We start from the raw sequence: 115,343 nt of genomic DNA on the forward strand, positions 1-115,343 counted from the left end.
GACCGATCGAAGCGGCAGCATGGTGGAGGCGATCGGAGGTTGGTGGGGACGTGGGCTGCCTCTGAACATGGGCACATGGCCGAGCGATGTAATGCCAAGCTCAGCGCGAAGGCGCTCGCTGGAACTGACGCGTCGGTCGAGACCGTCACGCAGCACCGACAGCATCAACCCGGTCGCCAATCCGAACATAAGGGAAAACGGCATGATCGTCGAAGGTTTCGGCCAGGTCTTGCCCAGCGGCGCCGTTGCCGCCGTCACGATGCGTGCCTTGCCGAGGGGAAAGGACTGTTTTTGCAGCGCGCCGATGAGTTGCTGGAGAATACCCTCGTACATGTTGCGATAGGTCGTCGCGCGACTTTCCATCTCAGAAAGTTCGACGCGTGCGACGTTCTTGCCGGCACCCGCGGCGGTCAGACTGGCCAGCTCGCTTTCCAGCAGCTTTTCCCGGGTCTTGGCGATCTCGACATTCGACTTGTAGAACTGCTCGATACGCAGGAATTCGTTGCGAAGGGAGGCATCCAGCCGCGCAATATCCGCCTCGGCGGCGACAATGGCGGGGTTTCCGCTGTCGTATCGGATCTTGAGATTGTCGAGCTTGGCGGATGCCAGGCGCATTTCTTCGTTGAGCTTCTGGATCTGCGGGTTGTCGAGACTGTCGCTGACGCTCGCGATCATCGTGTCTTTCGACATGAGCTGTTGCAGCGTCATCAGCTTGGCCGATTCCGCCGCGGTCGCGGCGCGCGCGGCCAGCATCTGGCTGCTGAGTTCGGAAAGCTGTTGCTGATCGAGCGTCGATGCGGTGCCGACCGTTGTGATGTCGTTCTTGGCGCGGAACTCTTCCACGGTCATGGCGGCTGCGCGCGCCTGCGCGCCAACTTCGATCAGGCGGCTTTCCAGCCACTTGGCGCCGCTTCTCGCAGCGTCCGATCTCTCGTTCATGCCCGTGCGGATATAGGCTCCAGCAATGGCGTTGGCGGTCTTGGCCGCCTTCCGCGGGTCCGTGGAAGAGTAGCCGATCTCTAGGACGTAGGATTGGCCGACGCGCCGCACGGTTACGCGCGAGAGAAAGGCAGCCATCGTGCGCCGCATCAGATACTCGTCGTCGGCCTTATCGTCGTCGGAATTTTTGGCTCCCGATGAGAACAGCGAGCCGATCATGCCGCGGATCGAGACGCCGCCGCCAACAATTTCCGGATCATTGGTCAAGTCGAGCTGTTCGATGACGGCGCGGGCAATTGCCTCGGATTTGACGATTTCGACTTCGCTGGCGATCTCGGCTGCTTCGATGATGATCGTTCCGGTCGAGGCATCCTGCGAAGCGATGCGGCCCTGCTCGGGGTCGATCACCAGACGGACGGTCGCGGTAAAGGTCGGTGCCGTGTTGAGTATGTAGAAGGCGCCAAGCGCCAGCCCGATCACACCGCAGATCCCGATGCGTATGAGGTGTCGCCGCAGAAAGTCGGAAACATCGCGGAAGGATATACTCTCCTGGCCAGCCGAACGCTTGGCCTCGAAGTTCTCGTCCAGCACGATTTTTGAAATGTCATGCACGACCATTGGTGTTCCCCACGAAATACCCTGCGCCTCAGTCGATCTGTCGCTGCTATTGATACTGCTCGATGCCCACCGATGTCAGAAGCTTGTTATCCAGTGCTGCCGTCAGCGCCGAGCGCACGTCGAGCACGTCGCCCGGAACCAACAATGTCGCTTCCGTGACCCTGACGGCCAGGTCGATACCGCCGCCATGCGTGATCCAGTACTCCAGCGGCTCCAGGTCCATTGCCTTTCTGTCGGCGAAGCGGGAGAGCGAAGCACCGTTGATCTGCAGCAGTTGCAGCGTTGTGCTGCGCTTGAGCTTCAGATCCTCGATCGCGGCTTCCGTCGTCTGCAGGTCGCGGCCGGCTTCGGTTCGGCGCTGCCCCTGCAAGGTCACTGCGTCACGTTCGGTTTCGCTGAGTTTCTGTTTGGCGCGCATGGCGGCGACCTGAAGGTCGAGCTTGTCGCTTTGCAGTTCGGCGACGATCCGCTCCAGTGAGGTCTGTCGCGACTTCGTCACCGTCTGGTCATTCACCAGCTTCGATATGCCTTTGAGCTCGTCCTGCGCGATTTCGATCTGGCGCTGCTGGACGGCCGTCTTTTCATCGAGCACGTCGATCTCGTTCTTCAGCAGGGTGCCAAGCTCGGCAAGGGAATCGAGCTGGCGGCGCATAGCTTCGACGCGGGCATCGAAGAGCGTGCTCTCGTCGCGCACGATCTGCTGGATGGCGGCGCCATCAGCGGCCTTGAGCGCCTGGGGAAACTCTACTTTGGCGCTGTCGGTGAACTCGGCCCTCAGTCGGGATCGACGGGCCGCGAGTTGCATCATCTCGAGTTCCATCCGGTTCAATTCGCCGGTGTAGCGGATCTGCTCCATGTCCGAGTAGCCGCCGGCAGGGTTCGTGCGGCGTTCGCGCCCGCCCGCCATGGCCACCGCCTGCATCACGGTCATGCCCGGGCGGAATTCCAGCTCGCTCGGCCGGTCGACCAGACCTGTGACGTAGATCATGGGGTAGCGGACAACTTCGACGGATGTCTCAGGCGCCTTGCTGAGGCCGGTGCGCGCCTTCAGGAGATCGGCGATCGTGGCCGCCAGTTCTGCGGGTGTCCGATCCTTGGCCTTCACTTCGCCGACCAATGGAACCGAGATCGTACCGGCGGGGGAAACGACATATTCTCCGTTGAGCGCGGTCCATTCCTTGTACTCCCCAGTCGCTGCGACCCATTCGACGATCGCGACCTTGATTCTTGTCTGGGGCTGCAAACGGAACACCGGCTCGGCATGGACCTGATGGATGGGAGCAAGAGTGCTCAGGCCGATCGCCAGGTACAGTGTCGAGACACGGCCAAGCGACGACAGGCGATGTAGAATACGGTTTTCGGCATGGGGCATGGGGCCTCGCAGATGTTCCAGCGCGCCACGGTACCGGACAGCTCGGCTTGGTGTGGCGCGTCGGATTGATTGTCGGCCCAAAACGTTCGAGGTAAATTCCCTGCGGTCTAATCGCGGCTAATCCCTTTAGCGGAATGTCCCTAAACCGGCGGCACCATCGGATAGGATTGCCTCGGCCTGTGGCTAAACCCCGGTCGGCTGCCACCGGCCACTAAACCTTTCGGGTAGGACGATCGTTCCTTCGGATGCACCCCCGAACCGATCTTGGTTCTGTGCACGCGTGCCTTGCGTGTCCCATGCTGCGGCAGGGTCGTTGCAGAGGGGAGTGCTATGCGCGTCGCAATCGTTCATTATTGGCTGGTATCGATGCGGGGCGGGGAGAAGGTGATTGAATCGCTTTGCGATCTCTATCCCGAGGCCGACATCTTCACCCTGGTTTATGATCAGGGTCGCGTGTCCGACACGATCAAGAAACACAAGGTCACCTCGTCATTCCTGCAGCGCATTCCGGGAGCCATCGGGCACTATCAGTCGCTGCTGCCACTGATGCCTTTCGCGCTCGAGAGCCTCGATCTCAGCGGCTATGACCTGATCATTTCGAGTGAGTCAGGGCCGGCGAAGGGAATCATCCCCCCGCCACATGCAGCACACATCTGCTACTGTCATTCGCCCATGCGCTATCTCTGGGATCACTACCATGCCTATCGCTCGAGCGCGGGCCTATTGTCGCGGATGATGATGCCGGTGCTGGCGCCGATGCTGCGCAGCTGGGACGTCAACACCAGCATGCGGGTTGACCGCTTTGTCGCCAACTCCCATCACGTGGCGGCGCGTATCAGCAAATACTACCGACGTCCGGCCACGGTCGTCTATCCGCCTGTGAGCACCGAGGACTTCGCACCCTCGACGCAGATCGAGGATTTCTATCTCTGTGCGGGACAGATCGTTCCCTACAAGCGGATCGATCTCGCCGTCGAGGCCTTTACGAAGATGGGCAAGAACCTGGTCGTGATCGGCGATGCCAAGGAACAGGACATTGCCAGGTTGAAGCGTATGGCCGGCCCGACCGTCACCTTCCTCGGGCGCGCGCCCTTTGCCGTGCTGAAGGAAAAGCTCGCACGCTGCCGCGCCCTTGTCTTTCCCGGAGAGGAGGACTTCGGCATCGTGCCTGTCGAGGCCATGGCGAGCGGCCGCCCGGTCATCGCCTTCGGCGCCGGCGGTGCGCTGGAGACCGTCGTGCCCAATCTGACGGGCATGCTTTTCGAACAGCAGAGTGTCGATGCTCTGATCAAAGCGATCTACGCCTTCGAGGCGCGGGAGGATGCGTTCCGGCCCGACTTTATCAGGGCACACACCGCGCAATTCAGCGTCAGGAAATTCAAATCCGGCATGCAGGCGGTAATCGATGACGAGCTTCGCCAGCGCCGCGCTCTGCCGTTCGGTGACGGAAAGCTGGCGATCGGCGGTTTTCAGTTGCGCGATGCCGAGGGCGCGACACCGTTGCATTGAGAGCGGCTGATGTTCGATATCGACCGCCAGTCGCTGCAACGGCTGGACAAAGATGTTCAAACGGGAATTGCCGGCGGGCCACTTTGGCTTGCCGTCGGCCGGAAGAGGTGGACATGCGTTTTCTTGTTCGTCGACTGGAGGCTTTCAATCGGGATGAGCTGCCCGCTTGGCGCGGTGCTAAACCACTGCCGAGGCAGGTCCTGCTATTCGTGCCGCGTGTCCTTGAATTCCTCGTGATGTATTCCGTCGGTCTGCTTGCCCTTGCGGCAATCCTCGTTCTGATGACGGTTGGGTGGCTGACGGGGCTCGACCGCAAGGCAAGCTGACGCATCGGCGGTTGAAGCGAGGCTCCCGGTTCACCGTTCCTTCTGCAGGTCTGCCTTGCCATGAGGCTTTCGCGCCACACTGGTCCTACGCTTGCGCCATCCCATGTCCATGTTGGCGGAGCTGCCTTTCGGCAGCGGTCCACAGGCGATCGGTGTTCTCCATCAGCAACAGTCCGCCGCAAACTTGCATACGGGGCTGGCGCTCCGGAGCGATGCCTTCGAAATGTCCGATCGGCGTTCAACGGTGAGGTCTCTGTTGCTCGATTCGTTTTCCAGAAGACCGAGTGCTGTTGATCAATAACGACCCGAAAAGGAGCGAACATATGAAAAAGAGTCTTGCGATGGCGTTTGCCGCCGCCTCCCTGGCGTTTGCCGGTGCGTGGGCAGTCAATGCTGCCGACCTGCCGACCTTCAAGGAAACCTACCGGGAGCCGGACGCGCGCGATGGCGTGAAGATCGGTTACCTCGATTGCAACATTGCTGGCGGTGCCGGCTATGTCCTGGGTTCGGCCAAGGAAGTCGAATGCGCCTTCCGTTCGACCGTCGGCGCCGAGGCTTCCGACCACTATGCCGGCGCGATCCGCAAGCTTGGCGTGGATGTCGGCTTCACTACCCGCAGCCGACTGATCTGGGCGGTGTTTGCTCCGACCGCCGGCTATCACAAGGGCTCGCTCAGCGGCATCTACCAGGGTGCGACCGCCGAAGCGACGCTCGGTGCTGGCGTTGGAGCCAACATCCTCATCGGTGGCACGGCCGGTGCCATCCACCTGCAGACGGTCAGCGTGACGGGCCAGATCGGCCTCAACGTTGCCGCGACAGGCACGTCGATGACGCTCACTTCGGTGAACTGATCTGCGACCGGCGCGCAGCTTTGCTGCGCGCCGGCGCTTCTCCTGTTTCTCTTCTACGCCCCCACATTGCGCGATCGCCGGTTGCCTCAGCCGAGGCTAGAGACTGAGCGATCCTGTCGCGCTAAGATGCTTGAGCTTCGTTCCCGCAAGGCTGACTGCAGCCATCGCTCGCATTTCCCGCCGAGCGCCGGTCTTCCAACACAGACCACGCAGCGCACCCGTTCTTCAACGAGATTCCAGGTCCAAACTTCGGGCGGGTTTTTCTCTCAACCCGCCACGAAATAGAAATGCATTTCTTATAATGCATATTATCTATGTGTTTTATAGATTAAAGGCGACCAACCGCGGCGCCGAGGCAATCTGGAACACGTAGCATGTCCTATCTGCTCAGCCTTCTCGACAAGAGCCCCATCGATCCCGGGAATACCGCCACTGACGCGCTGCAGGCGACCGCCAGGCTGGCGGCCAAAGCGGAGGAGTGGGGCTATCACCGCTTCTGGCTGGCCGAGCATCACAACATGGCTGGCCTTGCGAGCTCGGCGCCCGAAACGCTGATTGCCTATCTGCTGGCGCGCACGTCCAAGATCCGCATCGGCTCCGGCGGCGTCATGCTGCAGCATTACAGCGCCTACAAGGTCGCAGAAACATTCAACCTCCTGGCAGCGCTTGCACCGGGGCGGGTCGATCTCGGCGTCGGCAAGGCGCCGGGTGGCTTTCCTCTCTCGACGCGGGCGCTGCAGATCGGGATCGATCCCGAGCGCAAGCCAGGCTTCGCCGAGCAATTGAACGATCTCAATCACTATCTGGCGCCTGGCAAGGCCGAAGTGGGAGCGTTGCTGGCAACGCCTTTGCCAGCGCATCCGCCGGAGCGGTTCCTGCTCGGCGCTAGCGTCGAGAGCGCCGAACTCGCTGCAGCGAAAGGCTGGCAGTTGGTCTTTGCCGCGCACCTCAACGGCGATCCAGAAAACCTTGAGAGAACTGTTGGGGCTTACGAGCGCGCGACGGGCGGCGGACGCCCGATCCTGGCGGTTGCCGCACTGGCAGCGGAAAGCGAAGAGCGCGCCCGCGAGCGGGTCGCCGGGCTTCGTATCTTCAAGGTTTTCCTCGGCAACGGCCAGAGCGTCAATGTCGGCAGCGAGGAACAGGCCGCTGAGTTCGCGCGCCAGGCCGGCGTCAGCGACTATCGGGTCGAGGAAAAGAGCCCGAGCGTGCTGCACGGCACGCCGCGCCAGGTCCGTCAGGAACTAGATGCGCTTCATCGCCGCTACGGCGTCAAGGAATTCGTGATCGACACGCCGGCGCTTCCTGCGGCCGAACGCTTCGCCTCGATCGAACTCATCGCCAGAGAGCGGCACTCGTTCGTCGCCTGAACATCCGCAGAAGGATCTCATCCATGACCAGGAAGCCCATCACCAGAAAGAACGTTACCTTCGGTATCATGCTGCAAGGCCCCGGCGGCCACATGAATGCCTGGAAGCACCCAAGCGGTCCCGCCGACGCCAGCGTCAACTTCAACTTCTTCGTCGATACGGCGCGCAAGGCGGAAGCCGCCGGTATCGCGTTTGCCTTCGTCGCCGACGGTCTCTATATCAACGAACAGTCGATCCCGCATTTTTTCAATCGCTTCGAGCCGCTGACCATCCTGTCCGCACTTGCCGCGTCGACCTCGAAGATCGGGTTGGTCGGCACCGTTTCAACCTCCTACAGCGATCCCTTCACCATCGCCCGCCAGTTCGCCTCGCTCGACCTTATCAGCGGCGGGCGGGCCGGCTGGAATGCGGTGACGTCGCCGCTTGAGGGCTCCGGCCGCAACTATGGGCGCGAGCATCCGGAACACGAACTGCGCTACGAGATCGCCGACGAATATCTGGATGCGGCGAAGGGCCTGTGGGACTCTTGGGACGATGATGCCTTTGTTCGTGATCGCCAGGCTGGCGTCTATGTCGACAAGGCCAAGATGCGCCGGCTGAACCACAAGGGCCGCTTCTTCCGTATCGAAGGACCGCTCAATATCAGCCGGTCGCGCCAGGGGCAGCCGGTGGTTTTCCAGGCGGGAGCCTCCGATTCAGGCGTTCGTTTGGCCGGCAAACATGCCGATGCGGTCTTCACCAATGGTGGTCCAATCGAGGATGCTCAAGGCTTCTACAAACAGATCAAGCAGAGCGCGATCGCTCAAGGGAGAAGGGCGGCCGATATCGGTCTCTTTCCCGGCATCGCGCCGATTGTCGGCGCGACTGCGGAAGAGGCGGAAGCGAAATACCAGGCGATCCGCGCGTTGGTCACGGTTGAGGAGGCGCTGCTTTATCTCGGCCGGTTCTTCGATCATCATGATTTCAGCGTCTATCCGCTGGATGAGCCTTTCCCTGATCTCGGCGACATCGGCAGGAACAGCTTTCGCGCGACCACGGACCGAATCAAGAAGACGGCCCGTGAGACCGGCCAGACATTGCGCGAGATCGCGCTCGATGTCGCAACGCCGCGAACCGCCTTCATTGGCACCGCCGAGCACATCGCCGACGAGATCATCCGTTGGGTCGATGGCGACGCGGCAGACGGGTTCATCCTCGGATTCCCGGTCATTGCCGAAGGTCTTCAGGATTTTGCCGCCCATGTGCTGCCGCTCCTCGAACAGCGCGGCTATTTCGACCCGCATCTGAATGGCGAGACGCTGCGCGATCATCTCGGGCTTCCCTACCGCGAGAGCCGCTATGCGGCGCCGGTGGAAGACATCGAACAGGGAAGGGCTGTCGGCGCTTAAAGCGCCGACGGAGCCGCCCATGAACATGATCGTCAAGGACACACAGGCGCGGGACGCAGTCGAGCGAGGCATCGGCGTCTATCTCGATGAGATCGTTGCGCTAAGGCATGATCTCCATCGTCACCCGGAGCTTGCGTTTCACGAACACCGCACCAGCGAGATCGTCGCCTCACGGCTCAAATCCTGGGGCTACGAGGTGGAGACGGGAATTGCCGGGACGGGTGTCGTCGCCACCTTGAGCCGTGGCGAGGGATCGCGGCGGATTGGCATTCGTGCCGACATGGATGCCTTGCCGATCGAGGAGGCGACGGGCCTTGCCCATGCCAGCACCAATCGCGGCGTCATGCATGCCTGCGGGCACGACGGCCACACGGCCATCCTGATGGCCGCCGCCCGCTATCTGGCGGAGGCCGGTCGCTTCGACGGCACCGTCCGGCTGATCTTCCAACCGGCCGAGGAAATCGGCGCGGGCGCGCGCAAGATGCTGTCCGAAGGCCTGTTCGAGCGCTTTCCCCTCGATGCCGTCTTCGGCCTGCACAACTGGCCGGGCGTGCCGACCGGGCAATTCGGCTTCGTCGCCGGCCCAGCCATGGCTTCGGTCGACCAGTGCAACATCAGGATCGTCGGCAAGGGTGGCCATGGGGCGGAACCGCAGTTGACCGTCGACCCGATGCTGGCCACCGCCTCGCTGATAACGGCCTTGCAAAGCGTGGTTTCGCGCAATGTCGATCCGCAGGAGATGGCGGTCGTCACCGTCGGCTCGATCCACGGCGGTTCAGCGTCCAACGTCATTCCCGAAAGTGTGTCACTGAAACTGACCATGCGCGCCTTCAACGAGACCACCAGGCGGCTTTTGGGCGAGCGCGTTCCAGCGCTGGCGCGTGCACAGGCCGAGAGCTTCGGCGCGGTTGCGGAGGTGGATTACCGCCGCGGATTCCCGGCGCTGATCAACCATCGCGTCGAGACGGAGCTTGCCCGCAGCGTCGCGCTTGAAGCCTTCAGCCCCAGCCAGGTCGTCAGCGGCTTCAAACCGCGCACGGCGAGCGAGGACTTCGCCTTCATGCTCGAGGGGAAGGCCGGCAGCTATCTCTTCGTCGGCAACGGCGACAGCGCGCCGCTCCACAGCGCCAACTACGATTTCAACGACGCAATCATCGCGCCTGCCGCCCGCTACTGGGTGCGGCTGGTCGAAACCTTCCTCGCATGATGACGACAACGGGATTGGCGAAACCCATGAGCGATACGTTTCTCTACACCAGCCCTCTCCACCCGCGTGCCAAGCCGCTGATCGACGAGCTGATCATCGAATATGACAGCCGTTACGGCACCTACTTCAGCGACGAGGGTGCTGCGGCGGAACTCAACCGCTACCCGCCGGAAGCCTTCGCGCCGCCGCATGGCAATTTCGTGCTGCTCATCCGCAACGGCGAGACGATCGGCGGCGGCGCCTTCAAGCACTACGACGACCGCGCGGCCGAGTTCAAACGCATCTGGACGCGGTCCGACCTGCGCCGCCAGGGACTGGCGCGCAAGGTCCTGCTCGAACTCGAAGCGCAGGCCGCACGGCAAGGCTATTCGCGGATCTATCTGACGACCGGCTTCCGGCAGCCGGAGGCTGTCGGCCTCTATCTCGGCAATGGCTACACGGCGCTGTTCGACGTCGATGCCGATCCGGAAATCTACAAGACGCTGCCGTTCGAGAAGGACATCACTCATCTCGTTGCGTCGCTCGCCCTTCTCGGAGAGCCGCAGCCATCGCATCCGCAGCCAGTCAGTCACCCCTGACGCCACCCGTCCGACAGGCGCACAAACCACTCCAGAGAGGATGCATCATGGCCATTCTGACCGATTATGCCGGCGTTGCCGGCGCCGGGCGAACGAGCGAACCCAATCCCGGCTACGCGCATTATCGCATCGTCCCGGCGCGACATCCCGGCCGTGCGCTCGGCACCCTGTTTGCAGCACTCGTCATTGCCGGCGTGCTTTATTCGGTGCTGACCAATCCGCGTTGGGGCTGGCCGGTCTTTGCCGAATGGTTCTTTGCGGAGCCGGTGCTCGCCGGTCTCGGGCGGACATTGCTGCTGACGGCGCTTGCGACCGTTTCCGGTTCGCTGCTTGGAACGGCGCTGGCGCTCGCCCGGGTTTCGAAGTCACCGCTGCTCGGTGGCCTGTCCTTCGGCTACATCTGGCTGCTGCGCTCCATTCCGCTGATCGTGCTGCTGCTCGTGCTCAACAATCTCGGCTATCTCTACGAGACGATCTCGGTGGGGATTCCCTTCACCGACACGACGATTTTCAACTATCCCACCACCCAGTTGCTGACGCCGTTTGCGGCCGCCTTTCTCGGGCTTACGCTCAATCAGTCGGCCTTCTTTGCCGAGATCGTGCGCGGCGGCATTCTCTCCGTCGATCATGGGCAGCACGAGGCGGCCGCCGCACTTGGCCTTCCCCGTCATCGGCAGGCCTTCCGCATCGTACTGCCGCAGGCGATGCGCTCGATCCTGCCGACGGGCTTCAATGAGATCATCGGTCTCGCCAAGAGCACATCGATGGTCTACGTGCTGGCGCTGCCGGAACTCTTCTACACCGTTCAGGTCATCTATCGTCGCAATCTCGAGGTCATTCCGCTCTTGATGGTTGCCACCGTCTGGTACCTGGTGATCATGACCGGGCTGTCGATCGCCCAGCATTATATCGAGCGCCATTTCTCCAAGGGCGCCGTTCGCAATCCGGTGCCGCTGCCGTTCCAGGCCTTCTTCTCGCGGTTTCGCCGTCCGCTGGCCGAGGTTGCGAGCACTGGCGCGGTTATCCGCAAGGCCGGCTTTCATGACGCAACGGTTTTTCGCGCCGGCGGTGCTGTCCGCATCCACGGCATCTCGAAGAGTTTTGGCCCGCTGAAAGTGCTGGATGATGTCGAGCTGAGCCTGCCTGCCGGCAGCGTCACCGCGATCCTCGGACCGTCCGGCTCGGGCAAGTCGACGTTGCTGCGCGCCATCAATCATCTGGAGCGGGTCGACGATGGCTTCATCTCGATCGACGGTAATCTCGTCGGCTACAGCCAGAAGGGCAACACGCTCTATGAACTGAAGGAGAAGGACATTTTGAAGCGGCGCGCCGACATCGGCATGGTGTTTCAGAATTTCAATCTCTTCCCGCACCTGACGGTTCTGGAAAATCTTGTCGAGGCGCCGATACAGGTTCGCGGTCTGAAGCGCGACGATGCCGTCCGGCTGGCGCAGGATCTGTTGGCGCGGATCGGCCTCAGCGACAAGATCAACGCCTATCCCCGACAGCTTTCGGGCGGCCAGCAACAGCGTGTCGCGATCGCCCGGGCTCTGGCGCTTAGGCCGAAGGTCCTGCTGTTCGATGAGCCGACCTCGGCGCTCGATCCGGAACTGGTCGGCGAAGTGCTTGACGTGATCAAGGAACTGGCCCGTACCGGCACGACGCTGGTCATCGTCACCCATGAGGTCGGCTTTGCCCGCGAGGTTGCCGACACCGTCGTCTTCATGGAGGCGGGTCGCATCCTTGAGGCCGGGCCGCCGTCCCGCATCTTCACCGCCGCGGAACATCCCCGCACCCGCGAATTCCTCGCCAAGGTTCTCTGAAAATTCCAGGCGTGCACGGGCACGCTGGATTTGACTGCCACGATCTGCAACCCAAAGATGAAATGGAGTCCAAACACATGGCATTCTTCGACAGAGCAAAGCTGCTTTTGGCAGGAGCGGTCGCCATCGCGACGCTCGGCACAGCGTCGGTTCAAGCGCAGGAGAAGTTCGATCTCAGCCCCGACACGTCCAACCGCGTGCGCGCCGAGCGCAACGAAGCGGCCATCAAGGCGATCGCGCCGGACTTCAAGTTCGTAAACCCCGGCAAGTTCACTGTTGCCGTCAACCCGTGGGATCCGCCGATCGCGACCTACGCCTCGGACTCAAAGACCGTCGTCGGCGCCGATCCCGATCTCGCGTCGCTGGTCGCCGATTCCCTCGGCCTTGAACTGGATCTCGTGGCGGTCGCCTGGGCCGATTGGCCGCTCGGCGTCGCCTCGGGCAAATATGACGCGGTGATCAGCAACGTCACCGTGACCGAGGAGCGCAAGGAGAAGTTCGATTTCTCCACCTACCGCCGCGACGTGCTCGGCTTCTTCGTCAAGTCCGACAGCCCGATCACCTCGATCAAGGAACCGAAGGACGTGGCGGGCCTGAGGGTGATCACCGGTGCCGGCACCAACCAGGAAAAGATCATCCTGGAATGGGACAGGCAGAACGTCGCCGCGGGGCTGAAGCCGATCGAGGTGCAGTATTATGACGATCGTGCGGCGGGTGATCTTGCCCTTCAATCGGGCCGTGCCGATGTCGAATTCAATCCCAATGCGACGCGCGCTTATGCCGCTTCGATCCGCAACGACACCAAGGTCGTCGGCATTGCCAGCGGCGGCTGGCCGCTGACCGCCGAGATTGCCGTGACGACCCGCAAGGGCGGGGGTCTTGCCGACGCGATCACCCTTGCCGTCAACGACCTGATCAAGAACGGCAAATACGGCGAAGTCTTGAAGCGCTGGAGCCTGACCGACGAGGCCGTGGATGCATCGCAGACCAACCCTCCAGGCCTGCCGAAAAGCGGCTCCTGACCATAACCAGTTGCGGGCCGGCATTTGCTCTTGCCGCCGGCCCGTTCGCCCAACACCCCTTCCGGAGACGACAGAAATGCTCGGTCTAGCCATTTTACGCCCCTCTTTCATCGCTGCCTTTGCGGCGGCGCTCTTCCATCTTGCCCCGGCGCTGGCCGCCGACGGCTTCGATTTCAGTCCGGAGCAGCCGGGACGCATCGGTGCCGACCGCAATGAGGTGGCGGTTGCGGCGATACCGCCAAGCTTCAAGTTTGTAACCCCCGGCAAATTCACGGTCGCGGTCAGCCCCGGTGGGCCGCCGCTTGCGACTTATGCGACCGACGCGAAGACCGTGATCGGTGCTGATCCGGACTATGCCCAGGCGGTCGCCGACAGTCTCGGCTTGACCCTGGAGCTCGTACCGATCGCCTGGATCGATTGGCCGCTCGGGCTGACATCGGGCAAATACGATGCGGTGATCTCCAATGTCGGCGTCACGGAACAACGCAAGGAGAAGTTCGATTTTTCGAGTTACCGGCAGGGGTTGCATGGCTTCTTCGTCAAGGCCGACAGCGCGGTCACCGCGATCAAGGAACCGAAGGATGCGGCGGGCTTGAGGATCATCGTTGGCGCGGGCACCAATCAGGAGCGCATTCTTCTCAAATGGAACGACGAGAATGTCGCCGCCGGGCTGAAGCCGCTCGAGTTGCAATATTATGACGACGAGGCAACGAGCCTTGTCGCATTGACTGCAGGCCGCGCCGACGTGATCGTGCAACCGCATGCGCAGCTTGTCTTCATTGCTGCCCGCGACAGAAACATCAAGCGTGTCGGCACTTTGAGCGCCGGCTGGCCGGAACGGTCCGACGTGGCGATCACCACCCGCAAGGGCAGTGGCCTTGCCGACGCCCTGACCGCCGCCACCAATGGCCTTATCGAAAGTGGCACCTATGCCAAGATCCTCAACCGCTGGCACCTGGCGGAAGAGGCGCTGCCGAAGTCGCAAACCAATCCGCCCGGCCTGCCGAAATCCTGAGGCGCGCAACGATGACTGACCATAAAATCGCGATCGACCACATCGGCTTTCTCAGTCCCGGAAACTATGCAAGCGACGATCCGCTGGCGGGCCTGGAGCAGACGCTGTGCCTGCTCGAATACGGCGAGACGCTCGGTTTCGCCAGCGCCTGGGTGCGGCAGCGTCATCTGGAGCCTGGTATCTCGTCGGCCGCCGCCTTTCTGGCGGCGGCAACCCAGAGGACAGGGTGCATCCAGCTCGGCACCGCCGTGATCCCGATCGGCTACGAAAACCCGTACCGGCTGGCCGAAGACCTCTCGACCGTTGACGTGCTGTCGCGCGGACGCCTGAACGTCGGCCTGAGTGCGGGACGCCCGCCGCATGTCGACCTTATCGGGCCACTGGCGTTTGATGGTGACTGGTCCGCCTACGATTTCTCGCACCAGCGGGTTCTGCGTTTTGCCGACAATCTGCGCGGGGCGTTTCTTGGCGACGAGCATACAGTGATCAAGACACCGTTTGGGCCGCAGCGTCCGCGGCTGCAGCCCTATGCCAAGGGGCTCGCCGACAGGCTGTGGTACGGTGGCGGCTCCCTTCGTTCGGCCCGTTGGGCCGGTGGCGATCCGCGCCGGTTTTGATGGCACTGCCTTGCTTGGGCGGGAAAGTGCTGGCGACGTCGCCGAAAAGTGGGTTTCCGATCGAGACTATGCGGTCAAAAGCGGCGTCTTCGGGTTTCCGACCTTCGTTTATGACAGCGAGATCTATTGGGGTCAGGACAACTTGCCCTTTTTGGAGCAGCACCTGGAAGGCGAGAGACCGTAGGTATGGGCCGGGCGAAGAGTGAGCTCTCGTGAAGCGCCGCCGGATCACTTTTCCAAGCCTGGCCCGATCTTTGGGGCCAGGTTCCTTTAATCTACTGTTTAAGTCGGTAATTTTCGGGATGCTTGAAGCCGAGCAGTCGAACGAAACCTTTCCGTCGTTTGCGCATTTCTCAACAACGATGGCTCTTGATGAGGTGTGCCATGAGTGTCCTGCGGCAATATGAACGCCTGAGCGCGATCCGAGATGTCCTGCAAGGCAAGCTCGAGCTTTACGAAGCGAGGGATTGTTTCGGCACCGATGATTTCGAAGACGGAACGACGAACGATCTTCGAGACCGGATCGCCGAGCTTTCGGACGAGATTACCAATCTCAAGCGTCGACGTGAACGCTACGAAAGCTGGTGAAAACGACTGCCGCTGAAGGCGACAGACAACAACGCCACAACACAGGCCAAAGCACAGGAAAGCTATGACCATCGAAATCAATTCGCGTATCGCCGGCCACCCGATCAATCCGCTCTTTCTCGAGCGCTGGTCGCCACGCGCCTATGCCGGAGCGGAGATCTCCGAAGCCGAGCTGTTTGGAATTCTGGAGGCGGCGCGCTGGGCGCCGTCGGCCTATAACGCTCAGCCCTGGCATTTCATCTATGCCCGAAGAGGCACCGAGCACTGGGACAAGCTGCTCGGCATCCTGAATGCGTTCAATCAAAGCTGGGCCAAGGACGCTTCTGCGCTGATCTTGGTGCTTTCGAAAACATCGCTGCTGCCGCCGGGCGCCAGCGACGAAGTGCCCTCCTACACGCACTCGTTCGATACCGGTGCCGCCTGGGGTGCGCTGGCGCTTCAGGCTGCCTATTCCGGCTGGCAGGCCCATGGCATGGCCGGTCTCGACTATGACAGGGCACGGTCGGAACTCGGCGTTCCCACTGATTATCGCGTGGAAGCCGCTGTCGCGATCGGCAAGCTCGGTGACAAGGCGCAACTGCCCGAGGGGCTGCGCGAGCGCGAAGTGCCGAGCCCGCGGAAACCGCTGTCGGAGATCTCGTCCGAAGGCCACTTCGGGCGGTCTTAACACGCAGACACCAGTGATCTCGCCGGGGGGCGATCTTGTCCCCCGGCGAGTGCTTTCGGCAGGTCGCGGCTGCAGCCTTAATCTTAAAGTGGCTCCTCGACAGCGCCATCAGGGCTGGGGGCATCGCGCAGGTTCACGCCGGAAAACAGCTCCGAACCAAAGGCCCGTTGCGCGACGATTGACGGAAACGCCACGTCGATCACGTCGAAGGAAGGCATCAGGTTCATCATCGGCAGAATGCGCTCGAACACCGCGCCGCCGAGCGGGGCGGCATTCCAGCCGGAAGTGCGAAAGCCATAGATTTCCGGCAATCCCTTGGGCTCATCCAGAATGGTCAGGAGCAGATAGCGCGGATCGTCGGCCGGAACGACGCCCATGAAGGACGTGAGATTGAGATCCTTGGCATAGCGCCCATCGACCACCTTTTCGGCCGTGCCGGTCTTGCCGCCGATGAAGTAACCCTTGACATCGGCCTTTCGCGCCGATCCACTCCTGGCATTGAGGCGGAGGAGGAAGCGCATGGCCTCGCCCGTTTCCGGTTTGACGAGGTCTGTCGCCATTATCCGATCCTCGACTTCGGAGCCCTTGATCAGCGTCGGCCTGATCAGGCGCCCGCCGTTGACGAGCGCGGCAACCGCAATGCTCGCCTGCAGCGGCGTCACCGCAATGCCGTGCCCGTAGGAAGCGGTCGCTGTGTCGATCTGTCCCCAGGAGCGCGGCAGTTGCGGGTAGGCGCTTTCCGGCAATTCGGTCGTCAGCCGCGACATCTGTCCGAAACGCGAAAGGAAGGCCCGGAAATTCTCCGGGCCGAGGGCGATTGCCATCTTCGCCATCGAGATGTTGGAAGAATAGATGAAGGCCTCCGGCAGGCTGAGCGGCCGGTACTTGCCGAGATAGTCGCGGATGCGAAACCTGCCGAAGGCGAGCGGCTTGCTGGCATCGATGACGGAGCGGATGTCGAATTGCCCGGAATCGAGCGCCATGGCAGTGGTCAGCGCCTTGAAGGTGGAGCCCATCTCGAAGGTGGCGGCGGCGATGCGGTTTATTCGGTCCGGCTTCAGCGCATCGGCGGGGGTGTTGGGGTCGAAATCCGGGGCGGAGGCAAGCGCCAGCACTTCGCCATTGGTGATATCGAGCACCAGCCCGGCGCCGGCCTTCGCCCCGAATTTCTCGATCGCCTTGGCAAGCTCGATCTGCAGCGCGTGCTGTATGCGAAGATCGAGTGTCAGCGTCACCGGCTGCAGGTTCTGGTGGGAGAGGTCCATGCCGATCTGGCGCAGCACGTCCAGCCCCTGGCTCTCGATCCATTTTTCGATGCCGGCAATGCCGATATTGTCGATATCGACGGTACCGAGCACGTGGGAGGCGAGTGAACCGTTCGGATAGACGCGCCGTTTTTCCCGCTGGAAACCGACGGCCGGAATGCCGGCATCCCAGAGCGCCTGTTCTTCTGCCGGCGTCACCTGGCGCTTGATCCAGGCGAAAGGCGCCTTGCTTTTCAGGCGCTGATGCAACTCGCGGGCATCGAGATCGGGGAAGATGGCCGTCAGCTTCTCCACCGCCTCGTCGACGTCGACGATGAAGCGGGGCTCGGCATAGACGCCCGAGCTCGGCACGTCGATCGCCAGCAGATTGCCGTTCCGATCGAGGATCGAAGGACGGCCGACCGAGGGGCGCTTCGGCACATAGCCGGTGGTCTCGATCTCGGCCGTGCCCAACTGGATCAAACGCCCGAGCATCGTCAGAAACACGACGACAAAGACGGCGATCAGAAAGAGGATGCGCTTGCGGCGATCCGCACGCGAGGAAACACGTTGAGCCATATCAGTAAAGCCCGCCGGTATTGCTGAGCAGCTGCTGCCGCAGTTCGGGTGTTAGGCCCTGCTCGGAGTCGCCGGCCGGTATCTCGGCCATTTCCTTGTCGTCGATGATGGCGCAGTTGCCGTCGCAGGGGCCGGTTCCCGGCTTGAAGGCTTCGAGGATGGCGCCGGGCGTGCCGCCTTGCGTCGCTCGCCCCGTCTTTCTGTCGACGGTCTGGAAGATCATGCCGGCCGGCGGGTGAAACTCGGCCGCCGGTTTTCCCTGAATCGCCACCTTCATGAAGTCGACGAAGATCGGTGCCGCAAGCCCGCCGCCGGTCTCGCCGTAACCCATCGGCTTCGGCGTGTCGTAGCCGAGGAAGACGCCGGTGACGATGTTCGGGGTGAAACCGACGAACCAGACATCCTTTTCGTCGTTGGTCGTTCCGGTCTTGCCGGCGATCGGGACGCCGAGCGTTGCGACATTGCGGGCGGTGCCCCGCTCCACCACGCCGCGCATCATCGACGTAATCTGGAAGGCCGTCATAGGGTCGAGCACATAGTCCCGGTTATCGACAAGCATCGGCTTTTCCTGGTTTTCCCAGGCAAGTGCGTTGCAGTCCGCGCACTGGCGGCTGTCCTGCCGGTAGATCGTCCGGCCATATCGATCCTGGATGCGGTCGATCATCGACGGGTCGATAGCCTTGCCGCCATTGGCGATGACGGCATAGGCCGAAACGAGCCTGAGCAGCGTCGTTTCTCCGGCACCGAGCGCCATCGGCAGGTAGGTGCGAAGCTCGTCGTAGATGCCGAAGCGCTTGCCGTAGTCGGCGACAAGATCCATGCCCAGATGGCGGGCGAGGCGCACGGTCATCAGGTTTCGGCTGTTTTCCAGCCCCGTGCGCAAGGTCGAAGGGCCGCTGAAGCGCCCGTCATAATTCTTCGGCCGCCATGTCTTGCCGGTGCCATCAGGGATGGCGATCGGTGCGTCCATGACAAGCGTGGTCGGCGCATATCCGGTATCGAGTGCAGCGGCGTAGACGAACGGCTTGAACGATGAACCGGGTTGGCGGTAGGCCTGGGTCGCGCGATTGAATTCGGATTGCGCGTAGGAAAAGCCGCCGGCGACTGCAAGCACCCGTCCGGTGTTCGGGTCCATCGAGACCAGTGCTCCCTGCACCTGGGGCGGCTGGCGCAGGACGTAGCCGGTTTCCAGTTTTTCCACATAGACGACGTCGCCCGGCTGCAACACGCCGTCGAGGGAAGAGGCACAACGACGCTTGCCTTCGGCGAGCCTGCACAAAGCCCAGGCCGAGTCGTCGCGGTCGATCGTGACCGTGTCTGCGTCCGCCGTCGGCGCATGTGTCCCTGACGGCCTGAGGCCGAGTTCGGCCCTGTCCTTGGCTGCGGAGAGGACGACGGCGAGTTGCCATTCCGGAACGTCCGAGAGCGGCTGGCGTTTGGCGAGCGCCTGCTGCCACCCTTCAAGGGAGGGCAGGCGGGTGATGGGTCCTCTGTATCCCTTTGCCTGATCGTAGCCAACCAGTCCCTTTCTCAACGCCTGCATGGCCGCCTGCTGCAGCCGCGGATCGAGCGTCGTGCGAACCGAGAGCCCGGCGGTGTAAAGGGCTGCCTCGCCATAGCGAGTGCCGAGTTGGCGGCGCACCTCCTCGGTGAAATAGTCCGCCTTGTCGGCAGATGCCTCCTGCCGTTTCGGCTTGATGCCGAGGGGCGAGGCGGTGGCAGCCGCTGCAACCGGCGCATCGATGATGCCGTTGCGGCGCATCTGTTCGATGACCCAGTCGCGCCGGGTGACGGCGCGATCCGGATGGCGATACGGGTCGTAGTTGTTCGGGGCCTTCGGAAGGGCGGCGAGATAGGCCGCTTCTGCTACGGTCAGCTGGTCGACCGGTTTGTCGAAATAGGTCAGCGCCGCCTGCGCTACCCCATAGGCCCCAAGGCCCAGATAGATGTCGTTGAGATAGAGCTCGAGAATCCGGTCCTTGGAATAGGTTTGGTCGATGCGGATCGATAGGACCGCCTCGCGCAGCTTGCGCTCCACGGTGCGGTCGGAGGACAGCAGGAAATTCTTGGCGATCTGCTGGGTGATGGTCGATCCGCCGATCATGCGCCGCCCCGATCCGTAGTTGGCAACGTTTGACCAGAGCGCAGTGGCAAGGCTCGCCAGGTCGATGCCGGGATGAAGGTAGAAGTTCTTGTCTTCGGCCGAAAGGAAAGCCTGTTTGACCCGCGCGGGCATGGCGCCGATCGGCAGGAAAAGACGGCGTTCCCGCGCATATTGCGCGATCATGGCGCCATCGCCGGCGTAAAGCCTGGTCGTGACCGCCGGCTCCCACTTCGCCAGCGCCCGATGGTCCGGCAGGTCCCGCGTCAGGGCCGCGGCACAGAATGCCAGCCCGACGCCGAGAACCGTTGCCAGATTGATCAGGGTTGCGAGCAGGTTTGCAATGAATTTCATGGCGAATGTCGGGGCTTTCAAATTTCGAAGGACATGGCTTCGCCATCCGCTCCGAGGGGGCGGCTGACGCGCATGGGTCTGTTGCGTGAAGGCGGTGCGCAGTAGCGGGCCGGACTCAGGTGTCCAATGTTTCGCCTATCCCGTCAGGGTGCTCGCTCGTCACCGTTCGCCACCAAAGGCTATGACATGCCGCCGTGGCTCGCGGCTGCGGCCGGGCAGAGCTGCCGGTGCAAAACGTGTGGGGCGCGTGCCTATGGGCGTTCAGTCGAGACGACACATGGTTGGGTCCTCCACAGGAAGTATGTTTGAGGGGCCAAATCCTCGATACGTTGGTGGTCTCGGCCCGACGAAACAGGGTGCCGACGTGAGTTCACCGTAAAAGGGTTGTACTGCCGCGGCAAACCACGTTTATTTGCGGGACCCATTAGCTGAATTAGGGCATCCATGGTCAGGCCGTATCTCCCCCTCAATGCACTGCGCGCCTTCGAGGCATCCGCACGACATCTGAGCTTTACTCGCGCGGCGATCGAACTGTGCGTGACGCAGGCTGCGGTCAGCCACCAGGTCAAGTTGCTGGAGAGCCGTCTCAACGTGACGCTGTTCAAGCGTCTGCCGCGCGGCCTGATGATCACCGCCGAGGGCGAGGCGCTGCTGCCGGTGCTGCAGGATTCCTTCGATCGCATGGCTGATATGCTGGAGCGGTTCGAGGGCGGTCATCTCCGCGAGGTTCTGATGATCGGCGCCGTCGGCACCTTCGCCGTCGGCTGGCTGCTGCCGCGTCTCGCAGATTTTCAGCAAAAATATCCCTTCATCGATGTCCGGCTGTCGACGAACAACAATCGTGTCGACATGGCCGCCGAGGGTCTCGACTACGCCATTCGCTTCGGCAGCGGCTCGTGGCACAACATCGAAGCGACGCGGTTGTTTGAGGCGCCGCTTTCGGTTCTCTGCGTTCCAGAGATTGCCGATACGCTGCGTCGCCCGGCTGACCTTGTGAGCCAAACGTTGCTGCGGTCCTACCGGGCGGACGAATGGGTGAACTGGTTCGCTGCCGCCGGCATCACCTATCCGGCGCCGCTTCTCAAAGGCGTCGTCTTCGATTCGTCGCTCGCCATGATGGAGGCGGCCGCGCAAGGCATCGGCGTGGCTCTGGCGCCGCCGCTGATGTTTTCCCGACTGCTGTCGAACGGCACGGTGCGCCAGCCTTTCGACGTCTATACCTCGATGGGGAGTTACTGGCTGACGCGGCTGAGGTCGCGCGCGCCGACACTGGCGATGTCCGCTTTCCACGATTGGCTGATGGCGGTGAAGGAAGACAGCGCCGCGCAATTGGATGAGCCGGAGGCGAGCAGCTCGGCATAGGCTGCGCCGCGCCGGCGATGGGCGTGCCGTCCGCGGAAGCAGGTCTCTCGGAGGTAGCTCGATACGGGCGGTCAAGCCGCCAGCGGTCGGCTCACGACTATTCGCCGTAGCTGACGATCCATTCCGGCGGCTCTCGTTCCAGGCTGCCGTCAACGGGCATGTTCCAGTCCTTCGCCCAGCGATAGCCCCACATCGGACCATATTTCGTCGCGTAGGACAGCGGTCGCCGATAGGCGGCGTCGGCCTGCGCCTTTTCGAGCGTGATGAAACTGTAGTCGCTTTCTTCGAACAGCGACAGGATCCCCCTCATCGTTCAGCCGGTTGACATGCAAGAGCATGATGGCCGGCGGCTCGTAGCCAAGCACCTGCTCGTTGAGATTGGCGTAATAGGCGATCTGCTGCTGGGTATGCATCAAATAGGCCGTCCTGATGCGATGGGCGGCTTCCGTGTCATTCTCGGCAAGGGCGCGCTGATAGGCGCGATCGAAGACATAGTCGGAGGTATCGATGGTGGAGGCGGCGATCGTATAGCCAAGCTTTGCCGCAAGCGCCGCGATCGTCTTCTGTTTTTCTGGGGTATCGCCGATGTGGTTATAGGGAAACCGCAGGAAACGCAGTTCCTTGCCCACTGCCTTGAGCGTCCGCCTCGTCGTCTTCTCGCCATCGACGATCTCGCGCTTGATGCCGGCGATGTCGAGCGTATTGGTATCCGCGTGCGAGAAGGTATGATTGCCGAGCGTCAGCCGCGGGCCGGTCCAGTCCTTCAGGATACCGTTCGCAAGCGGCCCGACGGCGCGAACCTTGCTTTCCACGACAAAGCCGATAGCCGGCGTCCTGTGATCCCTGAGGGCAGCAAGAATGCGGGTATTTGCATCCCGGATGCTCTGGGCGGAAGGTTGATCTGCCGCTTCACCGCCGGCATTGGCGTGGGGCAGATCATCGAATGTGATGGCAACGGATTTCTCTCGGGCGATACCGCTGGTTTCGGCATGGGCCTCGACCAGGAAGAAAACGAGCGCGAGCCAAGGCGTGAAAGCGAGCAGGATGAAGCGGCCGATCGGGCGGCACCTTCGGGCGCTTCTCCCTGCCAAGTCCTGCTGCGTGCTGCAAGCGCCGTGAAGCCCGGTTTCCTTCACCATCGTCCCTCTTCCGCTGATCGAAATGAGATCGACCCTCGTTCGCAAGGGTTGCAGGAGCATTGCGCGGTCGAGATTTTCTCGCTGCCGCCAGCGTGACCGGCGGGCCAAGGGCCTTGTGGCTGCGGGTTTTGATTGTTCAGGCCGTTGAAGTGCAAATTATTCTAATGGCTACTGCAAATTATCGTCGTTTGCCGATGATGTCTCGGCTGCTTAGCGAGGGCACACCTAAGGTTCATGAACGCAAACTCGATATGTGGAGGCTTGTATGAGAACGATGATGCGGCGCGCTCTGGCGACGGTGGTCATGGCGGTATGCCTGGCGAGTACGGCAATGGCTGACAACGCCGACTGGTCGCAGCCGACAAAACCGTTTCGGGTGGTCGGCAACATCTATTACGTCGGAACCAAGGGGCTGTCGGCCTACCTCATCACCTCAGGCAGAGAGGCCATTCTGCTCGACGGCACCCTGAAGAGCACCGCCTCCCTTGTCGAGGGCAATATCGCGGTGCTCGGCTTCAAGCTCTCCGATGTCAAGATCATCGTCACCAGCCATGCCCATTTCGATCACGTCGCCGGCGTTGCCCAAATCAAGCGCGACAGCGGGGCCAAGCTCTATGCGATCGCCGCGGATCGTTGGGCGCTGGAGAACGGCCTGCATGATGGCGAGACCACCTATAAGCGCGGGACGTTTCCACCGGTGAAAGTCGATCATGTGCTTGCCGACGGCGACGTCGTGACGCTCGGAGACGTCAGTATGAAGGCGACGCTGACACCTGGCCACACACCGGGCTGCACCACCTGGTCGACGTCAGTGACCGAGGCAGGACGCGCGCTCAAGGTGGTCTTTCCCTGCAGCGTCACCGTTGCCGGCAACAAGCTCTTCGGCAACAGGCGCTACCCCGGTATCGTTGCCGATTTCGAGGTGAGCTTCGACCGGCTGGCGGGCATGAAGGCGGATGTGGTGCTGCCGGCCCATCCGGAATTTGCCGATATTCTGGGCCGGGCCGGACGGCGGGACGCGGGCGAGAAAGATGCTTTCGTCGACCCGGGCCTGCTCAGCCAGATCGTCGAAAAGTCCCGCGCCGCCTTCAAGAAAGAGGTTGCGAGGCAGAAGGCGAGACAATGAGATAAAGGGCTGCGTCTTGAGTTTGGCGGATCAATCCGAGACGAGGCCGTCAAACACTTCGAGCATGGCATCGCTGATGGCCTTGCCGAGGGCCGCTGCCGCGGCAGTCAGCGCCGTATCGTCCATGTCGCGCGCCGCCATGGCGAAAGACGCGCCCTCGGTCACGACGATTTCCTGGGCGCGCTGGATGGCCCAAAGGGCAAATTCGCTGCGGTCTGCGATTTCAACGGTTTCCATCGGGGGCTCCTAATCTCTTCAAGGGAAGCCTTATAACCATATCGGCGGCGCTGGGGACTGCCTGCGTGATCCTTTGGTGTGGATTCCGGAAAGTAATCGTGCCCCGCTACGGAGTGTTACCCTTCGACCCACGTGGAGACGCTCTTTCCAAAAGCAATCGCCGGGGACTTCCGTCGCGGTTTAAAGATGAGTATTGAAGGAAGGAATAAAGTAGCCAAGACAGACCTTCCCCAGGACGGGCAACGCGATAATGACGTTTCAGCCGCGGATGCAGAACAAGATTGCCGGTTTCAAGATCCTGGGCGAGTTGCATCGTCGGGAGTGGAACGGGATCATCGCCGATGTGTGGGATGTCGAGTGCGACCCGCATGCCGGCGGCTATTACGTCTCGAGTGATCCGCGGATGTTCATCGTTCTCGATGCACAGGGCGGGAGCCGCTCCAACGTCAAACTTTCCCCGCAGGCAAACGGCACCGTCCAGAACTACCGGGAACAGGCGATTTCCTACATTCCGGCGGGTATGGAGATCTGGGCCGATGTGGTCGATGTCAAGTATATCCGCCATCTCGATCTGCACTTCAACATCGACATCCTCAGCCGGCGGTTGATGGAGGATCTGGACGCCGGCCAGTGCGACGTGCCGCGGCTGATGTTCGAGGACGAGCGCTTTCTCCAGCTTGCCCGGCTGATCGCGGCCGAATGCCTGAACCCGCAGCCCCTTCACGACCTCTACGGCGACGGACTGACGCTCGCGCTGTTCATCGACCTGATGAAGCTCAACCGCAGCAGCATGCGTAAGCGCAGCCAGCTCGCGTCCTGGCAGCTGCGTCGGGCGGTGGAGTACATCGAGGAAAACAGCGTTCGCAACATAAGGCTGGAGGAATTGGCGAGCCTGGCCGGGCTTTCGCAATCCCATTTCAGCCACGCCTTCAAGGCGTCGACCGGCGTTGCACCGCACCAGTGGCAGACGAACGCCAGGATCGAGCGGGCAAAGCATTTGCTTTTGAAGAATGAAGCGTCGCTGACCGCGATCGCTGCCGAAACCGGCTTTTCCGACCAGGCGCATTTTACCCGTGTCTTCCGCAAGGCGGTCGGAACGACACCGGCTCTTTGGAAAAGAAACCGTCTCGCCTGAGCAAATGCCTTCGGCATTGAACAGTTGCCCGGACACATTTGCCCACGAGCGTTCAATTTTCGGCGATCGAAACAAGCCGGGCCCTAATACTTGATATAAACGGTCATCTTATTGGCAGTCAGAAAGCCGGGCCATATGCCGTGGGGATGGCGGGTCCGGCAAGCAGGGGCGACGATACGATGCAGCGTGATGGTGAGAGTGTGCGTTTGATAGAACTTCTTGCGAACGGCGTTGCCGGTATCGCGCTGCTCGTGTCGACGGCGGCTGTCGCCCAGGATAGTGGCGCCACGAAGCTCGAAAAGATCGAGGTGCAGGCACAGGGTGCACGCGACGAGGCCACGGGTCCCGTTGACGGCTACGTTGCCAAGGCGACGACGACGGGTTCGAAATCGGCCACGCCGATCACCGAAATTCCCCAGTCCGTCTCCGTCATTGGTCGCGATGAACTCGATGACCGCGGTGTGGTCAACAAGGTCGACGAGGCTCTGCGCTACACGCCCGGCGTGACCACTGAGCCTTTCGGTGTCGATGCGGACACGGATTGGTACTATATCCGCGGCTTCGACGCGACGCAGACCGGCGTGTTCCTCGACGGTCTATCGCTCTTCAGCTTCGGCTTCGGCGGCTTCCAGATCGACCCCTTCATGCTCGAGCGCGTTGAAGTGCTGAAGGGTCCGGCGTCGGTTCTCTACGGCGGCGCCAACCCCGGCGGCATCATCAGCCTGATCAGCAAGCGGCCGCTCGATGAGCCGCTCTACTACACCGAGATCGGCATCAACAGCGACGGCAATGCCTTCACCGGCTTCGACATCAACGACAAGCTGACGGACGACGGCACCATCCGATACCGCGTCACCGGCAAAGTGTCGGGCGGGGACACCTACACCGACTTCTCGAACGATCTGCGCGGCCTCCTCATTCCGCAGATCACCTACGCCCCTGACGATGCGACCAGTCTGACGGTCTATGGCGTTCTGCAGGGCCTCGATCAGGTGCATGTCGGCAACGGCTTCCTTCCCTATGTCGGCACGGTCGTCGATGCGCCTTTCGGCAAGATCGATCGCGATGCATTTTTTGGCGAGCCGGATCTGGACGAGGGCACCTATGTCCAGCAGATGGTCGGCTATGAATTCAAGCACGAGTTCGAAGGTGGATGGCAATTCAGCCAGAACCTGCGCTACGGCCATCTCTACAAGCATGAGAACGGCCCCTATACCTACGGCTACTACGATCCGAGCTTACCCTTCCCGTCGTCGCCGGTGCCTGCCACCCCGGACAATCTCCTCTATCGCCTGGGGTTCGAGGCGACATCGAAGGTCGATACCTTCGCCATCGACAACCGTGTCGAGGGAGAATTCGAGACAGGTGTGCTGGACCACACGCTGCTCGTTGGCCTGGACTACAAGTATTACCGGCTGGACCATGTTCAGGCGTCGTCGGCCGCAACGCCCATCAGTGCAACGGATCCGATCTACGGTGCCCCCCAACCCGCCAACGCCATCTATATCAATCAGGTGGTTACGCAGCAGCAGCTGGGCGTCTATGCACAGGATCAGATCAGGTTCGGTCAGGGCTGGCTCGTCACGCTCAACGGCCGCTACGACTATGTGGACACCAACACCAGGAACGGCGCGACCTTCTGGGCTCCGACGCAAGACAATACCTTCAGCTACAACGAAGGCGCTTTCAGCGGCCGCGCTGGCCTTGCCTATGAATTCGAGAACGGCCTGACCCCTTACGTCAGCGTTGCGACGTTCTTCAACCCGATCGTCGCGGTGACCGCGACCGGACATACGAAGCCGCAGGAAGGTGAACAGGTCGAAGTCGGGATCAAGTACGAGCCGACCTTCTTCGATGGCGTGCTGACCGCATCGCTCTACCAGCTGACCAAACGTAATGCGCTCGTGACCAACCCGTTGACAAGCATTTCCACCCAGACGGGTGAGGTCCGCTCCCGCGGCATCGAGCTTGAGGGCAAGGCCAACCTCAACGAAGACTGGAAGCTGATCGCCGGCCTTGATTTCATCGATCTCGAGGTGACCGAAGACGCGAACACGGCACTGGTCGGAAAGACGCCGTACCTCATTCCCAACACTCAGGCATCGCTTTGGCTCGACTATACGGTGCCGTCAGGGGCACTCGAGGGGGTCAGCCTTGGCGCGGGCGTCAGATACCAGGGCAAATCCTGGGCCGATGCGGAGAACACACGCAAGGTCTCTTCGGCCGCACTGGTCGACGCGGCGATCCGCTATGAAAAGAACGATTGGGCGGCATCGCTCAATGTCTCCAACCTCTTCGACAAGGAATATGTGAAGGGGTGCCAGGGGCTTTCGGTGTGCGGCTATGGCGAAAGCCGCACATTCACCCTGAAGCTCAGCAAGAAATGGTAGTCGGGCTTTAGCCGAAACATTCGTGCGAACGGCATCGGGATCGGCCACAGCCGGTCCCGATGCCGTTCGCACGTTCCAAAATGGACCGTAGGGGCAGCGTTGTTTGCGGCGTGATTTCCTAGAAATCGAAGACCGGAAGAAGCGTGGAATGGAAGGGGTACGTCGATTGGACGCGTCTCGGCGGGCCGGTATGACGATGTCCTGCAGTGGGCGCCCAGCCAGTACCTGCAGAAAAACTGTCGCCAAAAGACGCCGAAGCGCTTAATCCGCTCTCCATCGGCATCGGCTATAGATCATCCCATGAGAATCAATGCGATCACAAACTGGGCCTACGGCGTCACGGTCCTTTTGACCGGATTGTCCGGTGCGGCGTTCATCCTGTCGACGAACAGTGCGATCGAGGAGCGGCAGGCGGCCGAGCAGCATCTGGTGCTCGACACGCTCGGTGAGGATCTCGCACTTGGCGCGGAAGAACGAAGCGATGCTGCGCGCCTTTATGTGATGCGTGGCGATTTGCGCCACCTCGAACGGTTCCATGGCAAGGAAGAAGAGGAGCGCATGCATGAGGTGGCGATCCGGAACGTGCGCGAATTCGGCGCTTCGCCTGAAGAACTGGCGGCTCTTCAGGAGATAGAGCGCGAAGCGGAGGCCCTCGACAAGATCGAGGTGGCGGCGATCGCTGCCTATCAGAAGGGCGATCAGGCGGGAGCACAGCAGATGCTGTTCGGTCCCGAGCATGACCGGCTGCAGACTGCCTTGCTTGAAACGGTCGTCCGCTTTCGCGAACTGACCAAGGCCAGGACCGGTGCAGTGCTGGAAAAGGCCAAGGAACGCAGTGACTGGTTCGGCATTGCCGCCCGAACGATGCTCGCCATGACGGCGGCGCTTTTCCTGGGCGTGCTCTATTTCGTGCTCAAGCGCCGCGTGGCCATGCCGCTCGTGCGCATGACCGGCATCGTCACCCGGCTTGCCAAGCAGGATTATGAAGTGGAAGTCCCCCTCGATCGTCGTCGCGACGAGATCGGCGAGATGAACGAGGCGATCCACATCTTTCGCACGAACGGGCTGGAGCGTGATCGGCTCGATGCCGAGCGGCGGCTCGATCAGCAGACCAAGGACCTGATCTTGCAGATGATGCACCGACTGCAGGCCTGTCAGATCCAGGAGGAACTGGCAGAGGTCGTGGCGCGGTTCGCGCCGCAAATCTTCCCCAATCTTGCCGGTCACCTCTATGTGCTGAACGACAACAGAACGTCGCTGACACTTGTCGGCACCTGGCTCGACCCGCAACATTCGGCCGACACCTTTCCGTCAAGCGCCTGCTGGGGGCTGCGCCGCGGCCGGCCGCATGTCAGCAATGGCGGCCAGAGCGATATTGCCTGCCAGCATCTGGACGAGAGCGATGTGGCCGGACTGTGCGTGCCGCTGACGGCGCAAGGCGATACGATCGGTCTGCTCTATTTCGAGGAGCGCTCGCCGGAGCAGCCGGCTGTCGAGACGTCGCGGCTCTATCTCGAGCTGATCGCGGAAAATATCGGCCTGGCCGTCGCCAATCTGCAACTGCGCGAGAAGCTGACGAATCTCGCGGTCCGCGATGCGTTGACGGGCCTCCTCAACCGGCGCTGCCTCGACGAGGCGTTGAACAGGCAATTGCGAGAGCGGGCGGGCCGGCTGCTCGTTTGCCTCATGATCGACATCGATCACTTCAAGCGCTTCAACGACGAGTTCGGCCACGATGCCGGCGACGTGGTGATGCAATACGTTGCCCAGATCATGCTCGACGCGGCCGGTGAGCTGGGAACGACCTATCGTTTCGGTGGCGAAGAATTCACGATGCTGCTGCCTGAAATGAGCGAGGCGGCGGGCTTTGAATTCGCCGAGCGCCTGCGCGACAAGATCGGCACGACGCCGCTTTCCCATCGCGGCCGCATCCTCGGTTCCGTGTCGGTGTCGATCGGCATTGCGTCGTCGCCGCGCGAGGGCACGGTGGCGACGCTCCTGACGCGGGCCGATGCCTCATTGCTCGATGCCAAGGCGCGGGGGCGGAACATGACGGTTTGCTCGTCAGGTTTGGTCGTCGTCTAAAGAGCATTGTGCCCAGGCGGCTAGTGGTGAATGGCCACGCCGTGCTTTTGCAGCAGCGCGACGATGCCCGCGTCGGGCAGGCTGTCGGTGACGAGAGCGTGGACATCGGCGAGCGAGGCGAGGCGTACGAGCGCGCGCCTGGAGAATTTACTGCTGTCGACGGCAAGGATGATGCGTTCGGCCTGTTTCATCGCGGCGGAGACGGCGGCGACTTCGGCGTGATCGTCGTCGCCGATGTCGCCATCCTGATCGATGCCGCTGACCGAGATGACGGCGATGTCGAACTTGAATTTTCGGATGTAATCGGCGGTCTCTTCGCGAAACACGCCGGCATCGACCTGGCGCACGAAGCCGCCAGGCACGGCGACTGCGAAATTGCTGCTTTCGCTGAGTGTCGTTGCGACGCGCAGACTGTAGGTCACGACACGCAGGTCACGGCGCTTGAGCAGGGCGCGGGCCACCGCTTCGCAGGTCGTGCCGGTGTCGAGGAAGACGGCCGCGCCATCCGGCACCAGATCCGCCGTGAGCTGGCCGATCCTTTCCTTCAACGCCGCGTTATCGACGCGCCGCTGCCGGTAGATTGCCGGATCCACCGGCGTGGCGATGGTTGCGCCGCCGTGCAGCCGGCGAACCCTTCCGCCCTGTTCGAGCGCCATGATGTCGCGCCGCGCGGTCTGCGTCGTCACGTCGAACATCCCGGTGATTTCTTCGATCGAGATGTAGTGGTTCTTCTCGAGGTAGCGCAGAAGCTGCATCTGACGCCGCGTCTTCTTGTCCTCGCCGCCGGCGGCCTGGTCGTCCATCACCCTCATCCCGAATGTCCCGATCATGTCTTGCTACCATGGCGCCGGCCGTCGTTTCCAAGAGAATTGTGGAGCGGCGTGTCTGTTGTGTGAAATTTTATCGCGCCCACCAAAATGTTGCAAAACTGACATTCAACATCGGTAATGGTCCAAATCGTACTTTCCAGCAAACGCTCCTGTCATCAATAGCATCGCGATGAAAGCATTGTGACAGCGCGTGAGCGTATCGCGACATTTGGAGTTATGCGATGAGACAACGTGGACATGACCTCCGCGGGGTAGCGGCTTTTGCGCGCCTGCGGCAGCCGCTTCGCCTTGCGACGGCACTGCTTCTTTGCGGCACCAGCCTGGCCCTTTCGGCGGCAAGTGCCGGGGCGGCGGACGACAGCCTCAAGATCCTGACGCTCAACACCTGGCTTGATCGGTTCAAGGCCAATCCGAGCGTGATGTCGGATTTCTTCATCAAGGGCAACTACGACATCCTGACGTTCCAGGAATTCAGGGCGAACAGCACCTATGCCCGCGACATTCCGAATATCCTGAAGAATGCGGGATTGGGCACCTATGGCACCCGCCAGGACGGAGACGTCGGCGTGTTCTCGCGGCTGCCCGGCACTTACGGTGTCAACACGCTTGGAGACATCGCCACCTATACCGTCGTCGATCCGACCGTCAGCAAGCCACAGACGGTGGTCGGCACCACGCACCTCAACTACTACGATCCGTCGACCAACCGCATCGAAGAGGCTAAGGGCCTGAACAAATGGGCCAAGGGTGAGACACGGCCGGTCATCCTCACGGGTGACTTCAACGCCGGCGACGTTTCCGAGCGCGGGCTGCACTCGATCAGCCAGCAGGAACTGCTGCTGAAAACCTATGTGAAGAGCCCGAACAACGCCTTCTATCTCGGCCTGTTGCGTGAATATGCCAAGGACCAGCAAGCCCTCGACACTTATATCGCGCAGTGGAAGGGCAAGACCGCATCGGCGATCAACGCCTCGATCGTGCCGACCGGATTGTTTGCCGACGAAATGTACCCCGTCAACGGCAACCTGCCGCAGACGATGAACATCCTGAAGAAGCAGTACCAGCTCTTGCAGCTTCCGGGCGAGCGCGAACAGTTTACGCCGCATGGCCTGAACGACGGCAGCGTTACCTGGCCATCCCACGGCGAAGACCCGACGAACGTCTGGGCGAGCTGGCACCGCGTCAAGATCGACCATTTCCTGGCATCGCGGCCGTTTGGCAAATGGTGGACGATCAACGACGATCCGAACGATCCCTATTCCGGCGTGATCACCGATGTCAGCTACGTGACCAATCCCGACGGTTCCAAGACGCCGCTTTCGGACCACGAGCCCGTGGCCCATACGCTGCGCTGGGTAGGGCCGGTGCTCGAGACCTACACGGATCCCGCCTCGGCGACCGCCAAGACGCGTGTCGTCTGGGGCGAGAAGGCTGCGACCTTCGATGAAAAGGGCAAGGAATTCGTCCTCAGCCGCAACAACATGCGCAATGATATCTATCTCGGTCAGATTTCCGACGAGAACGGTCTGCCGATCCTCGCGGGCCTGACCGACACGGAAAAGAAGACCTTGCTCGACTGCGCCAGCGCGGATCCGCGCTTCCAGCAGGCGATCCGCGACTATTGCATCGACGATCATTCCTTCATCGGCGAAATGCGCGTGGCCGACGGCGGCACGGTGATCGTCAACGAGGATGCGGCGCTCGGCAATGCGGACGCGAAACTGCGGCTCGATGGCGGCGGGCTGCGGGTCACCGGGCGGGAGATGCACCAGCTCAACCGTGACATCGTGCTCGAAGGTGCCGGCGGCTCGTTCGACATCGTCGACGCGCAGAATTTCGTGGCGATCGACCGGGCGATATCCGGCACCGGCAGCCTGACCAAGCTCGGCGCGGGCGCCTTGGTACTGAACGGCCAGAACAGCTACACCGGCGAGACCGTCGTCAAATCCGGCCTGTTGTCCGTTCAAGGCTCGATCGCGTCTTCTTCGAAGCTGACCATCGAGGTCGGTGGTGCAATCGGCGGCGTCGGTTCCATCGGCAGCATGACGGTGGCAACCGGCGGCGTGATTGCGCCCGGCAACTCGATCGGCACGCTGAACGTCAGCGGCGACATTACCTTTGCCGCCGGGTCGGCCTACCATGTCGAGACCAATGAGAAGGGCGAGAGCGACAAGATCGCGGCCACGGGCAAGGCAATCCTCAACGGTGGCTCGGTGCTGGCGCTGGCCAGCGGCAACGCTTATGCGCCGCAGACGGCCTACACGATCCTGTCCGCCAATGGCGGCGTTTCGGGGACGTTTGCCGATGTCGCCTCCAGCCTTGCGTTCCTCGATCCGATGCTTGCCTATGGCGCCAACGACGTCACCTTGACGCTCAGCCGCAACGACATCCGTTTCGACGATGTCGCCGAGACGGCGAACCAGCGTGCTGCCGCCGCCGGCGCCGAGAGCCTGGGCTTTACGAATGCGGCCTATACTGCTCTCGTCAACCTCGACAAGGTTCAGGCGCGAACCGCTTTCGATCAGCTCTCAGGCGAAATCCATAGCTCGGCCAAGGGCATGCTGCTGCAGGATGGTCTGCTGCTGCGCGATGCCGCCACCAACCGCATTCGTTCGGCCTTCGGCGATGACAACGGCAAGGCGACGCCAGTGCTTGCCTATGGCGAAGGCGGCATTGAAAGCGTGGCGCCGGATACGGACCGCTTCGCTTTCTGGAGCCTGGCCCTCGGGACCTGGGGCGAGACCGATGGCAACGGCAATGCCGCGGCATTCGATCGAAACACAAGCGGCTTCCTCGCCGGCATGGATGGCCTCGTCGGTGACACGTGGCGCGTCGGGCTGCTCGGCGGCTATAGCCGTTCCTCATTCGACGTCGCCGATCGCCGCTCATCGGGCGACAGCGAGAACTACCATATCGGCGTTCACGCAGGCACGCAGATCGGCGCGCTGTCGCTGACGGCGGGCGCCACTCACAGCTGGCACCGCATCGAGACGACGAGAAGCGTCTTTTTACCCGGGTTCGAAGACACCCTGTCAGCGGCCTATGACGCTCGGACTTCCCAGCTCTTCGGGGAGGCGAGCTATGCGATGGAGACCGGGCGCTACGCCTTCGAAGGTTTTGCCAATCTCGCCTATCTGAACCTCGACACGGATGCGTTCCGGGAGAGTGGGGGTGCCGCCGCGCTTGCCGGTGCGGCGGATCACACCGACGCGACCTTCACCACCATCGGCCTTCGCGCATCGAGCGATGTCGCCTTCGGCGAAACGGTCGCGACGATGCGCGGCACCGTCGGCTGGCGCCATGCCTTCGGCGATGTCATCCCGACTTCGGCCTTGGCCTTCTCGGGCGGCGATGACTTCTCGGTTGTCGGGGCGCCGATCGCCAGGGATGCGGCAATCGTCGAGGCCGGCGTTGACTTCAACATCGCACCCGCGGCGACGCTTGGCGTCAGCTATGCCGGGCAGATCGGTTCCGGTGTGTCCGATCACGGTGTCAACGCTCGGCTCAAGGTTCGCTTCTAGAGACCGATCACGACGGCAGTTCACTGCCGCCTTCCAAAAACACAAACCCCGCCATGCCGGCGGGGTCTGCTTTAACTGGAATAAACCGTCGGCGGTCAGATCCAGACGGTGCGGCCTTCGCCTTCGCAACCGAGCGCGCGCAGAATGCTGAGCGGAATTCCGATCATCGTTTCATGGCCGGCCGAAAGCAGGAAGGAAACCGTTTGCGGTTCGCGATAGGCAAGGATCTCTTCGCGGGATGCCTTGGTATAGATGCCGCGAAGGGCGCGCACGCAGCCGCTATGGGTCACGACGACGTGGGTGTTGTCGCGGTCGAGCGTCGCCAGCCAGGTGAGCAGGCGGGCGTCGAGCGTCGTCCGGCTTTCGCCGCCGGGCATGGCGTAATCCCACGGCTCGACGCTATGCGCCTCGTATTCATGCGTCAGGTCCCGCTCGATCTCATCGTGGGCGCGCCCCTCCCAGGAGCCGTAAGCCCTTTCCACCAGCGCTTCGTCATGGGTGAATTCTTCGAAGGGAACGGACCAGGTGTCGGCCAGGATCGATGCCGTCTGGCGCGCACGCCCGAGTGGACTGACCCAGAATTTGAGCCTCGTCTCACCGGCTATTCTTTCGGCCAGCCGCAGCCCGACGGCGAGCGCTTGTCGGACGCCGTTCGCCGTCAGCGGCGTATCCTTTCGGCCTTGCAGCCGACCGGCGACATTCCATTGGGTTTCGCCGTGGCGGATGAGGATGATGTTTGGAAGATGGGAAGTCATGACATGCTCGAAGTTCGCCGGCGCGGAGCGCCGGCCGGAAATGAAAAGAGAAGGACACCCGCCGGAGAATGGCCGGCGGATGTCCGATTGCTCACTCGGCAAGCCAGAGCGCCGAGGACGGCTTGAGGCCGAGTGTCGTCGTGGCCCCGGTCTCGAGCAGGGTCTCGCCCGAATGGAACGGCGCGTCGATCAGCACCGTCGCGGTCCCGACCTGCACGCCATAGCGCACGGTGGCGCCCAGGAACTCGCGATGCGCGATCGTGCCGGTTAAGGCAACGGCACCCGGCTCCAGTGTGCCGAGGGTCGCATATTGCGGCCGGAAGACGAGCTTGGCACCTGTTGGCACCGACGCACCCGCCGGGATCGGTATGGAGCCGGCACCTGCAACCTCGAACGTGCGCTGCGTACCGGAACCCGAGACGGTGCCGTCAAGGATGTTGGCGGTGCCGAGGAAATTGGCAACGAACAGGTTGGCGGGCTTCTCATAGAGCCCCATCGGCGTTCCCACCTGCTGGATGCGCCCTTCGTTGAAGACTGCGATACGGTCGCAGACCGTGTTGGCTTCCTCCTGGTCGTGGGTGACGAAGATCGTCGTCAGCTTCAGCCGCTGCTGCAGGTCGCGCAGCTCCCGCCTGACTTCGACGCGCATCTTGGCGTCAAGGTTGGAGAGCGGCTCGTCGAGCAAGAGCACCTTCGGTTCGATGGCGATGGTGCGGGCGAGCGCGACGCGCTGCTGCTGTCCGCCGGAAAGCTGCGATGGGCGGCGGTCGGCGAGATGTTTCAGCCCGACGAGTTCGAGTGCCGCCTGGACCCGGCGTTCGACTTCCGCGCGCGGCAGGCGACGCTCCTCGAGGCCAAAGGCGACATTGGCGGCAACGGTCATATGCGGCCAGAGCGCATAGGACTGGAAGACCATGCCGATGTCTCGCTTCCACGCGGGCATGTCGAGCACGTCGTGCCCGCCGATGACGACCTTGCCCTGCCGGGCATTGTTGAAGCCGGCGATCAGCCGGAGAAGCGTGGTCTTGCCGCAGCCCGACGGGCCGAGAAAGGCGAAGAATTCGCCCGGCTGGATCTCCAGATTGATATCCTTCAGCACGTGAAGCGCGCCGTAGTAGAGATTGACGTCGCTGATGCTGATCGCCTTGGCGGGGCCGACCGCGAGCGCAGCGCTGTTGATGTTGACAGTCATGTTGTTCCTCCCGAGTTTCTATTTCGCCACGCCGAGCGCCTTCTGGCGGCGCTCGATGACGTAGTGCGAGAGCAGGGTGCAGAGTGCGACCATGATGACGGCGATGACGCCGAGGGCTGCACCCGGGCCACGACCCGCCGGCGATTGCATGAAGACGTAGAGCCCGTAGGCGATGGGCGCGTCCGAGTTGCTCTGGATCAGCATCAGGGTTGCCGACAGCTCGACGGCAGCGGTCGAGAAGCTGGTGACGAAGCCGGCAAGCAGGCCGCCCGTCATCAGCGGCAGGACGATGCGCCGGATCGTCCGCTGCTTGGTGGCGCCGAGGTTTTCAGCCGCCTCTTCCAGCGATTCCGACACCTGTTGCAGCGCCGCGTAGCAGGCCCTGAGCGCATAGGGCAGCCGACGGATGGCAAGCGCCAGCACTACCATCACCCAGAGGGTCGCAAGCGGTGTGCCGTCCGGCAGCGTGATGCCGTAGAACGTGCGCAGATAGCCGATGCCAAGCACGACGCCGGGGATGGCGAGCGCTGCGGTTGCCGCCCAGTCGAGCCAGCGGCGGCCAACGACCTTGGTGCGCAGGACGAGATAGGCGATGGCACCACCGATGACGACGTCGATCAGGCCGGCGAGGCTGGCGTAGATCAGCGTGTTCTTGATGTAGAGCGAGCTTTCGCCGAAGACGCGGCCGTAATGCGCGACCGTATAGGCGTCGGGAAGCGGGCTGAAAGACCACACTGTCGCAAGCGACAACAGAAGCAGGCCGATATGCGGCGACAGCACCAAGAGCAGGATCAGGCCGACGACGCCATAGGCAATGACGCTTTCGCCGCGGCTGAGCTTGCGACGGGAAAGTCCGCCGCCGCCGCGCTGCGTCGTCGAATAGTCCTTGCCGCGCATGGCGACCGCTGACAGCCACATGGCGAAGATCGAGACGGCGATCAGGATCACCGAGATGACATAGCCCATCGGATCGGTAAGGCCGACCGAGGTGACGCGAAGGTAGGCTTGAGGCGCCAGCATGTCCTTGACGTTGAGAAGCAGCGGCGTTGCCAGGTCGTCGAAGACCTTGACGAAAACCAGCGATGCGCCGGCGAGATATCCGGGCATTGCCAGCGGGAAGACGATGCGGCGAAACAGCCGGAAGCCGGACGAGCCGAGGTTCTGGGCTGCCTCTTCCATCGAGCGGTCGATGTTGCGCAGGCTGGTCGACAGATTGATGAGGATGAAAGGGAAGTAGTGCAGCGACTGCACGAAAATGACGCCGTTCAGCCCCTCCATGAAGGGAATACGGATGCCGAACCAGTCATTGAGGATCAGGTTGACGCTGCCGTTGCGGCCGAAGAGCAACTGCATGGCGACTGCGCCGACGAACGGCGGCATGATCAGCGGCACGAAACCGAGCGTCTGGATGATCAGCGAGCCGCGGAAATCGAAACGTGTGGTCAAAACCGCAAGCGGAAGCGCGATCGCGCTCGCCCAGATCACCGACATGCCGGAGACGTAGACGGAGTTGAAGAACGACCGCCGGAAGAGATCGGTGTTGAAGAAATCGACGAAGTTGACGATCGTCAGCGCGCCGGTGCCCTTCTCGGTGAAGGCCGTGTAGATGACCGTGCCGGCCGGGATGACCAGAAAGATGGCGAGGAAAAGCGCGATCAGCGAGATCGCAAAGATCTGTCCGGGCTTGGCCGAGACGCGTCTTATGGGAATGGATTGAACGAGCGCCATGGGGCAGACTCCGGATTTTGGTCGACAAGCCTGACGCGTCTACGGCGCCCCGCGTCTCTGGACCGCAAGGGTTGGTGCAACGCTTTCGACTGCTGCACAATCGCCCCCGGATCGGTTCCGATCTCTCAGAGCTGACTGACAGGCGCTTCAGGCTTGGCGAAGGTATTTGTTTTCGGGGATGGCCGCCCGCCAAGAGCAGGCGGCCTCTTCGGCCGGTGTCAGTCGACGAGAGCCAGCGCTTCTTCGGCCTTGGCCTTGGCAGCGGCATACTTCTCGGTCGCAAAGGCAGCCCATTTCTGCTCGAGCTCCGCCTGGCGGGCGGTCTTTTCCTCGCCGCCGGTAAAGGCGTCGCGGATCTGCTGGCTGGCCGCTTCCTCAGCCGTGATCGGCATGGCGGCGATCAGAGCGTGGGCTTCCGTCAGGAGCGCGCGGGCAGGTGCCTGCTCGTTGGCTGCAACTGCCTTTTCCGCGTCATGGATCGCCTTGGTGGCGCCCTTGATGTTGTCGAGCTGGAACGAGATCAACTGGTCGTAGAGGGTATCGACGACATCGGTGCGCTTCTTCGAGACGTCGGAATCAAACGTGATCATCGACTGGAAGCGCGGATCCTTGAACGGGTTCGGGAAGCCTTCCGGTGCCTTCTCGTAGAGAGCAGGGTTGATCGGCAGACGGCGGATCGCCGGCTCGAGCAGGACGGCCTGGCCCTTTTCCGAAAGCAGGTAGTTGACGAAGGCTTCAGCGCCAGCCTGGTTCGGCGCATTGGCGACGATGCCGATGTTGGCCGGAACGACTGTCGTGACGGACGGGTAGGCGAAGGAGACGGGGAAGCCGCTCGCCTGCGCCGAGAAGGCGAAGAAGTCGATGACGATGCCGATGCCGGTCTGGCCGGAGTTGACGGCGTCAGGCACGCCGAAGGAACGCTCGGTCACCTGCTGCAGGTTGCCGCCGATACCCTTCAGCGTCGCCCATCCCTTGTCCCAGCCTTCGCCTTGCAGGATCGTCTCGATCGTCAGGTGGGTCGTGCCCGAACGCGAGGGCGCGGCAATCGCGATGTGATCGTGGTATTCGGGCTTGGTCAGGTCGCTCCACTCGACCGGCTTCGGCAGGTCGTTGGCTTCAAGGTAACGGTCGTTCGACATGATGCCGTAACCCGAGGCGGCAAAGCCGAAGTAGTAGCCGTCCTTGTCGTTCACCGGATAGGAGCCGACCTTTTCCGGAAGGCCCGTGACCGAAGGTGTGAACTTGGCCAGCAGCTCGCGGCTCTTGAGGCTGTCGAACGCGTCCGGGGCGGATGCCCAGAACAGGTCGACCTGGTTGTTCACCTTGGTCTCATCGATGTATTTGACGCCCGAGCTTGTGCTCTTGTTCTGGACGTCAAGGGTGAAGCCGGGGTTTGCGGCCTCAAAACCCGCCTTGAACGGATCGGTCACATCTTTGGAAAACGATGTCACGATCGTGACTTTCCCGCCGTCCTGGGCGTGAACCGTCACAACGAAGGCAGCCGACATCAACATCGCCGCGGCAATGGTCTTCAACATAGGTATCTCCTCCCAATAGGGACACCGCGTGTCTGGTGTCCGATCTATTAAGAGCAAGCGCCGTGCCAGATTGATAATCGCCGGCCATCAAGGATCTTGGCCGCCTGATGGGTAAAAACGGTAACAACCCAGCAGAATGGTGGGGTCAAACCGGTAACATCAGCCGGCCTCGCCATCGTTCTGGGCGGCGATATCGAACTTGCGCATCTTGAGGTAAAGCGTCTTGCGCGAGATGCCGAGCGTATCCGCCGTCGCCCCGACGCGTCCGTCGTGCCTGGCCAGGCTGTCGAGAAGGATGGCGCGCTCGAGCCGGTCCATCTGCACCTCCAGCGTCTCGCCGCCTGCCGCCGCCCGGTCAACATCGGGGCGGTCTTCAAGCCCGAGCACGAAGCGCTCCGCGACGTTGCGCAGTTCGCGAACGTTGCCGGGCCACGGTCTGCCATTGAGTTCGGCCAGAAGCTCGGCGCTCACCCATGGCGGCGTGCGGCCCTGCCTTCTGGCGGCGAGTCCAAGAAAATGCTGGAACAAGAGGCCGACGTCGCCCTTGCGTTGGGCGAGCGGCGGCAGCTCCACCCGGGCGATATCGAGGCGGTAGGCGAGGTCTTCGCGGAAGTCGCCCCTTCGGGCAGCCTCGTGCAGATCCGCTTTCGTTGCCGCCACGACGCGCATGTCGATGGGCCGCTCGACGTTGGAGCCGAGCCGCTCGATGACGCGCTCCTGCAGCACGCGCAGCAGTCGGACCTGGGCGGCCAGCGGCATCGATTCGATCTCGTCAAGAAACAGCGTGCCGCCATCGGCGTATTCGATCTTGCCGATGCGCTTTTCACGCGCGCCGGTAAAGGCGCCGGCTTCATGGCCGAAGAGTTCCGATTCCAGCATGGTTTCCGGAATGGCGCCGCAATTGACGGCGACGAACCGCCCCTTGCGTCCGCTGAAATCGTGGAGCGCGCGCGCAGTCACTTCCTTGCCGGTGCCGGTGTCGCCGATGATGAGCGCGTCGGTCACCGCCGCCGCGATGCGCTTCAGCTTCTCCCGCAACGCAACCATCGACGCGGAGTGTCCGATCAGCCGCGTTTCCCAGCCGTCGTCCTCCACCGACAGCCGCAGCCGCCGGTTTTCGAGCAGCAGGCGGCGATGGTCTCGGGCGCGGCGCACGGTCTCGATCAGGTGCACAGGATCGGCGGGCTTTTCCAGAAAATCCCATGCGCCGTCGCGCATGGCACGAAGCGCCATCGGGATGTCGCCGTGCCCGGACATGAGGATGATCGGGATTTCCTGGTCGATCTTGCGCACCGCGGCAACGAGGTCGAAGCCGTCGTGATCCGGCATCCGCACGTCGGAAACGATGACGGCGCGGCTGTCGGCGCGAAGGTCGGCGAGCGCCGATGTCACCGAACCGTGCGGCGACACGCTGAGGTCTTCCAGTTCGAGCACCTGACAGCAGGCTTCAAGCACGCTGGCATCGTCGTCGATCAGGATGATATCCGGGTCCAACGTCATTGCGGGCCTTTCAGGGATACGAGGAATTGCGTGCCATGCGCACTGGTTTCAAGGATCGATATCTCGCCACCGAAGTCCTTGACGATATTGTAGGAAATGGAGAGCCCGAGACCGAGGCCGGAACCAACCGGCTTGGTGGTGAAGAACGGGTCGAAGACGGCAGCGACGTCATCAGCGGCAATGCCGTTGCCGGTGTCGCCGACGACCAGCCGGGCATCGACGCCGGCCCGCTCGATCGTTGCATGCACTTGGCGCATTTGCCTGCCTTTGACGGCGTCCAACGCGTTGCCGATGAGATTGACCGCCACCTGTTCGAGCCGCACCGGCTCGGCCATCACCATGACGGCGGCGTCCTCCGGCAGGCGCAGTTGTATTTCGACAGCCTCTTCCTCGAACCGATGTTCGAGCAAACTGAGCGCGTCGCGGACCGCTGCCGTGAGGTCGACGGGCCGTAATTGTGCGTCGGGCCGGCGCGCAAAGCGACGGATATGGCTGATCTGGTCGGCCATGCGTCCAGTCAATCCCTTCATCTTGTCGAGATTGGTGACCGCCAGCTCCCCCTTGCCGCGTCCGATCAGGGTCGTGGCGTTATGAATCTGGGCCCGAAGGGCCGCCAGTGGCTGGTTGAGTTCGTGGCCAATGCCCGCCGCCATCTGCCCGAGCGCCGCGAGCTTTGCCGACTGGATCAACTCGTCACGTGTCTGGCGGAACAGGACGAGGGCATGGGCGAGATCGCCGAGTTCGTCTGCTTCGGGTGAGGGGATCGCGATTGCCGGCCGTCCGCTGCCGATTGCGCCGGCGGCTGCCGACAGAAGCCGGATGCGCGCCAGGAGGTTGCGGTAGACGTAGAAGAAGCCGATCGCGGTTGCGAGCAGTACCGAAAGAACGGCGATGGCGACGAGCAGGCTGCGCCCGGTTTCGATAGCCGCGGCGGCACGCTGTGCGGCGGCAGCGGCACTTGTCTCGATCGCCACGACTTCCGTTTCGATCCTGCGTCCGAGGTCGTCGACCAGGCGGCCGTTCTGGCTGGCGAGCTCTAAGAGCTTTGCCGCCTCGATCATTTCCGAGCGCTTGCGATTGGGAATACCTGTCGAGACGTCGGACTGGTCAAGTATGCGGCGCGCCAGCTGGCGAACGGTGATGCTGTCCGGCCAGTTATCGAGGCTGGAGATGCGGCTTGCGAGCTCGTCGGCACTATCGCCCAGGAAGGCGTTGGTCTCCTGGATTTCCTCTTGTGTGGTGGCGTTGACGAGCCGGCCGATCAACCCGGTCGCCAGGTTCGCCTGCGACACTGCCGTCAGCAACGCCTCGCTTTTCTGCTGTTCCGCAAGCGCTGCCGCCCCGTGGCCGTTGCGTGTCTCGGCTTCGATGTTGAAGCGAATATCGTCGACGAGCGGGTCGGCCTCCTCAAGAAGGTCCGCCTGGACCCACCGCAACTCGTCGATGTCAGAGCGCATCGCTTCGCGAAGGGTGAAGCGCTTGCCTGCGGCAAGGTCGATCTTATTGAGGTTTTCGCCGATCGCCTCGGCCAGCGGCAGAAGATCGGTCGCTTCCGACTTCGTGTCGTTTTCCCCAAGCAGCGAGCGCAGCGTGGTGAGGCGTGCCGCGTAGCTGTTGCGGATCTCGTTATACTCGGCACGTGTCTCGGCTCCTGCGAGAACCGTTGTGACCGAACCGATGTCAGCGCCGGCCTTCGAGAGCCGCGAGGCGAAAGCGAGTTGCGGCATCTGGTCTTCCGCGATCTGTGACAATTCACCCGACAACCGCTCGTAGGACAGCCAGCCGACAAGGCAGGCGCCGACGGCGAGCCCGACAATCGCGACGAAAGCAAGGACAAGGCGCGCACCGATGCCGAAGCGCCAGCGGCGCACACCGGCAGCAGGGTCTATCGATTGGCCCATCATTGCCGCCATGGCTGCAGATCTGTGGCCGGTCGCCCGACGGAGGACAGGAGCATTTCGGCTGTCGCCAGATTCCGTTCGATCGTGGCGCGCAGTCTCTGCGTCAGCGCGGTATGCGCCGGCGAGCGGGCAATGCTGCGCGGCCACTCCGCCTTGAGCGATTCGTCCGCATTCTCGATATCACTTGCCGAAAGCGGCGGCGTGCCGAGCAGACGCCGGGCTCTCGCAAGCATGCTGCGCTGCTGCGCGTCCTCGATCTCGATCGCTTCCAGATCCGCCACCCTTTTCCAGAGCCGGGCAAGCGTCGCCCGGCGGCGCACGATATAGTCGTCGAAAACCAGATTGACGAGACCGTACCTTCGGGCCGACAGCGCCGCGTCGAAACCGCTGTATTTCAGCAGGCCGTCACCACTCTCTTGGGGCAATAGTCCTTTGTTGAGCGCCGGGTTGAGAGGAATACGGGCGATGGCCGGCAGCAACAGCACCTTCTGGCCGTCTTCGGACAGAACGAAATCGATGAAGCGCTCGGCGGCGGGAACATTGCGCGCCCGGGACAGGATCGCGATGCTGGCCGGCACGAACACGGTGTCGGGCGGCAGGATGAACACGTTGCCGGCGTCGGCGAAATCAGGCGCAGTGGCGAGGAAGTCGATGGTGATGCCGATGCTGAAGCGCCTTTGGGCGACACCGGATGCAACGCCGAAACTGCGCGCGGTAACGGTCGACAGATTGCCGCCGAGCTGGGACAGCATCGCCCAGCCCCTTTCCCATCCGTAGGTCTGCAGCAGTGCTTCGACGATCAGATGGGTCGTGCCCGACCGCGACGGCGTGGTGATGCCGATCTGGCCGGAATAAACAGGGTTCAGCAGGTCCTGCCAGTCTCTCGGGACCGGCAGCTTGTTCTGGGCAAGATAGGACTGATTGTAGACAAAGCCGTATCCGGACAGCGCAAAGCCCAGATAATAGCCCTCGGGATCATTGACCGGATAGCCGAAGACTTTTTCGGCCGCCCCCGTCTGGCGCGGCGCAATCGGGCGCAGTTCGCCGCCGCGCTTCAAAAGTTCGAAAGCATCGGTGGCCGAGGCCCAGAATATGTCGGCCGGAACATCTGCTTTCTCCATGACGAAGCGTGTGGCGCTCGCCGTGTTGCGCTGGATGATCGACAGGCGGATATCGGGGTTGGCCTTCTCGAACGCCCGTCTAAACGGCTCGAAGAAGGATGGTGGGTAGGAGGTTACAACCACCAGGTCCTGCTTTTCGGCTGCCTGCGCAGCGGTCACGGGCATGGCGAAGCCGGCAAAAGCCAGCAGCTGCAACGCAGCAAGAACGACGAACAGGAACTTCAACACTTCACGCCACCACGACCAGCGCCTGCTTTCTCTGGCAAAAACTTGCGCGGTCCCTCCCTCATTATCGTCATCCCGGCGGGTTGATCCCGCCATCGGCCGACGGTTTACTCTGCTACGAAGAGCGTGTCGCCGTAAACCCTGATGCGGTCTGTACAACTGTTGCAAACGAGCCGCACCGGTTGTGCTTTGGCGGTATGGCTAGATTTCCTCGCTTGGCGGTTGCGGGCGATTCGCCTATAACTCGACTTCCGGCAACAGATCAGGGAGGTTTCAGATGCCAGCTTATTCTTTCTCCCTACGGGGCGGCGTACAGTTCTGAAGTAGACGCTTGAGAGCACTCGCGCTCTTTAGCTGTTCAAGTCAGGATCAGTTTCGCTGACTTTGGTCTTCCCTTGATGCGGAAGCTACCAATCCATTGATGCCGATCGGAAAACAGTTTCCCTTTCTCGGCATGTTTCATTGACTAGAATTTTGAGGCCAGTGCTTTTGGCATTGGGCAATCGTTATGGCTTTTACTCGTTTCGCCTTGCGCGGCGGTGCGTTCCGCAGCGTTTTCGGTTTCACCTGGGTTCATTGGAAGCGCCAGCCGCTTCGCCTTTCTTTCATCCTGGGCGCCGTGCTGCTTTCGACGCTCGCGGATGTCATGACGCCGCTTTACTCCGGTCGGCTGGTCGACGCGGTGGTGACGGGCGCTGCCTCTGACCAGGTGGCCTGGGATGCGGCACTTGCGGCGTTCTGGATGATGATGGCGCTGTCGCTCGGTGCCATCATTTTCCGGCATTTCACCTTCATGGGCGTCGTCGATCTGACGCTCAAGATGATGTCCGACATTGCCTCGGCCGCCTTCTTCCGCATCCAGCGCTTCTCCTCCGACTGGCATGCCAACAGCTTTGCCGGCTCGACGGTTCGCAAGGTGACGCGCGGCATGTGGGCGCTGGATCTGTTGAACGACACGCTACTGATAGCGCTGTTTCCGTCGATCATCATGCTGGTCGGCTCGACCGCTTTGATGGCGTGGTACTGGCCGATGATGGGTGTCATCATCGGCGTGGGCTCGCTCGTCTTCATCGCCGCGACGGTCATGTTGTCGCTCGGCTACGTTGCGCCGATGGCGCGCCTGGCCAACAGCTGGGACACCAAGCTCGGCGGCTCGCTTGCCGATGCCGTCAGCTGCAACAACGTCGTGAAAGGCTTCGGGGCCGAAAAGCGTGAGGATGCGCGGCTGGTCAAGGTTCTCGCCAAATGGCGCGACCGCACCGGCCGGACCTGGGTCCGCGGAACGGTGAACGGGACGACGCAGGGCGCGCTGTTGCTCGTTCTCCGGGCAGCGGTCATCGGCTTTGCGCTGTTTCTCTGGTCGCGCGGCCAGGCGACCGCGGGCGACATCACCTTCGTGCTGACCTCCTTCTTCATCCTGCAGGGTTACCTGCGGGAAGTGGGCATGCACATCCGCAACCTGCAGCGGTCCGTCAACGATATGGAAGAGCTGGTGGACATCCACGCGCAGCCGCTCGGTATCGAAGACAAGGCCGATGCAAAGCCGATCCGCATCACCGATGGCCGCATCGAATTCAACGATGTGACCTTCCACTACGGCGCCCATCGCAAGCCGCTCTATGACCGGTTCTCGGTGACGATACCGGCCGGTGAGCGTGTCGGCCTTGTCGGGCATTCCGGCTCAGGCAAGACGACTTTCGTCAAGCTGATCCAGCGTCTGCATGACCTGAAATCCGGCCAGATCCGGATCGACGGCCAGGATATCGCTGGGGTTGCTCAGGCATCGCTGCGCCAGCAGATCGCGATCGTCCAACAGGAGCCGATCCTGTTTCACCGCTCGCTTGCGGAAAACATCGCCTATGCCAGGCCGACGGCCACGCAAGCGGAGATCGAAAAGGCGGCAAGGCTTGCGAGCGCCCACGACTTCATCACGGGCCTGCCGAAAGGTTATGGCACGTTGGTGGGTGAGCGCGGCGTCAAGCTTTCGGGCGGCGAGCGCCAGCGCATTGCCATCGCCCGGGCCTTCCTGGCCGATGCACCGATCCTCATTCTGGACGAGGCGACGTCGAGCCTCGATTCGGAATCGGAAGTGCTGATCCAGCAGGCGATGGAGCGGTTGATGCTGGGGCGCACCACCCTGGTCATTGCACATCGGCTGTCCACGGTGCGCGCGCTCGACCGATTGCTGGTGTTCAGCCACGGCCGGATCGCGGAAGAAGGCACGCACGAGGCGCTGATCCGCCTTGACGGCGGCATCTACCGCGGTCTGTTCGAGCGGCAGGCGCTGGAACTGACCAAGGGCCTCGTGCTCAACGACAGCTGAGGTCGGGTGCAAGCCGGCGCCATGTGAAACGAAACGTCAGGACGCCGCTATCCCATGGGGTGGCGGCGTCTTGCGTTTCGCTTCTGTTGTCTGGTGGCATCAACGATACCGCCTTGCGGGTGGCGCGAGGCTTGCCTACTGCCGCAGCCATGCGTCAATACCATGGGCGGCAGCGCGACCCGTGGCGAAACAGGCGGTCAGCAAGTAGCCGCCGGTCGGCGCTTCCCAATCGATCATTTCACCGGCGACGAAAGTGCCCGGCAGCGCCTTGAGCATGTAGGCGTCATCCATGGCGCTCCAACGTACGCCGCCGGCCGACGAAATTGCCTCGGCGATCGGGCGGGGGCGAAGAACAGTAATCGGCACCGACTTGATGCGTTCGGCAAGCGTCTTGGGGTCCGCGCGTGGGGCCTCGGGAGTAATTTCGCGCAGCAGTGCCGCCTTGACGCCTTCCAGCCCCGCGCCTTTGCGCAGGCGATTGGAGAAGCTCGTCTTGGCGGGTTGGCGCGCCAGGTCCTTGGCCAGCCGTTCGCTGGTCCGTCCAGGGGCAAGATCGATCGACAACACCGCAGCCTCCTGCGTCTCCAGACGGTTGCGCAAATGCGCCGCATGCGCATAGACGAGGCTGCCCTCGATACCGTGGCGGCTGATGACGAATTCGCCGGGGATCGTGCCCGCCTCTGAAGTTGCCGTCACCGATTTCAGCGCTTCGCCGGCAAATCGTTCACGGAACGCATCGTCCCAGTCGACATCGAAACCGCAATTGGCCGGGCGGAAATCGGCGACATCGACGCCTGCGTCTCTGAAAGCCGCCAGCCAGCCGGCGTCGGACCCCAGCCGCGGATAGCTGGCGCCGCCGAGTGCGAGAAGCGTGGCATCGCTGTGGACGGTCTGGCGTCCATCCGGCGTGTTGAAGGTCAGTGCCTGTCCGGCAAAGCCCATCCATCGGTGCCGCGTCAGGATACGCACGCCTTGCGCCTCCAGCCTCTTGATCCAGGCGCGCAGCAGCGGCGAGGCCTTCATCGCCTTTGGAAAGACACGGCCGGATGAGCCGACAAAGGTTTCGGTCCCGAGGTCCTCCGCCCAGGCCCGCACATCGGCGGGGGTGAAGGCGTCGAGCGCTGCCCGCAATCGCTCCGATGCGGCCCCGAAGCGACCGGCAAAGCGCTGGAAATCCTCGGAATGGGTGATATTCAGGCCGGACTTGCCGGCGAGCAGAAACTTGCGCGCAACGGTCGGCATGCTGTCGTACACCGTCACCGAATGGTTTTGCAGAGACAGGATCTCTGCCGCCATCAGCCCGCTCGGCCCGCCGCCAATGATCGCGATTTCGTTTCGTTTCATGCGCCCGTCCGGCATGCGATTCCGTTGCGGCCACTCTTGGCCCGTCAGGACGTCTCGCGCAAGCCGGGGTGAAGGGGCGCTTCAATGGCGGGTACTGGCATTCAGGCGTTTTTCGAGCCAGATGCTGTAGCGCCAGCCGGCAAAGCAGATGACGAAGTAAAGCAGCACAGCAAATACATAGGCCCCGGTATGGAAGCCGAGCCATGTCGGGTCCGCGGCCGAGGTCTTTTACGCATTCGAGAGGTCGTAGACGCGGGTCACGGCAAGCAGCGACTCCGGTGCGGTCGGGGACCGCCGCTCCGATCCGTGACCGGGACATGTTGCAATCATTCTCGTCTGCGGTTGCGTGTGCGATATCGTGCCCACTTGTTGAGACGTGCCTAAGCCCCTAGCTTCCGCCCATATGGTCCATTACTCGTAAGCGATGCAGCTGTTTTCCGAAAAATGGTGGGAGAAGATCAGATGGGGTACGCCGACTTCGGTGGGCCTGCATTTGCTCGTGATCTTTCTCGTGCTGTTTCGTTTGCCGGATGAAGCGCCCAAGCCTGAGGGCGAGCAGAGCATCAACGTCGAGATCGTCTCTGCGCCGCAGCCCAAGCAGGAAGAAAAGCCCAAACAGGAAGCGCAGCCGAAAAAGGAACAGCCGAAGCCCCAGCCGGCTCCCGCTCGTCAGCAGCCACCGGTTTTCGAATCGGCTGCGGCCAAGATCAAGCAGGAGGCCAAAGCCGCTCAGCTTCCGCCCACCGCAAAGGCCGAGAAGAAGGATGTCGTGAACCAGCCGAAGAAAGCGGAGGCGGCCGCTGCTGTCAGTGAGAAGGCGGAGGCGAAGGCGCAGAAGCAGCCGGAGGCGGAAAAACCTGCACCGCAGCAGCTTGCCGTTCTGTCGAGTAGTGCCAACGGCGAGGAAAGTGCTGCCGAGAAGAAGCCGCCTGCCGAGGCGGATGCAGAGAAGGCGGTGCCGAAAGCCGATCCGGTGCCGGTGCGCAAACCCGTGGACAACAAGGAAAAAAGCGACGAGACGGAGGGCAAGGCCGAAGCGAAGGCGAAGTTGCCGTCCGACAGGTTCGTCGAGGCGGAGGAGCTTTTCTCTGCAAAATCGATCGCCGATCCGCGCGTTAAGCAGGCGATGGGTCAGTTGCCGGTCAAGAAGCGTATCCTCCAGCTCTGCAGCATCGAGGCCTTAGAGCAGATCCGCCATGAGCGACCGAAGGATTTTCCCGATATGCTCGTGCCCTTCGGCCCATCCGGCGGGTTTATCGGCAAGGAGCAGATCGACGCGAGCGGCGGCGCCTATCGCAGCAAGGGCAATTGGTACGACGTCAACTTCAGGTGCAAGGTCAACCTCGAGACGGTCGAGGTCGTTTCGTTCAGCTACGCGATCGGCGGCATCGTGCCAGAAACGGCCTGGAAGAGCCGCAAGCTGCCGACCAACTGAGGTGGTCTCGGCGTGTTGCTGCGCTCAGTAGCGCGAGAGACGTCCGATCGTCTTGCGGACTTCTCATAGAACTATTCCATTTTTGAGATGCCGTTTTGTCGCGGGGAAGAGTAGCTTCCAGCCAAATAAGGCGGCGGTCGTTTGCGGCGGATGCCACCAGGCACAACGGGGAAAAGGCCACATGTCGGCAAGCACGCGTCAAAGACTTCGCGATCTCGGATTTCGCCCCGGCGTCTACGAGACCGGTTTGCTGAACGCGATCACCGATGTCGCAGGCCTTGCCGTTGGCCACGCGACCGTTATCGAGGGCGACAGGATCCGCACCGGCGCCACCGCCATCCTACCCCACCAGGGCAACCTGTTTCAGGATAAGGTGCCGGCGGCGCTTGCGGTGCTCAACGGTTTCGGCAAGTTTGTCGGCTCCACCCAGATTGCCGAACTGGGCGAGCTCGAAACCCCTGTCGTTTTGACCAACACGCTGGCTACCGGGCGGGCGATCGAGGCGGTCAACCGCTTTACACTGGCCCAGCCGGGCAACGAAAAGGTCGTGTCGCTCAACGCTGTCGTCGGCGAAACGAATGACAGCCGGTTGAACGATATCCGCACAGGCCGCCCAACGGTTGACGAGATCGGCATGGCGCTTGCCGCGGCAGCAACCGGCCCGGTAGAAGAGGGCGCCATCGGCGCCGGCACAGGCACGGTCGCCTTCGGTCTCAAGGGCGGTATCGGCACCAGCTCGCGCCGCGTCAAAGCCGCGGGCGAGATCTTCACCGTCGGCGTGCTGGTTCAGTCCAATTATGGCGGAAGGTTGCTGGTCTGCGGCCAGCCTTATGATGCGCCGTCAGGACATGATCGTGACGGCTCGATTGTCATCGTCGTCGCCACCGACGCGCCGGTATCGGCACGTAATCTCAAGCGTCTGGCCGAGCGCGCCTTTGGCGGCCTTTCCCGCACCGGTGCTGCGCTCAGCAACGGCTCCGGCGATTATGCGCTGGCATTCTCGACCGCAGAACCCGTGCGTCGGACGCGCGAACGGCGCGCGGCGATCTCCAGCTATCCCGATCTGCCGAACGACCTGATCTCGCCGCTGTTCGAAGCGACGATCGAGGCAACCGAAGAGGCGATCCTCAATTCGCTGGTCACGGCGCAATCCATGCGCGGCTTCAACGCCGCCACCGGCAAGGCCAGTTCGGTCGAGGGGATCTCGCTCGACCGGCTTACAGCCCTCAAGACCTCCTGAATTCTTTTCCCTCAGACGGAGTTACCATGCCCAACCCGACCGGCCGTATCGTTTATCTGAACGGCGAGTTCGTTTCCGAAAGCGCGGCGCATCTGTCGATCTTCGATCGCGGCTTCCTGTTCGGCGACGGGATCTACGAAGTGACCGCGGTGCTCGAAGGCAAGCTCATCGACAGCGCGCTGCATATGGCGCGACTCGAACGTTCCGCCCGCGAGATCGACGTGCCGCTTCCGGTATCCGTTTCGGAGATCGTCGAGATCGAGCGCCGGCTGGTGCGCGAAAACAATCTCGTTGAAGGCGTTGTCTATCTGCAGCTCACACGTGGTGCGGAGGATCGCAACTTCCTGTTTTCAGGTGAGATCAAGCCGACGCTGCTGCTCTTCACCCAGGTCAAGACGCTTGAGCACGTGGGGGCGGTCGACAAGGGCGTCTCCGTCAAATCGGTCGCCGACCAACGCTGGGCACGACGCGATATCAAGAGCGTATGTCTTTTGCCGCAGGTGATGGCGAAGCGCATCGCCAAGGCCGAAGGCTGCGACGAAGCCTGGATGATCGAGGACGGGTTCGTCACCGAAGGCGCGTCCTCCACTGCCTACATCGTCACCGACGATGGCAGGATCGTTACCCGCGGCAACAGCAACGCGACGCTGCCCGGCTGCACGCGGCTTGCCGCGCTGGAACTGGCGCGCGAGCAGGGGCTTACAATCGAGGAGCGGCCGTTTTCGCTCGATGAGGCGCTGGGCGCCCGCGAGGCCTGCCTGACGAGCGCGTCGAACTTCGTCGTTTCGGTGACGCGCATCGACGGCAAGCCGATCGGTGACGGCAAGCCCGGTCCGATGGTCCGCCGGTTGCGCGAACTTTATCTGGAAAATGCCCGCCGTACGGCGATCTAGCGCCGGCGGAGCCACAACCGACAGGCTGAGGGTGTGAAGCGCTCCCTGCCGGGAGCCGCTGTTTCTTCCCTCAGGCGGCGGCCGTGTCCTGCGACTGCCAGATGCGTCCGACGACCGGGCGCCGGTTGTCTTTGGCGCGGTAGAGCCGGATTTCGACGCTGATATCCCAGCGAGGATCGGCGGCGCGTACCAGCGCGCCGGAGGCAAGCTCTGCGGTCATCAGGCTTTCCGGCACCCAGGCGATGCCCCAGCCGGCCTGCGCCATCGCTTTCAGGCCGACCGACATGCTGCCCTCATGCACCCGTTGGAATGGCGGCAGGTCGGCGCCGACCAGTTCTCCCAGCAATTGCCCAAAGAACGACGACTTCTCGTAGCTGATATGCGGAAAGGGCTTCGTGCCGCCTTCCAGCAGGTGGGCGGCCGACCCGCTCTCGTTGGGTGACGAAACCGGAATGATCTTTTCGTGGCCGAGCGAGCGGTGTTCGAACGCCTGCGGGTCGAGGAGCAGCGGTACCTGGGTATGAGCATAGGTCAGAAGGAAATCGCAGGATCCGTCGACCAGTGAGTTGAGGTTTTCCTCCATGCTGCCGGAATCCGGGCGCAGTCTGGAGAAGACTGGGCCGGCCTTCTTGTTGATCCGGTTCATCCAATCAGGAAAGAACGTAAAGGAGAGCGTGTGGAGCGCGGTCACCTTGATGGTCTTGGCGTCCGAACCCTCTTCCTTCTGCAGGTTGCGCCGGGATTGATAGAGGTGCTGAAGCGTCTCCTGCGCCACCGGCACGAATTTCTGGCCCGCCTCGGTCAAACGCGACGGGTAGGTGGCGCGGTCGACTAGGCTCGCTCCGACCCAGGCCTCGAGCTGCTTGATCCGGCGGCTGAAGGCGGATTGGGTGACGTGCCGTTCGTCGGCCGCTTTCGAGAAATTGAGCGTGCTCGCCAGCGCCAGAAAGTCCTCGAGCCACTTGATTTCCAAAACATGTACTCCTGAAAAGCGTCAGTTCCCGCCTTGCAGCGGGAACCTGACCCCTTTTAGGCACTGTTCGACAGGCATCAAGAAAAATCAGGACCGACGGCGGTATTCCATCATCCGCGCGCGGTTGAGCACGAGTTCCACCCTGTCATTGTCGAGGACATGAAGGCAGACACGCTTCGTCCACGGCCCGTCATGCAGCGTGAACAGGAAGCGTCCATTGCCGAGCGCCGTCAGCGGCATGACGTTGCGCACCGGGCCAACGCCCATCAGCACCGCTCCATCGCGGATCTCGAACTCGGCCCCTTCCGGGGATTGCCACGTTCCAGAAAGGGATGTCGGCACAACTTGCTCGCCGAGGACGGGCAGGAAGCGGCGCGCCGCATGGCCCGCTTCACCGACAAGCGCCGTACCCTCCAGCCGCAACCGCATCGGCGACGAGGCCGAGCGCGACGAAACCCAGCCGTCGCCGTCGTCGTAAAGCGTGTCGTCGGCATCGAGATAGGTGCAGACGCTGCCCTTGATCTCGAGCCACCAGGGACCTTTCTCGGTCAAATACAGGCCGTCATGAATGCCGGTTGCCGGCGTTGGCAACGGCAAGCCAGTCAGCGCCGTCATGCTTTCGAGCGCGATCTTGTTGCCGTTGGTGTCCTCACGGTTGGAGACGACGACGAAGCCCGACCGGCTTTCGGGGTCGAGCAGGAAGTAGGTCTTGTAGCCGGGATGCGAACCGCCGTGACCGACGAAGCTGCGCTCACCAAGTTTCGACAGGCGCAGGCCAAGACTGTAGCCGCTCGGCCGTCCATCCGCGAGGAAGCGCGTTGCCTGCAACTTCTCCAGCACACCTTCGTATCGGCCATTGCCGGCTATCAATGCCTGCAGCCAGGCAGTGAGCGCATTGGCACTCCCCGTCAGGCTACCGGAGGCGGAGATATGCAGGCCGGCGGCGGAAAGCTGCCAGCGTTCACCGTTCTGCCAATAGCCGGGCACCAGGCCTGTCACCGGGTCGTTCCAGCCGTCGGGTGCTTTGAAGGTGACGCCGAGGGGGCCGGCAACGTCGCTCTGGATAAAGTCGTCGAAGGCAAAACCCTTGCGCTCAAGTGCCGCCTCGACGAGGCGATAGCCGGTGTTGGAATAGGAGACTTCGCTGCCGGCGTCGAAATTCAGCCGCCGCATGCGTGCCAAGAATTCAAGAAGTGTTGCGGCTTGGGTCTCCGTGTAGACGGAGAGGCCGAGCAGCGACAGGCATTCGCGCGTGTCCGGCAAGCCGCCGCTCATGTCGAGCGCCTGGCCGACCGTCACATCGGCAAGCGGCGAGACAAGTTCGGGCAGATGTTGCCCAAGCCGGTCGTCGAGCTTGATGATGTCGTCGTGCGCAAGCACCATGGCACAGAAGAAATGCTTGGTGACCGAGGCATAACGTACGACGCTTTCAGCCGAAAACGGCGTAAGCGTCGCCAGGCTCTCGGCGCCGCGCGCATGCGAAAAGCGGATGCCGCTCTCATCGAAGCCGACGATGGCGCCGCCCGGTTCGTTCTCCGCCCACTGTCTGGCGAAACCTTCGGCGGTAGCAGATGCGGCGTGCCAATCGAAATGTACCGGCATGGTGTCTTCCATTGTGTTTGTTGTCTCGACAAGATCGAGGTCAGGCGGGTTCTTCCAGCCCGACGCTCAGCATGCGCAGTTCCGTCGTATGGGCATGGTTTGTCTTGCCCGTCCGCAGGTCCTGCGCGCTCAGTTGCTCCACCATTTCACCGTTCAACATGACACCGACCTGACCGCAGAGATGGGCGATCACGGCGAGGTTGTGGCTGACGAGAATGTAGGTGAGGTTTCGCGCTTCGCGAAGGTCGGACAAGAGGTTCAGGATTTCCGCCTGCACCGAGACGTCGAGAGCACTCGTCGGCTCGTCGAGCAGCAGCACCTGCGGATCGGCAATCAGTGCGCGCGCGATCGCCACCCGCTGACGCTGGCCGCCGGACAGCTGGTGGGGAAACCGGAAGCGGGCCGCCTGCGGCAGGGCCACGTCCGACAGCGCCTGGACGATCCGCCTGTCGATATTGTCCATGCCGTGCACCAGCGGCAATTCGCTGAGGATGCGGTCGATCGTCTGGCGCGGGTGCAGCGAACCATAGGGATCCTGGAACACCATCTGCACCCGGCGGAAGAAACCCGGCGGACGCTTCAGCGCGGCCGCCTCTCCCCCGAAGGCGATGCGGCCTTCCCAGCTTTCGTTGAGCCCGGCCATCGCCCGCAGGATCGTGGATTTGCCCGAGCCGCTTTCGCCGACGATGCCGAAGCTGTCGCCCTTTTTCACCGAAAACGAGACACCTTTGACGACCTCGCGGTCGCCGAACCTTATGCGGAGATTTTCAACGTCGATCATGCGGTGAGCCACGAAGCATCGCGGTTGAGAACAGGCAGCCGGTCCCTGGGATGCGTGAGGGAGGGCATGCAGTTGAGGAGCCCCTTGGTGTAGGGGTGGCGCGCGTTGAGTAGCTCCGATGCTTTCAGCTCTTCCATGACCCGGCCGGAGTACATCACCGCGACGCGGTCGCAGAAATGGGAAACGAGCGGCAAGTCGTGGCTGATCAAAATGAGGCCCATGTTGCGCTCCGACACCAGCTCCTCGATCAGCCGCAGGATTTCGGCCTGCACGGTGGCATCGAGCGCGCTCGTCGGTTCGTCGGCAATCAGCAGCTCCGGATCGGGGGCCAGCATCATCGCGATCATCACCCGCTGGCCCATGCCGCCCGAGACCTCGTGCGGATAAGAGGCGGCGACTTCGCGCGGATTGCGGATCTTCACCTGGTCGAGAAGGTGGATCGCCGCTTCGAGCGCCTGCTTCTTGCTGCCGCCCTTGTGGGCGCGCCAGGCTTCAGACACTTGCCGGCCGATGTTCATCACCGGGTTCAGCGAGTATTTCGGATCCTGCAGGATGAAGCCCGCCCGCTTGCCGCGGATCTGGCGCATCTGTTTTTCCGAGGCGGCGAGCACGTCGATGCCGTCGAAGGACAGCCGATCGGCGGTGATGGCGGCATTGGCGGGCAAAAGCTTCATCAGCGCCCGCGCCGTCAGGCTCTTGCCCGAGCCGGACTCGCCGACGATGCCGAGTTTTTCCGCGCCGAGCGAAAGCGAGACACCGCGCACGGCCTCGAACCGGGAAGAGCGGTTCTCGAAGGCAATGCGGAGGTTCTGGATGTCGACCAGCATGGCTCAGTCTCCCTTCGGATCGAGCACGTCGCGCAATCCGTCGCCGAGGAAGTTGAACGCGAGTGAGACCAGGAAGATCGCGATGCCGGGCACGGTGGCAACCCACCACTGCTCGAAGATGAAGCGCTTGGCGGTGGCAATCATCGCGCCCCATTCCGGCGACGGCGGCTGCGCGCCCATGCCGAGGAAGCCGAGGCTGGCGGCAGTGATGATGATCGAGCTCATGTCGAGCGTGATGCGCACGATCAGGCTCGGCACGCAGAGCGGCGCTGCATGGCGCATGATGATCCGCCACGGCGAGGCGCCGGTTAGCCGGCAGGCGGCGATGAAATCGCTGCGGCGAACCGTCATGGTTTCGGCACGGGCAAGGCGCGCATAGGGCGGCCAGGCGGTGAGCGCGATAGCGAGAACAGCGCTTTCGACACCGGGCTTGAGCGCCGCGACGAAGGCAAGCGCCAGAATGAGGCGCGGGAAGGCGAGGAACACATCGGTTACGCGCATCAGCACGGTATCGACGATGCCGCCGAAATAGCCGGCGATGCAGCCGACGGCAAGGCCGATCGGCGCAACCAGAACAACCACCGAGACGACCATGCCGAGCGTCACGCGGCCGCCAAAGAGGATGCGCGAGAAGATGTCGCGGCCGAGCTCGTCGGTGCCGAGCCAATGCGCTGCACTTGGAGCGGCAAGCCGGTTTGCCAAGTTCTGGATCGCCGGATCGTGCGGCGCCAGCACTGGCGCAAGCGCTGCGAGCAGGGCGAAGACGAGGATGATCGTCAGCCCGATCATTGCCAGCGGGTTGGACTTGAGCTTCAGCCAGATGCGGTAGCGATGGCCCCAGGAGGCCTGAGTGCGCGAGGCGGGCGTTTCGTCCAGCGCCCAGTTTCGAAAGGTCGTAAGCATCATCGGACGCGGGGATCCAGTACACGATAGAGAAGGTCGGCGATGAGGTTGAGGCCGACATAGATGAGGCCGATCAGCAAGGTCGCTCCGACCACCGGGTTCATGTCGGCGTTCATCAGCGACACCGTCAGGTATTGGCCGAGGCCTGGCCAACTGAACACCGTTTCGGTAACGACGGCGCCCTCAAGAAGCCCGGCATAGGTCAGCGCCAGCACCGTCACCAACTGCACGGCAACCGTCGGGAAGGCGTGGCTCCAGATGACGGTCGAAGCTGAGAGACCTTTGGCACGCGCGGTGATGACGAACTCGCCCTTCAGCGCATCGACCATGAAGGCCCGGGTCATGCGGGTGATATAGGCCATGCTGAAATAGGCAAGGATACAGACCGGCTGCGCCATGTGCGCCAACGCGTCCCGGAAGGCGTCCCAGTCGCCGGCGACCAGCGTGTCGATCGTCAAGAGGCCGGTGACAGGATCGATCATGCCGTCAAAGATCACATCCTGACGGCCGGGTCCCGGCGCCAGGCCAAGCGTGGCGTAGAAGATCAACAGCGAGATCAGCGACAGCATGAACACCGGAACGGAGTGACCGGCGAGGCAGACGACGCGGATCGCCTGATCGACGAACTTACCCTGCCGGACGGCGGCCCAGACGCCAAGCGGAATGCCGATTGCCGCCGACAAGATCAGCGCCGCCGTTGCCAGTTCGAGCGTTGCCGGGAAGAACCGGGCGATATCAGTCGAAACAGGATTGCGCGTCAGGATCGACATGCCGAGATCGCCGTGCAGCAGCTGCCAGAGATAGCGGAAAAACTGGACGATCAGCGGCTGGTCCAGACCCATCTCGATGCGGGCGCGAGTGATCACCGCTTCGGACGCGTTGTCGCCGACCGCGGCAATCACCGGGTCGACGGGCATGACGCGCCCGATCATGAAAGTGACGATCGTCAGGCCGAGCAGCGTCAGGAAGACGCTGCTCAACGTGGCGGAAAAGCTTTTGATACGCTTGTTCAAGCCTTGGACGCCTCTGCATAGGAGTGGGCATCCGACAGCGTACCGAGCCGGATGCCGGCAACCGACTTGCGGCAAGCCGCCGTGGTCGTTGTCTGCAGCATGAAGATGAAGGGGCTGTGCTCCATGTGGGCGCGCTGCAGCTCCTCGTAAAGCGCGATGCGCTTTGCCGGATCCTTCTCGTCGCGGGCGGCCTCGGCCTTCTTCGCCATCTCGGCATCCTGCCAGGACGAGCGCCACAGGAAGGGACGCGACTTGGCATCATCCGAGTTGTCGGAGTTGATGTTGAACACGTCGGCATTGGCGTGCGGGTCGAAGTAGTCCGAACCCCAGGCCGAGAGCGCCATCTGGTGTTCGCGGGCACGCATCTTCGTCAGCACCTGGCGGTTTTCGGCTGCCTGCAGCTGTACGCGGATGCCGATTTCGGTGAGGTTTGCCTGGATCGCCTGCGCGAGGTCCGGATAGGGCTGTGCGGAATAGTGATCCATGACGATGTCGAAGCCGGCTTCGAGGCCTGCCTCGGCCATCAGCGCCTTCGCCTTGGTCACGTCCTTCACGAATGGCGTGTCGTTGACGACGCCCGGATAGCCCTCGGGCAGGAAGCTCTGGTGGATCTTGTGGGTCAGCGGAACGATGTTTTCCTGCATGCCCTTGTAGTCGAGCGCGTGCTTGACCGCCTGCCAGACCTGCGGCTTTGCAAGGTTCGCCTGCTTCTGGTTGAGCGAGATCAGCACGAGCGAGGCGACGCCCTTGCGAACGAGCGTGTAGTTGTCGTCGCCCTGCAGCGTGCGCAGCTGTTCCGAGCTGAGGTTGCGGGCGATATCGACGTCGCCCTTCTGCAGCATCAGGAGCTGCGAAGAGGGGTCAGCGACATGGCGCAGGATGATGCGCTTGATATTGCCCTTGTAGGGGCCGTTCGGGTTGACCGTCAGCGCGACGCTCTCGCTAGGCTTCCAGGACTGCAGCGCGAATTCGCCCGAACCGGCGGTGTTCTTCTGCAGCCAGGCATTGCCGAGGTCGCCATCGACTTCGTTTTCGAGCGCGACCTTCTTCTCCAGGATGCTGCCGACGTTGGCTGAGAGGCAGTAGAGCAGGAAGGCGAGCGACGCCGGCTGATCCAGCGTAAGGCGAAGGGTCGAGCCATCGACGGCGACAATACGCTCTTCGACATTCTCCGGCGTGAAGCCGAACTGGGCGATGATGAAGGCGGGACCCTTGTTCATCTTGATGGCGCGCTGCAGCGAGAAGGCCGCATCTTCGGCCGTCACCGGCGCGCCGCTGGCAAACGTGGCGCCTGCCCGAAGATTGAAGGTGAAGACCTTGCTGTCCGCGTCGACTTCCCAGGATTCGGCGAGCGTCGGATCGACCTTGTTGGCGTCGTCGAGGTTGGGATGAACCAGCTTCTGGTAGATATTGCCGCAGATTTCACTGCCGACCGCTTCGAAGCTCTCATGCGGATCGAGGCTCGTCATGTTGTCGAGCTGCTGAGCGACAACCAGGATGTCTTTCGGGGTTTCGGCGAAGGCCGGCACCAGGCTGACATAGGACAGAAACGGCACGGCAGCGCCGCCGATCAACAGGTTGCGTCTGGAAATCATCGGAAATATCCCCTTCTCTGACTTAACGTCATGCGAACAGCCGTTGCGGGGTTTCGTGGCCTCTACCCCACCGCCGGCCGTGTTCCCTTGTTAGTGGGCGGATTAAGCACATCATGGCTGGGCGCGACCAATTCCGATTTCGGCAAGGCCTATGCATGGTTTGCATTTGCGCCGATGGTCGGCTTTCCCCTAGGGCTTTCAGGTGATTATGTTCGCGCGCGACGGTGAGATGAGTCGCGCGCAGTCGGCCGCCGTGGCGGCAAACAGGTTGAAAGGCGGTCCTCAATTGGCAACACAGGCGAAAATTCCGGTCTTCGATGGGCATAACGATGTGCTGTCGCGCTTGTGGCATTCGCAGCAGCCAGACGCTGAAGCCCGCTTCGTCGATGGCGGCGGGAGCGGCCATATCGACCTCGTCAAGGCCGAGAACGGCGGGCTCGCCGGTGGTCTTTGCGCCGTCTATGTCGCCTCTCCGAGCATGCAGAAGGACGCCAATGGCGACTTCGCAACACCGGATCAGCAGGACGCGCTCACCAGCACGCTTGGCATGGCGAGCCTGTTCATGCGCCTTGAACGGCAGGCGAGCGGCCGTTTGAAGATCTGCCGGTCGGCGGCCGATATTCGCCAGGCCATCGCCGACGGCGTGTTCGCGTCGGTGCTCCACATCGAAGGCGTGGAAGCGTTCGCCGCCGATCTCGATGCGCTTTACGTGCTGCATGCTGCCGGCCTGCGCACGCTCGGGCCAGTCTGGAGCCGGCCGAACATCTTTGCCTATGGCGTGCCCTTCCGTTTCCCGTCGTCGCCGGATATCGGTCCCGGCCTGACGGAAAGCGGCAAGGATCTGATCCGGGCGTGCAACGAGCTCAGGGTCATGGTCGACCTGTCGCACATGAATGAGCAAGGCTTCTGGGACATCGCGGCTCTTTCCAATGCGCCGTTGGTCGCCTCGCATTCCAATGTACATGCGCTTTGCCCGCACAGCCGCAACCTCACGGACCGCCAGCTCGACTCCATCAAGGACACGGGCGGCCTTGCCGGCATCAATTTCGGTGTCCTGTTCCTGCGGTCTGACGGCATCAAAAACCCGGACACCAGCCTCGACCTCCTGGCAGATCACATCGACTATATCGCCAACCGCATCGGCCTCGACCATGTCGCGCTCGGCTCGGACTTCGACGGCACCACGATACCCGCGGCGATGCGTGACGCGGCCGACCTGCAGCTATTGGTTGACCTGCTCCGCAAGCGCGGTTATGACGAAGGCTCACTGGCGAAAATCTGCCACGGCAACTGGATCCGCGTGCTCGAAACGACCTGGGGCGCGTGAGACGGAACGCGCAGCAAGTTTTATCGGTTCGCTGCGATCGCTGCACCTGCGTCGTCAAACAGAGAAGATCTTGCTGAATCGATGCGGATGCCGACGGTCTCGCCGATGCGATAGGGTGTGTCGGCGGGTGCGCTGACATTGATCAGCCCGAGTTTGCCGGCGCGCACGAAGACGCTGGTGTTGCCACCGAGATATTCGCTGACCTCGATGGTGCCTCGGCAATGGCCGCTGTCGGGAGAGACCAGCGAAAGATGTTCGGGCCGGGCGCCGAGGTGCGCCGGTGCGGCCACGCCGGACAGAGGCAATCGAATGCTGCCTTCGCCGGATAGATCGAGCCCATCTGCGCCGGGCCGGCAGGGCAGAAGGTTCATCTTCGGGCTGCCGATGAACTGGGCGACGAAGAGATTGGCGGGTGTCTGGTAGAGCGCCTGCGGGGTGCCCTGCTGCATGATGCGGCCGTCCTTCATCACCACGATCCTGTCGGCAAGCGTCATCGCCTCCACTGATCATGGGTGACGTAGATCATCGTCGCGCCGAGGGTGCGATGCAGTTTGGCGATTTCGAGCCGCATGTCGACACGCAACGCCGCGTCGAGGTTGGAGAGAGGCTCGTCGAAGAGAAAGCCGACGGGTTCGCGAACGATGGCCCGGCCGATCGCCACGCGCTGGCGCTGGCCGCCGGACAATTCCTTGGGGTAGCGTTCGAGCAGGTGCGTGAGCTTCAATGTCTCGGCCGCAGCCTCGACCTTGGCCTTGATCCGATCGGCAGGCAGCTTTGCCAGCTTGAGCCCGAAGCCCATGTTCCGGCGAACGGTCATGTGCGGATAGAGCGCGTAGGACTGGAACACCATGGCGAGCTTGCGCTCGACCGGCGGAGCCGCGGTGACGTCGCGGCCGTCGATGAAGATCTGGCCGGATGTGGTTTCCTCCAGCCCGGCGATCATCCGCAGCAGCGTGGATTTCCCGCAGCCGGACGGGCCGACGATGACGACGAACTCGCCGTCGGCGATGTCGAGATCGAGTTCCCTGATGATCTCCAGATTGCCGTATTGCTTGCCGGCCTTCTTGAGCGAAATCGTAGCCATGGTTGTCTCCGAAATAGGGGTCAGCCCTTGACCGCGCCTGCGGTCATCGAGCCGCTGATCTGGCGATACATGATGAGGCCGAGCAGAACCGGCGGAAGTGCGCCGACGATCATAACGGCAGACGCCACGCCCCATTGCACGCCGCCGCCACTGGCGGCGAAGAAAAACGAGGCGCCGACGGTGATCGGCACGGCCCTGGAGGTCGTCAGCATCAGGCCGAACAGGAACTCGTTCCAGGCGGTGATGAAGCCGAAGATCAGGCTGGTGACGATGGCCGGGCGGCAGACGGGGGCAATCACTTTGAAGAGGATCTGTGTCCGGCTGGCGCCGTCCATGAGGGCCGCCTCGTCGAGTTCGGCTGGTAGGTCACGGATGGCGTTGACGAGGATGACGAGCGCCAGCGGCAGGTTGACGATCGTCAGGATCAACCCGAGACCAAGACGGGTGTCGAGCAGCGCCAGCCACTGGAACATCATGTAGAGCGGGATTGCGAAGATGATGAGCGGAACGGCGCGCAGATTGACGATGAACGGCAACAGCGTCCGCTCGCCGAGCCGGCCGCGGGCAATCGCGTAAGCCGCAGGAAGCGCGAGCGCCACCGCCAGCACGGTGCCGATCAGAGCGACCGAGAGGCTGTTGAACAGATAGAGGAAGATGTTCAAGCGGTCGCTCACCTGGAAGACCGCGAGATAATTGTCGAGCGTTGGGGACTGTACCCAGAGGCCGGGATTGGTCGACAACTCGCGGGCGCTCTTGAACGAGGTCGAAAGCGTCATCAGGATCGGGAAGTTCATGGCGAATGCGGCGATCGCGAACACCAGCCAGCGAAGCGTCGTGATCATCTTGTGGCTCCCTTCCGGCGGCTGGCGATGAAATTGAGGCTGTAGAGAACGGCAAAGGAGACGACGAACAGGATCACCGAGGCGGCGACTGCCTTGCCGATGGCGCCCTGCTTGAAGAACGCCTCATAGATGTAGATCGACAAGGATGCCGTCGAGCCGCCAGGGCCGCTTCCGGTCAGCACATAGACGTTGTCGAAGACGCGGAAGCCGTCGATGAAACGGATGAGCAGGGCGACGACGATCGTCGGCAGCATCAACGGTAGCTCGATATACCAGAGCCGATGATGGCTCTTGGCGCCGTCCATGGCCGAGGCTTCGGCGATCTCGGACGGGATCGCCTGGTACGCCATGTAGAACAGCAGCAGCGCAAATGGTGTCCACTGCAACGTCTCCACGACGACAAGTGTCCAGAAGGCCGAGCCGGGGCCGAGAAACGACAGGCTCGCGCCGAAATAGGTCCAGAGATAATAGGGCACGGGGCCGACGAATTCGTGCAGGACGAGCCGGTACATCAGGCCGACCAGTGCCGGCGCCACCATCAGTGGCAGCATCAGGATCGCCATTAGCCAGCTGCGCCGCTCGATCAACGGCGACAGGAAGATGGCGAGGAAAAGCCCGAGTGCGCATTCGAGCACCGCGGTCAGGAGGCCGAAGCGGAACGAGAACCAACTGGCCTGCCAGAAGGCGCTATCGCTCCAGACCGCTGCGAAGTTCTTGAGGCCGGAGAGTTCCGGTTGGCGCAACGTCTCGAACGAGACGTCGGACACCGAGTAGATCAGATTGACGATGGCGGGAAAGCCGAGAAAGACGAGCAGGAACAGCACCACAGGCGTGGCGAGAAGCCTGAATTCCTGGACAAGGGGGCGTTGCTGGGCTTTCGTCATTGGACCGATCTGCATCTGGCTGTCTTCTGAACATCGACGGCCCCGCGAGGGGACGACACCCGATGGGCGTCCGCATCGCGTGGCTATCGCGCGTGCCGAAGGCGACCGGCGGCGTGCGTGCCGCCGCCGGTGCTTTCGCTTACTTCAGCAGTTCGGCCATGCCCTTTTCGGTATTGGCCAGCGCATCGTCGATCGACTGCTGGCCGGACCAATAGCCGGTGAATTCCTTGGCCTGCAGTTCATAGACGGAGAGTGCCTTGGCCGAGGTGCCGCCGTTCATGACGTAACCGTATTTGCCGGCGAACTCGCCGAGCTTGACAAGGTCCGGCCGGGCTTCTGCGACTTCAGTGACCACTTCAGGCGTCAATGCCGGTGCGCCATTGTTCTTAGCGTAGATCAAGGCCGCTTCCTTGGAAGACAGCCACTTCAGGAACTGGGCCGCCCCTTCCTTGTTCTCGGCATTCTTGTTGAGACCGAAGCCGAGGCCGTGGATATGGGTGAAGCGACCTTCCGGTCCGGCGGGTGGTGCGACCGTGTCGGTGACCTCGGCAACGGCCGGGGACTTTTCCTTGCTGGTCAGGTCGCCGGCTGCGGCGTTCCATTGCAGCATGGCAGCCACCTGGCCGGAAGCAAAAGCGGCGTTTGCTTCCGCAAACTCGTAGGAGAGGGAATCGCGTGGCGTCGCTCCATTGTCGTAGAGCAGCTTGTAGATTTCGAGGCCCTTGCGATAGGCGTCGGAATTGACGGTGATCTTGCCGCTGTCATCCATCCAGTTGGCGCCGTAGGCACGCGGAACAGACTGCCAGATCATGATGTTGAACAGCAGGTTCTTGAGCTGCAGCACGGTGCCGTAGCGCGTCGGGCTGTCCGGGTTGACCGCTTGCGTGAAGTAGAGTGCCGTCGCGGCATAATCGTCCCAGGTCCATTCGTCCGGAGCCTTCGGCTCCAGCTTCTTGCCCAGGTACTTCTCCGAGATCTCCGCATATTTCGCTTTTGCCGCGTCGTCCTTCATCAGGGCGTCGACAAGGTCCTTGCGGAAGTACATGAAATGCAGCGACAGATCGGTCGGCACGCCGTACTGCTTGCCTTCATACTGCATCGTCGAAAGCACGGAGTCGCCATAGACGGTTTTGGCTTCGCCCGACAATTCGACCGGCTCCATGAACGGCGCGTAGCGGCCGATCGAGTAGGTGGCAAGCAGGTTAAGGTCGAATGCCGTCGAGCCGGCGGCAAGGTCGGCCTGCAGCTTGTCCCAGAAGCCTTCACGGTTGAAGAACAGGAGTTCAACCTTGTCCTTGTCGGCAACGTCCGATTTGGCGTTGTAGGTGTCGGCGGCAGCACGCAGCGCCACTTCCTCCGGGCCACCGGGCCAGCCGAGCACGGTGACTTCCGCCAGTGCCGGGCTTGCCAGAAGGCTGGTGATGCTGGCTGCAAGCAGCGCTCCTCGTTTCATGGTCGCAAGTGTCATCTTTGGTTCTCCCTCAAAGTTGTTGTTGACGCTCTGCAAGATCTGCGATGCCGACCACGCCGGCGTTTTCCCCGAGTTCGGCGGCGTGGATCGATGGCTTGAGCCGCAGCGGAAGTTCGCTCAGCGCGGCCTCGATGGATGTGATGTACCCAGGCGCCAACCCGATGCTGCCGCCGATGACGATGCGCTTCGGATCGAGCGCGAGTTGAATGTTGCGGCAAAGCAAAGCCGTCTGGCGCGCCGAGGTCTCGACGATCCGGCGGGCCCAATCCTGCCCGGCGCTTGCTGCCGCGAAGACCTCGCGGGCCGTGGCACCCTCTTGATGGGGGTTGGCCTCCCTGGCGATCCAATGGCCGGAAACCTGGTCCTCGAGCGTATGAGAGGCGGCATCGTCGAGGCGAAACTGGCCGAAATGCCCGGCAAGGCCGCCGAGCAGACGGCCGTTCAGGACGATGCCACCACCGATCCCGGTCGAAACGGTGAGGAAGACCATGTCCTCGCGCCGACCGGCACCGAAGCTGAACTCGCCCCAGGCTGCCGCCTGCGCGTCGTTAGCGGCAAGGACGGATACGCCGGACAAGGCCGCAACCGTGTCGGTCAGCGGGAAACGATCGGGTATGTCGAGCGTGTTGCGGTTGAGCGCCGACCAATGGCCATCGTCGACAATGCCGGTGACGGCGACGCCGACCTTGTCATAGCGCCCCTTCCAGGCGGCGATGGCGTCGAAGAGGGCCTGCAGCCATTCGGCCGGATCGCCGCTGCGCGGTGTCGCCACCTTGTGCGTTTCGAGAACGGCCTGGCCGCGCACCAGCGCTGCCAGCATCTTCGTGCCGCCGAGGTCGATGGAAAGGGTGGCTTGCGCCTGCGCCATCACCGTCAAGCCTCGCTCAATGCCAGCGTTTCGTCGAGCGCTGCGCGGAACCATGACGTCACGTGTTCCGGCCGCGTGATGGCAGAGCCGACGACCACGGTGAAGGCGCCGGCCCGCAACGCCTGCGAAGCCTGTTCCGGTGTGCGGACGCAGCCTTCCGCCACGACGAAGGGCGTAAGTTGGCGCATGGCGGCAATGAGCGCGAAATCCGGTTCGGTCGGCTCGACCGGCCCGGTGTAGCCGGCGAGCGTCGAGCCGACGATTTCGGCACCTTCGCGCAATGCTTGTTCGGCGTCACTGCTGATCGAGCAATCGGCCATGGCAATTTTCCCCGCCGCGTGGATGCGCTCGATCAGGCGCCCCGTTTCCACGGGCCGCGTCCGTTGGGTCGCGTCATAGGCGATGATATCTGCGCCGGCTGCCGCCAGGGTGTCGACATCTTCGATCAGCGGTGTGATGCGAACGGGCGAGGTCGTCAGGTCGCGTTTGACCAGGCCGATGATAGGCCGGTCGGTCGCCTGGCGAACGGCACGCACGTAGTCGGCGGATTCTATCCGGAGCGCCGCAGCGCCTCCATCGAGAGCCGCCAGAGCGAAGCCGACGACCATGGCCGCGTTGTCCATCACGCCGCCCTTGACCGGCTGGCAGGAAACGATCAGTCCGTTCTTCAGGCTTTGGATCTCGAAATTCACGCAGGCTCCTCTGGCGCGGGATGAGACCTCTGGCGGTGTCCGCCTCTCCTCCACGCGCGCTTGTTCTTCGGCCGCGTCATGGTTTTGGGCTTGTTCAGCCCGGTTCCGTTGCGACCCGATCTGACCATTACGGTAGCAGGGCAAGACCAGATTGCAACAGGAATTAAACTGGTATTATCGCATCAGTTCGATGACGAAGTCGTAAACGTCGCCGCGATATTTGGTCTGGGTGAATTCGACGATCTGGCCGTCGGCGAGAAAGCAGCGGCGCTCCATGATCAACAGGCTGGTACCCTCGGGGGTGGCGAGCAGGCGGCGTTCCTCCTCGCTTGCCGGCTTTGCCTGCATGCGCTGCAGCGCCCGGACGGGAAGGGCGCCATGGGCGGCCAGATACTCGTAGAGCGAAGCACCGATCGCCTCCGGCTGCGGCACAAACCGGGCGGGAAGCGCTGCTGTCTCGATGGCGATCGGGGTGTTGTCGGCGGTGCGCAATCGCCTCAGGCGAACGATCTTTTCGCTGACGGGAATGCCGAGTGCCATCATTTCGGTCGGTGACGGGCGGCTGATTTCGCGCGAAATCCAGACGCAGCCGGGCTCGAGGCCGCGCGATCGCATGTCCTCGGAAAAGCTTGTCATCGTCGCCAGAGATTTCTCGACGCGCGACGAGACGACGGTCTTTGCGCCTTGCCGCCGATCCAATAGCCCTTCGGCGACCAAACCCTCGAGGGCTTTTCGGACCGTCACCCGCGATATTGAGAGGCCTTCGCTCAGGTCCCGCTCACTCGGAATGACCGCTCCATGCCGCATGACGGATGCAGCGATTGCCGCCTTGATCGCTTCTCCAAGCCGGCGGTAGAGCGGCTCGCCGCTCTCGCCGGACATGGTCTGCAACAGAAAGTCGAGAGTTGCCTGATCGCTCATGGAGACACCTATTTGAGATGTCTTCTTATGCGATATTTTTGCCAGGTGTTAAACTGGTATTGTTCCGGCAATCGAATTTTGCGGCTTTCACCGGCCCAGACGGGCCGGTTCGGAGATTTTTGATGCCAGACTCAGCGCTTGGCTTGCGGTACCTGCACGATCGCTGCGACGATGAAGCGTACCAGTGGCAGCACGAGCAACAGGCTTGGAAACGCTACCAGCCACGAGGTGCCCCAGGCCTTCAGCCACAGGGAAAACAGATCGGCGCTGAAGCCGGCATTGGCAGCGGTCGAGACGGCGGAGACGATGCAGGACATCAGCACCGACAGGACCTGCGGCATGGCAATGGCGTTATAGCGAGCAGGAAGTTTCTTCGGCATGGGGATGATGCTCCGGTTCCAAGGTTTCAGGCATGGGGCTGAGGACGCGGCTGGGCGCCGGCCGCCAGCTCTTCGATGAACGATTGCAGGCTCCGGGGTTCCCGCCCAAGAGCGGCCCTGAGCGACAGGCTGTTGCCGCCAAGGCCGACGGCCGCGTAATGTTCGTAGACCTTGGCAAGCAGGCTTAGCTGGTGCTCGGTGTACTTTGCCCGGGCCGGAACGGCCCATTCATGGAAGTCGATCTCGCCAGCCGTGATCGGCCGGCCGAGCGCGCTTGTCATCATCTCGGTGATCTCATGTCTATCCTGGCAACCGTCGGCGCAGAGTTCGAGGGTGGCATAGGCGAGCCGGTCCGCCGTCAGCGCGATCGCCGCCACCTCGGCAACGTCGCGATAGTCGACGCGTGCCACACGCGCAGTCTTCGGAAAGGGTTCGGAAAAGACGCCCTGTTCGACGACGGTGGGCCAGGCCGAGCGGATGTTCTGCATGAAGTTCGCTGGGTGCAGGATGGTGTATTCGAGATTGGACGAATAGAGCGCGTCCTCGACCGGTATCTTGGCGGCGTGGTTCTTCAGTCGCGTGTTCGTCGGCTGGATGACCGAGGAGAAGACGAATTTTCGCACACCCGCTCGGATCGAAGCTTCTACGATCGAGACACCCATGGCCGCTTCATCTGGGGCGAAGGCCGGCCCGATATGAAAGACGCCGTCGACACCCTTTAGCGCGATGTCGAGGCTCTCACGGTCCCTGAGGTCGCCAACTGTCACCTCCCGGGCGCCAAGCGATTGCGCCAGGCCGACATTGGACCGATCCCTGATCAGGGCGCGCACGACGGCGCCGCGGCGGATCAGTTCGGGCATCACAAGGCCGGCAAACCGGCCAGTGGCGCCGACAACGAGTATGCTGTTTCCGGTGGTCATCTTCTCTGTCGTTGTCATGTGATTTCGCCCTTTCTGCACTCGTCTCATGCAATGTGAGCGAAGCCTACTGCTCGGCAAAAATACAGACAATCATGCAGATATGTGATTTATTCTCCGGAAAATCGGGATAATGGAATGAGCCGTATCGAAGACCTTGAAGTGTTCGTTGCCGTGGTGGAGCTTGGCAGCCTGACGGCGGCGGCCAACCGTCTTGCGCGGCCGTTGCAGACTGTCAGCCGCGCGCTTGCCGCGCTTGAAGACGATATCGGCGTGGAACTCATCCATCGCACGACACGTCGTTCGGCACCGAGCGAGGCCGGCGAGATTTTCTATCGCCGGATCAAGCCCGCCGTCGATGAAATCCGCGAGGCACGGCTTGAGGCGGCGCAGCGCCGGCTGGAGCCGTCAGGTGTGTTGCGCATCGGCGCGCCGGCGCTGTTTGCCCCGCGCTTCCTGATGCCGATCGTGGCCGAATACATGCGGCAGCACCGGAAGGTCGAAATTGAACTCGACCTCTCCGACGCGTTCGTCGATCTCGCAGACGGCGGGCTCGACATGGTGGTGCGGATTGGAGACCTTGCCGACTCCGGTCTGATGGGAAAGCGATTGGGCGCGCTGCGCCGCGTGGTCTTCGGCACGCCATCCTATTTCGCAAACCATGGACGACCGACGCATCCAAATGAGCTTAGACAGCACAATTGCGTCGTTCGCTCAGGCGGGGATCGACCCGGCGCGTGGATGTTCACGATCGACGGCAAGCCGCGTGAGGTCAAGGTATCCGGCCCGTTGCGGGTGAGTGCCATGACCGCGGTCTATGCCGCCGTCAGTGAAGGGCTTGGTCTCGGCTACTCTCCGCTCTGGCAGATCGAGCACCTGATCGCCGAGGGCCGTGTCGAGATTGTGCTTGAAGCGTTCGAGCCTGCGCCTGTTCCGATCCACGTCCTGTGGCGCGAGGGCAGGGCGCCGACGGCAAAGCTCCGGACATTCATCGATCTTCTGGGCAAACGGCTCAAACTCGATCATCTCTGACGGAGGCGGCGTGCTTACCGCCTATTTCGCAAATTTCTTTGCGCCGGCGACGCAAAGCACGATGGCGCCGGTAACGGCCAGCATGGCCCAGCTGACGGGTTCGTGGAGGAGCGCTGCCGCCAGCGCCAGGCCGAAGAACGGCTGCAGCAGTTGCAATTGTCCGACGCCGGCGACGCCGCCGAGCGCCAGTCCGCGATACCAGAAGACGAAGCCGATCAGCATGCTGAAGACGGAGACATAGGCAAGTCCGGTCCAGGCAGCGCCGTTCACCAGCTCGAAGGACGGCGGGTTGGTGAAGAGGCCGATGCCGATCATGACCGGAAGAGAGAGCACCAGCGCCCAGCAGATCACCTGCCAGCCGCCGAGTTTGCGCGAGAGGCTTGCTCCCTCGGCATAGCCAAGGCCGCAGACGACGACGGCGGCAAGCATCAGAAGGTCGCCGACGGGCGAGGCGGAAAAGCCCTGCATCAGCGCGAAACCGGCAACCAGCGCGCTGCCGATGCAGGAAAACAGCCAGAAGGCCGGATGCGGCCGCTCGCCACCACGAAACACGCCGAAGACCGCGGTCGCCAAGGGCAGCAAGCCGATGAAGACGATCGAATGCGCCGAGGTCACATGTTCGAGCGCCAGTGCGGTCAGGAGCGGGAAGCCAAGAACGACGCCGAAGGCGACGATCGCCAGCGACATGAGATCGGCGCGCGTCGGCTTGGGTTGGCGAAAGACGAGGAGCAGGCAGAGCGCAAGGGCTCCAGCAATCGCTGCGCGGGCGACCGTCAGGAATACCGGGTCGAAGTCCATGACGGCTGCGCGGGTCGCCGGCAGCGAGCCGCTGAAAATCAACACACCCAGAAAGCCGTTTATCCAGCCGGTCGTCGTTCTGTCCATTGCCGTCTCCTTTTCCACCTGTATCGGCCGGGGACGGTGGTTCTTCCAGAGACAATGCGGTACAGTTGCGCCAAACTGTCCTGTCAGAAGGTCCAATACAGATGGCGTTTCTACAAGTCGAGACCGGTGGCGAGACTTTGCTCGACGGGATCATGGGCACGATCCGGCAGCGCATTGCCAGCCGGTCGTTGACGCCGGGTGCCAAGCTTCCGTCCATTCGAGCGCTTGCTACGACGATGCGGGTCTCCAAATCGACGGTTGTCGAGGCCTATGAGCGTCTGGCGGCCGAAGGTGTGATCCGGTCGCGGCCCGGCTCCGGCTTTTTCGTGTCTGCCCCCTTGGCGCCGTTGTCGCTGACCGAGGTCGGCCCACGGCTCGACCGCGCGGTCGATCCGCTCTGGGTTTCGCGTCAGGCTCTTGAAACAGATGCGAAGGTTCTCAAACCCGGTTGCGGCTGGTTGCCGGCATCCTGGATGCCCGAGGCGGCGTTGCGCCGTGCGCTGCGCTCGATCGCACGGGCGGATGCCGCCAGCCTGACGGATTACGGCACGCCCCTGGGCTTGCGACCGCTACGGCAGCTGCTGTCGCGAAGGCTGGCCGAGCATGGTGTCGAGGCATCCCCCGACCAGATCATCCTGACGGAGTCTGGCACCCAAGCGATCGACCTCCTTTGCCGGTTTCTGCTCGAGCCCGGCGACACTGTCATCGTCGACGATCCCTGTTATTTCAATTTCCAGGCGCTGTTGCGGGCGCATCGCGTCAATGTCGTCAGCGTGGCCTATACGCCTGTCGGTCCCGATCTCGATCGCTTCGCCGAGGCGCTGGAGACCCACCGCCCTCGCCTCTACATCACCAATTCCGCCGTGCACAATCCGACGGGCGCCACGCTTTCTCCCGTGATTGCGCATCGCCTGTTACGGCTTGCCGAACAGGCAGGGTTGACGATCGTCGAGGACGATATCTTCGCCGATTTCGAACATGTCCCGGCGCCGCGGCTTGCCGCCTTCGATGGCCTCGACCGTGTCGTCCAGATCGGCAGCTTTTCCAAAACGCTCTCCGCATCGGTGCGCTGCGGCTATATCGCGGCCCCCCGCGGGTGGATCGAGGGGCTGACCGATATCAAGATCGCCACCACATTCGGCGGCCCGAACCTTGCCGCCGAACTGGTGCTCACTCTTTTGCGCGATGGCAGCTACCGAAAACACATGGAGGCGCTGCGGTTGCGCCTGACGCGGACGATGACCGAGACGGCAGCGCGACTGGCCGCGATCGGGATCACGCCCTGGATCGAGCCGCAGGCCGGCATGTTCATCTGGTGTCGGCTCCCGGAAGGTCTTGATGCATCGGAGCTGGCGCAGAAGGCGTTGGCGCACGACATCGTTCTCGCACCCGGCAATGCCTTCAGCCATTCCGGAACGGCTGCCGGATTTCTGCGCTTCAACGTCGCGCAGTCGACCGATGAGCGGCTCTATCGCGTGCTGGAGACGATTGCTCGATAATCACTCATGTCCATACGGGCCGTTTTGACGGAGCCGCAAGGCGGTGCTTATTTTTCGAGCAGCCTTTCGGACGCCGGTCGTTGTCGATCCCGAAGGCCGCCGCCGCCACATCGCCTCAATTCGCCCGGTGTCTACGGCATTCCGACCGGTCTATGCCGCAAAGTGCGGCTTCTCGTGCCTATTTTGTGTGCAATCCGCTTCATCCTTAGTCTTGGTGGGCCGTTCTCTTGGTTGCCGGGAATGGCCCAGGCATTGATTTTTCGATCTTTGGCGGCGCAAACGCGAACTGGCACGATTAATGCTTTCTTGTGAGTACCGGTTGTTGAGCAATGGAATTGGATTGCCGGACCGCTTCGGAACTTAGCCAGATCATGGCGCCATGTGAGAGAACGCAATGACAAAGTATAAGCTCGAGTATATTTGGCTCGATGGGTACACACCGGCCCCGAACCTCCGCGGAAAAACCCTGATCAAGGAATTCGATGCATTCCCGAAGCTGGAACAGCTTCCTTTCTGGGGCTTCGACGGTTCGTCGACGATGCAGGCGGAAGGCAAGAGCTCGGACTGTGTCCTGAAGCCGGTCGCCGTCTATCCCGACAGCGAGCGCAAGAACGGCGTTCTGGTGCTCTGCGAAGTCATGATGCCCGATGGCAAGACGCCGCATCCGTCCAACACCCGCGCCACCGTCATGGAAGATGACGACGCCTGGTTCGGCTTCGAGCAGGAATACTTCTTCTACAAGAACGGCCGCCCGCTCGGCTTCCCCGAAACCGGCTTTCCAGCACCGCAGGGTCCGTACTACACCGGCGTCGGCTACAGCAATGTCGGCGACATCGCCCGCAAGATCGTCGAAGAACATCTCGACATCTGCCTGGCTGCCGGCATCAACCACGAAGGCATCAATGCCGAAGTGGCCAAGGGCCAGTGGGAATTCCAGATCTTCGGCAAGGGCTCCAAGAAGGCCGCCGACGAAATCTGGTTGGCGCGCTACCTGCTGCAGCGCCTGACGGAAAAATACGGCATCGATATCGAATACCACTGCAAGCCGCTCGGCGACACCGACTGGAACGGCTCGGGCATGCATGCGAACTTCTCGACCGCTTACCTGCGCGACGTCGGCGGCAAGGAATACTTCGAGAACCTGATGTCGGCTTTCGAAGACGCACGTGCGGACCACATCGCCGTCTACGGCCCTGATAACCACATGCGCCTGACCGGCAAGCACGAGACTCAATCGATCCACCAGTTCAGCTACGGCGTGGCCGACCGCGGCGCCTCGATCCGCGTTCCGCACAGCTTTGTCAACAACGACTACCGCGGTTACCTCGAAGATCGCCGCCCGAACTCGCAAGGCGACCCCTACCAGATCGCCTCGCAGATCCTGAAGACGATCTCGACGGTTCCGACGGATGTCGAAAACCAGATGAAGGCGGCCTGAGCATGTGTCATGGCGTGCTGTAGAGGCACGCCACGCACGCTCTGCCTGCAAGCCCATGCGATCGGCAACGGTTGCAAAACAAAACGCCCCGCTTCATGCGGGGCGTTTTGTTTTTACCGTCCTGGGAGGATAGCTTTGCGGATGCCGGCCGGCGCCGGTTCAGGCGGCGCGAACGAAGTGATCGGTGTCCACTTCGACGATGCGCTCCTGGGTCATCGCCGATTTGCGCCGGATTTCCTCGATGTCCTCCGGACGCAGCCGAACGCTCGGGTCGTCGAAGCGGATATCCGGATCGGGCACGGCGGAAAGCAGCAGCTTGGTATAGGGATGGGCGGGATTGTCGATCACCTTGCCGACATTGCCCCATTCGACGATCTGGCCGGCATACATGACGGCGATGTCCTCGGCGACATAACGGGCGGTGGCGATGTCGTGGGTAATGTAGAGCAGGCCGAGCTTCATCTGCTGCTTCATTTCGCTGAGCAGATTGAGCACGCCGAGGCGAACGGAGACGTCGAGCATCGACGTCGGCTCATCGGCAACGATCACTTCCGGCTTGGCGGCGAGCGCACGGGCGATGTTGACGCGCTGACGCTGGCCACCGGAGAGTTCGTGCGGATATTTGGGCGCGACAAGGTCAGGGTCGAGCTTCACCTGCTGCAGCAGTGCACGCACGGTCGCGTCGATTTCGGAACGCTTGATATCCGGGCGGTGTAGCAGCAGCGGCCGTTTCAGATGATAGGCGATCGTATGGGCCGGATTGAGCGAGGCGAACGGATCCTGGAAGATCATCTGCACCGCGCGGCGGTAGCGGACCGTCTCGGCGGTGCTGGCGCCTTCGACGGGCTCACCCCTGAAGAGGATCTTGCCTTCCGTCGGCAGGTACTCGCGCATTGCCATGCGGGCGCAGGTGGTCTTGCCGCTGCCGGATTCGCCGACAAGCGCAAGCGCCCGACCGGCATGCAGCGAAAACGAGATCGAGCGGGCGGCGCGAACGGCGCCGGGACCATTGCCGAAGGTCTTGGTGACCCGGTCGAGGGCCAGGATCGGAGTTGGCTGGGCGGTCATAGCAGGACACCTCCATGGAGCGACGGGAAGGAGGCCCAGAGCTGTTTCGTGTAGTCGTGTTGCGGCGATCCGTAGACCGCTTCCGCCGTATTCTGCTCGACGAGCTTGCCGGCGAGCATGATGCCGATGCGGTCGCAGAACTGCACCATCAGGCCGAGATCGTGGGTGATGAACAGCACGGCGAAGCCGAGGCTGCGGCGCAGCTCATTGATCCGTTGCAGGATTTCGCGCTGGACGACGACGTCGAGCGCCGTCGTCGGCTCATCCATGACCACCAGTCTCGGGTCGAGCGCTAGGCAGATGGCGATGACGATGCGCTGGCGCATGCCGCCGGAAAACTGATGAGGGTAGTCGCGCATGCGGTCCGGCGCGATATCGACGAGCTTGAGCATCTCGGCGGTGCGGTCGCGCGCCTGCGCACGGCTCATGCCCTTGTGGGTCTTCAAGACGTCGTAGAACTGCTGCTCGATGCGCAATACCGGATTGAGCGAGTTCATCGCGCTCTGGAACACCATGGCGACCTCGCGCCAGCGGAAATTGCGCAAAGCCTTGTCATCGAGATCGAGCACGCTGCGGCCGTTGAGCAGGATGGTGCTTTCGCGCCTGATCAGCGCCGGCGGCTTGTGCAGCCGGCTGATGGCAAAGGCGATGGTGCTCTTGCCGCAACCGGATTCGCCGGCAAGGCCGAAGACTTCGCCAGGCGCAACATCGAAGCTGACATTGTCGACGGCGCGAAAGTCTTTCTCCTCGCCGATATAGTCGATCGTGAGGTTTTTCACCGATAGCAATGGCGCGGTCACAGGCGACCCTCCCCGGAGCGAATGAGCGCGGACCAGCGCCCGAGGCGGTTGCCGGTGCGAAGGCGCGGATTGGCGATTTCGTCGACGGCGAAATTCAGAAGCGACAGGCCGATGCCGAGGAAGGCAAGCGCAAAGCAGGGTGTGAGAATGTCCCACCAGGCACCGACCGAAAGCGCAGACGCCTTCTGTGCGGCATAGAGCATCGTGCCCCAGGAGACGACCTTCGGATCGCCTAGGCCGAGAAACTCCAGGGTTGCCTGGGTGATGATCGCGAAAATGACGCTGCCGATGAAGTTGATGCCGACGATCGAGATCAGGTTGGGGAAGATCTCGAAGGTCATGATGCGCCAGCGCGGCTCGCCCATCATCTCGGCCGATTTGACGTAGTCCTTCTGCTTGACGGACAACGTCTCGGCACGGGTAACGCGGGCGCCCCAGGCCCAGGAGGTTCCGCCGAGAATCAGCGCAATGACCCAGGGGTTGGCCTGGCCGATGAAGGCGGCGAGAACGAGCAGCAGCGGCAGGTTCGGAACGACCAGCACCATGTTGGTGAAGAAGCTGATGACCTCGTCGACCTTGCCGCCGCGATAGCCGGCAAGGATGCCGAGCGCCGTGCCGACGAGGGTGATGAGCAGACCTGCGCCGAAGCCGACGGCAAGCGAGGTGCGGGCGCCGTAGATCAACCGCGTGAACACATCCTGGCCGATGCGGGTGGTGCCGAGCCAATGGGCAAGCGATGGCGCCTGATGCGGCCGGCCGACGCGGGCGCCCGGATCGTAAGGGGTGAGCAGCGGTGCGGCGATTGCCACGACGAGAATGAAGGCGATGATGGCGACGCCGACCAGAGCCTTGCGGTTGCGGATCAATCCGAAGGGTTGGGTTTTCATCTCACGCCCTCTTCAGTCGGGGGTCGAGCAGCACATAGCTGACATCGACGATGAAATTGGCGACGAGCATGGTCGCGGTCATGATCAGCAGCTGCCCCTGGATGACCGGGTAGTCGCGGGCAAGGATCGCCTGGTAGAGGATGTTGCCGAGGCCCGGATAGTTGAACACGACTTCGGTCACCAGCGAGCCGCCGAGGATCGTGCCGATGGCGATGGCCAGGCTCGACACCGTCGGCAGCAGCGCGTTACGCGCCGCGTACCAGAGCATCACATGTCCGTCCGACAGGCCCTTGGCGCGGGCCATGACGATATAGTCCTCGCCGAGCAGGTTGATCATGTTGTTGCGCATGGTGACGGCGAAACCGCCGGTCAAGACCGTGCAGAGCGTCAGCATCGGCAGAATGCCGTGATAGAGCACGCTGCCGAGATATTGCAGCGTGAAGGCCGGGTCGAGCGCCGGATCGGCGGCATAGCCCGTCGGGAACCAGTTGAGGGTGAAGCCGAAGAAGAACACGACAATCAGCGAGGTGACGACGGCCGGAACCGAGGTCGCGAAGATCGCGCCGACGGAAACGATAACGTCGAAAAGGCTGCCGCGGCGCCAGGCGGCGAGAATGCCGAGGAAGGTGCCGAGCGTGAAGCTGATGATTGTCGCCGTGCCCATCAGGCCGACCGTCCACACCAGCGCGTTGCCGAGAACCGTTGTCACCGGCAGCGGGAAATACTTGATCGAACGGCCGAGATCGCCGCTGAAGATGCTGCCAAGATAGGTCAGGTATTGCTGCCAGAGCGGGCCGTCGACGAAGCCGAAGGTCAGTTTCAATGCCTGCAGGCTTTCGGGCGGAAGTTCCGCACCCGCGCTCGAAAACATGATCTGCACGGGATCGCCGGGCATCAACCGCGGCAGAAAGAAGTTGATCGTCGCCGCCGCGACGAAGGCTGCCAGATAGAAGCATAGGCGGCGAAGCAGGAAAGCCATGGGGACTCCATCGACTGCGCCTTGGCCCTGTTACCGGCAGGAGAGGCGGCAGATACGCTTTGAAACGGCGCAAGCCTTTAATCTAATCGCAGAGCAGGTCTGCTGCAGAGGCGGGCGCGGAGACGGGAGCAGCCCGATTGTGAGCCGCTCCCGCCAGTCCTGGGGTGTTTAGTTGACCGGTTCGAGTGCCAGCAGGTGCAGCAGGCGCGCGGGGTTGGTCCGCGAGATCGACGGATTGACGAACGGGGTCTCAGCCGTCACCCAGCCTTTGAAGCGCTTGGTGTTGTACTGGTACCAGTTCGGATTGTTGAAGACCGGCATGATCGGCAGGTTCTCGGCGACGATGCGCTGCGCCTTGTTCATCGCGTCCTTCTGCTTGGCGAGATCAGCCGTATGGGTGAACTCTGTGACAAGCTTTTCGACATCGTCATTGAACCAGCGTTGCGCGGTAAAGCGCGTCTTGCCCTTGTCCGAAACGCTGAAGGCGCGCTTGTAAGGGTAATAGGGTGAGGCAGACGCCGGCAGGCTGTTGATCGCGGCATCGAATGTGCCGTTGATGAGGTTGCCGGTCCACACGGCTTCCTCAGGCGTTTCGATCTTGGCATCGAGGCCGACGGCCTGAAGGCCTTCGACGGCGATCGTCACCGTATCGATCCAGTCGGTCCAAGCGCTCGGCACGATGATCGAGAAGGAGATCTTGCTGCCATCTGGATTGTCGCGGAAGCCGTCACCGTCCTTGTCGACATAGCCGGCCTCGTCGAGCAGGGCCTTGGCGGCATTGGCGTCGTATTTGCCGTAGGTGCCGAAATCGGTCGCGACCGACGGATCCGCCCAGCTCTTGTAGAGTTCGCCCATGCCGGCCGGATCTTCGTTGAGCGTCGGATAGCCGTAGCCGGCGACGTCGACCATGGTGCCGCGATCGAGCGCCATGCTGGCCGCGCGACGGAACTTCACGTCGTTGAAGGCCTTGCGGTTGTTCTCGTTGGCGGTTTCCTGGTTGAACAGGAAGGCCACCATGCTGCTGGGCGAATACCAGAAATGATAGTGCTCCGGGTCTTTGGCGACGTAGACGTTCTCGATATCCGGAATGAAGGAAACGCCCCAGTCGAGCGTGCCCGATGCGGTCGCGGTCAGGATCTGGTTGTTGTCGGCAAGCTGCGGGAAGCGCATGCAATCGACTTTGAGCGCGGCGTCCCAATAGTGCGGGTTGCGGCACTGGTCGTAGGTCTGGCCGGTAAAGCGCGGGATCTCCGTCATCGGGCCGCTGCCGACCGGTGTCTCGTTGGCGAAGGTCACCGGCTCGGCGATATCCTTCCAGATATGCTCCGGCACGATCGGCAGTTGCGCCAGCTGCTCGGCGGCAAGCGAGCTTGGATTGGCGAGCGTAAAGCGCACGGTCTGGCCGTCGACAGCCTCGACGCCGGTGATGAAGGTCCAGATACTGACGAAATCGAGCGCCGGGAACTTCTTCAGGTAGTCGTAGGTGAACTTGACGTCGGTGGCGGTCAGCGGCTTGCCGTCCGACCATTTCAGGTTCGGACGCAGCTTGAACTCGATGCTCTTCAGATCGTCGGCAAGCTTGAAGCTTTCGGCGAGGCGGAAGACCGGCTTGTTATCGTCAAAGCGGTTGAAGACGACCAGCGGCTCATAGATGAAATCGAGCGTGCTCTGGCGCGCCGATGTCTGGTTGAACGGATTGAAGTTGCGAACCCAGGTGGCGGCCGGCTCGATATTGACCGTCAGAACGGACTGCGCCATGGCCGGCGCGGCAAAAAGGGTCAACGCGGTGGCTGCCCAGAGAATGGATTTTTTCATGGTTTCTCCCCCCTTGTTTGGTGAATGGCGTTCCGTCAGGCGACGAGAACGCTCTTGAACATCTCTTCGACTTCGGCGTGTGCCGCGCGAACGTCGACCTTGAGCTTGCCGATCCGGCTCTGGCCGGCGGCGATACGCTTCTGCGCTGCCTCTGTCAGCGGCCGGGCAGCCTTGGCGGCGGCCTCGCTCTCGGCGAGATCGCCGTGGCTGTGGAGTGCGACGTCCGAGCCGGCGTCGAGCACCTGCTTCACACGCTCGGGTAGGGTGCCGCGCAGCGATTCCATGAAGATGCAATCGGATACCAGCACGCCTTCGTAGCCCATGTCCTTACGGATCACTTCATGCATCGTCGGCGAGATGGAGGCCGGCAGTTCGCTGTCGTAGGCGGAGTAGACGACGTGGGCGACCATCGCCCAGGGCGTATTCTTGAGGGCAACGAAAGGCTTGAAGTCGGTTGCTTCAAGCGTTTCGCGCGATGCGTCGACAACCGGGCGTTCCTTGTGAGAGTCGCGCGTCGCGCGGCCGTGGCCGGGGATGTGTTTCATGACAGGCATGTTGCCGGTCTCAAGCAGGCCGTCGACCACCTCGCGGCCGAGAGCCACGATGAAGTCCGGATCCGAACCGAAGGAGCGTGCGCCGATGACGGAGCTCGTCGTTTCGAAGACGAGATCGAGAACCGGCGAGCAGCCGCTGGTAAGGCCAAGTTCGCTCATCATCGTGCCCATGGTCTGCGACGACAGGCGAAGCGCCTTCTTGCCGAGAGCAAGGTCATGGCGGGCAAGTTCGGCGAACTGGCCGAAGCTGCGGAAAAGCGGCCAGGGACCGGCGTCGAGATGCTGGACGCGACCGCCTTCCTGGTCGGTGAACACAGGTGCGTCTTCGCGGCCGACGGCTTCGCGGAACCGTTCGATCAGGATCTTGACCTGGCCGGGTTCGCGCAGATTGCGGCGGCCGACGAAGAGACCGAGTGGGTTGGTTTCGCGAAACAGGGCGAATTCGTCGTCCGAGAGTGTCGGGTTTGGAAGTCCGACGAACAGGGCGAGCGGTGTCGATGCCATTGGAAAGCTCCGATGTTCAGATGATTATTTGGATGGATTACGAAGCATGCCTTCGTAGATGCCTTTGTCGGCGGCGGGGATGGCAACGGCGCCGATGGTCTTGGCGTAGAATTCGACCGGACCGGCATCGCCGATGAAGGCATAGGCATGTCCGAGCGTTTTCATGGTCTCCAGCGACACGGTCAGCAGGTCGACGCCAATGCCTCGCCCTCGGCTTTCCGCAGCGACCCCGGTCGGGCCAAAGAAGCCGCGCGCCGTCGTATCGTAGCAGGCAAAGCCAAGCAGCTTTCCATCTTCCACCGCAATCAGGCAGGCGATCGGCTGGCGCGAGAACGCGACGGAAACCTCGCTCGCCCAATTGTCACTGAAGTTCTGCCTTACCCAGTCGACGACGACATGCATTTCGGGCGGAAGCGCCGGGCGAATGCGAATGCCGGTAGTGTCGGTTTTCCGCTTGAGATTGGCGAGCGTCGGCGAATACAAGCTGACAAGCAAGTCCGGCACCCCTAGTCCTCCGTATATTCCTTTATTAAGGAACTAATCCCTTTGTAATGCAATATGTGTCCTCATCTCCGGCGGGTTGTCAACCGGCAATCGTGGCGATGGGGTGGGAGGGGTGACGCTTCACCGTGATGGCAGCGAGAACATTCGGCGGCGCATAGCATTGTCGCGTCATGGAGGCTTGGCTCTGGGGATTTCATCGGCGGTCAAACGACGAATCATCAAGTTGCCTTCAAAAACCAATGGCTTCGAGATCGAATATGCATGCCCTGCTAGCACATGGGCCAAGCTGTCGTTGCCGCTCTTTGTTCTCTTATCGTTCTTTTCATATCGTAATTTACAAAAATACTAAGTTTGATTTTTGCTGCGTTGCTCCAAAGAACCACTGCAATTGCTGGGGCAAATATCTCTTTGAATTGATAGATGTTATTTTTATTCTTGATTGTAAAAGTATAGTTTGTTCTGCTTTATTTTCTGTCACGGATTGTTACTATGCTTTCGGTTCAACGAGCCCGGGAGCCTCACGTGTCAGAGTTACCTCCACAGCACTTGACCGAGCAGGAACCGCGATCTCGCCGGCGCCAGGAGCTTCTGACTTTCCTTGTTCTGGCCTTCGGCATCTGGCCGATCGTTGCCGTCGGTACGGTTGCCAGTTACGGCTTCCTCGTTTGGTTCTATCAAATGATCTTTGGCCCGCCAGGCCCGCTCGGGCATTGAGGTGATCGATGGGGGCGATGACAACCAGACGAGGATTGTTCCTGGGCCGGCAGGCGGAGCGAAGGCGCGTCCTTCCGCCGGGCGTCACGCTTGAAAGCCTGACGGCATGTACCGGTTGCGGCCGATGTGTGGAAAAGTGTCCCACCCAAATCATCGCGCTGCCTGACGAACGTCCGTCTCTCGATTTTTCAGGCGGCGAATGCACGTTCTGCGGTGATTGCGCACGGGTCTGTCCGGAGCCGGTATTTGTGGTGGAGGGCGCGACGCGGCTTGCCCATGTCGTTGCCATCGACGGCAGCTGCCTCGCCCGCAACAATGTCGCTTGCCAATCCTGCCGCGATGCCTGTCCGCAGCAGGCGATACGTTTTCGGCCCCGGACCGGCGGCCCGTTTCTGCCGGAGGTGGACGTGGACAGCTGCAGCGGATGCGGCGCCTGCATCGGGGTTTGTCCGGTCGGCGCCATCGGCCTTGCGCAGCGGCTCGAGGAGGGCGCCCATGCCTGATGTCTCCCGGCAATATCATATCTCAAGCGCTGTCGTTGTCGCTCTTCCGGCGATGAAGGATGCTGTCCTTGCTGCGCTGGCGCGCATGGAAAATGTCGAGGTTCACGCACACGAGGGCGGCAAGATTGTCGTCGTCATCGAGGGAAAAAGTACCGGCATGCTTGGCGAAGCCTTGTCGACGATCTCCACGCTCGAGGGCGTGGTGGCGGCCAACATGGTTTTCGAACATGTCGAAACGGAAGGAGTGACGGACGATGACCACCGAACTGACGCGGCGTGATATCCTGAAGGCCCACGCGGCGGGCATCGCCGCCGCCACCGCCGGCATCGCCCTGCCCGCAGCCGCACAACCCGTGCCCGGCGGCATCAGCGCGCTCGAAATCAAGTGGTCGAAGGCCCCCTGTCGCTTTTGCGGCACCGGCTGCGGCGTCATGGTCGGCGTCAAGGAGGGGCAGGTTGTCGCGACCCATGGCGACATGCAGGCAGAGGTCAACCGCGGCCTCAATTGCATCAAGGGCTATTTCCTCTCCAAGATCATGTATGGCACCGATCGGCTGAAGACGCCGCTGCTGCGCAAGCTGAACGGCGCCTACAGCAAGGACGGCGAGTTCGAGCCGGTGAGCTGGGACGAAGCCTTCAACGTCATGGCCGAACAGTGCAAGAAAGTGCTGAAGGAGAAGGGGCCGACGGCGGTCGGTATGTTCGGATCCGGGCAGTGGACCATTTTCGAGGGCTATGCCGCGACGAAATTGATGCGCGCCGGCTTTCGCTCCAACAATCTCGACCCCAATGCCCGCCACTGCATGGCCTCGGCCGCTTACGCCTTCATGCGCACCTTCGGCATGGATGAGCCGATGGGCTGCTACGACGACTTCGAGCATGCCGACGCCTTCGTGCTCTGGGGCTCGAACATGGCGGAGATGCATCCGATCCTGTGGACCCGGCTTGCCGACCGTCGCCTGGGCCAGCCGCATGTGAAGGTGGCGGTTTTGTCGACCTTCACCCATCGCAGCATGGACCTCGCCGACATTCCGATGGTGTTCAAACCCGGTACTGATCTGGCGATCCTCAACTACATCGCCAACTACATCATCGAGAAGGGCCGGGTGAACGAGGACTTCGTGCAGAAGCACACCACCTTCATGCGTGGCGTCACAGACATCGGCTATGGCCTGCGCCCGGACAATCCCATCGAGGTCAAGGCCGCCAATTCCTCCGACCCCGGCAAGATGGAGCCGATGGATTACGAGGCGTTCAAGGCGTTCGTATCGGAATACACCCTCAAGAAGACAGCCGAACTGACCGGCGTCGATCCGGCCTTCCTCGAAGAACTTGCAGAGCTTTATGCCGATCCGCAGCGCAAGGTGATGTCGCTGTGGACCATGGGCTTCAACCAGCATGTCCGGGGCGTCTGGGCCAACCAGATGGTCTACAACATTCACCTTCTGACCGGAAAGATCTCGGAACCGGGCAACAGCCCGTTCTCGCTGACCGGCCAGCCGTCCGCCTGCGGCACGGCGCGCGAGGTCGGCACCTTCGCCCATCGCCTGCCCGCCGACATGACCGTGACCAATCCGGAACACCGCAAGCACGCCGAGGAGATCTGGCGCATTCCGCATGGCATAATCCCGGAAAAGCCCGGCTATCATGCCGTCGAGCAGGACCGGATGCTGAAAGACGGCAAGCTCAGCTTCTACTGGGTTCAGGTCAACAACAACGTCCAGGCGGCCCCCAATACCAGCAACGAAACTTACCAGGGATACAGAAACCCGGAGAATTTCATCGTCGTTTCGGATGCCTATCCAACGATCACGGCGATGAGCGCCGACCTGATCCTTCCGGCGGCGATGTGGGTGGAGAAGGAGGGTGCCTACGGCAATGCCGAGCGGCGCACCCATGTCTGGCACCAACTGGTGCAGGCACCGGGCGAGGCGCGCTCGGATCTCTGGCAGATGGTCGAGTTCTCCAAGCGCTTCATAACCGACGAAGTCTGGCCGGCCGAAATCCTCGCTGCCAACCCTGAGTTCAAGGGCAAGACCCTGCATGACGTCCTGTTCCAGAACGGCGAGGTCAACCGCTTTCCTTTAAGCGAAGTCAGCGGCGACTATGCCAACAATGAGGCCGAAGCCTTCGGCTTCTATCTCCAGAAGGGGCTGTTCGAGGAATATGCCACCTTCGGCCGCGGCCATGGGCACGACCTGGCGCCCTATGACCGCTACCATGAGGAGCGCGGTTTGCGCTGGCCTGTGGTCGATGGCAAGGAGACGCGCTGGCGCTACCGCGAGGGCTATGACCCCTATGTCAAGGCCGGCGAGGGCGTGAAATTCTACGGTCGCCCGGACGGCAAGGCGGTCATTCTTGCCGTGCCCTACGAGCCGCCGGCGGAATCGCCCGACGAGGAATTCGACCTCTGGCTGGTGACGGGCCGCGTGCTCGAACACTGGCATTCGGGCTCGATGACCATGCGCGTGCCGGAGCTCTATCGCGCGTTCCCCGGCGCCCGCTGTTTCATGAATGCGGACGACGCCCGCAAGCGCGGCATCAATCAGGGAGCGGAGGTGCGGATCATGTCGCGTCGCGGCGAAATCCGCTCGCGCATCGACACGCGTGGACGCAATCGCATGCCGCCCGGCGTGATCTTCGTGCCCTGGTTCGATGCAAGCCAGTTGATCAACAAAGTGACACTCGACGCAACGGATCCCATCTCCAAACAGACGGATTTCAAAAAATGCGCAGTCAAGATCATCTCCGTCGCTTGAAGCGGCCAGAATGGATGGTTGTTGCGATCGGGCTCGGCCTGTTTGTGACAACCACGGCGATTGCCCAGGTCGTCCAGCAAATGGTGCCGCAGCTTGAAGGTCCGACACCGCAAATGGAAACCGGGGCGGCTGCGGCCTTGCCGAAATGGGTGGTCGACGACAAGCGCAAGATGCGCGCCTATCCCGACCAGCCGCCGATCATCCCGCATTCAATCGAGGGCTATCAGCTTTCGGTTAATACCAATCGCTGTCTCTCCTGCCACAAGCGCGAGTTCACGCAGGATAGCGGCGCGCCGATGATCAGTGTGACGCATTACATGACGCGCGACGGGCAGATGATCGCCGACGTTTCGCCGCGGCGCTACTTCTGCACGGCGTGCCATGTGCCGCAGGCGGATGTTCGCCCGCTGGTCGACAATGTCTTCAAGGACATGAGCGAACTCGGCGTCAAGCCGGCCGGAAGCGAGTGAGCCCATGGAGCGGATCCGGAAACTTATCCTATGGGCGTGGCGGCTCGTCAGCACGCCTGCGGGCACGCTTAGCCTTGGTTTTCTGACGTTGGGCGGCTTCATCGGCGGCGTGATGTTCTGGGGCGCCTTCAATACGGCGCTGGAGATCACCAATACCGAGAAGTTCTGCACCTCCTGTCATGAGATGAAAGACAACGTCTATGAGGAACTGACGCGAACGATCCACTTCTCCAATCGATCCGGCGTGCGCGCGTCCTGCCCGGACTGCCATGTGCCGCACCAGTGGACGGACAAGATCGCCCGCAAGATGCAGGCGTCGAAGGAGGTCTGGGGCAAGATCTTCGGCACCATCAACACCCGCCCGAAATTTCTGGAAAAACGCCTCGAACTCGCCCAGCACGAGTGGGCCCGGCTGAAAGCGAACGATAGCCTGGAATGCCGAAACTGCCATTCCTCAGTTGCCATGGACCTGCAGAAGCAGACGGAGCGGGCAGCCACCATTCATACGCGTTACCTGCTGTCGGGCAAGGCGACCTGCATCGATTGCCACAAGGGCATCGCCCATGAGCTGCCGAACATGCAGGGCATCGATCCCGGCTGGAAGATGCCGAAGGAGCTGGAAGGCACAACCACGTCGGCTCTGACGCCGATCGACGACCTTCGCCGCGCGATGATGCAGCTTCACGCCAGCAATTTCTGATCGTCGCTTGCGGCAAATGCGCCGCGAAGGGGTGATCCCTCAGGCGGTCGGCCTGGTGATGATAAAGAGGGCCGGGAGCAGCATCGCTCCGCCGACAACCGCCGCGAGAGGCAGGCTTGGTTTGCTGACGATGCAGAAGAAGGCGAAGCTCATAGCCATCAGCGAAATGGCTATGGTCTTTGCCCGTGCCGGTATAGCACCTTTTTCCCGCCAGAGCCGCAAGGACGGACCGAAGGTCGGGTGTTCCAGCAGCCAGCGTTCAAGTCGCGGCGAGGCGCGAGCGAACAGGCCTGCCGCCAGGAGAAGGAAGGGCGTGGTTGGCAAGATGGGTAGAAATATGCCGGCGACGGCCAAGCCGACCATCAACCAGCCGAGACCAAGACAGAGCAGGCGAAGAGGGAGGTTCATGGACGTTCTCCGAGCCAGGTCAGTCTACCGAACACGTTAACATCGGAGCCGCTTCCTGCTCGTCCGCTGGACCCTGCGGCCAGCGCCGAAGCGCTTCGGCACCCAGTTCGGTCAGCGCATAGACACCGCGGTCGACGCGCTCGAACCAGCCATAGACATTGCCGAGCAGGATCTTGGCCGCATCGGGTGCCGCTTCACGCAGGTCGCGCGGGCGCAACTGCCCGTTCTGCAAGGCAGCGGCGCAGGCAAGCGCCTGCTGGCGGTAGGCGGTCATGATCGGCGCGCGCGTGCTACCGCCGAGCGTCGGGTCGCCCTTGCGACGGTGGTGCTCCTTGATGAGACGCGCTCGCTTCTTCAGGTTCTTGCGCGGCATGGCGGCCGATGCCGCAACGATCACATCGACCGTGCCGTTGTCGGCAACGGCGAGCATGCCGAACCCGAGCCGACGGCAGAGATCGCGAAAGCGGCGGTCGCTCTCCCGTCCTTTGCCCTTGGCCGAGACACGCGCTGCGATCCAAACCTCGTCACCGGCATTGGCGCGATCCACTGCCTGCAGCACCAGCTCCAGATTGAACGTCAGCTTCAGTTCGCAGATGACGACGAGCGGCGGCTCGTCGTGGCTGAGCGCAAGGATATCGCAGCCCCCGACCTCGCCCTTTACGGAGTATCCCGCCTCTTCGAGGAAGCGTTTGATCGGAAGATAAAGTGTGGTCTCCAAACGGATGGGTTCCTGTCGAGATCGAAGGCGGTTCGTCTTGGCAAGTGCCGCCATGGTCGTTGGTTGCCGTGAGCCGAGGCAATTGTTCCGACATGCAGATAGCCGCGATCCGGGGCTTTGTCATCCTGTTGTGGGACCAGAGCGCGGTGGCGCGTTGTGCTTCGTCTTAACTTTATGGTGTGTTAATATTGCTGCGTGGGCGGCCTTCGCCGGAGGGCGCCCGGTATCCGAGGCTTTGACGGCAGATGTTGCGCGTCCTCACCCTGTTGCTGTCGCTGATATCGACATTCGTGTTTCCCGCCGCCTCCGCGCCAGAAACCGAGAAGGTTGCCTTGGTGCTGTCTCTGAAAGGGGCGATCGGCCCTGCAACGGCTGAATACATCAAGCGCGGATTGCAGAAGGCCAATGACCGGCACCTGCCGCTTGTCGTTCTACAAATGGATACGCCGGGTGGTCTCGATACCTCGATGCGCGAAATCATCCAGGCGATCCTAGCGTCATCCGTTCCCGTCGCAAGCTTTGTCACACCGAGCGGAGCACGTGCCGCAAGCGCTGGAACATATATCCTCTATGCAAGCCATATCGCTGCCATGGCGCCGGGAACCAACCTAGGGGCTGCAACACCTATAGCCATTGGCGGAGACATGTTTGGCGGACAAAAGGATGAGCGCTCCGACGAGAACGACAAAGACACGGCCGCTAAACCGCAGCCAACGCAGACGACAAGCGAGGCCAAGCTCATCAACGATGCCGTCGCCTATATCCGCGGACTGTCCGAGTTGCGCGGGCGCAATGCCGATTGGGCAGAACAGGCTGTGCGGGAGGCGGCGAGCCTGTCGGCGGCTGCCGCCGTTCAGGAGAAAGTCGTCGATTTCACCGCCGTTTCCATCGACGATCTGCTGAAGCAGGCGCAGGGACGAATTGTCCGTGTCGGGCAGACGGATATCATGCTTGAAACGGCTGGGCTTGGCGTGGAGGCTTTTGTGCCAGACTGGCGCACGCGCCTGCTTGGGGTGATCACCGACCCGAACATCGCGATCATTCTGATGATGATCGGCATCTATGGGCTGATCTTCGAGTTCCTGACCCCCGGATCCGTGGTGCCTGGCACTATCGGAGGGATCTGCCTGCTGCTCGGGCTCTACGCGCTAGCCGTCTTGCCGGTCAGCTATGCCGGCCTCGGCTTGATCCTGCTCGGTGTCGGTCTGCTGGTCGCCGAGGCGCATTCGCCGTCCTTCGGTGTGCTCGGTGGCGGTGGTGCCCTGGCGCTGGTTCTCGGCGCTGCGATTCTTTTCGATACGGAAACGCCCGGGCTGCAGGTTTCGTGGCCGATGCTTGCCGGCGTCGGCATCGCCAGCCTCGGCTTTAGCCTGCTCGTCGCTCGGCTTGCCTTCAGCGCGCGGCATCATGCGGTCGTGACCGGCGGCGAGCAGATGATCGGGCTGCCGGGCAAGGTCGATAGCTGGGCCGGCGCCAGCGGCTATGTGATCGCCCACGGCGAACGGTGGCAGGCGGTCAGCAGTCAGACGCTGGATGCGGGAGAAAATATTAGGGTTGTCGGCCGCAACGGTCTGACGCTTGAGGTCGCGCGCGACGAGGCAAAGGCCTGACGCATGCGGTAGAAGGAGTAAAGATCATGGACATGCTTGGGAGCCTCGCTCCCTATCTCGCGATCCTGTTGTTCGTCCTGATCGTGATCGCCTATGCGATCAGGATCCTGCGCGAATATGAGCGCGGTGTCATCTTCACACTCGGCCGCTTCACGGGCGTCAAGGGGCCGGGGTTGATCCTGCTGCTTCCCTATGTCCAGCAGATGGTGCGAGTCGATCTCAGAACCCGCGTGCTCGATGTTCCAAGCCAGGACGTCATCTCGCACGACAACGTGTCGGTCCGCGTCAGCGCGGTCATCTACTTCAGGGTAATCGATGCTGAAAAATCGACGATCCAGGTCGAGGATTTCATGATGGCGACCAGCCAGCTCGCCCAGACCACGTTGCGCTCGGTTCTCGGCAAGCACGACCTCGATGAGATGCTGGCAGAACGCGACCGCTTGAACGACGACATCCAGAAGATCCTCGACAGCCAGACCGATGCCTGGGGCATCAAGGTGGCCACGGTCGAGATCAAACATGTCGACATCAACGAAAGCATGGTCCGCGCCATCGCGCGCCAGGCGGAGGCGGAGCGGGAGCGCCGCGCCAAGGTCATCAATGCCGAAGGCGAGCAGCAGGCTGCCGCAAAACTGCTCGAGGCCGCCGAGATTCTCGCCCGGCAGCCTCAAGCCATGCAGTTGCGTTATTTGAGCACCTTGAACGTGATCGCTGGCGAAAAGAACTCGACGATCGTGTTCCCGTTCCCGATGGAGCTCGTCAATCTGTTGATGACCAAGGCCGACAAGTCGGCGAGCTGATCCCGTTTGGGGTCTTGATGTTTTAGGCTGCCTTGCGTTCGAGTTGCGCGACCTTGAGCAGGTCGTCGATCGCACCGGGTGCCGCGACCAGAACAGCGCTTCCGCGTGTCAGGGCGTCATCCTGCGTCGGGAAAGGCAGCGACCAGCCGCCCGCCTCGTTGACCAGGCAATAGCCGGCCAGGCAATCCCAGGCATGCATATAGGGCTCGTAGTAGCCGACGAGCCGACCGGCGGCCACATAGGCGATCATCAGCGCCCCCGATCCGTTGCGCATGAAGTTGCCGCCGGCGGCAAGGAGGCGCTCGACGATGCCGGCGACTTCGGCCGGCGTCACGTGATTGTTGGCGCCAAGACCGGTCACCGCATCGCGGATCGTCCGTGTCGCATCGAGGCGCAGGATCTTGCCGTTGAGCGTCGCGCCGAGGCCAGCCGCAGCCGCATAGAGTTCATCGTGGCACGGCGACTGGATCACGCCGATCACGGGTTTGTCGGCATAAAGCACGGCGATCGAGATGCACCAGTTGGGCATGCCGTTGACAAAGGGCGTCGTTCCATCGATCGGATCGATAACCCAGGTGAAGCCCGAAGTGCCACTGACAAGGCCGTGTTCCTCGCCGAGCACGCCATCATCTGGGAAGGCGGCGCTGATGCGGTCGCGGATCAGCGTCTCTACGTTCCGGTCGGCGATCGAGACGACGTCATGGGCGTCGGCCTTCGTTTCGATCACCAGCGTCTCGCGCTGCAGGAAGTAATCGTGCGCGAGCCGTCCGGCTTCCCCGGCAATGGTCTTGGCGAGCGCGAAGCGGGCCTCAAGGCCTGCGATGGGCGAAGTCATGCAATAGTCCTTCCTGTGTCGATCTCAAGAAATCATTCGTTACAGTGTCTTTTGCGCGCCAAACATGACGTGCAAAAGACACTGTAACGCTCTAAATTTGCTGCGTAATTTTACCCTCAAATCAATCCTGATCGAACGAATTATGCAGTAATCAAAGCAAGGCCGCGGTTGCGGAAGCCGATGGCGACTTCGGTCGAGGGAGATAACATCTGCTCGATAGCCTCATCAACTACGAATAGCATTCCTGTCGATGTTTCAACCTCGTATTCAATGTGGCCGCCGAGATAGGCCGCGGTGCTGATCGTGCCGGGCAGTGCCGCGCCGGTTGCAGGCGTCAGTGTCACGGCATTGGGGCGCACGGCGAGCTTCGACGGGCCGGGCCGGGCATTGCGCGACGGCAGCCGATGTTCGAGCCCGCCGACGCGGATGGTGGCAAGACCGGCATCGGATGCGGTGATTTCGCACGGCAGCACATTGGCCTCGCCCATGAAGTCGGCGATGAAGGCGGATGCCGGCGCCTCGTAAAGTTCGCGCGGAGCGCCTTGCTGGGCGATCTCGCCGTCCTTCATCACGATGATCCGGTCGGAGACGGCAAGCGCCTCGTCCTGGTCGTGCGTGACGTAGACGGCAGTAAAGCCAAGCCGCTGCTGCAGCTCGCGGATTTCCGTGCGCACCCGTCGGCGCAGCCGCGCATCGAGGTTGGAGAGCGGTTCGTCAAGCAAGAGCACCTGCGGCTCGAGCACAAGTGCACGGGCGACGGCGACGCGCTGCTGCTGTCCGCCCGACAATTCGGCCGGAAGCCGCTGGCCCAAGCCGCCGAGGCCGACGAGCTTCAGGCCCTCCTCGGCCCGGTCGCGCGCCTCCTTCTTCTTCATGCCCGAGGATTCCAGGCCATAGGCGATGTTGTCGAGCGAGGTCATATGCGGGAACAGCGCGTAGGACTGGAAGACCATCGACACATCGCGCTCGTTGGCCGGCAGCATGGTGACATCCTTGCCGCCGATCAGGATCCGGCCGGCGGACGGATGTTCCAGGCCCGCAAGCATGCGCAGGGTGGTGGTCTTGCCGCAGCCGGACGGCCCGAGCAGGGTGACGAGGGTGCCGGGTTCAATGGTCAGCGAAAGGTCGTGGATGGCGGTGAAGGCGCCGAACTGCTTGCGCACGTTCTGGAAGACGACCGAGCCGGTGCGTGGGGTGCTCATGCGGGGTTCTCCTGGGAAAGGGTCTTGGTGGCGGTGCGGGCCGGTGCCGCGCCGAAGAGGCGGTTCTCCCGTCTTAGCTTGCGCTCGCCGACGAGCAGTTGCAGGCCGGTGATAACAGTGATCATCACCACGATGAGGGCCGACGAATAGGCGATCGCCACCCCGAACTCGCCGTTTTCAACGAGGCCGACGATATAGGATGTCGCCATGTTGTATTCGGCGCTGACAAGGAAGACGACGGCACTGATCGACGTGATCGCCCGCACGAAGGAATAGACGAGGGCGGCGACGATGGCAGGCCGCAGCAGTGGCAGGATCACCTTGCGTAATGTGCGGAAGCTGGTTGCCCGCAGCGTCAGCGATGCCTCGTCCAGGCTCTTGTCGAGCTGGCTCATCGCCGCAATGCCGCCGCGAACGCCGACCGGCATGTTGCGGAAGACGAAGCAGGCAACGAGGATCAGCGCCGTGCCGGTCATTTCGAGCGGTGGCAGGTTGAAGGCGATGATGTAGCTGATGCCGATGACGGTGCCGGGAATGGCGAAGCTCAACATCAAGGCGAATTCGAAGATATCCCGTCCGGCAAAACGCTGCCGAACGATCAGGTAGGCGGTCAACAGTCCGACGAGCGCCGTCAGCGGCGCCGAGATCAGCGCGATCTCCATGGTCGTCCAGAACGAGTTCCAGGCGACGCCGGTCCAGGCGATGGCGCCATCGGTGATAGAGATCGAGAAGGCCTTCACGTAGTGCTCGAGCGTCAGCGAGTTGTCGAGACCCCAGGTCTTCACGAAGCCACCAAACAAGATCATGCCGTAGACGACGATCGTGAAGATCATCCACGGGATCACCACGGCGTGGACGGCGATCGAGAGCGGACGGGGCAACGCGATATGCGAGCCGGAATCGCCCTTGCCGGTCACGGTCGAGTAATTCTTGCCGGCCAGCCAATAGCGCTGGGCCAGGAAGGCCGACAGGGTGAAGCACAACAGGATGATCGCGAGCACGGCGGCGCGTGACGGATCGTTCTGCGCGCCGACGACGGCAAAGAAGATTTCGGTCGAAAGCACCCCATGGCTGCCGCCAAGCACGAGCGGATTGCCGAAATCGGCCATGCTCTCGATGAAGCCGATCAGGAAGGCGTTGGCGAGGCCCGGCTTCATCAACGGAAGCGAGACGTTCCAGAATGTCCGCCAGCGGTCGGCACGCAACGTCTGCGATGCCTCTTCCATCGATGGGCTGACGCCCTCGACGACGCCGATCAGGACGAGGAAGGAAATCGGGGTGAAGGACAGCACCTGCGCGATCCAGATGCCGGTGAGGCCATAGAGCCAGCGCCCTGGCTCGATACCGAAGGCGTCGGACAGGAATTCCGTAATGACGCCGGCGCGACCGAAGAGCAGCGTCAGCGCCAAGCCGATGACGAAGGGGGGCGTGATGATGGGCAGGACCGTCAACAGGCGCATGCCCTTCTTGAAGGGGAAGCGGGTGCGCGTTGCGACCAGCGCGAAAGCAAGGCCGAGTAACGTCGAGCCGGACGCAGTCATCAGCGCCAGCCATAGCGTGCGCCAGGCAACGCCGCAGCGCTCGCCACCCGTGACGCAGCCGAGGCTCCAGATCGAGCCGTCCTGAATATTGCGCAGGAAGCCGTCCGGTTTGAACGAACCGTCGAAGTCCTGGACGGAGGCCGCAAACATGCTGCCGACGGGATAGAAGACGAAGACGACGACGAGGCAGACGAGCAGCGAGATGGATGCGACGATGAAGGCATCGCCCTTCATCACGCCGCGCTCGGCCAGCCCGAATGCGAAGATGAGAATGAAAGCGAGGGAGGCGAGGACCGCGCCAGCGCCCATCGAGGGCTGTCCGTCGGCAAGCGGACCGAAAAGGGTTTCGCTGATAGTCCAGGTCCAACCGGTAAAGCCGATCGCCAGACCTTGGAACGCGATGAAGAGGAGGCCGATCGCGCCGGCGACCGCCAACACCGAGCCGCGACGGGCCGGGTCGCGAACGAACCGGGCTGCCGCGCAGATGCCGAGCAGGACGAGCGCGATAAAGAGCCATGAACGCCCATGGGCAAAGATCTGCGCAAGGCCAGGTGCCACGGCAGCATCGGAGGGGAAGCCGGAAAGCCAGCCGAGGCCGAAGAAGCCTCCCTCGATGCGGTACCAGGGCACAGCCAAGAATGCGGCCAGCCCAAGCCCGAGTGTGAGGTCGAGCCTACGGTTGCGATGTTCCATCACGGTCCTCGCGTCTCTTCAATATTGGAATGTCGATCTGTTGCAGGGCCGGCCGACGGCCGCCGGAAACGCCTGCGGTCTTTCGAGATGCGATCGACCGGATCGCTCGATCCGGCCGATCGCAAACCGAATGGCGTCAGTTGGCGCTAGCACCGACTTCGCGGTCCCAGCGCTCAAGCAGAGCCTTGCGCTTTTCGGAATCGCCATAGGTGGCGAAGTCGTAGTCGATCAGCTTGATGTCCTCGAACTTCGGTGCTTCCTTCGGCACTTCCGCGCTCTTGTTGGACGGCAGCTGGAAGGACTTGGCATCCTTCATGCGCGACTGAACTTCCGGCTTCAGCGCCCAGTCGTACCAGGCCTTGGCATTGTCCAGATTCTTGGCGCCACGAATGATCGACATCGAGCCGATCTCGTAGCCGGTGCCTTCGCAAGGGGCGATCGCCTTGATCGGGAAGCCCTCGGCGGTCTGGGCGACCGCGTCATGCATGAAGACGATGCCGAGGCCTGCTTCGCCGCGGGCGGCGGACTTGACCGGCGCCGAGCCCGACTTGGTGTATTGCGCGACGTTGGCGTTCAGCTTCTTCAGATAATCGAAAGCCTGATCTTCGCCCATGATCTGCACCAGCGATGCGAGCGCTGTATAGGCTGTGCCCGACGAGTTCGGGTTTGCCATCTGGATCTCGCCCTTCAGCGAGGCGTCCAGCAGATCGGCCCAGCATTTCGGCTCCTTGAAGCCCTTCTTCTGGAAGATCTCGGTGTTGTATCCCCAGCCGAGCGCGCCGGCATAGACGCCCACCGTGCGATAGCCCGAGCCTTCGGCCTGCTTCTTCGCCCAATCCTGGAGCTGATCGAGCATCGGCGACTTGTATTCCAGCGTCAGTCCGTCGGATGCGGCCTGTAGATGTGGGTCCCCGGTGCCGGCCCACCAGATATCGGTCTTGGGGTTGCGCGCCTCGGCGCGAACCTTGGCATAGGTCTCGCCGGAAGACAGGCGAACCATGTTGACTTTGATCCCGCTTTCCTTCTCGAAATCGGCGGTCATCTGCTCGCAAATGACGACGTCTGCCGAGCAAATCAGATTGAGACTGCCTGCCGCCTGCGCCTCAGACGCCGCGAATGCTAGGCCGGTTGCGGTGAGCGCAACCGAAATGGATACAGCTTTCATAAACTTCCTCCCAATGGTGCGATGCCTCCACATCGCAGTAATGCAAGCGCGTGCAAGGTGTCACATGGATCGGAGTGTTGTCAATCCGCGTCCGAGCAAAAGCGGAAAGTTTAATCGTTTGGGTTTGATCATGCTTGCACGGGCTTGAGATTTGTTGCAAGAAGTTGCAAAGCCGTGCAAAAATGGTTCCAGATGAGCGACAAAATATTCGTCAGTGCAGAGGAAGTAGCAAGGAAGGCCGGCGTTTCCCGGTCCGCCGTTTCACGCGCGTTTACAGCGGGTGCAAGCATTGCGCCGGAGACACGCCGCAAGGTCATGGAGGCGGCCGAAGCACTGGGCTATCACGTCAATCATCTCGCTCGCGGATTGATGCGGAACGAAAGCGGCATCGTCTGCCTCGTCGTCTCCGACATGGGCACACCTTACCGCTCGGCCTTGATCAAGGCGCTGACTCAGCAGCTTCAGAACGCCGGCAAGATTGCGATGCTCGTCAACACGGACCGCTCCGACGAGCGTGTCGACATGGCGTTGCGTCAGGCGATCCGGTATCGCGCCGATGCCTCGATCGTGCTGTCCGGCATGCCCGACAAGTCGCTGGTCGATCTCTGCGTTAGAAACGGCCAGCGCCTGGTGCTGATCAACCGCGACGACGATCACAAAGGACCGCTCAGAATCAATCTCGACGAAGATGATACGGCCCAGAGCGTCGTGACTGCGTTCCTGCGGGCCGGCTGCCGCCGTCTCGCCTTTGTGAATTCGGAAGCCGGGACGCCGAGCCTAATGGCGCGCGAAGCGGGCTTCGTCGCCGCGGCGCGGGAGCTTGGGCTCGACGTCATCGTCGAGCGCTTCGGCCCGACGGCTTATGAGAGCGGCAAGGTTCTGGCGCAACGGCTGATGACCCGCCGCGAGCGCCCGGATGCGGTCTTCTGTGTCACCGATCTCGTCGCGCTCGGTTTCATGGACGCGGCCCGGCACCAGTTTTCGCTGTCGATCCCGGAGGATCTCTGCGTCGTCGGCTTCGACGATATTCCCCAGGCCGCGTGGAATTCCTACGACCTGACGACATTTGCCCAGCCGATCGAGGAGATCGCAGCGGCGGCGGTGGCTTGGTTGATGAGCGACGACGTCGGGCAATCGCAGTCGCTGCGGCTCAATGCCCCCTTCGTCTGGCGCCGGTCCGTGCGCAGCGCCTGATCGCACCGAGACCGCTCGGCGGTAAGGCCGCCGCTGACGTCAAGTTTCGAGCGGGCGTCGGCCCCGTGTCAGAGCGGCATCGATGCGGGCGCCGTGGGTTGCAAAGATCGACCGTAACCACAGCATGATCCAGAGCATCAGCAGCCAGGCGAGCACCACATCCGAGAGGAAATGGGCACCGAAGGCGATGCGGTTGAGCGAGAAGACGAGCACGACGGGGATCAAGGCGAAGACCACCTTCCAGCGCCATCGTGGTGGTAGAAGGAAGGTCAGTGCAATCAATGCAATCGCTGTCGCCGACTCGCCGGAGGCAAACGAACAACTGCGCGAGCAGGCGTCAGAAACCTGCCAGGCGGGCGTAAACGGCAGGCTCCCGCCGAACTCGACGATTTCGGAAGGGCGGGCGCGACCGACCAGTCTTTTCAGAAGCTGGATGGCAAGGCCCGGGCCGAGCGCATAGAAGGTAAGGAAAAACAAAATCTTGTGCGGGCGCGGCAGCCACGCGCGCGGAGCACGCATCTGGACGGCAAGCATCGCCGCCACGGCTGGCAGGATCAGAAACGGGATCAGGCGATTGAAATCGCGCAGCAAACGTAGCGCGTGTTCCCGCGAGAGCGGGAAGTCGGCGTCGCCGGCCGCTGCCCATCGAGATACGGCCAGATCAATGTTGGGAAACGCCATAAAGACAAAGCCTGCAAAGATCGTTGCCGATGCGGCTGCCTGGACCGGCTGTTCCTGCCCGTAAGCGTGCAATTGGGCAACCCATGTCAGGGGATTGGCAACCTGCCACCGGCGGCCGGCAGCAGGTGTCGTGGTGGATTGCAGGATGCTGGACATTCCGAATGCTCGCGATGAAAGGACCTAAGGAGGCGCGAGCGGAAGAGTTGCGGTTGACTGTCAAGGAAGGGCGGGGAACTGGAGAAGGCTCGGAGCGGAAGGAAAGACAGCCATTCGACGTGCTGCTTGGAGCCGCCGGCCCAGGTATTCCTCCCCACGCAGCGCTGGGTATGGCTGCAGCACTGCGAGGGCCAAAGTGGGCTGCCAAGCGGTGTGCCTCTGCATCTATGAGGAACGGGCGACCCGCCGGTTCGCCACGCGTGGCGGCGATGGCAAGCTCAAGCCGCGGCTTCGGGGTGCTGCCTTTCGGTCTCCAGGTATGCCGAGATTTCGGCCTCGGCAACGAGCGCGCCATCAACCAGCGCCTCGCCGCGGTAGCGCCAGACATTGCGGCGATAGGCGAGCTTCGTCATGTGATACTCGATGGCGTCGCCCGGGCGGACGGGCTTGCGAAACCGTGCTTTGTCCACGGTCAGCATGTAGATGATCTTGGGCGTCAACCCCTCGGCAAGTTTGGCTGCCGCACACATGACGCCCGCAGTTTGCGCCATACCCTCGATGATGAGCGCTCCGGGAAATACGGGATTGCCAGGGAAATGCCCTTGAAACTGCGGTTCGTTGATCGAAACATTCTTGATCCCTACGCAGCTTTCTTCTCCACGGATCGAGATGAGCCTGTCGACGAGCAGAAAAGGATAGCGATGCGGGATGCACTGCAGAATCCTGGCAATGTCGGCTGACGTCAGATTATTCGTCTCAAAGGGCATGAAAAATTCCTTCGTGGTTTTGATGGCAGGCCGGTACCGGCCGCCGCGGAAAAGGGAGCAATCTTCTTCATCGGGCGGGATCCGGATGAACGTCAGACGTGTGCAGTTCCGATCGGTGGCGTTGGATGATGCCGCAAAATCAGCGTCACCGGCACATGCATCGTGCGCGACAGCTACGGGCGGAGGGCGCCCTGCCGGGACATTCGGTTCGATTTGTCAAGGAATGGCGGAGAAACGAAGAACGCTTGATGCGGAACGCTCCGTGATGGCGCTGCGTGCTGCCCGGATGAATTGCATGCCGGATTTTTTCATCCCATAAGCTCGGGACCACAACACATGCGCGAGGAATTTGCAGATGGTCGACAAGGGTCTCATCCTTTTGGTCGAGGACGAACCGGAGATCGCGCAGATCCTCGATGCCTATCTCGTGCGCGATGGCTTCAGGACGGTGCGTGCCGCGGATGGTGAAACCGCGCTCACCCACCATTCCGTGCTTTCGCCGGACCTCGTCCTGCTTGACGTGCGCATCCCGCGGCTCGACGGTTTCGAAGTGCTGGCGCGTATCCGTCGCGAGAGCAACACGCCGACGATCATGGTGACGGCCCTTGCCGAAGATCTCGATCGGCTCGCGGGCCTGCGGCTCGGCGCGGATGACTATGTCGTCAAGCCGTTCAACCCGCAGGAGGTCGTGGCTCGCGTCAATGCGGTACTGCGGCGAACGCGCAATGGCGCCGGCGCCACGGTGCTGCGCTTCGAAAACGTGGAGGTCGACCTCGACGCCCATGCTGCCTTTGTCGACAACGGCGGCAAGCGCCAGTCCTTACCGCTGACGCTCAGTGAGTTCCGCATCCTCGCGCACATGATCCGTCGCCCGACGCACGCGTTCGATCGGGCTGACATTCTCGACGCCTGCCTTCCGGATAGCGACGCGCTGGCGCGCACTGTCGATACCCATGTGGCCAATCTTCGGCGCAAGCTCGAGGATCTCGGTGCCTGCGGCTTCTTCACCGCGGTTCGCGGCGTCGGCTACCGGTTCGTGGAGCCGAGATGAAAATCAGAATGTCGCGAATGCCGCTCAGCGTTCTCACGGCCATGCTTCAGGCTGTCCTGCTCGTGGTCAGCGTGTGCATCGTCTATTTCGGTGTCATGTGGATGGAGGCGGACCTCGAGGACCGGATGCTCAAGATGATGTCGCGCGGGGCGGCGCAAGCCTATACCGACATCAATGCCGGCCGGATGCCGACGGAGGAAAACCTTCGTGCGTTTGTCACCAGCGTTCCCGCGATTGAGGAATGGGGCAACAGCGAGGTCGATCTGTCGATCATCATCTTCGGTGCCATCGCTGCGGCCACCTGCAGTCTGATCGGCTATTGGCTTGCGCGCAAAATCAGCCGCCCGCTGGAGCTTCTCGCCAAGGCAACCGAGGATCTGCGTGCGGGCGATTTCGCAGTCCGTGTCGGCTCCGTGCGGAAGGGGGCGAAGGAAGTGGCGACGTTGATCAAAACTTTCGATGAATTGGCGGCCGAACTGGAAAGCATGGAAAGCCGCCTGCGCTTCAACACGATGGCGGTCGCTCACGAGCTGCGCACGCCGCTGACGATATTGCAGGGCAATCTGCAGGGCATGGCCGACGGGGTCTTTCCGCTGGAGCAGGAGCGCGTGCGGCAACTGCTCGTGCAGGTGGAAGGGCTTTCCGCGCTGGTCGAAGACCTGCGAACTCTCTCGCTTGCGGCGGGCCAGAAGCTGGTGACCCAGCGCGGCGCCGTCGATCTTGCCGCCGAGGCGACGCAGGTGCTCGGCGCATCCCGCACCATCCTGGCATCCGCCGGCCTCTCGCTCGAGGCCGCACTTGAGCCGGTGATCGTGTCGGGCGATTCCCAGCGCCTGCGCCAGGCGCTGCTTGCGCTCGTTGAAAACGCCTGCCGCTATGCGGCATCCGGCGCCGTGCTTCGTTGCGAGACGGGTGCACGTGGCGCCGACGAGGCCTTCATCCGCGTGCTCGATCGCGGGCCCGGGCTTCCGGACGATGTCTCGACCCACTCGATCGACCTGTTCTGGCGCGGCGATGCGTCCCGCTCTCGCGCCACCGGCGGAACAGGCCTTGGTCTCTCCGTCGTGCAGGCGATTGCCAAGGCTCACGGCGGTCGGCTGGAATTCGGAGCGCGGCCGGGCGGCGGAGCGATTATCACCATAATGCTGCCGCGCGAGAGCGCCGCCTGACTAGCATCAGAACGGCCTTGAATAGGGCCTGATCAGGCCCCGTGCTGCCCGCGCAGATGGATGGCGCCACCAACGGCGCTCAATTCCCGATCACATCTCCGCACTCCCTTGACAAACGGCAGGCAAACCCAGCGGCGCCGGATATCCCGGCGATGCTTGGACAAGCATTTGCTTTCAAGGAATTACATCATGTCCCTGGAAGGTCGTTTGCCGCAATACAGCGCTCGATCGGACTTGCCATCGCTGTCCAACTGCAGTGGTGAGAGAGTTAAAACCCTGCCGACGCCTGTCGGCTTTGTCGCCGCCGCCAATATGCCAGAGCGCGATCGGTCGGGACGGCAAATGCTGTGGCAGGTCCTCAAACTCGGCGGGCGGCTGACATTGAAGCGGGCGGTCGTTTTCTCGATGCGTTTTGCCCGCCACCCGGTGTTGACGACGCGCTGGCTCGCCTTTCTCAGCGCGTTCGGCGACCGCTACAAATTGGGTCTTCCGCACGACGATCTCGTTCGCAAGTCGGTCCCGACATTCCTGCTGCATGGCGCGTCATCCAGGCGTCGTCTCGAATTGCTGATGGACCACTTCGATGTCGCGAGCGAGGTTCTGTCGCGCCGGTCGCTGATGGCACTCTGGCGAGGCACGTCAATGGAAATGGGCACAGTTGGCGGGCGCGACGAAAACTATCGCATCCAACTGCTGTTGGCCGACCATTGCGGCGGCCGCCATGAGGGCGCCTTTGCCATCAGGCTCACTCGGCAAAGCGATCTCTATGCGCTTTGTACCGTCAGCTTTGCCTTCGTGCGCTGTGACGACGACGCCTATAGCCTGGCGATCGGCGGCATGCAGGGGCCGCGCGGGGGCGACGGGAAACGGGCGCTGATTACCGCGACCCGCGACCTTGGCGGCTTGAGGCCGAAGGACGCGGTTTTGCTGACGCTTCAGGGGCTCGCCTTCGAGGGCAATGCTTCGCATCTCTATGCCGTCTCCAACGACAAGCATGTGATCAACCGCCGGCGGCGCAAGCGCCGGCGGATGATGATGGCCGATCTCGACGCCTATTGGCGCGACAGGGGCGGCGAGCCGTCCGACCCGTTCGGCTTCAGTCTTCCGATCGGCGAGGGCCAGGCCACGCAAGGCGGAAACAGGCGCGACCAGAGCAAACGTGCATTTCGCGACATCGGCGTGTGGTTTTACTGACCGACGGGGCATGATCGGTCATTTCCCTGCGAGCTCTGACGGAGTGTGTCACTACAGCGCTACGCCAAGTTGTGTGGCAGGTTATATTGCGTGCGAATCGCGTCTGCAACTGAGGGTAAAACGTGACAAGGACCGTGGCCAAGCGGATGAAACCCCATACCGGTGGATGCCTTTGCGGGGCAATCCGTTTCGAGGCGCAAGGGCCGGCCGGGAAGCCGCACACGTGCTCCTGCAAGCTGTGCCAACGGCATTCGGGCGCGCTGACCGTCGCCTGGGTCGAATTTCCAAAGGAGGCTGTTGCCTGGACCGGATCGGGTGGAGCGCCCTCGACCTATCGCTCGTCGGACTATTCCAGTCGCGCCTTCTGCGGCACGTGCGGCAGCACACTCGGTGCGATCGATGACGCACCCGTCGTGGCATTGGTGCTTGGCTGTTTCGACAAGACCAGTGCCGTTGATCTGATCCCGGTCTCGCACAGCTACCGTGGCGGACGCCCGAAATGGTGGCATGTCGAATGCGTCAAGCCGACGGCTGGATAGCCGCCGGCAGCTGTCGGTGCAGCCATTGATCCTAGGCGAAGTTCACCACGACCGAGCCGATGGCTATCGCACCGAAGGCAATCAGGACAAGGCCCGAAAGGCGCGACACCCAACTGACAAAACTGTCGGGCAGGCGTTGCCGGGCAAGGGCGATCCCGCCGCTCAAAAGCATCCACCAGGCGAGCGAACCGAGGAATACGCCGGCAACGACGATGGCGGCGTTGGCAAGCCCACCGGCCTTCGCAAGGCCGAGGACGGCAAAGAACGCGGCAAAGGACAGGATCGTCAGCGGATTGGCGATCGTCAGCGCGAAGGTCGCCACGGTCGTCTGGATGAGATCGCGCGCGCCGACCTGGGCGGCGCCTGCGACCGGGCTCGGTTGAAGCCCTCGCCAACCAAGCCAGATCATGAAGGCGCCGCCGAGCAGGCTGAGCGGTGTCGATACCGTGGCCAGCAGGGTCGCAAAAGCTGCAAAGCCGGCCGCTGCCAGTAGCGCATAGCTGGCGTCGGCAAGCGCCGTCCCCAATCCACCGGCGACACCGGCCCAGAAGCCGCGCTCGAGTGTGCGGTTGATGCACAGCACGCCGATCGGGCCGAGGGGGGCAGCAATGGCAAGGCCGAGCAACAGGCCCTTTCCGAACAGCAATGCAGACATGGATCAGCGCTCCGGGCTGGTGAACTGGGTTTCCCTGACGGTCGACAAGGCGATCACGGTCTCGCTGCGAGCAAGGAACCGCCGGCGCTTGAGCTCCGCCAGGAAGGGCTCGATATCGCCCAGGGACGGCATGCGCACCTTGACGCAATAGGACCAGGCGCCGGTAACATGGTGGCACTCCGCCACCGACGGGTGATCGGCCATGAAGGTGCGAAACGCGGCTTCATCGGCATCGGGGGATAGGCCGACCCAGACGAAAGCGAGCACGTCGAGCCCGAGCGCGCGATGGTCGGCGTCGATGGTGAAGCGGCGGATCACCCCGTTGGCGACGAGCCGGCGAATGCGCTCGTTGACCGAGGAGGGCGAAAGCTCCACGGCCGCACCGATATCGGTCAAGGACCGGCGGGCGTCCTGTGCGAGGATTCCAATGATTTTCCTGTCTATCTCATCCATTTCCAATGAATACGTGGAAATTGATCAAATGTACAGAAAAATAATTTGAATAAATGTTGCGCATTGGAAGAATCAACGGCGCGCTCAGTCGATATCCCTGAGCGCATCGAGCGGGCCGGTGAGCGCCGTGCGCGGCTGGACGAGCTCGGGAGTAATGAGATGAATGCGTGGCTGCGGCCGTCCTTCTTCGATGACCTCGAACGCCTTGGTGATCATGCCCTCGACATCCTGCCTGATCATGATGACCGGGAAGGGCAGGAAAGAAGCGAAGGGGTCGTAGTCGTAGCAGCCGACAGTAAGGTCGGCGAAGTTTTCGTGGGGGTGGCCGGCCATAAAGCGCAGCAGGCCCTCGAAGTTGATCGAGGAGTTGACGAACAGGGCGCGCGGCAGCTTGCCATGTTTTTCGTAGAAGGCTTCGAAGGCAAGCCTTGCATTGTTGGGAGCGTAGCCGGTCGGCTGGATGCAACCGTCAGGATCGTCTCCCAGAAGCTCGCGCTTCACGGCCCGGAAGCCGCGGATACGCTCGCGGCTGGCGTGGTCGTCGCGTCCCCCGAAGAGATAGAGCTCATCCGGGCGAAGCGGCTGATCCGCCGGGAAATGGCGAATGATCGCCTCGGTCAGCATCCGGCCGCCTTCGTAGTTGTCGCTGATGACGGACGGAACCTTGGTGCCCGGCAAGTCGATGTTGATGTGCTTCAGGCCGACGGTCTCGCAGACTTCGTGCACGCCGTCCGGGTCCGTCGCGCCGCAGATGAACAACTCTTCGATCGAGTAGGAGATCAGCGTTTCTGCCGTCCTGCGCTCCTCTTCCGGGTCGCGGCTGGCGCTGACGACGATCGGGCATTGTCCCTTGCTTCTGACATGCGCCTCGAAGGTCTGCGCCATTGAGGAGAAGTAACGGTTGTCATGGACCGGCAGCAAGAGGCCGATGAGCCCGGAGCGCGAACTGCGCAAGCCGCGTGCCTGGCGGTTGGCGGTGTATTGGTGGGTTTCCGCCAGATCCCGGATCAGTGCCGCGGTGCTCTCCTTGATCCGCCGCTTCTGCCAGGTTCCATTCAAAACCGCACTCACGGTTGAAGGCGAACTGCCTGATAGCACCGACAAGTCGTAGATCGTCGCCTTCTTCTTGCTCGTCTTCGTCATCCACGTGCCTCCCTCATCGTCTTAGTGCCGATTTCCCCTTGACGAAAGATTAAGTCTGCACAATAGTCTCTGCACCATCGATTGTGCAAACAAGAAATATCGATTGTGCATGCGGTGGGTCGTCTGAGGAGGCGGCGATCAGGGAGGCGGGATTCGTTCCCAGCCAGTTGCGATTTGAAACTGGAGGCCGGCGCTTTCGCAGCCGGGCGTGTTCCCCATGGGGAACGGTGGAGGAGAAACATGATCAAGAGAATTCTGGTCGCCGCTCTGGCGACATCGCTTTCGCTTGCCGGTGCGGCTGCCGCATTCGCTCAGGATGCCGGAAAGGTCGGCGTCGTGGTCAAGATCGGCGGCATTCCGTGGTTCAACGCCATGGAGGCCGGCATCAAGGAGCGTGGCCAAAAGCTCGGCATTGACGCCTTCATGGTCGGCCCGACGAGTGCCGATCCGGCGCTGCAGGTGCGCGCCATCGAGGATCTGATCGCCCAGGGCGTGAAGGTCATCGGCGTCGTGCCCAACGATGCCAAGGTTCTGGAGCCGGTTCTGACCAAGGCCAAGGAAAAGGGCATCATCGTCATTACCCATGAATCGCCGAGCCAGAAGGGCGCCGACTGGGATTTCGAGCTGGCGTCATCGACCGGCTTCGGTGAGGCGCATGGCAAGTTGCTTGCCGAGAAGATGGGCGGCAAGGGCGAATATGCCGTCTTCGTCGGATCGTTGACAGTGCCGCTGCACAACGCCTGGGCCGATGCGGCGATCGCCTACATCAAGAAGAACCACCCTGATATGACGCTGGTCGGCGAACGCTACGGCGTTGCCGAAGACGTCGACAAGAGCCGCTCGACCGCGCTGGACCTGATCTCAGCCCATCCGGGCCTTAAAGGCTTCCTCGCCTTCGGCAGCCAGGGGCCGATCGGGGCAGGGCGTGCCGTCGAAGAGCGCCGCAAGGTCGGCGAGATCTTCGTCCTCGGCCCATTCTCCCCGGGTCAGGGTCAGAAGCTGGTGAAGTCGGACGCGATCTCCGGCGGCTTCATGTGGAATCCGAAGCAGGCGGGCGAGGTGTTCGTGACGCTCGCCGACAAGCTGATGAAGGGCGAGGAGGTCAAGGACGGCGACGAGATCGAAGGTCTCGGCAAGGTCAAGCCGGACTTCGAAAACCGCAACATCATCGTCGATCAGCTGGTGCCGATCAACAAGGATACGGTCGCCGACCTCGCGGCGATGGGGCTCTGATCCGCTACGGCGTCGCGCGTCTTGTTGGACGTGCAAAGACCGCTGTAACGTTATGGATTGTTGCATGTTTTATCCGTGAATCGCCAACGATTTAAGGACGCATGCATTGGGTTCTCCCGGCTGCTGGGCCGGCTTCGGCCGGCCTGGCATGTCCCTTCAAAACGGTATTCGGGGCACATGTTCATGCATCAGCTTGCGACCGCGGAAGGCAGCGAAAAGCCGCTTCTGTCTCTGCACGACATCAACATGACCTTCGGTGGCGTCAAGGCGCTCAAGAATGTGAGCTTCGACGTTCGCCCGGGCGAGGTTCACTGCCTTGCCGGCGAGAACGGCTGCGGCAAGAGCACCCTGATCAAGATCATCACCGGCGTTTACCGCCCGGCTGACGGCGCTTCGATCGAATATGACGGCGAGACCTATTCGCACATGTCACCGGTGACCGCCCAGGATCGCGGCATCCAGGTCATCTGGCAGGACCTGGCGCTTTTCCCGGAAATGAGCGTGGCTGAAAACATCGCCTTCCAGACCGTTCTCGGCCGCTGGCCGAAGCTGGTCGATTACGGCCGCATGCGAAAGATCGCAACGGACGCACTTCAGCGTCTCGGCATCACGCTCGACGTCGACCTGCCGCTCAAGGAGTATGCCATTGCCCAGCGCCAGATCGTGGCGATTGCCCGTGCGCTCGTCGGCGAAGCGAAGCTCGTCTTCATGGATGAGCCGACGGCATCGCTGACGCAATCGGAAACAGACCATCTGCTCGATATCGTGCGCGGCCTGTCAGCCTCCGGCGTCGCGGTCGTCTTTGTCAGCCATCGCCTTGCCGAAGTACTGGAAATCTCGAGCCGTATCACCGTGCTGCGCGACGGCGCGCTGGTCGGCGTCTATCCCGCTGCCGGCATGACGCAATCGCGCATCACCGAACTGATGACCGGCAAGACCTTCGACCAGCAGGTCCGCGCAAAATCCAGGCAGGATCATCCCGTCGTTCTCGAAGTGAAGGGTCTGAGCCGCCCCGGCCAGTTCGACGACATATCGCTGACCGTCAGGCGCGGCGAGACACTGGGAATTACAGGTCTCCTCGGCGCCGGCCGAACCGAATTCGCCCAGACGCTTTTCGGAATGCTGCAACCTTCGTCCGGCACGATCACGCTCGAGGGCAAGACGGTCCGTTTCTCCTCCAATCGAGATGCGATCAAAGCGGGCGTCGCCTATCTCTCGGAGGACCGGCTGTCGCTCGGCCTCATCCAGCCGCAAGCAATCGCGGACAATCTCGTTATCAGCTCGCTCGGCAAGATCCTCTCGGGCGGCTTTCTTTCGGATGAGCGCAAGCGCAAGCTCGTCGCCGGCTGGATCGCCGATCTCGGTGTGAAGATCGGTCTTCAGGGCGACGCGATCTCGACGCTTTCGGGCGGCAACCAGCAGCGCATCGCCATCGCCAAGTGGCTGGCGACCGACCCGAAACTGCTGATCCTCGACGCGCCGACGGTCGGGGTGGATGTCGGCGCCCGCGCCGGCATCTTCGACATCGTCGCCAAGCTCGCCGAGACAGGTCTTGCCATCATCCTGATCTCCGACGAAGTGCCGGAAGTCTATTTCAACGCCGACCGCGTCCTGCATATGGCCCAGGGCCGCATCGTCGGCAGCTATGATCCCCGCAGCGTTCCGCTCGCCGAAATCGAAGGAGCGGTCTATGCATAGTTTCGCCCGCACCCACGCGACGGAAGTTGCGCTTTTCGCCGTCATCGTCGTCATCTGCGCGGTGCTGTCGTTTGCGACAGTTAATTTTTTCTCGATCGGCAACGCCTTCGATCTGCTGAACACGAGTTCGGTCAACATCATCTTTGCCGTCGGGCTGCTGGTCGTGCTCATCGCCGGCGGCATCGACATCTCCTTTGCGGTTGCCGCCTCGGTCGTACAGTACGGCACGGCGATCGCGCTCGGCTGGATCGGCGGCGGAGGCTGGATCTCCGGCCTCGTCATCGCCGGATCGATCGGCATCTGCCTCGGCGCCATCAACGCGCTCCTGATCCACCGCTTCCGCATCATTTCGATCGTCGCAACGATCTCGACCTTCAATATCTATTTCGGCCTCTTGATGTTCTTCACCAAGGGCGTGTCGATCTACGACCTGCCGGAATGGCTGACGGATCGCGTCGTGCTGTTCGAGCATGAAATGGCCGACGGCAGCTGGATCGAGATCACCCTTCCGGTGCTGGTGATGGTGCTGTGCGTCATTGCCACCTGGGTGCTGATCACCCGCACGACCACCGGCCGGCAGCTCTATGCCTTCGGCGACAACCCGGAAGGCGCGCGCCGCTTCGGCATCAATATCGGTGCCATACAGTTCATCGCCTTTGGCTGGCTTGGGCTGATGGCCGGTATCGGCGGGCTGGTGCAGGCGCATTACGCCCAGGAAGTCGTGCCGAACGCGCTCTACGGACGCGAACTCGATGTGCTCGCTGCCGTCGTTCTCGGCGGCGCCAGGCTTGGCGGCGGCAAGGGCTCGGTGCTCGGCTGCGTCCTTGGCGTGCTTTTGATCGCGATCACCCAGAACGGCTTGAACCTGATGGGCGTTTCCCCGTTTGCCTTCAAGATGATCGTCGGCGCCATCATCCTGATCGCCATCACCCTGTCCAATACCAGCATCGAACGGCTTCTGCCCTTCGCCAGCCAGAAAGGTGCACGCCGATGACAGGCTTTTCGGATCGCCTGAAGGCATGGTTCGGACCGGAGATGGCAGGTCCCGGCTTGGCGCTGGTCGCCGTTGTCCTGGTGTTCGGTCTCGCCTCGCCGCAGTTTCTGAGTGCTGCGACCTTCGGCTCTGTTGCGTTCCAGCTTCCCGAACTTGGGCTCCTGACGCTCGCGATGCTGCTGCCGATTCTGACCGGCGGCTTGAACCTTGCGGTGACCTTCACCGCCAATATCGCCGGGCTGACACTTGCCTGGGTGCTGCAGGCGAATGGCGGCGCCGATGCCGGCGCCGGTGCCTTCGCACTCGGTTGCGTCCTTGCCGTGATGGTCGGTGCTGCAAGTGGCGTCGTCATGGGCCTGGTCATCGCCTTTACCCGTGCGCACCCGATCCTCGTCTCTCTGTCGATGATGATCTTCCTGCGTGGTCTCGGCGAGTTTCTGACACGTGGCGGCGACGTTTCGGGTTTCCCGGCTTTCATCGGGCCGCTCGGCCATGGCTCGGTCGCGGGCATACCGGTGCCGCTGATCGTCTTCGTCGTCTGCGTGCTGGCCTGGCATGTGCTTTTGACCCGGACCAAGCTCGGCTTCAACACTTATATGATCGGCTCCAATCTCGAGGCGACGCGCTATTCCGGCATCAACACCCGCAAGGTGATCGTGCTCGTCTACACCCTCTCGGGCGCCATGTGCGCGATTGCCGGCATCATCATGCTGGCGCGGTTCAACTCGGTGCGCATCGGCCACGGCGAATCCTATCTGCTGATCACGGTGCTTGCCTGTTTTCTCGGCGGCGTCAATCCGTTCGGCGGGTTCGGTCGGGTCATTCCGGTGTTCGTGGCGCTCGTCGTGCTGCAACTGCTGTCGTCCGGGCTCAACCTGATCGGAGCCAACCAGCATCTTGCCACCGCGGTCTGGGGGCTACTGCTCGTCGGCGTCATGGTGCTGCGCTTCGCAGCCTCCAAGTTCAAGATTTCATTTGTCAGAAAAGGAACGTGACCATGCAGGGTTTTGGCGTCCATACGAGCATGTGGACCATGAATTGGGATCGGCCCGGTGCCGAGCGTGCGGTAGCGGCCGCGGTCAAGTACAAGGTGGATTTCATCGAAATCCCCATGCTCAATCCGCCGGCGGTCGACACCGCCCACACCAAGGCGCTCCTGGAGAAAAACAAACTGCGTGCGGTCTGCTCGCTCGGTCTGCCCGAGCGCGCCTGGGCGTCCGTCCGGCCTGATGCGGCGATCGAACACCTGAAGATCGCGATCGACAAGACGGCCGATCTCGGTGGCGAAGCGCTGTCCGGGGTCATCTACGGCGGCATCGGCGAGCGCACCGGCGTTCCGCCGACCGAGGCCGAATACGACAATATCGCCCGCGTGCTGACGGCGGCCGCCAAACACGCCAAGTCGCGCGGCATCGAGCTCGGCGTCGAAGCGGTCAACCGCTACGAAAACCACCTGATCAACACCGGCTGGCAGGCCGTCGACATGATCAAGCGCGTCGGCGCCGACAATGTGTTCGTGCATCTCGACACCTACCACATGAACATTGAGGAAAAGGGCATCGGCACCGGCATTCTCGATGCGCGTGAGCACATCAAATACATCCACCTCTCCGAGAGCGACCGCGGCACGCCGGGTTACGGCAACTGCGCCTGGGACGAAATCTTCGCGACGCTTGCTGCCATCGGTTTCAAGGGCGGGCTTGCCATGGAGAGCTTCATCAACATGCCGCCGGAAGTGGCCTATGGCCTTGCCGTCTGGCGCCCCGTCGCCAAGGACGAGGAAGAAGTGATGAGCAACGGCCTGCCGTTCCTGCGCAACAAGGCCAAGCAGTACGGACTGATCTAAAACCGCGGCAATCCGGTCCTTGGGCGGGCCGGGCAGGTGACGGGAGGCGCGGACATCATGCCAACACCATCGCGCAACGAGCAGAGCACGATCGCGGTGCTCGACGTCGGCAAGACCAATGTCAAGCTCAACGCCGTCACGGCAGATGGTGTCGTGCTCGAGACGCTCAGCATCGCCAATCCCGTGCTGCCCGGGCCGCCATGGCGTCACCACGACCTTGGCGCGATCGGTGAGTGGGTTTTTTCCGGCCTCGGACAACTTGCACGACGTCACCCGTTTTCGGCCTTCGTTGCCTCCGGACACGGTTCCGGAGGCGTTCTTGTCGGTGACGATCCGGAGCGCGGCGACGGCACGGCTCTGCCGATGATCGACTACGAGCAGCCGCTTCCGGAGGCGATTAAAGCCGGTTATGCCCCGCTATCCGGGTCGTTCTTCGACCGTGGCAGCGCGACGATGCACGCGGCGACGCATCAGGCCAGGCAGCTCTACTGGATGCAGGAGTGTGAGCCGGAAGCCTTCTCACGAGCGCGTTGGTATCTCGGTCTGCCGCAATACTGGGCCTGGCGGCTTTCGGGCGCAGCCGCCGCGGAGGCGAGCCTGCTCGGCGCCCAGTCGCATCTCTGGAACGTCGCGGAACGGCACTTCGCGCCGATCGTCGAGGCGCGTGGCTGGAGCAGGCTGATGCCGCCCTTTGCCGACGCATGGCAGGATCTCGGGCGGGTGAGCGCCGGCCTGGCGCGGCGTTACGGCTTTCCGCAGGAGCTTCGCATCCTTGTTGGTGCGCACGACAGCAGTCTCAACCACTACCGGTATCATGCCGCCGGACTGCGGGAGTTTACCGTCATTTCCACCGGCACGTGGATCGTTGGGTTTTCCGGACAAACCTCCCTCGACAGGCTCGACGAAGACAGGGGCATGACCTTGAACAGCGACGTCTTCGGCAAGCCGCTCGGTGGCGTGCTGACCATGGGCGGGCGCGAATTCTCGCATGTGGCGGGTCACGAGCCGCCTGATGGCCCTGTGCCTGAACAGGCCGTTCTGCGGCTGATCGCTGGGAGAACCATGGCGCTGCCATCCTTCGGCGACGACAATGGTCTGTTTCCCGGCAGTGCCCGATATGGACATATCATCGGGCCAAGACCCGAGACTGCAATGGAGCGCAAGGCCCTGGCTCTCATCTATTGCGCGCTGTTGACGGCCGAATGTGTCGAGGCACTAGGGGCGGGACCGCTCGTCGTTCTCGATGGCAGCTTCCTGCGCGATCCGCTCTATGCCCGCCTCGTCGCAGCACTGCTGCCGGGCCGGCAGGTCCGGTTCAATCTCGATGCTTATGGCGTCGCCTCCGGTGCGGCCTTGCTTGCCGGTCAATGCACGCGGACACGGCCGGCCCCGCTTTCCCTGGCCGAGGCTACCGATGTCGCGTCACTCACGACCGCAATTTCCGATTACGCCGCTGAGTGGCGCGCGACTGCGCGCCGCCAAGCCGAACCTGTTTTTCACTGACACTTCGAAAGGAAAGACCGATGAACCAGCCCGATATTCTCTCCCTCCGCCGCGAGATGGTGGATATCTGCCGTCGGATGAATTCGAGCGGCATCAACCAGGGCACGGCCGGCAACCTTTCGGTGCGCATCGGCGATGGCTTCCTGGTGACGCCGTCGTCACTCGCCTATGATACGATGCAGCCGGAAGATCTGGTCGAGATGGATTTTAAGGGCAACTACACCGGCCTTCGGCCGTCGTCCGAATGGCGCTTCCACCGCGACATCCTGCGCGAGCGCACGGATATCAATGTCGTTCTTCATTGCCACTCCATCTACGCGACCACGCTTGCCTGCCACCACAAGACGATCCCCAGCTTCCACTATATGACGGGCATTGCCGGGGGAACGACGATCCGTTGCGCCGAATATGCGACCTTCGGGACCCAGGCGCTGTCCAACAACGCGCTCGTGGCGCTCAAGGACCGTACCGCCTGCCTGCTCGGTCAGCATGGCCAGATCTCGCTCGGCAAGACGCTGGAATCGGCGCTTTGGATGGCGATCGAGATCGAGACCCTCTCGCGAATGTATGTTCAGGCACTGACGCTTGGTGAGCCGCCGGTTCTGCCCGACGATGAGATGGAGCGGGTGATCGCGCAGATGCGCCGTATGAGTTATGGCCAGGCTCCGGACGACGAGGGCGTCAACGATCTCGCTCGCCCGCGGGCCGCCAGTTGACTGCAGCCGGGCTTGTGTCGTTGCCGATGCGGCGCTATCAGCGACGTCAGTCGCAATCATGCGCCGGAGAGACGAGCGATCCATGGCGAGCCCCGACACGTCACTCCGTGGACATGCGCCGAAGTTCTCCGGCTCGATTGTCGTCATGGGCGTTTCCGGCAGCGGCAAGACCTCTGTCGGCGAGGCAGTGGCGCGGGCCTTTGGTTATCGCTTTATCGAGGGCGACGCGTTGCATCCGCAAGCCAATATCGCGAAGATGTCCGCGGGGATTCCGCTTGCCGATGAGGATCGCTGGCCTTGGCTCCGTGAGATCGGTCGGCAGCTTTTCTCGAGTGCCGAACCACTCGTCGTTTCGTGTTCGGCGTTGAAGCGCAGCTATCGCGCATTGCTGCGCCAGAGTGCAGGTGGCGATCTCGCGTTCGTTTATCTCCATGGCAGCCGGGATGTTCTTGCGGGCCGAATGCAGCACCGCGAAGGGCATTTCATGCCGGCGTCGCTGCTCGACACGCAGCTGGCTACCCTTGAAGAGCCGATCGGCGAGCCGCTCACGGTCGTCGTCGATGTCGATCAGTCCTCGGCCGATGTGGTCACGGCAACGTTTGCGGCACTCGCCGGCCTGGGGTTGTCGAGCAAGGCGGCGTCATCTGATTCCGGTTTCGGCTCGCGCTAGACCACTCTCGCCATCATCATCTGGATCTCCAGCAGTTTCTGCGTCAGCCCCGGTCGGGAAGCCGGCACGTCGGCGTGAGAGCGATAGGCGCGGCTGGTCGCGCCCACGGGCTTCACCCCGGTGGCTCCGAGTATGGCCTCATCCAATACGCCGCAGGCCTTGCTGTTCAAGGTGTGGCTGCAGACGCAGATCGCATAAGCAGGCCTGCGCTTGCGCTGCCACCGCGGTGGTATACAGCGCATCGTGGCTAACAAGCCCAAAAACGTGGAAATAACTCAGGCAGAGGCGCCGTTGGCGCGCCTCGCTAGAGGACGCGGCCGAACAAGGAGCCGTAGGCGATGACGGCGATTGCAAGAGTGAACCCGGCGCCTACGAATATGGGGCTGAAATCGTAATTATGGAAACGGGTGGGAAGTAGGCTTTTCATGACAAGCTCCAGTTTTCACTCTGCTTGCGACGGCCGCCGGACGGTGCGGGCAGCACGTTGCGATGACGAAAATGGCTCAAAGGAACCCGCAGCAGAGGCTTTGGCTCGTTTAAGAATTCGATCAGGCGGATCAAATTTATTTCAGCGTAAATCTCGGCGCGGATTTTCTGTCGCAGATTAGCTTCGCCAAAGAACTTGTACGCAGAAAGTTCTTTTATCCTGCGCTTCGGATATTAAGAAGTAAATGACTGGATATGGCAAATCTTCGTGGATTGCATCGCTCTTGATGTTTTCCATTATTACCTATGTGGCGAAGGAATTTATTTGGTAATTTTTCCGATTTTTACCCAGTCATATGTATATGAGCTAGGATAGTTATGCGGCGATAAAGGCCATTTATGTCGCCTGTTTTCGGCTCGCGGCGGTTGATCCGAAGTCCGCATGGCGATGCAGGATGCTCCGGATTGAGCGCGTCGGCGATCGCCGAATGAATTCGTCTTCGCGGGCCGCTAGGGTGTGCGTCATGTCGGCCGGAATGGTCGAGCTGCCTTGCAGCCACGGTTCGAAAAATCACCCCCTATGCTTTGCGGGTTTGCGAATTTGCCTGAATCACCTAATGCTCGGGCATGGCAGGACGATTTTTCAGCAGGCGATTCGACGTATCGAAGGACCGCTCCACGATCATCAACAGGCTGCTGGACGTGGTCTCGCCTACAGTTGTGCTTGCGGCCGGCCTCCTCATGTCCAGCTGCGCGACGCATAACGACGTCGGCACGCCGACCAATGCGACAATCGTTCCCGCCGAGAATGCGCTGATCCTGCCGCCGCCGGGCGGGCCTGCCGTGCTGAATGTGGTCGAACGCCGAAGGACCAACGCCATCGAGCAGGATATCTACCTCTACACCTCTGCCTCGACGCCGGGGCAGAATTTCCTGCGCGCGCAGTTCTTCGGGCCGATGGAGACCAGGTTCGACCAGCAGAAGAGCAGCGGCTATGTGGCGGTCAGAAGCTCCGAGATGATGCGACAGGCGCGCCGTGCGCTCCCCGGCGTGTCGTTGGCGCAGTCGTCGGACTTTCTGCAGAACAATTATGGCCCGTTCGGTTATGCCTATGGCCGTGGCCGCGGCGACGACGCCTGCATTTTCGCCTGGCAGCAGATCCGTGGAGCCGAAAATCACCGCTCGCCCCTTAAGGGCTACGGCACCATTCAGATCCGTTTCCGCTATTGCGCAGCTGGCGCGAGCGAGAACGAGCTTCTCTCACCCGTCTATGGCTACACGATCGTCGGCACGTTCGGCGATCCCGCCTGGAATCCCTACGGCGCCCCGCCGCCGCTGGAGGCGGGCATAGGCCGCGTCGGCAACCCGATCTACCGCAAGGGGCAGGCGCCCACCGACACTCGGCCCGTGACCGTAATGGCGGCGCCTGCGCCGGTCAGGCGCGTGGTCCGTGTCGAGCAACCGGCGCGTCGGCAGCCAGTCGCTGTGCCGGCGACAGCAAACGCCGTCAGGTTGCCGCAACCGGATGGTGCGGCAAAGGCGGGGGCGACCGTGATCGTGCCATTACCCGCCTGCGATGCACAGGCGGGGGGCAATTGTCCTTAATCAGCTCCTAACCATCAGTTGGTATGGGCTGGTATCGGGCTTGCAGAAGCCCAGATGAAGTCAGGTCAAGCGATACCAGTGGCATGATGCCGAATGCTGGAAGGCAGAATGAATGAGCAAGATCGGTCCTGTTGCCGCGTGGGCGTTTTTCTCGCTTTGCGTCATTGCCGTCATCACATTGCCGGTCAATCTTCAGACCCAGCTGATCGTGAGCGTGCTGGTCGTTACGTTCATGGCGATACTGAAGCTCATCAAGGCCGAAGGTCGCTGGCGCCTGATCGCACTCGCCTTCGGAACGGCTATCGTGCTTCGTTATGTCTATTGGCGCACGACCAGCACGCTGCCGCCGTTGAACCAGCTTGAGAACTTCATTCCTGGCTTCCTGCTCTATCTCGCTGAAATGTACAGCGTGATGATGCTGTCGCTGAGCTTGTTCGTCGTCGCGATGCCGCTGCCGCCGCGCAACGCCAAGGCCGTCTCGCCGGGGAAATTTCCGAAGGTCGACGTCTTCGTGCCATCCTATAACGAGGATGCAGGCCTGCTGGCCAATACGCTGGCCGCGGCCAAGGGCATGGATTATCCGGCCGACAAGCTTCAGGTCTGGCTGCTCGATGATGGCGGCACGCAGCAAAAGCGCTACTCGATGAATTTGGTGGAGGCGCAGCGTGCCTCGGCCCGGCATGTGGAACTGCAGGCGCTTTGCGACGATCTCGGTGTGCGCTACCTGACCCGCGAGCGCAACGAACACGCCAAGGCCGGCAATCTCAACAACGGCATGCTGCATTCAGACGGCGAGTTGATCGCCGTCTTTGACGCCGACCACGCGCCAGCTCGCGATTTCCTGTTGGAAACGGTCGGCTATTTCGAAAGCGACCCGAAGCTTTTCCTGGTGCAGACTCCGCACTTCTTTCTCAACCCTGATCCGCTCGAGCGCAATCTGCGAACCTTCGAGAAGATGCCGAGCGAGAACGAGATGTTCTACGGCATCATCCAGCGCGGCCTCGACAAGTGGAACGCGGCTTTCTTCTGCGGTTCGGCTGCGGTGCTCCGGCGCAAGGCGCTCGATGATACCGACGGCTTCAGCGGCATGAGCATCACCGAGGACTGCGAAACGGCGCTGGCGCTGCACGGCCGCGGCTGGAACAGCATCTATGTCGATCGGCCGCTGATCGCCGGGCTGCAGCCGGCAACCTTTGCCAGCTTCATCGGCCAGCGCAGCCGCTGGGCGCAGGGCATGATGCAGATCCTGTTGTTCCGTTTTCCGCTGTTCAAGCGCGGGCTATCGATCCCGCAGCGGCT

General features: G+C 62.3%; 99 protein-coding genes and 2 pseudogenes (2 of these 101 cut by a window edge). 51 read left to right on the forward strand and 50 right to left on the reverse strand.

Annotated features, from left to right (window positions below):
* Together ABIE33_RS22105 and ABIE33_RS22110 are read right to left on the reverse strand one after the other, a co-directional pair.
* Window positions 1-1,557: the 5' portion of a GumC family protein gene (locus tag ABIE33_RS22105; protein WP_429129485.1), read on the reverse strand. The gene continues 714 nt to the left of window position 1, outside the view; the window shows 1,557 of its 2,271 coding nt (coding positions 1-1,557); its start codon is at window positions 1,555-1,557; its stop codon lies off the left edge, out of view.
* Between the two features lie 46 nt (window positions 1,558-1,603).
* Complete coding sequence (locus ABIE33_RS22110) at window positions 1,604-2,929, reverse strand: polysaccharide biosynthesis/export family protein (RefSeq protein ID WP_429129488.1); 1,326 nt, start codon at window positions 2,927-2,929, stop codon at window positions 1,604-1,606.
* A 330-nt stretch (window positions 2,930-3,259) separates the two neighbouring features.
* Between ABIE33_RS22110 and ABIE33_RS22115 the strand changes: the two genes are divergently transcribed.
* The 14 genes and pseudogenes from ABIE33_RS22115 to ABIE33_RS22180 all read left to right on the forward strand — a co-directional run bounded on the left by ABIE33_RS22115 (window position 3,260) and on the right by ABIE33_RS22180 (window position 15,890).
* Entirely contained in the window at window positions 3,260-4,438 is a 1,179-nt protein-coding gene (locus ABIE33_RS22115) for a glycosyltransferase (protein ID WP_429129490.1), read from the forward strand.
* 113 nt (window positions 4,439-4,551) lie between these two features.
* A complete protein-coding gene (locus ABIE33_RS22120) occupies window positions 4,552-4,764 on the forward strand; it encodes a hypothetical protein (protein ID WP_429129492.1) in 213 nt (70 codons plus the stop codon).
* 323 nt (window positions 4,765-5,087) lie between these two features.
* Window positions 5,088-5,615 (forward strand): DUF992 domain-containing protein, encoded by a 528-nt coding sequence (locus ABIE33_RS22125; RefSeq protein ID WP_429129495.1) that lies wholly within the window; start codon window positions 5,088-5,090, stop codon window positions 5,613-5,615.
* Between the two features lie 374 nt (window positions 5,616-5,989).
* Window positions 5,990-6,985 (forward strand): LLM class flavin-dependent oxidoreductase, encoded by a 996-nt coding sequence (locus tag ABIE33_RS22130; RefSeq protein ID WP_429129498.1) that lies wholly within the window; start codon window positions 5,990-5,992, stop codon window positions 6,983-6,985.
* A gap of 38 nt (window positions 6,986-7,023) precedes the next feature.
* Entirely contained in the window at window positions 7,024-8,373 is a 1,350-nt protein-coding gene (locus ABIE33_RS22135) for an LLM class flavin-dependent oxidoreductase (protein ID WP_429129775.1), read from the forward strand.
* A gap of 19 nt (window positions 8,374-8,392) precedes the next feature.
* Entirely contained in the window at window positions 8,393-9,580 is a 1,188-nt protein-coding gene (locus tag ABIE33_RS22140) for a M20 aminoacylase family protein (RefSeq protein WP_429129501.1), read from the forward strand.
* 26 nt (window positions 9,581-9,606) lie between these two features.
* Window positions 9,607-10,158: a GNAT family N-acetyltransferase gene (locus tag ABIE33_RS22145; RefSeq protein ID WP_429129503.1), complete on the forward strand. Its 552-nt coding sequence runs from the start codon at window positions 9,607-9,609 to the stop codon at window positions 10,156-10,158.
* 47 nt (window positions 10,159-10,205) lie between these two features.
* A complete protein-coding gene (locus ABIE33_RS22150; RefSeq protein WP_429129506.1) occupies window positions 10,206-11,981 on the forward strand; it encodes an amino acid ABC transporter permease/ATP-binding protein in 1,776 nt (591 codons plus the stop codon).
* A gap of 77 nt (window positions 11,982-12,058) precedes the next feature.
* Window positions 12,059-13,003: an ABC transporter substrate-binding protein gene (locus ABIE33_RS22155; RefSeq protein WP_429129509.1), complete on the forward strand. Its 945-nt coding sequence runs from the start codon at window positions 12,059-12,061 to the stop codon at window positions 13,001-13,003.
* Between the two features lie 76 nt (window positions 13,004-13,079).
* Window positions 13,080-14,018 (forward strand): ABC transporter substrate-binding protein, encoded by a 939-nt coding sequence (locus ABIE33_RS22160; RefSeq protein WP_429129510.1) that lies wholly within the window; start codon window positions 13,080-13,082, stop codon window positions 14,016-14,018.
* 11 nt (window positions 14,019-14,029) lie between these two features.
* Window positions 14,030-14,614: pseudogene (locus ABIE33_RS22165) on the forward strand (LLM class flavin-dependent oxidoreductase); the annotation flags it as partial.
* Window positions 14,547-14,819, forward strand: a complete 273-nt coding sequence (locus tag ABIE33_RS22170; RefSeq protein WP_429129512.1) for a DsbA family protein — start codon at window positions 14,547-14,549, stop codon at window positions 14,817-14,819. The pseudogene ABIE33_RS22165 and the gene ABIE33_RS22170, both read left to right, overlap by 68 nt.
* Window positions 14,820-15,019: 200 nt before the next feature.
* Window positions 15,020-15,223 (forward strand): hypothetical protein, encoded by a 204-nt coding sequence (locus ABIE33_RS22175; protein WP_429129515.1) that lies wholly within the window; start codon window positions 15,020-15,022, stop codon window positions 15,221-15,223.
* Window positions 15,224-15,287: 64 nt separating this feature from the next.
* Window positions 15,288-15,890, forward strand: coding sequence for a nitroreductase family protein (locus tag ABIE33_RS22180; RefSeq protein WP_429129518.1), 603 nt, complete (start codon window positions 15,288-15,290; stop codon window positions 15,888-15,890).
* A gap of 83 nt (window positions 15,891-15,973) precedes the next feature.
* Here ABIE33_RS22180 and ABIE33_RS22185 read toward each other — a convergent pair whose 3' ends face one another.
* Together ABIE33_RS22185 and ABIE33_RS22190 are read right to left on the reverse strand one after the other, a co-directional pair.
* Window positions 15,974-17,713: a peptidoglycan D,D-transpeptidase FtsI family protein gene (locus tag ABIE33_RS22185; protein ID WP_429129521.1), complete on the reverse strand. Its 1,740-nt coding sequence runs from the start codon at window positions 17,711-17,713 to the stop codon at window positions 15,974-15,976.
* A gap of 1 nt (window position 17,714) precedes the next feature.
* Entirely contained in the window at window positions 17,715-20,168 is a 2,454-nt protein-coding gene (locus tag ABIE33_RS22190; protein ID WP_429129524.1) for a penicillin-binding protein 1A, read from the reverse strand.
* A gap of 444 nt (window positions 20,169-20,612) precedes the next feature.
* Between ABIE33_RS22190 and ABIE33_RS22195 the strand changes: the two genes are divergently transcribed.
* Window positions 20,613-21,530, forward strand: coding sequence for a LysR family transcriptional regulator (locus tag ABIE33_RS22195; protein WP_429129527.1), 918 nt, complete (start codon window positions 20,613-20,615; stop codon window positions 21,528-21,530).
* A 149-nt stretch (window positions 21,531-21,679) separates the two neighbouring features.
* Here the strand turns inward: ABIE33_RS22195 and ABIE33_RS22200 are convergent, their stop codons facing one another.
* Window positions 21,680-22,669 (reverse strand): polysaccharide deacetylase family protein, encoded by a 990-nt coding sequence (locus ABIE33_RS22200; protein ID WP_429129530.1) that lies wholly within the window; start codon window positions 22,667-22,669, stop codon window positions 21,680-21,682.
* 265 nt (window positions 22,670-22,934) lie between these two features.
* Here ABIE33_RS22200 and bla point away from each other — a divergent pair, with 265 nt between their 5' ends.
* The gene (bla, locus tag ABIE33_RS22205; protein ID WP_429129533.1) at window positions 22,935-23,795 is read left to right on the forward strand and encodes a subclass B3 metallo-beta-lactamase; all 861 of its coding nucleotides are present in this window, start codon (window positions 22,935-22,937) and stop codon (window positions 23,793-23,795) included.
* A gap of 30 nt (window positions 23,796-23,825) precedes the next feature.
* Here the strand turns inward: bla and ABIE33_RS22210 are convergent, their stop codons facing one another.
* Window positions 23,826-24,032 carry a hypothetical protein gene (locus tag ABIE33_RS22210; protein WP_429129535.1) on the reverse strand — a complete coding sequence of 69 codons (207 nt, stop codon included), beginning with the start codon at window positions 24,030-24,032 and terminating at the stop codon, window positions 23,826-23,828.
* A gap of 250 nt (window positions 24,033-24,282) precedes the next feature.
* Between ABIE33_RS22210 and ABIE33_RS22215 the strand changes: the two genes are divergently transcribed.
* From ABIE33_RS22215 to ABIE33_RS22225, 3 genes are all read left to right on the forward strand, one after another.
* Entirely contained in the window at window positions 24,283-25,167 is an 885-nt protein-coding gene (locus ABIE33_RS22215; protein WP_429129537.1) for a helix-turn-helix domain-containing protein, read from the forward strand.
* Between the two features lie 179 nt (window positions 25,168-25,346).
* Window positions 25,347-27,557: a TonB-dependent siderophore receptor gene (locus ABIE33_RS22220; RefSeq protein WP_429129539.1), complete on the forward strand. Its 2,211-nt coding sequence runs from the start codon at window positions 25,347-25,349 to the stop codon at window positions 27,555-27,557.
* 300 nt (window positions 27,558-27,857) lie between these two features.
* Window positions 27,858-29,642 carry a diguanylate cyclase gene (locus ABIE33_RS22225; protein WP_429129542.1) on the forward strand — a complete coding sequence of 595 codons (1,785 nt, stop codon included), beginning with the start codon at window positions 27,858-27,860 and terminating at the stop codon, window positions 29,640-29,642.
* Window positions 29,643-29,662: 20 nt separating this feature from the next.
* Here ABIE33_RS22225 and ABIE33_RS22230 read toward each other — a convergent pair whose 3' ends face one another.
* The gene (locus ABIE33_RS22230) at window positions 29,663-30,454 is read right to left on the reverse strand and encodes a DeoR/GlpR family DNA-binding transcription regulator (protein WP_429129778.1); all 792 of its coding nucleotides are present in this window, start codon (window positions 30,452-30,454) and stop codon (window positions 29,663-29,665) included.
* A 239-nt stretch (window positions 30,455-30,693) separates the two neighbouring features.
* On the opposite strand from ABIE33_RS22230, the gene ABIE33_RS22235 reads away from it, so the two are divergent.
* The gene (locus ABIE33_RS22235) at window positions 30,694-33,993 is read left to right on the forward strand and encodes an autotransporter domain-containing protein (protein ID WP_429129545.1); all 3,300 of its coding nucleotides are present in this window, start codon (window positions 30,694-30,696) and stop codon (window positions 33,991-33,993) included.
* A 95-nt stretch (window positions 33,994-34,088) separates the two neighbouring features.
* Here the strand turns inward: ABIE33_RS22235 and ABIE33_RS22240 are convergent, their stop codons facing one another.
* From ABIE33_RS22240 to ABIE33_RS22270, 7 genes are all read right to left on the reverse strand, one after another.
* Window positions 34,089-34,748 (reverse strand): histidine phosphatase family protein, encoded by a 660-nt coding sequence (locus ABIE33_RS22240; protein ID WP_429129547.1) that lies wholly within the window; start codon window positions 34,746-34,748, stop codon window positions 34,089-34,091.
* A gap of 91 nt (window positions 34,749-34,839) precedes the next feature.
* On the reverse strand, window positions 34,840-35,940 hold the full coding sequence (locus ABIE33_RS22245) for an ABC transporter ATP-binding protein (RefSeq protein ID WP_429129549.1): 1,101 nt from the start codon (window positions 35,938-35,940) through the stop codon (window positions 34,840-34,842).
* 18 nt (window positions 35,941-35,958) lie between these two features.
* Window positions 35,959-37,668: an ABC transporter permease gene (locus ABIE33_RS22250; protein ID WP_429129552.1), complete on the reverse strand. Its 1,710-nt coding sequence runs from the start codon at window positions 37,666-37,668 to the stop codon at window positions 35,959-35,961.
* A 218-nt stretch (window positions 37,669-37,886) separates the two neighbouring features.
* Entirely contained in the window at window positions 37,887-39,206 is a 1,320-nt protein-coding gene (locus tag ABIE33_RS22255; RefSeq protein WP_429129555.1) for an ABC transporter substrate-binding protein, read from the reverse strand.
* A gap of 159 nt (window positions 39,207-39,365) precedes the next feature.
* A complete protein-coding gene (locus tag ABIE33_RS22260) occupies window positions 39,366-40,706 on the reverse strand; it encodes a sigma-54-dependent transcriptional regulator (RefSeq protein ID WP_429129557.1) in 1,341 nt (446 codons plus the stop codon).
* A complete protein-coding gene (locus ABIE33_RS22265) occupies window positions 40,703-42,607 on the reverse strand; it encodes an ATP-binding protein (RefSeq protein WP_429129559.1) in 1,905 nt (634 codons plus the stop codon). The genes ABIE33_RS22260 and ABIE33_RS22265 overlap by 4 nt, the downstream gene beginning before the upstream one ends.
* Complete coding sequence (locus ABIE33_RS22270; protein ID WP_429129562.1) at window positions 42,607-43,956, reverse strand: ABC transporter substrate-binding protein; 1,350 nt, start codon at window positions 43,954-43,956, stop codon at window positions 42,607-42,609. Before ABIE33_RS22270 ends, ABIE33_RS22265 begins: the two co-directional genes overlap by 1 nt.
* 505 nt (window positions 43,957-44,461) lie before the next feature.
* On the opposite strand from ABIE33_RS22270, the gene ABIE33_RS22275 reads away from it, so the two are divergent.
* The gene (locus ABIE33_RS22275; RefSeq protein ID WP_429129565.1) at window positions 44,462-46,276 is read left to right on the forward strand and encodes an ABC transporter ATP-binding protein; all 1,815 of its coding nucleotides are present in this window, start codon (window positions 44,462-44,464) and stop codon (window positions 46,274-46,276) included.
* A gap of 135 nt (window positions 46,277-46,411) precedes the next feature.
* Here ABIE33_RS22275 and ABIE33_RS22280 read toward each other — a convergent pair whose 3' ends face one another.
* The gene (locus tag ABIE33_RS22280) at window positions 46,412-47,620 is read right to left on the reverse strand and encodes a TIGR03862 family flavoprotein (protein WP_429129568.1); all 1,209 of its coding nucleotides are present in this window, start codon (window positions 47,618-47,620) and stop codon (window positions 46,412-46,414) included.
* Window positions 47,621-48,044: 424 nt separating this feature from the next.
* Here ABIE33_RS22280 and ABIE33_RS22285 point away from each other — a divergent pair, with 424 nt between their 5' ends.
* The 3 genes from ABIE33_RS22285 to ABIE33_RS22295 all read left to right on the forward strand — a co-directional run bounded on the left by ABIE33_RS22285 (window position 48,045) and on the right by ABIE33_RS22295 (window position 51,188).
* Window positions 48,045-49,055, forward strand: coding sequence for a DUF930 domain-containing protein (locus ABIE33_RS22285; RefSeq protein ID WP_429129570.1), 1,011 nt, complete (start codon window positions 48,045-48,047; stop codon window positions 49,053-49,055).
* Between the two features lie 181 nt (window positions 49,056-49,236).
* Window positions 49,237-50,295 (forward strand): P1 family peptidase, encoded by a 1,059-nt coding sequence (locus ABIE33_RS22290; protein WP_429129573.1) that lies wholly within the window; start codon window positions 49,237-49,239, stop codon window positions 50,293-50,295.
* A gap of 26 nt (window positions 50,296-50,321) precedes the next feature.
* Complete coding sequence (locus tag ABIE33_RS22295) at window positions 50,322-51,188, forward strand: D-amino-acid transaminase (protein WP_429129575.1); 867 nt, start codon at window positions 50,322-50,324, stop codon at window positions 51,186-51,188.
* A 70-nt stretch (window positions 51,189-51,258) separates the two neighbouring features.
* On the opposite strand, the gene ABIE33_RS22300 is transcribed toward ABIE33_RS22295, so the two are convergent.
* From ABIE33_RS22300 to ABIE33_RS22330, 7 genes are all read right to left on the reverse strand, one after another.
* Entirely contained in the window at window positions 51,259-52,161 is a 903-nt protein-coding gene (locus tag ABIE33_RS22300) for a LysR family transcriptional regulator (RefSeq protein ID WP_429129578.1), read from the reverse strand.
* A gap of 87 nt (window positions 52,162-52,248) precedes the next feature.
* Window positions 52,249-53,763: a serine hydrolase domain-containing protein gene (locus ABIE33_RS22305; protein ID WP_429129580.1), complete on the reverse strand. Its 1,515-nt coding sequence runs from the start codon at window positions 53,761-53,763 to the stop codon at window positions 52,249-52,251.
* Window positions 53,764-53,803: 40 nt separating this feature from the next.
* A complete protein-coding gene (locus tag ABIE33_RS22310; RefSeq protein ID WP_429129583.1) occupies window positions 53,804-54,544 on the reverse strand; it encodes an ABC transporter ATP-binding protein in 741 nt (246 codons plus the stop codon).
* The gene (locus tag ABIE33_RS22315; protein ID WP_429129586.1) at window positions 54,541-55,371 is read right to left on the reverse strand and encodes an ABC transporter ATP-binding protein; all 831 of its coding nucleotides are present in this window, start codon (window positions 55,369-55,371) and stop codon (window positions 54,541-54,543) included. The genes ABIE33_RS22310 and ABIE33_RS22315 overlap by 4 nt, the downstream gene beginning before the upstream one ends.
* A gap of 3 nt (window positions 55,372-55,374) precedes the next feature.
* The gene (nikC, locus tag ABIE33_RS22320; RefSeq protein ID WP_429129589.1) at window positions 55,375-56,277 is read right to left on the reverse strand and encodes a nickel transporter permease; all 903 of its coding nucleotides are present in this window, start codon (window positions 56,275-56,277) and stop codon (window positions 55,375-55,377) included.
* Window positions 56,274-57,287 (reverse strand): ABC transporter permease, encoded by a 1,014-nt coding sequence (locus tag ABIE33_RS22325; RefSeq protein ID WP_429129592.1) that lies wholly within the window; start codon window positions 57,285-57,287, stop codon window positions 56,274-56,276. The genes nikC and ABIE33_RS22325 overlap by 4 nt, the downstream gene beginning before the upstream one ends.
* Window positions 57,284-58,882: an ABC transporter substrate-binding protein gene (locus ABIE33_RS22330; protein WP_429129595.1), complete on the reverse strand. Its 1,599-nt coding sequence runs from the start codon at window positions 58,880-58,882 to the stop codon at window positions 57,284-57,286. Before ABIE33_RS22330 ends, ABIE33_RS22325 begins: the two co-directional genes overlap by 4 nt.
* A gap of 286 nt (window positions 58,883-59,168) precedes the next feature.
* On the opposite strand from ABIE33_RS22330, the gene ABIE33_RS22335 reads away from it, so the two are divergent.
* On the forward strand, window positions 59,169-60,209 hold the full coding sequence (locus ABIE33_RS22335; protein WP_429129598.1) for a dipeptidase: 1,041 nt from the start codon (window positions 59,169-59,171) through the stop codon (window positions 60,207-60,209).
* A 20-nt stretch (window positions 60,210-60,229) separates the two neighbouring features.
* Here the strand turns inward: ABIE33_RS22335 and ABIE33_RS22340 are convergent.
* The 9 genes and pseudogenes from ABIE33_RS22340 to ABIE33_RS22380 all read right to left on the reverse strand — a co-directional run bounded on the left by ABIE33_RS22340 (window position 60,230) and on the right by ABIE33_RS22380 (window position 68,289).
* Window positions 60,230-61,293 (reverse strand): annotated as a pseudogene (locus ABIE33_RS22340) (ABC transporter ATP-binding protein).
* Window positions 61,294-61,313: 20 nt separating this feature from the next.
* Complete coding sequence (locus ABIE33_RS22345) at window positions 61,314-62,135, reverse strand: carbohydrate ABC transporter permease (RefSeq protein ID WP_429129601.1); 822 nt, start codon at window positions 62,133-62,135, stop codon at window positions 61,314-61,316.
* Window positions 62,132-63,034, reverse strand: coding sequence for a carbohydrate ABC transporter permease (locus tag ABIE33_RS22350; protein WP_429129604.1), 903 nt, complete (start codon window positions 63,032-63,034; stop codon window positions 62,132-62,134). Before ABIE33_RS22350 ends, ABIE33_RS22345 begins: the two co-directional genes overlap by 4 nt.
* 124 nt (window positions 63,035-63,158) lie before the next feature.
* Window positions 63,159-64,487, reverse strand: coding sequence for an extracellular solute-binding protein (locus ABIE33_RS22355; RefSeq protein ID WP_429129607.1), 1,329 nt, complete (start codon window positions 64,485-64,487; stop codon window positions 63,159-63,161).
* Between the two features lie 13 nt (window positions 64,488-64,500).
* Complete coding sequence (locus ABIE33_RS22360; RefSeq protein ID WP_429129609.1) at window positions 64,501-65,358, reverse strand: ROK family protein; 858 nt, start codon at window positions 65,356-65,358, stop codon at window positions 64,501-64,503.
* Between the two features lie 5 nt (window positions 65,359-65,363).
* A complete protein-coding gene (locus tag ABIE33_RS22365; protein ID WP_429129612.1) occupies window positions 65,364-66,050 on the reverse strand; it encodes an N-acetylmannosamine-6-phosphate 2-epimerase in 687 nt (228 codons plus the stop codon).
* 174 nt (window positions 66,051-66,224) lie between these two features.
* Window positions 66,225-66,971 carry a GntR family transcriptional regulator gene (locus ABIE33_RS22370; RefSeq protein ID WP_429129615.1) on the reverse strand — a complete coding sequence of 249 codons (747 nt, stop codon included), beginning with the start codon at window positions 66,969-66,971 and terminating at the stop codon, window positions 66,225-66,227.
* 131 nt (window positions 66,972-67,102) lie between these two features.
* Window positions 67,103-67,351: a DUF2798 domain-containing protein gene (locus ABIE33_RS22375; protein WP_429129618.1), complete on the reverse strand. Its 249-nt coding sequence runs from the start codon at window positions 67,349-67,351 to the stop codon at window positions 67,103-67,105.
* A gap of 26 nt (window positions 67,352-67,377) precedes the next feature.
* Window positions 67,378-68,289 carry an NmrA/HSCARG family protein gene (locus ABIE33_RS22380; RefSeq protein WP_429129620.1) on the reverse strand — a complete coding sequence of 304 codons (912 nt, stop codon included), beginning with the start codon at window positions 68,287-68,289 and terminating at the stop codon, window positions 67,378-67,380.
* 117 nt (window positions 68,290-68,406) lie between these two features.
* Between ABIE33_RS22380 and ABIE33_RS22385 the strand changes: the two genes are divergently transcribed.
* Window positions 68,407-69,300: a LysR family transcriptional regulator gene (locus ABIE33_RS22385; protein ID WP_429129622.1), complete on the forward strand. Its 894-nt coding sequence runs from the start codon at window positions 68,407-68,409 to the stop codon at window positions 69,298-69,300.
* A gap of 21 nt (window positions 69,301-69,321) precedes the next feature.
* Here the strand turns inward: ABIE33_RS22385 and ABIE33_RS22390 are convergent, their stop codons facing one another.
* Entirely contained in the window at window positions 69,322-70,185 is an 864-nt protein-coding gene (locus ABIE33_RS22390; RefSeq protein WP_429129625.1) for a DMT family transporter, read from the reverse strand.
* 101 nt (window positions 70,186-70,286) lie between these two features.
* Between ABIE33_RS22390 and ABIE33_RS22395 the strand changes: the two genes are divergently transcribed.
* On the forward strand, window positions 70,287-71,684 hold the full coding sequence (locus tag ABIE33_RS22395; protein ID WP_429129628.1) for a PLP-dependent aminotransferase family protein: 1,398 nt from the start codon (window positions 70,287-70,289) through the stop codon (window positions 71,682-71,684).
* A gap of 394 nt (window positions 71,685-72,078) precedes the next feature.
* Entirely contained in the window at window positions 72,079-73,122 is a 1,044-nt protein-coding gene (locus ABIE33_RS22400) for a glutamine synthetase beta-grasp domain-containing protein (protein ID WP_429129631.1), read from the forward strand.
* Between the two features lie 159 nt (window positions 73,123-73,281).
* Here ABIE33_RS22400 and ABIE33_RS22405 read toward each other — a convergent pair whose 3' ends face one another.
* The 7 genes from ABIE33_RS22405 to ABIE33_RS22435 all read right to left on the reverse strand — a co-directional run bounded on the left by ABIE33_RS22405 (window position 73,282) and on the right by ABIE33_RS22435 (window position 80,233).
* Window positions 73,282-74,190, reverse strand: a complete 909-nt coding sequence (locus ABIE33_RS22405; RefSeq protein ID WP_429129633.1) for an ABC transporter ATP-binding protein — start codon at window positions 74,188-74,190, stop codon at window positions 73,282-73,284.
* Window positions 74,187-74,990 carry an ABC transporter ATP-binding protein gene (locus ABIE33_RS22410; RefSeq protein WP_429129636.1) on the reverse strand — a complete coding sequence of 268 codons (804 nt, stop codon included), beginning with the start codon at window positions 74,988-74,990 and terminating at the stop codon, window positions 74,187-74,189. The genes ABIE33_RS22405 and ABIE33_RS22410 overlap by 4 nt, the downstream gene beginning before the upstream one ends.
* Entirely contained in the window at window positions 74,987-75,877 is an 891-nt protein-coding gene (locus tag ABIE33_RS22415) for an ABC transporter permease (RefSeq protein ID WP_429129639.1), read from the reverse strand. Before ABIE33_RS22415 ends, ABIE33_RS22410 begins: the two co-directional genes overlap by 4 nt.
* A gap of 1 nt (window position 75,878) precedes the next feature.
* Window positions 75,879-76,856, reverse strand: a complete 978-nt coding sequence (locus ABIE33_RS22420; protein WP_429129642.1) for an ABC transporter permease — start codon at window positions 76,854-76,856, stop codon at window positions 75,879-75,881.
* Window positions 76,857-77,024: 168 nt separating this feature from the next.
* Window positions 77,025-78,671 carry an ABC transporter substrate-binding protein gene (locus ABIE33_RS22425; RefSeq protein ID WP_429129645.1) on the reverse strand — a complete coding sequence of 549 codons (1,647 nt, stop codon included), beginning with the start codon at window positions 78,669-78,671 and terminating at the stop codon, window positions 77,025-77,027.
* A 35-nt stretch (window positions 78,672-78,706) separates the two neighbouring features.
* Window positions 78,707-79,729 carry a glycoside hydrolase family 3 N-terminal domain-containing protein gene (locus ABIE33_RS22430; protein ID WP_429129648.1) on the reverse strand — a complete coding sequence of 341 codons (1,023 nt, stop codon included), beginning with the start codon at window positions 79,727-79,729 and terminating at the stop codon, window positions 78,707-78,709.
* Window positions 79,730-79,753: 24 nt separating this feature from the next.
* Window positions 79,754-80,233: a GNAT family N-acetyltransferase gene (locus ABIE33_RS22435; protein ID WP_429129651.1), complete on the reverse strand. Its 480-nt coding sequence runs from the start codon at window positions 80,231-80,233 to the stop codon at window positions 79,754-79,756.
* A 522-nt stretch (window positions 80,234-80,755) separates the two neighbouring features.
* On the opposite strand from ABIE33_RS22435, the gene napE reads away from it, so the two are divergent.
* Genes napE through ABIE33_RS22465 form a run of 6 tightly spaced genes read left to right on the forward strand, consistent with a single transcriptional unit; the run spans window position 80,756 to window position 85,379 of the window.
* The gene (gene napE, locus ABIE33_RS22440) at window positions 80,756-80,947 is read left to right on the forward strand and encodes a periplasmic nitrate reductase, NapE protein (protein WP_429129653.1); all 192 of its coding nucleotides are present in this window, start codon (window positions 80,756-80,758) and stop codon (window positions 80,945-80,947) included.
* An 8-nt stretch (window positions 80,948-80,955) separates the two neighbouring features.
* Window positions 80,956-81,450, forward strand: coding sequence for a ferredoxin-type protein NapF (locus ABIE33_RS22445; protein ID WP_429129656.1), 495 nt, complete (start codon window positions 80,956-80,958; stop codon window positions 81,448-81,450).
* A complete protein-coding gene (locus tag ABIE33_RS22450; RefSeq protein ID WP_429129659.1) occupies window positions 81,443-81,730 on the forward strand; it encodes a chaperone NapD in 288 nt (95 codons plus the stop codon). Before ABIE33_RS22445 ends, ABIE33_RS22450 begins: the two co-directional genes overlap by 8 nt.
* A complete protein-coding gene (napA, locus tag ABIE33_RS22455; RefSeq protein WP_429129661.1) occupies window positions 81,705-84,209 on the forward strand; it encodes a periplasmic nitrate reductase subunit alpha in 2,505 nt (834 codons plus the stop codon). Before ABIE33_RS22450 ends, napA begins: the two co-directional genes overlap by 26 nt.
* Window positions 84,210-84,223: 14 nt before the next feature.
* Entirely contained in the window at window positions 84,224-84,679 is a 456-nt protein-coding gene (locus ABIE33_RS22460; RefSeq protein ID WP_429129664.1) for a nitrate reductase cytochrome c-type subunit, read from the forward strand.
* 4 nt (window positions 84,680-84,683) lie between these two features.
* Window positions 84,684-85,379 (forward strand): NapC/NirT family cytochrome c, encoded by a 696-nt coding sequence (locus ABIE33_RS22465; RefSeq protein ID WP_429129666.1) that lies wholly within the window; start codon window positions 84,684-84,686, stop codon window positions 85,377-85,379.
* Between the two features lie 39 nt (window positions 85,380-85,418).
* Here the strand turns inward: ABIE33_RS22465 and ABIE33_RS22470 are convergent, their stop codons facing one another.
* Both ABIE33_RS22470 and ABIE33_RS22475 read right to left on the reverse strand, forming a co-directional pair.
* Window positions 85,419-85,787: a YbaN family protein gene (locus ABIE33_RS22470; protein WP_429129669.1), complete on the reverse strand. Its 369-nt coding sequence runs from the start codon at window positions 85,785-85,787 to the stop codon at window positions 85,419-85,421.
* A gap of 19 nt (window positions 85,788-85,806) precedes the next feature.
* A complete protein-coding gene (locus ABIE33_RS22475) occupies window positions 85,807-86,505 on the reverse strand; it encodes a DUF2161 domain-containing phosphodiesterase (RefSeq protein ID WP_429129672.1) in 699 nt (232 codons plus the stop codon).
* A 245-nt stretch (window positions 86,506-86,750) separates the two neighbouring features.
* On the opposite strand from ABIE33_RS22475, the gene ABIE33_RS22480 reads away from it, so the two are divergent.
* Window positions 86,751-88,115, forward strand: coding sequence for an NfeD family protein (locus ABIE33_RS22480; RefSeq protein WP_429129674.1), 1,365 nt, complete (start codon window positions 86,751-86,753; stop codon window positions 88,113-88,115).
* Window positions 88,116-88,141: 26 nt separating this feature from the next.
* Window positions 88,142-88,915 (forward strand): slipin family protein, encoded by a 774-nt coding sequence (locus tag ABIE33_RS22485; protein ID WP_429129677.1) that lies wholly within the window; start codon window positions 88,142-88,144, stop codon window positions 88,913-88,915.
* Window positions 88,916-88,937: 22 nt separating this feature from the next.
* Here ABIE33_RS22485 and ABIE33_RS22490 read toward each other — a convergent pair whose 3' ends face one another.
* The 4 genes from ABIE33_RS22490 to ABIE33_RS22505 form a co-directional block, all read right to left on the reverse strand.
* On the reverse strand, window positions 88,938-89,750 hold the full coding sequence (locus ABIE33_RS22490; protein WP_429129680.1) for an inositol monophosphatase family protein: 813 nt from the start codon (window positions 89,748-89,750) through the stop codon (window positions 88,938-88,940).
* A gap of 140 nt (window positions 89,751-89,890) precedes the next feature.
* A complete protein-coding gene (locus tag ABIE33_RS22495; RefSeq protein WP_429129683.1) occupies window positions 89,891-90,952 on the reverse strand; it encodes an ABC transporter ATP-binding protein in 1,062 nt (353 codons plus the stop codon).
* Window positions 90,949-93,186 carry an ABC transporter permease gene (locus ABIE33_RS22500; protein WP_429129686.1) on the reverse strand — a complete coding sequence of 746 codons (2,238 nt, stop codon included), beginning with the start codon at window positions 93,184-93,186 and terminating at the stop codon, window positions 90,949-90,951. Before ABIE33_RS22500 ends, ABIE33_RS22495 begins: the two co-directional genes overlap by 4 nt.
* A 136-nt stretch (window positions 93,187-93,322) precedes the next feature.
* Window positions 93,323-94,351 (reverse strand): ABC transporter substrate-binding protein, encoded by a 1,029-nt coding sequence (locus ABIE33_RS22505; protein WP_429129689.1) that lies wholly within the window; start codon window positions 94,349-94,351, stop codon window positions 93,323-93,325.
* Window positions 94,352-94,543: 192 nt separating this feature from the next.
* Here ABIE33_RS22505 and ABIE33_RS22510 point away from each other — a divergent pair, with 192 nt between their 5' ends.
* The gene (locus ABIE33_RS22510; RefSeq protein ID WP_429129692.1) at window positions 94,544-95,545 is read left to right on the forward strand and encodes a LacI family DNA-binding transcriptional regulator; all 1,002 of its coding nucleotides are present in this window, start codon (window positions 94,544-94,546) and stop codon (window positions 95,543-95,545) included.
* A 39-nt stretch (window positions 95,546-95,584) separates the two neighbouring features.
* Here ABIE33_RS22510 and ABIE33_RS22515 read toward each other — a convergent pair whose 3' ends face one another.
* On the reverse strand, window positions 95,585-96,382 hold the full coding sequence (locus ABIE33_RS22515) for a phosphatase PAP2 family protein (protein WP_429129694.1): 798 nt from the start codon (window positions 96,380-96,382) through the stop codon (window positions 95,585-95,587).
* A gap of 278 nt (window positions 96,383-96,660) precedes the next feature.
* Entirely contained in the window at window positions 96,661-97,149 is a 489-nt protein-coding gene (fabZ, locus tag ABIE33_RS22520) for a 3-hydroxyacyl-ACP dehydratase FabZ (protein WP_429129696.1), read from the reverse strand.
* A 355-nt stretch (window positions 97,150-97,504) separates the two neighbouring features.
* On the opposite strand from fabZ, the gene ABIE33_RS22525 reads away from it, so the two are divergent.
* From ABIE33_RS22525 to ABIE33_RS22540, 4 genes are all read left to right on the forward strand, one after another.
* Window positions 97,505-98,200: a response regulator gene (locus ABIE33_RS22525; protein WP_429129699.1), complete on the forward strand. Its 696-nt coding sequence runs from the start codon at window positions 97,505-97,507 to the stop codon at window positions 98,198-98,200.
* Window positions 98,197-99,369, forward strand: a complete 1,173-nt coding sequence (locus ABIE33_RS22530; protein ID WP_429129701.1) for an ATP-binding protein — start codon at window positions 98,197-98,199, stop codon at window positions 99,367-99,369. Before ABIE33_RS22525 ends, ABIE33_RS22530 begins: the two co-directional genes overlap by 4 nt.
* 189 nt (window positions 99,370-99,558) lie before the next feature.
* Window positions 99,559-100,563 carry a DUF535 family protein gene (locus ABIE33_RS22535; protein WP_429129704.1) on the forward strand — a complete coding sequence of 335 codons (1,005 nt, stop codon included), beginning with the start codon at window positions 99,559-99,561 and terminating at the stop codon, window positions 100,561-100,563.
* Window positions 100,564-100,709: 146 nt separating this feature from the next.
* On the forward strand, window positions 100,710-101,102 hold the full coding sequence (locus ABIE33_RS22540; RefSeq protein WP_429129781.1) for a GFA family protein: 393 nt from the start codon (window positions 100,710-100,712) through the stop codon (window positions 101,100-101,102).
* A 31-nt stretch (window positions 101,103-101,133) separates the two neighbouring features.
* Here ABIE33_RS22540 and ABIE33_RS22545 read toward each other — a convergent pair whose 3' ends face one another.
* The 3 genes from ABIE33_RS22545 to ABIE33_RS22555 form a co-directional block, all read right to left on the reverse strand.
* Window positions 101,134-101,757, reverse strand: a complete 624-nt coding sequence (locus ABIE33_RS22545) for a LysE family translocator (protein WP_429129707.1) — start codon at window positions 101,755-101,757, stop codon at window positions 101,134-101,136.
* 3 nt (window positions 101,758-101,760) lie between these two features.
* Window positions 101,761-102,210: an Lrp/AsnC family transcriptional regulator gene (locus ABIE33_RS22550; RefSeq protein ID WP_429129710.1), complete on the reverse strand. Its 450-nt coding sequence runs from the start codon at window positions 102,208-102,210 to the stop codon at window positions 101,761-101,763.
* An 84-nt stretch (window positions 102,211-102,294) separates the two neighbouring features.
* Window positions 102,295-103,353 (reverse strand): LacI family DNA-binding transcriptional regulator, encoded by a 1,059-nt coding sequence (locus ABIE33_RS22555; RefSeq protein WP_429129711.1) that lies wholly within the window; start codon window positions 103,351-103,353, stop codon window positions 102,295-102,297.
* Between the two features lie 240 nt (window positions 103,354-103,593).
* Here ABIE33_RS22555 and ABIE33_RS22560 point away from each other — a divergent pair, with 240 nt between their 5' ends.
* From ABIE33_RS22560 to bcsA, 10 genes are all read left to right on the forward strand, one after another.
* Window positions 103,594-104,586: an autoinducer 2 ABC transporter substrate-binding protein gene (locus ABIE33_RS22560; RefSeq protein ID WP_429129714.1), complete on the forward strand. Its 993-nt coding sequence runs from the start codon at window positions 103,594-103,596 to the stop codon at window positions 104,584-104,586.
* Between the two features lie 183 nt (window positions 104,587-104,769).
* Window positions 104,770-106,284: a sugar ABC transporter ATP-binding protein gene (locus ABIE33_RS22565; RefSeq protein WP_429129717.1), complete on the forward strand. Its 1,515-nt coding sequence runs from the start codon at window positions 104,770-104,772 to the stop codon at window positions 106,282-106,284.
* The gene (locus tag ABIE33_RS22570) at window positions 106,277-107,278 is read left to right on the forward strand and encodes an ABC transporter permease (protein WP_429129719.1); all 1,002 of its coding nucleotides are present in this window, start codon (window positions 106,277-106,279) and stop codon (window positions 107,276-107,278) included. The genes ABIE33_RS22565 and ABIE33_RS22570 overlap by 8 nt, the downstream gene beginning before the upstream one ends.
* Complete coding sequence (locus ABIE33_RS22575) at window positions 107,275-108,273, forward strand: ABC transporter permease (RefSeq protein ID WP_429129721.1); 999 nt, start codon at window positions 107,275-107,277, stop codon at window positions 108,271-108,273. The genes ABIE33_RS22570 and ABIE33_RS22575 overlap by 4 nt, the downstream gene beginning before the upstream one ends.
* Before the next feature lie 2 nt (window positions 108,274-108,275).
* Window positions 108,276-109,124: a sugar phosphate isomerase/epimerase family protein gene (locus ABIE33_RS22580; protein WP_429129724.1), complete on the forward strand. Its 849-nt coding sequence runs from the start codon at window positions 108,276-108,278 to the stop codon at window positions 109,122-109,124.
* A gap of 57 nt (window positions 109,125-109,181) precedes the next feature.
* Window positions 109,182-110,627, forward strand: coding sequence for an FGGY-family carbohydrate kinase (locus ABIE33_RS22585; protein WP_429129727.1), 1,446 nt, complete (start codon window positions 109,182-109,184; stop codon window positions 110,625-110,627).
* Between the two features lie 20 nt (window positions 110,628-110,647).
* The gene (locus tag ABIE33_RS22590) at window positions 110,648-111,343 is read left to right on the forward strand and encodes a class II aldolase/adducin family protein (RefSeq protein ID WP_429129729.1); all 696 of its coding nucleotides are present in this window, start codon (window positions 110,648-110,650) and stop codon (window positions 111,341-111,343) included.
* Window positions 111,344-111,425: 82 nt separating this feature from the next.
* Complete coding sequence (locus tag ABIE33_RS22595; protein ID WP_429129732.1) at window positions 111,426-112,013, forward strand: gluconokinase; 588 nt, start codon at window positions 111,426-111,428, stop codon at window positions 112,011-112,013.
* Between the two features lie 1,053 nt (window positions 112,014-113,066).
* The gene (gene bcsN, locus ABIE33_RS22600; RefSeq protein ID WP_429129734.1) at window positions 113,067-114,044 is read left to right on the forward strand and encodes a cellulose biosynthesis protein BcsN; all 978 of its coding nucleotides are present in this window, start codon (window positions 113,067-113,069) and stop codon (window positions 114,042-114,044) included.
* 112 nt (window positions 114,045-114,156) lie between these two features.
* Window positions 114,157-115,343, forward strand: the 5' portion of a protein-coding gene (bcsA, locus tag ABIE33_RS22605) for a UDP-forming cellulose synthase catalytic subunit (RefSeq protein WP_429129736.1). The gene runs 994 nt beyond the window's last position; 1,187 of the gene's 2,181 nt are visible here — the first part of the coding sequence; it begins with the start codon at window positions 114,157-114,159; its stop codon lies off the right edge, out of view.

Source organism: Ensifer sp. 4252 (assembly GCF_050434565.1).
Lineage (GTDB): Bacteria > Pseudomonadota > Alphaproteobacteria > Rhizobiales > Rhizobiaceae > Ensifer.

Coding starts and splice junctions, on each gene's coding strand:
- ABIE33_RS22445 (WP_429129656.1), top strand. CDS start 80,956: ATGGGGGCGATGACAACCAGACGAGGATTGTTCCTGGGCCGGCAGGCG.
- ABIE33_RS22235 (WP_429129545.1), top strand. CDS start 30,694: ATGAGACAACGTGGACATGACCTCCGCGGGGTAGCGGCTTTTGCGCGC.
- ABIE33_RS22530 (WP_429129701.1), top strand. CDS start 98,197: ATGAAAATCAGAATGTCGCGAATGCCGCTCAGCGTTCTCACGGCCATG.
- ABIE33_RS22425 (WP_429129645.1), bottom strand. CDS start 78,671: ATGAAAAAATCCATTCTCTGGGCAGCCACCGCGTTGACCCTTTTTGCC.
- napA (WP_429129661.1), top strand. CDS start 81,705: ATGACCACCGAACTGACGCGGCGTGATATCCTGAAGGCCCACGCGGCG.
- ABIE33_RS22450 (WP_429129659.1), top strand. CDS start 81,443: ATGCCTGATGTCTCCCGGCAATATCATATCTCAAGCGCTGTCGTTGTC.
- ABIE33_RS22160 (WP_429129510.1), top strand. CDS start 13,080: ATGCTCGGTCTAGCCATTTTACGCCCCTCTTTCATCGCTGCCTTTGCG.
- ABIE33_RS22500 (WP_429129686.1), bottom strand. CDS start 93,186: ATGGAACATCGCAACCGTAGGCTCGACCTCACACTCGGGCTTGGGCTG.
- ABIE33_RS22505 (WP_429129689.1), bottom strand. CDS start 94,351: ATGAAAGCTGTATCCATTTCGGTTGCGCTCACCGCAACCGGCCTAGCA.
- nikC (WP_429129589.1), bottom strand. CDS start 56,277: ATGATGCTTACGACCTTTCGAAACTGGGCGCTGGACGAAACGCCCGCC.
- ABIE33_RS22240 (WP_429129547.1), bottom strand. CDS start 34,748: ATGACTTCCCATCTTCCAAACATCATCCTCATCCGCCACGGCGAAACC.
- ABIE33_RS22290 (WP_429129573.1), top strand. CDS start 49,237: ATGTCGGCAAGCACGCGTCAAAGACTTCGCGATCTCGGATTTCGCCCC.
- ABIE33_RS22555 (WP_429129711.1), bottom strand. CDS start 103,353: ATGACGAAGACGAGCAAGAAGAAGGCGACGATCTACGACTTGTCGGTG.
- ABIE33_RS22220 (WP_429129539.1), top strand. CDS start 25,347: ATGCAGCGTGATGGTGAGAGTGTGCGTTTGATAGAACTTCTTGCGAAC.
- ABIE33_RS22495 (WP_429129683.1), bottom strand. CDS start 90,952: ATGAGCACCCCACGCACCGGCTCGGTCGTCTTCCAGAACGTGCGCAAG.
- ABIE33_RS22545 (WP_429129707.1), bottom strand. CDS start 101,757: ATGTCTGCATTGCTGTTCGGAAAGGGCCTGTTGCTCGGCCTTGCCATT.
- ABIE33_RS22295 (WP_429129575.1), top strand. CDS start 50,322: ATGCCCAACCCGACCGGCCGTATCGTTTATCTGAACGGCGAGTTCGTT.
- ABIE33_RS22230 (WP_429129778.1), bottom strand. CDS start 30,454: ATGAGGGTGATGGACGACCAGGCCGCCGGCGGCGAGGACAAGAAGACG.
- ABIE33_RS22570 (WP_429129719.1), top strand. CDS start 106,277: ATGCATAGTTTCGCCCGCACCCACGCGACGGAAGTTGCGCTTTTCGCC.
- ABIE33_RS22585 (WP_429129727.1), top strand. CDS start 109,182: ATGCCAACACCATCGCGCAACGAGCAGAGCACGATCGCGGTGCTCGAC.
- ABIE33_RS22120 (WP_429129492.1), top strand. CDS start 4,552: ATGCGTTTTCTTGTTCGTCGACTGGAGGCTTTCAATCGGGATGAGCTG.
- ABIE33_RS22110 (WP_429129488.1), bottom strand. CDS start 2,929: ATGCCCCATGCCGAAAACCGTATTCTACATCGCCTGTCGTCGCTTGGC.
- ABIE33_RS22490 (WP_429129680.1), bottom strand. CDS start 89,750: ATGACTTCGCCCATCGCAGGCCTTGAGGCCCGCTTCGCGCTCGCCAAG.
- ABIE33_RS22285 (WP_429129570.1), top strand. CDS start 48,045: ATGCAGCTGTTTTCCGAAAAATGGTGGGAGAAGATCAGATGGGGTACG.
- ABIE33_RS22485 (WP_429129677.1), top strand. CDS start 88,142: ATGGACATGCTTGGGAGCCTCGCTCCCTATCTCGCGATCCTGTTGTTC.
- ABIE33_RS22350 (WP_429129604.1), bottom strand. CDS start 63,034: ATGCAGATCGGTCCAATGACGAAAGCCCAGCAACGCCCCCTTGTCCAG.
- ABIE33_RS22330 (WP_429129595.1), bottom strand. CDS start 58,882: ATGATTTCCAGACGCAACCTGTTGATCGGCGGCGCTGCCGTGCCGTTT.
- ABIE33_RS22180 (WP_429129518.1), top strand. CDS start 15,288: ATGACCATCGAAATCAATTCGCGTATCGCCGGCCACCCGATCAATCCG.
- bcsN (WP_429129734.1), top strand. CDS start 113,067: ATGGCAGGACGATTTTTCAGCAGGCGATTCGACGTATCGAAGGACCGC.
- ABIE33_RS22400 (WP_429129631.1), top strand. CDS start 72,079: ATGACAAAGTATAAGCTCGAGTATATTTGGCTCGATGGGTACACACCG.
- ABIE33_RS22145 (WP_429129503.1), top strand. CDS start 9,607: ATGAGCGATACGTTTCTCTACACCAGCCCTCTCCACCCGCGTGCCAAG.
- ABIE33_RS22190 (WP_429129524.1), bottom strand. CDS start 20,168: ATGAAATTCATTGCAAACCTGCTCGCAACCCTGATCAATCTGGCAACG.
- ABIE33_RS22215 (WP_429129537.1), top strand. CDS start 24,283: ATGACGTTTCAGCCGCGGATGCAGAACAAGATTGCCGGTTTCAAGATC.
- ABIE33_RS22525 (WP_429129699.1), top strand. CDS start 97,505: ATGGTCGACAAGGGTCTCATCCTTTTGGTCGAGGACGAACCGGAGATC.
- ABIE33_RS22250 (WP_429129552.1), bottom strand. CDS start 37,668: ATGGCGCTCGTTCAATCCATTCCCATAAGACGCGTCTCGGCCAAGCCC.
- ABIE33_RS22115 (WP_429129490.1), top strand. CDS start 3,260: ATGCGCGTCGCAATCGTTCATTATTGGCTGGTATCGATGCGGGGCGGG.
- ABIE33_RS22430 (WP_429129648.1), bottom strand. CDS start 79,729: ATGGCATCGACACCGCTCGCCCTGTTCGTCGGACTTCCAAACCCGACA.
- ABIE33_RS22265 (WP_429129559.1), bottom strand. CDS start 42,607: ATGGGCCAATCGATAGACCCTGCTGCCGGTGTGCGCCGCTGGCGCTTC.
- ABIE33_RS22575 (WP_429129721.1), top strand. CDS start 107,275: ATGACAGGCTTTTCGGATCGCCTGAAGGCATGGTTCGGACCGGAGATG.
- ABIE33_RS22465 (WP_429129666.1), top strand. CDS start 84,684: ATGGAGCGGATCCGGAAACTTATCCTATGGGCGTGGCGGCTCGTCAGC.
- ABIE33_RS22580 (WP_429129724.1), top strand. CDS start 108,276: ATGCAGGGTTTTGGCGTCCATACGAGCATGTGGACCATGAATTGGGAT.
- ABIE33_RS22380 (WP_429129620.1), bottom strand. CDS start 68,289: ATGACAACGACAGAGAAGATGACCACCGGAAACAGCATACTCGTTGTC.
- ABIE33_RS22170 (WP_429129512.1), top strand. CDS start 14,547: ATGCCAAGGGGCTCGCCGACAGGCTGTGGTACGGTGGCGGCTCCCTTC.
- ABIE33_RS22185 (WP_429129521.1), bottom strand. CDS start 17,713: ATGGCTCAACGTGTTTCCTCGCGTGCGGATCGCCGCAAGCGCATCCTC.
- ABIE33_RS22385 (WP_429129622.1), top strand. CDS start 68,407: ATGAGCCGTATCGAAGACCTTGAAGTGTTCGTTGCCGTGGTGGAGCTT.
- ABIE33_RS22200 (WP_429129530.1), bottom strand. CDS start 22,669: ATGGTGAAGGAAACCGGGCTTCACGGCGCTTGCAGCACGCAGCAGGAC.
- ABIE33_RS22360 (WP_429129609.1), bottom strand. CDS start 65,358: ATGGCGCAGGCGCAAGCCACCCTTTCCATCGACCTCGGCGGCACGAAG.
- ABIE33_RS22415 (WP_429129639.1), bottom strand. CDS start 75,877: ATGAAAACCCAACCCTTCGGATTGATCCGCAACCGCAAGGCTCTGGTC.
- ABIE33_RS22150 (WP_429129506.1), top strand. CDS start 10,206: ATGGCCATTCTGACCGATTATGCCGGCGTTGCCGGCGCCGGGCGAACG.
- ABIE33_RS22480 (WP_429129674.1), top strand. CDS start 86,751: ATGTTGCGCGTCCTCACCCTGTTGCTGTCGCTGATATCGACATTCGTG.
- ABIE33_RS22595 (WP_429129732.1), top strand. CDS start 111,426: ATGGCGAGCCCCGACACGTCACTCCGTGGACATGCGCCGAAGTTCTCC.
- ABIE33_RS22535 (WP_429129704.1), top strand. CDS start 99,559: ATGTCCCTGGAAGGTCGTTTGCCGCAATACAGCGCTCGATCGGACTTG.
- ABIE33_RS22140 (WP_429129501.1), top strand. CDS start 8,393: ATGAACATGATCGTCAAGGACACACAGGCGCGGGACGCAGTCGAGCGA.
- ABIE33_RS22550 (WP_429129710.1), bottom strand. CDS start 102,210: ATGGATGAGATAGACAGGAAAATCATTGGAATCCTCGCACAGGACGCC.
- ABIE33_RS22470 (WP_429129669.1), bottom strand. CDS start 85,787: ATGAACCTCCCTCTTCGCCTGCTCTGTCTTGGTCTCGGCTGGTTGATG.
- ABIE33_RS22420 (WP_429129642.1), bottom strand. CDS start 76,856: ATGGCTTTCCTGCTTCGCCGCCTATGCTTCTATCTGGCAGCCTTCGTC.
- ABIE33_RS22310 (WP_429129583.1), bottom strand. CDS start 54,544: ATGATCGACGTTGAAAATCTCCGCATAAGGTTCGGCGACCGCGAGGTC.
- ABIE33_RS22175 (WP_429129515.1), top strand. CDS start 15,020: ATGAGTGTCCTGCGGCAATATGAACGCCTGAGCGCGATCCGAGATGTC.
- ABIE33_RS22225 (WP_429129542.1), top strand. CDS start 27,858: ATGAGAATCAATGCGATCACAAACTGGGCCTACGGCGTCACGGTCCTT.
- ABIE33_RS22510 (WP_429129692.1), top strand. CDS start 94,544: ATGAGCGACAAAATATTCGTCAGTGCAGAGGAAGTAGCAAGGAAGGCC.
- ABIE33_RS22460 (WP_429129664.1), top strand. CDS start 84,224: ATGGTTGTTGCGATCGGGCTCGGCCTGTTTGTGACAACCACGGCGATT.
- ABIE33_RS22255 (WP_429129555.1), bottom strand. CDS start 39,206: ATGTTGAAGACCATTGCCGCGGCGATGTTGATGTCGGCTGCCTTCGTT.
- ABIE33_RS22210 (WP_429129535.1), bottom strand. CDS start 24,032: ATGGAAACCGTTGAAATCGCAGACCGCAGCGAATTTGCCCTTTGGGCC.
- ABIE33_RS22345 (WP_429129601.1), bottom strand. CDS start 62,135: ATGATCACGACGCTTCGCTGGCTGGTGTTCGCGATCGCCGCATTCGCC.
- ABIE33_RS22155 (WP_429129509.1), top strand. CDS start 12,059: ATGGCATTCTTCGACAGAGCAAAGCTGCTTTTGGCAGGAGCGGTCGCC.
- ABIE33_RS22405 (WP_429129633.1), bottom strand. CDS start 74,190: ATGACCGCCCAGCCAACTCCGATCCTGGCCCTCGACCGGGTCACCAAG.
- ABIE33_RS22390 (WP_429129625.1), bottom strand. CDS start 70,185: ATGGACAGAACGACGACCGGCTGGATAAACGGCTTTCTGGGTGTGTTG.
- ABIE33_RS22375 (WP_429129618.1), bottom strand. CDS start 67,351: ATGCCGAAGAAACTTCCTGCTCGCTATAACGCCATTGCCATGCCGCAG.
- ABIE33_RS22590 (WP_429129729.1), top strand. CDS start 110,648: ATGAACCAGCCCGATATTCTCTCCCTCCGCCGCGAGATGGTGGATATC.
- ABIE33_RS22305 (WP_429129580.1), bottom strand. CDS start 53,763: ATGCCGGTACATTTCGATTGGCACGCCGCATCTGCTACCGCCGAAGGT.
- ABIE33_RS22355 (WP_429129607.1), bottom strand. CDS start 64,487: ATGACACTTGCGACCATGAAACGAGGAGCGCTGCTTGCAGCCAGCATC.
- ABIE33_RS22280 (WP_429129568.1), bottom strand. CDS start 47,620: ATGAAACGAAACGAAATCGCGATCATTGGCGGCGGGCCGAGCGGGCTG.
- fabZ (WP_429129696.1), bottom strand. CDS start 97,149: ATGCCCTTTGAGACGAATAATCTGACGTCAGCCGACATTGCCAGGATT.
- ABIE33_RS22195 (WP_429129527.1), top strand. CDS start 20,613: ATGGTCAGGCCGTATCTCCCCCTCAATGCACTGCGCGCCTTCGAGGCA.
- ABIE33_RS22395 (WP_429129628.1), top strand. CDS start 70,287: ATGGCGTTTCTACAAGTCGAGACCGGTGGCGAGACTTTGCTCGACGGG.
- ABIE33_RS22125 (WP_429129495.1), top strand. CDS start 5,088: ATGAAAAAGAGTCTTGCGATGGCGTTTGCCGCCGCCTCCCTGGCGTTT.
- ABIE33_RS22565 (WP_429129717.1), top strand. CDS start 104,770: ATGCATCAGCTTGCGACCGCGGAAGGCAGCGAAAAGCCGCTTCTGTCT.
- ABIE33_RS22560 (WP_429129714.1), top strand. CDS start 103,594: ATGATCAAGAGAATTCTGGTCGCCGCTCTGGCGACATCGCTTTCGCTT.
- ABIE33_RS22515 (WP_429129694.1), bottom strand. CDS start 96,382: ATGTCCAGCATCCTGCAATCCACCACGACACCTGCTGCCGGCCGCCGG.
- ABIE33_RS22370 (WP_429129615.1), bottom strand. CDS start 66,971: ATGAGCGATCAGGCAACTCTCGACTTTCTGTTGCAGACCATGTCCGGC.
- ABIE33_RS22130 (WP_429129498.1), top strand. CDS start 5,990: ATGTCCTATCTGCTCAGCCTTCTCGACAAGAGCCCCATCGATCCCGGG.
- ABIE33_RS22260 (WP_429129557.1), bottom strand. CDS start 40,706: ATGACGTTGGACCCGGATATCATCCTGATCGACGACGATGCCAGCGTG.
- ABIE33_RS22315 (WP_429129586.1), bottom strand. CDS start 55,371: ATGCTGGTCGACATCCAGAACCTCCGCATTGCCTTCGAGAACCGCTCT.
- ABIE33_RS22245 (WP_429129549.1), bottom strand. CDS start 35,940: ATGACTGTCAACATCAACAGCGCTGCGCTCGCGGTCGGCCCCGCCAAG.
- bla (WP_429129533.1), top strand. CDS start 22,935: ATGAGAACGATGATGCGGCGCGCTCTGGCGACGGTGGTCATGGCGGTA.
- ABIE33_RS22540 (WP_429129781.1), top strand. CDS start 100,710: ATGAAACCCCATACCGGTGGATGCCTTTGCGGGGCAATCCGTTTCGAG.
- ABIE33_RS22275 (WP_429129565.1), top strand. CDS start 44,462: ATGGCTTTTACTCGTTTCGCCTTGCGCGGCGGTGCGTTCCGCAGCGTT.